The following is a 115,343-nucleotide window of genomic DNA, read 5'->3' on the forward strand; positions in this document are numbered from 1 at the left end:
GCGTTCGTCCTGAGCCAGGATCAAACTCTCCAAAAAGATGTTTGATTGCTCAAAAACACCGACAATCTACAATAGTAGATTTTAAAAATTATTGATGGTTATTTACTATGAAATAACCTCGTTGGTTTATAAAACCAACACGCTTGACGTTTTGTTTAGTTTTCAAAGAACTTTGTTAATGTCTATCGCTCAGAAGCGACTTTATAAATATATCACGCTGACTTTTAGAAGTCAACAACTTTTTTCTCTTTCAACACGTCGTCGTGCTGACTTAAAATATAATAACATCCAATGTTGATATTAACAAGTGTTAAAAAATAGAAACAGAGTGAAGTTCATCCTTCACTCTGTCATGATTTCATCAATAAACAAATCTCTTCTTTTCGATAATTGTATAAACTCACCGTTCAAATCTAGCTTAATCATAGGCCTTGTTGGTGATTTTGATTCTATAAAAACAATCTCTCCGATTTGATTGTTAGATAGTCTTACTTTTGATCCTATTGAGAAATTAGCGATTCCAGAAGTTAAGGCTTGAATAACGGGAATATCAAATTGTCCAAAACTATCCTGAATAATTAACTCGAGTACTTTAAAGGGGGATTGCTTTGAACGATAATTTCGCTCTGATGTCATGGCATGATACACATCGGCTACAGCAATTATTTTTCCAAAAGGATGGACTTTCTCTCCCGTTATTCCTAAAGGGTATCCACTTCCATCGATTCTTTCATGGTGCTGAAATACTCCTAGCTTCACACCTTCCCTTATCACAGGCAGATTTTGTAACATTTTATACCCATGTGTTGGGTGCATTTTAATTTCATTATACTCTTCTGGAAGTAGTGCAGTTTGTTTATCTAGTATTTTGGGATGGACTTTTGCCATTCCACAATCCGATAACAACCCTGCAATTGCTACTTGTATCCATTCTCCTTTTTCATAGTTCAATTTCTTCCCTAAAAAACCAGCTAAAAGACCAACTGTAACAGAATGGTGATATAAGTACTCCTTTTTTGTTGAATAATGATGAAGCATAAATAACTCGGAAGGGGCATTTACTACACGCTCTAGTAAAGGAATAAAGAATTTGCGAATTTTTACAATATCTATTTGAGATCCTGATTGCCAACTTTGGAAATATGCTTTAAATTCTTGAACCGATTTTAAATAAAGGCTAATTAAAGGTGTAGCTTTCTCCTCTGTATTTTCCTCATGGTATTCTTCACTTTTTTCTCCCGGTTGAAAAGGTTGCCCGTTGACTAGAACCGATTCAATATTTACCTCTCTAATTAGAAAAGCATGAAGAACTTTAATATGTTGTTTGGATAATACTGTTTTTTTGGTGATGATCGGTCTATTTGTTAAGGAGGTGACATCTGTCGATAATATACAGCCTTCTTGCAATTGATTAATTTGAACCTTCATATATAATCTCCTCTCCAAGTAAATCAACATGGATGGTTATGATGAAAAACGTTTAGTTGGCATTGAATGGGACAGAAAGGTTAGGTATTATATCTATTTTACTAAAAAAAAAGGAACACTACGACGTGTTCCTTAAAATTTTTTATTCTTCTTCTTCGGATTGGCTAATTTCAGCCACTACTTCTTCATTCTCTTCATGTTCTTCATGTTCTTCTTCTATTTCTTCTTTTTCGACTATAGCTACTGTGGAAACATTTTCCTCGTCACCAAGTCTTATTAATCTTACACCTTGTGCATATCGACCGAATTGTGAAATCCCACCGGTAGCCATACGGATAAGAACACCGCTGGCCGTTATAACCATAATATCTTCATCACCCGATACGGTTTTTATTGCCATAACTGGGCCCGTTTTATCGGTAATGGTTGTCGTGCGTAATCCTTTTCCACCACGGCTTTGAACTCGATATTCACTCTTTGGTGTTCGTTTACCATATCCATTTCGAGTGACGACAAGAACATCAAAGCCTTCATTAAGGATTTCCATTCCTACTACTTCATCATCTTCATCCAGACTAATACCTTTCACCCCTGTTGCCGTTCTACCCATTGATCGTACGTCTGTTTCAGGGAAATGGATAAGCATACCATTCTTTGTTCCAATGATAATATCCTTTGAACCATCTGTTAGCTTTACAGAGATCAATTCATCTCCGTCTCGTAAATTTACAGCAATCAATCCACTTGTACGAATATTTCCAAAGGAAGAGAGTGGAGAACGTTTTGAGATTCCTTGTTTTGTTGTAAAGAATAAGAAGTTATCATCACTAAATTCCTGAACTGGAATCATCGCATTAATCCATTCACCTTTATCAATTTCTAGGAGGTTAATGATTGGAATGCCTTTTGCAGTTCGACTGAATTCAGGTATTTCATATCCTTTCGCCCTGTATACTTTCCCTTTATTCGTAAAGAATAAAATTGTATTATGGGTGGACGTTGTTAGTAGATGTTCAACGAAATCATTTTCATTGGTACCCATCCCTTGAATACCTCGTCCTCCTCGTTTTTGCGAGCGATAAGTTGAGGCTGGGAGACGTTTAATATACCCATTGTGTGTAAGGGATATTACGATGTTCTCTTCTGGGATTAGGTCCTCATCCTCTATCATCTCTACTCCGCCAGCAACAATTTCAGTACGTCTTGTATCGTTGAATCGTTCTTTAATCTCTTGTAGTTCTTCCCGGATAATATCCAACACTTTTTCTTCATCTGCAAGAATTGCCTTCAATTCTGCTATTAAGGCAACTAAACCTTTATATTCTTCTTCAATCTTTTCTCTTTCTAATCCTGTTAAGCGTTGTAAGCGCATATCTAAAATCGCTTGTGCTTGCTTTTCAGATAGTGAAAATTGTTCCATTAACCCCGTTCTTGCAATATCAGTGGTTTGTGAATTACGAATCAATGTAATTACTTCATCAAGATGATCTAAAGCAATTCGCAATCCTTCAAGTATATGTGCTCTTGCTTCTGCTTTTTCGAGCTCAAATTGTGTTCTTCTTCGGATTACAACTTTTTGATGATTTAAGTAATGGTACAGTACTTCTTTTAAGTTTAGTACTTTCGGTTGTCCATCTACTAATGCTAGCATGTTAATACCAAAGCTAGTTTGAAGTGCCGTTTGCTTATATAAATTATTTAAAATGACATTTGCATTGGCATCACGGCGAATCTCCATAACAATTCGCATACCATTTCGATCTGATTCATCACGTAAGTCAGTAATACCATCTATCTTTTTATCCCGAACAAGCTCGGCAATTTTCTCGATAAGCTTTGCCTTGTTTACTTGATAAGGGATTTCATGAACGATAATTGTTTCTTTTCCATTTGATTTTTCTTCGATTTCTACCTTAGCTCGGATAATAACAGAACCTCTTCCAGTCTCATAAGCCTTTCTAATCCCGCTTCTTCCGAGAATTTGTCCAGCTGTAGGGAAATCTGGTCCTTGAACCGTTTCCATTAACTCAGCGATGGTTATTTCAGGATTTTTACTTACAGCTAACACACCATCAATAACCTCTCCAAGTTGATGAGGCGGAATATTCGTCGCCATTCCAACCGCAATACCTGTCGCGCCATTTACAAGTAAGTTAGGAAATCGTGCAGGTAAAACAACCGGTTCTCTTTCTGAACCATCATAGTTGTCTTTATAATCAATCGTATTTTTATTAATATCACGAACTAGTTCCATTGATATTTTGGACATACGTGCTTCTGTATAACGCATGGCTGCTGCAGAATCACCGTCTACAGATCCAAAGTTTCCATGTCCATCTACTAGCATATAACGGAAATTAAAATCTTGAGCCATACGTACCATCGTTTCATAAACAGCAGAATCCCCATGCGGGTGATACTTACCGATAACTTCTCCAACAATACGCGCTGATTTTTTATAGGCTTTTTCAGCTGTCATGCCTAGATCATTCATCGCATATAAAATACGACGATGAACAGGTTTTAGCCCATCCCGAACATCGGGAAGGGCACGAGAAACAATTACACTCATTGCGTAATCTAAAAATGATGTACGCATTTCATGACTAATATTTATCTCTTTAACTTGTGGTTTACGGTTTTCTGACATAAGAGCCTCCTTAAGGAGTTCAATAAATTTTTTTCAATAATTAAATATCTAAATTCTTCACATATTGTGCATTTTCTTCAATGAAATGACGTCTTGGATCTACTTTGTCACCCATCAGCATTTCAAATGTTTCATCCGCTTCAATTGCATCTTGTAAAGTGACTTGAAGAAGCGTTCTTGTTTCTGGATCCATTGTTGTTTCCCATAATTGTGTTGGATTCATCTCTCCTAGACCTTTATAGCGCTGTATGCCCGGTTTTGGTTGAGCCGGCATTTCTGCTAGATACCTTTCAAGCTCTTTATCATTGTACGCATATTCAACTCGTTTACCTTGTTGGATTTTATACAATGGTGGTTGAGCAATATAAATAAATCCGTGCTCAATAATTTGACGCATATAACGGTAAAAGAACGTTAATAGCAATGTTCGAATATGAGCACCATCTACGTCCGCGTCAGTCATAATGACAACTTTATGATAACGTGCTTTTGAAATATCAAAATCTTCACCAACACCTGTACCAAATGCTGTAATCATCGCTCTAACTTCGTTATTTGATAATATTTTATCGAGACGTGCTTTCTCTACATTGATAATTTTACCACGAAGAGGCAGGATAGCCTGGAAATGACGGTCGCGACCTTGCTTTGCAGATCCACCCGCTGAATCACCCTCTACAATATAAAGTTCACTGATTGACGGATCTTTAGAAGAACAGTCTGCTAGCTTACCTGGTAGACTAGAGACCTCTAAAGCACTTTTTCTTCTCGTCAATTCTCTTGCTTTTTTTGCTGCCATACGAGCACGTGCAGCCATTAGGCCTTTATCAACAATCTTTCTAGCAACAGAAGGGTTTTCTAGCATGAATTTTTCAAAAGTTTCACCAAATGTTGCTTCCGTAACCGTTCTCGCTTCACTATTTCCTAATTTTGTTTTTGTTTGTCCTTCAAACTGAGGATCTGGATGTTTAATAGAGATGATGGCGGTTAACCCTTCACGAACATCTTCCCCTGACAAATTACTTTCTGAATCTTTTAAAAGATTGTTCTTTTTTGCATAGTCATTGATGACACGTGTAAGAGATGTTTTAAATCCAACTTCGTGCATTCCACCTTCATAGGTGTGAATATTATTAGCAAAAGAGTAAATATTACTTGTGAAGCTTTCGTTATATTGAAGGGCTATTTCAACAGAAATATTGTCCTTTTCACCTTCAACAAACACAATCTCTTCATGTACAGGTTCTTTTGTGCGATTTAGATGTTCAACGTAAGCTTTAATACCGCCCTCGTAATAGTACTCATTTGAGCGTTCTTTTTCTTCACGTTTATCTTCAATCGTAATCTTTAAGCCACGATTTAAGAAGGCAAGTTCACGGATACGATTTGCTAGTGTATCGTAATCATAATCTAATGTTTCAGTGAAAATCTCCCCATCAGGTTGAAAGTGTACGATCGTACCTGTTACATCCGTTTCACCGATAACCTTTAAATCCTCAGCTGGAACCCCTCTATGGAACTCTTGATAATGTACCTTTCCATCACGATGCACGGTTACATCTAACTGAGTTGAAAGAGCGTTAACAACAGAAGCACCTACACCATGTAGTCCACCTGAAACTTTATATCCGCCTCCACCAAACTTACCGCCTGCATGCAGGACGGTCATGATAACCTCAACAGCTGGTCTTCCCATCTTTTCATGGATACCAACTGGAATACCACGTCCGTTATCTTTAACCGTTATACTATTGTCTTTCTCAATTTGCACATTGATTTCTGTACAATATCCAGCTAAAGCTTCATCGATACTATTATCTACAATTTCCCACACTAAGTGGTGGAGACCTTTTGCACTCGTAGTCCCGATATACATTCCTGGGCGTTTTCTTACAGCCTCTAATCCTTCTAATACCTGAATTTGATTTTCATCATAAGCTTGTTGTTCCATTTCTTTTTGTTCCATCGCCACTTAATTCACCTGCACTTTGCCTTTACTTGTCTAAAGTCTATATTTCACTATTTCAAATATCTTGGATTAATGGTCCTGCATCAAACATTTGTGTTGCTCTTCTTTTTAGCGTAACAGACGCCAAAGGGGAAAAATAGATTTGATGTAACGTAACAATAACTGTTTTCATAGAGTTATTAGAAATCTCAACAATTTCCTTCGTTTTCCTTTGACTTTCTATAAATTCCTGTACAATTATTGAGGAATGATAAAGTTGTCCATCTAAAATCGTAATGATTTCATCTAATGGAACCACAACATTCTCACCTAAGTGTATATACAACAAACCACCTCATTTCAGCTTCTCTATACTACCTGATGTTACCGAGAATTGCGCAGCTTGTCTTAACGTATCATGATCAATTCCTTCTACACTTGTAGTTGTTACAAATGTTTGAACCTTACCTTGAATCGTGTTTAATAAATGTGATTGCCTATAATCGTCTAGCTCAGATAAGACATCGTCTAACAATAGTATCGGGTACTCACCAATTTCTGAATAGATTAGTTCTATTTCAGCTAGCTTTAAAGATAATGCCGTAGTCCGTTGTTGTCCTTGTGAGCCGAAAGTTTGAACATCTCTTCCATTCACAAAAAACTCAAGGTCATCTCGATGTGGCCCCGCTAAGGTCATACCTCTTTCTATTTCTCTATCTCTTATTTTACCAAATTTTTGTTCGTATACATCTATCATTTTCGACAAATCTAGCTTTTCTGATACATCTATAGAGGCTTTATACTTGATTTCTAATTTTTCTAAGCCTCTACTAATTCCATGATGGATGGGATCAGCCCATTTTTGCAATAATTGTAGAAATTCAAAACGCTTTCTTACAATTTTTGCGGCAACCTCTGATAACTGGGTGGAAAGCACATCTAACATGGTCATATCTTTAACTCGTTGTCTTTGTAATTGCTTTAGATAGTGATTACGCTGTTGAAGAATTTTTTGATACATGCTTAAGTCATGCATGTATACTGGAGAAACTTGTCCGATTTCCATATCTAAAAATCTTCTTCTTACTTGGGGACTTCCCTTCACAATATTTAAATCCTCTGGAGCAAACATAACTATATTCATGGCACCCACATATTGACTCAGTTTTTGCTGTTCAATATGATTTAACTTTGCTTTTTTCCCCTTTGTAGAAATAATTAGCTGCAGGGAAAAAGGACCTTTTTTCTTTTGAACTCTTCCTTCTATTTTAGCATACTCCTCATCCCAGCATATAAGATCTTTATCATTTGATGTACGATGCGATTTCGCCATTGCTAGAACATAGATGGATTCCATTAAGTTCGTTTTTCCCTGAGCATTTTCTCCGAGAATCACGTTTACTTTATTTTCGAAAGTAAGATCAATTTTTTTATAATTTCGATAGTTAGTTATTGACAGTTTTTCAATATACATGGGAATTCCCCTAATTGGTTTCTTGGCTCTTTGAAAAGTAGAGATACTTTCCTTAAAGCAGATTGACTATAGTAAAGACTTAATTTCCACACATAAAAAGCAAAACGAAGTAATCATCGCGCTCTACTGACCTGGTGTGAATTAATTGATTTTTTTTGTTGAAAACTTACTTTTCTTGAGTTTCAATCGTATACGTTCCTTTTCCCTCAATTTCAATAAGGTCACCGTTCCGTAGTTTTTTCCCACGGCGATTTTCTTCTTCACCATTAACTGTAATATGATGTTCTTCTAAAAACCACTTTGCCATACCACCACTATCAATGACATCTGCAAGTTTTAGAAATTGTCCGAGAGTAATGTATTCTGTGTGGATGGTTACTTTCTTTGACATGTAATCTCCTGCTTTCATTCGTTTATTCATTTATATTAATTGTACTAAATAAAGAAATAGAACAAAAGGCTCATTGCGCCCCGCTTAGCCTCAGGCAGAGCAAATGTTCTGTCATAAAAAGTGGGTGGTTTCCCTTTTATTCATGACAGGTTATTTGACCTCGAGTGGCTGAGTGCTGGAGCTGGATTCCAAGTCACTAGCCCAATCTCTTGCTAAAAACTTTTATACTTTCTTAATAAGTAAGAAAAGAAAGCCATTAGGAAGCTCTCTTTGTTCTTCTTAATCGCTTTCTTTCTCTCTTAATTAATATGTCCGAACAGGTAAAATTAGTTGTAAAGTTTTTTCATCATCTACAGGTTGGATGAAAAATGGTCTCATGGCACCAGTAAAACTAATTCTTACATCTGGACCATCTATAGCTTTTAACGCATCCATCATATATTTCGCACTAAATGATATTTTTAATTCTTCTCCCTCTATCAATTCACTCTGAATTTCCTCCGTAACTTTCCCAATTTCAGGTGAGTCAGAGGATATTTCTACGATTCCTTGTTCAATCGTACTGAACTTAACTACATTATTACGACCTTCTCTTGCTAATAGGGAAGCTCGATCAATGGCATGGAGAAGTTCTTTACTGTTGAGTAAAATGTCTGTTTTGCTTTCAGACGGTATGAGTCTTGATGTATCTGGGTAATTTCCATCCAATAAGCGAGAAAAGAACAATATATTTTTCATTTTAAATAAAATTTGTTGCTCAGTCATCACAATCTCAACACTATCAGTTGTATCATCAAGAATTTTGCTTAGTTCATTAAGGCTTTTCCCTGGAATAACTACGTTTGCTTCTGGGATTGAGCTTGAAGCTGCAATAAGTGCCTTTCTAGAAGCTAAACGATGGCTATCTGTTGCAATACAATGTAATTCACTATTCTCAATTTTCCAGTTCACACCTGTTAAAATTGGACGAGTTTCAGATGTTGAAACGGCAAAAACAGTTTGTCTAATAAGATTTTTTAAAAGATCAGCTGGAAGAGAGAATACGTTTTCTTCAGCAACTTGAGGAAGCTGTGGATATTCCTCTGCATCAAGTCCATTTAAATTAAATTCAGCCTTACCAGATCGAATGACAACTTGAAGTTGATTTTGAATATCTATTTCAACGATGTCTTGGGGTAACTTCTTAACAATTTCACTGAAATAACGTGCTTGAAGAACAATACTTCCTTTTCGTTCGATTTCTACTATTTCATCCCCAGCTTCTTCTACGGGTATAAAAGATTCAATTGAAATATCAGAATCACTTCCTGTTAAAGTAACACCTTCATCAGTAGCAACAATTTTAATCCCTGTAAGTATAGGAATTGTTGTTCTTGATGAAACTGCCTTCATTACATCCTGAACAGCTTGGACTAGATAATCTTTTTGGATCGAAAATTTCATGTTTTTTCCCCTTTTCGTCATAAATAGATTTCCTACTCATATATTAATATTTTATTTAAAAGAATAGAAGTAATAGTAATAGGGCCTGTGGATTTGTGGATAACCTGAAATTATGAAAGGAAACACAGCCTATCCACATGTGGACAGACTGTGTGTAAGTATGTTCAAGTTATTCACATTATTAAGATATGAATCTTTAATTCTTTAAAAGTCCTTGGATATCTTTTATTTGCTTTTGAAGCGTATCATCGGTTTGGAGAAGCTTTGAGATTTTTTCATGAGCATGAATAACAGTCGTATGGTCTCTACCTCCAAATTCCTCTCCGATCTTTGGTAATGAGAAATCTGTAAGTTCCCTTGATAAATACATGGCTACCTGCCTAGGAAAAGCAACAGATTTTGTTCGCTTTTTCGCTTTAAAGTCATCCAATTTAATGCTGTATTGCTGCCCGACAATTCGCTGAATATCTTGGATGGTAATAACCTTAGGCTTCGAACTTGGAATGATATCCTTCAGGGCCTCCGCTGCCAGATCAGCATTAATATCTTTATTAATGAGAGAAGAGTAGGCAACCACACGGATCAGTGCGCCCTCAAGCTCACGGATATTTGAGTCAATTTGATTGGCGATATATAGCATGACTTCATTTGGAATATCCAAGCCCTCAGCTTTTGCCTTCTTTCGCAAAATGGCAATACGTGTTTCTAAATCAGGTGGAGTAATATCAGTTATCAATCCCCATTCAAACCTAGAACGAAGACGATCCTCTAAGGTTGGAATTTCTTTTGGTGGTCGATCACTCGATATAACAATTTGCTTGCTTTCTTCATGTAACGTATTGAAAGTATGGAAAAATTCCTCTTGTGTTTGTTCTTTTCCCGCTAAAAATTGAATATCGTCTATAAGTAGGACATCAACATTCCGATATTTATTCCTAAAATCAACCGCTTTATTATCACGAATTGAATTAATAAATTCATTCGTAAACTTTTCAGAGGATAAATAAACGACTTTTGCAGACGGATTGTGATCAATCACATAATGACCAATGGCATGCATTAAGTGGGTTTTTCCTAGTCCTACACCTCCATATATAAATAAAGGATTGTAGGCTTTAGCTGGTGCTTCAGCAACAGCTAATGAGGCTGCATGAGCAAATCGGTTACCAGATCCAATAACAAATGTATCAAATGTGTATTTTGGATTTAGCATGCTTTGAGGCAATTCAAGTGGTTCATCATCAACTTTTGAAACACGCTTTTTCGGCAGTTCTACATCAAAGTCTTCTTCTAACTGATTTTGAGGAATAATAAATTTAATTTCTAGCTCTGCTCCTGTAATGTCATAAATCGTATCACCAATAATAGAAGAGTATCTGGATTCTAACCAATCTCTTGCAAACTCATTTGGAGCAGTAATGATCAGGGTATTGCTTTGAAGAGCATGTGCTTTTGTTGATTTTAACCATGTTTCAAAACTAGGCTTGCTTAATTTTTTTTCTATCTCTTTTAAGGCTTTATTCCATAAATCTGAGATATTCTCCAATCTGTTTCCCCCCCTTGCTCCGAGATATGTACAAGTTTTGTACAACCGTTTGTATATAAAAGAATAAACATACATTTCCACAAATAATGTTAATAAATATAATATAGTAGAAAAATGGTTTTTCGACAGTATTCACGGTTTGTGGACAACTTTTTTCACAGGTACTGAACAAAGTATCCACAAGCTATCCACAATCTGTGGATAAAGTAAAACGTGAAATAAATTATTCAGAGTGAAAACACAATAATAATAACAAATAAAAAGTATATATGCAATGGTTTTTAATAAGTTATCCACAAGTACAACAACTTGTGGATTTATTTTTTCCACAACACAAGATACTGTGTAAAAGTTGTCGATAAATGATGAAAAAGGTAAAATTTGATTAGAAAACTATCCACAAGCTGGAATTATCGAGGTCTTTTACATCTTATAGGGAAATTTTAGGTTTTTTCAATTCGAGTTGACATTTTAAGGGGTCGTTCTCTATAATTATTAAGACTGTCTTTTTGATATTTAAACAAAAGGATTTCAAACAAATGGACACACATAGAAATGTTGTTCATAAGAGCAATTCCTTGATTGCTTTCAAAATAAGGCTGTAACAATTGATCGATGGTCTTTTTCATAGAGGGAATTGCCTTACCTAGTATCGAAATGTAACCTTGATTATATCGGGTTGCACGGTTTAAAGATTTTTCCCAGGAGGTGTCATAAATAATGAAACGTACGTATCAACCAAATAAGCGTAAGCGTAGTAAAGTTCATGGATTCCGTAGCCGTATGAGTTCTGCTAATGGTAGAAAAGTTCTTGCTCGTCGTCGTCTAAGAGGAAGAAAAGTATTATCAGCTTAAGACCACTGTCTGAACAGTGGTCTTTTTTCGGCTAATGAAATATTTTTTTATAGAAAGATGTACCCTTATTTTTATGAAATCAATTGCTGGCCACTTATTTGTCGGTATCTATCTGTTCTACTGATAAATCAACGATTATTTATCAGTAGAACGAGTATAAAAAAGGTTATTTTGAGGTACGATGGGCAAAAGTAGAGTATAAACACAACCGCCTTAAATGGAGTGTTTCAGATGAAGAAAGAATATCGGATAAAAAAAAATGATGAATTTCAAAATGTGTTTCAAAAAGGGACTTCGTTTGCAAATCGGCAATTTGTTGTTTATTCGTTAGAAAAGCCTGGACAAGTGCATTTTCGTATCGGATTATCTGTAGGGAAAAAGATAGGAAATGCAGTAACAAGAAACAGAGTAAAACGTTTAATACGACAAATAATATTCGAATTGCAGGAGCGCCTTCCTCAAACGAAAGACTTCATAATCATAGCTAGAAAACCGACAGCTGAGATGGAATATCACGAAATAAAGTCTTCATTGGAGCATGTTTTGAAGGTCGGGAAAGTACTAAAGTCTCCTAAAGTGATGAAAAAAAATTAGAAATTCGACAATATTTTATGATCTTGCTGATTTTGTCATGTTTTTCATTCGAGAGATAAAAGAAATTTTAATAGAAAAGTGATACAATATGTGTTGGTATTGTATTTTAAAATACATAGAGTAGAGAAATTGTTTATTTTTATAAAAATAAGCGATTTTGCAGATTAAAGGAGGATAAGGCAATAGTGAAAAAGCGGTTATTATTACTCATAGCCTTACTAGGTATCATGACTTTGCTAACGGGGTGTATGGAAGTTGACCAGCCTATTACTTCTGAAAGTGAAGGAATATGGAATCAATATTTTGTATATCCGTTATCATGGCTTATTATTTATTTTGCTGAATTAATGGGAGAAAGCTATGGATTATCTATTGTTATTGTAACTCTATTAATTCGCTTTGTATTACTACCATTAATGATTAAACAAACAAAGAGTTCAAAAGCAATGCAAGCACTTCAACCTGAAATGCAGAAGTTACGTGAGAAATATAGTTCAAAAGATCAAAAAACACAACAACAGCTTCAAAAAGAAACAATGGAATTATTCCAAAAGCACGGTGTAAATCCATTAGCTGGATGTTTTCCAATCCTTATTCAAATGCCTATTTTAATTGGTTTTTATCATGCAATTATGAGAACTACTGAAATTTCGACGCATTCTTTCTTATGGTTTGATTTAGGTGAAAAGGATCCTTACTATATCTTACCGATAGTTGCAGGTATCACAACGTTCATTCAACAAAAAATTATGATGGCAAGTGGAGCAGCGATGCAAAATCCACAAATGGCGATGATGCTATGGCTAATGCCAATCATGATTGTTATCTTTGCAATTAACTTTCCAGCAGCTTTATCTTTATATTGGGTAGTTGGAAACATCTTTATGATTGTACAAACTCTTGTCATCAAAGGCCCAGATATTAAGGATACTGCAGGTAACACAGGAGGAGCAAAAAAGTGAGAGAAGTAACTGCTACAGGTCAAAGTGTTAATGACGCAGTAGAATCAGCTCTAACTCAGTTACATGCAACAAGAGATCAAGTTGAAATTGAAATTCTAGATGAAGGTAAAAAAGGTCTGTTTGGACTATTCGGGAACCGTTCTTCAGTCGTTAAAGTAAGCTTAGTGGACAATCCTATTGAAGAAACGAGAAATTTTCTTCTAAATGTTGCAACTAAAATGGGGATTGTTATTGAGATTACCGTAACAGAACGGGACCGGGAAGTAGAATATCAGCTTTCAGGAAAAGACATTGCTTTATTAATAGGTAAACGAGGACAAACTTTAAACTCACTTCAATACCTGGCTCAATTAGTGTTTAATCGCCATACGAAGCAATTTAGAACCATTATTGTAGATGCTGAAAACTACAGATCTAGAAGGAAAGATACATTAGAGCAGCTAGCCATTAAGCTTGCAGATAAAGCGATTAAAACAAGAAAAGATGTAGCGCTAGAGCCAATGCCATCATATGAAAGGAAGATCATTCATACGGTATTGGTTAAAAATCGAAATGTAAAGACATTTTCAGCAGGAGAAGAACCATTTAGACATCTAGTTATTTCACCCTTAAAAAAAGAACAAGTAGCTAACGCTAGAGTTTAATGAAATTTGAAAAGAGTAGCTTAGGCTGCTCTTTTTTTTATAATTTAAGAAAGTATAGTTCTGGTATTTAGTTTATATAATGTTACGGCTAAATCCAGCTCCAGCACCCAGCCAAGATGAAATGACGACGATCTTTGCCAATTCATCCTACTCGAGGGAACAAGAAAAATCACTTTTTCCTTGGTCAAATAACCTATCTTGAAAAAAGGAAAACCACCCTTTATTTCATGATAGGTTATTTGCTCTGTCTTAGGCTAAACGGGGCGCCCTGAGCCTTTTTCTTGCCTCTGTTCATAAAGGGGATCTTCCTTCCAAAAACCCTGGCTTTCCCTTCGGAAATTGGGACTAGAGAGGGGATATTTAGCATTAGGGTGCAGCAGGGTATCAATAGAAAAAATTCACATACTTATTTTAGACGTACGTAGTTCATTATGATATAAAAGGTACTTTAAGTTTTCCGATATGTTGAATTAGGATTTTTTTATGATGATATCAAAAAATATTTAAAGTTGATGTGTTGGCATTTAGGTTGTGGATAAGTTAAAATAGAGCTACCAATACGTTCGGGAAAGTTATCCACTGTGGATAAGATTTATTGCAGTTCATTTTGGAAATAATAATCAACAATATTGAAAACGAGGGACTTTTTACTAGTATTTTGATATGATAATCTAATATTTTCCTTTTGGAAGAGGAAGTAAGCAATAAGAGGAAATGAGGTAATACCATGGATTTTGATACAATTGCTGCCATATCGACTCCGATGGGAGAAGGAGCAATCGCCATTGTGAGGGTAAGTGGACCAGAGAGCATTGGGATTGCTTCAAAGATTTTCAAGGGGAAGCCTTTACACGAAGTACCTTCCCATACTATTCACTATGGTCATATTATGGAGCCGGACACGAAGCAAGTAGTAGAGGAGGTCATGGTATCCGTATTAAAAGGACCTAAAACATTTACACGGGAAGATATTGTTGAAATTAATTGTCATGGTGGACTTGTATCTGTCAATAAAGTATTACAGCTGGTGCTTGAGAGTGGAGCTAGACTTGCAGAACCAGGCGAGTTTACAAAACGTGCCTTTCTTAATGGAAGAATTGACCTTTCCCAAGCCGAGGCTGTTATGGATTTAATTCGTGCAAAAACAGATCGAGCTATGAATGTAGCTATTCACCAAATGGAAGGCAGGCTTTCGACGTTAATAAAGCGCTTAAGACAAGAATTACTAGAAACACTTGCACATATTGAGGTTAATATTGATTATCCGGAATATGATGATGTGGAAGAAATGACACATTCTGTCTTAATCCAAAAAGCAACAAAGGTACAAGAAGAGATCAAACGCTTACTAGTTACATCACAGCAAGGGAAAATATTAAGAGAAGGCTTGTCGACTGTGATTATTGGAAGGCCAAATGTCGGAAAATCATCTCTTCTTAATAGCCTAGTTCAAGAGAATAAAGCAATCGTTACCGATATACCTGGGACGACCCGAGATGTGATTGAAGAATATGTAAATGTAAGGGGAGTACCGTTAAGACTGTTAGATACTGCTGGAATAAGGGAAACTGAGGATATTGTAGAAAGAATCGGGGTAGAAAGATCGAGAAAGGTGTTAAAGGAAGCGGATTTAATCCTTCTTGTTTTAAATTATAATGATGAGCTATCTGATGAGGATGAAAAACTTTTTCAAGCAGTAGAAGGAATGGATGTTATTGTAATCGTCAATAAGACTGACTTACCTTCAAAGATCAATATGAATCGTGTCAAAGAACTTGCCAAAAATCATCCACTTGTTACTACCTCTCTTTTAGAGGACGTAGGGGTAGACCAACTTGAGGAGGCAATTGCATCTTTATTCTTTGCTGGTTCTATTGAAGCACACGATATTACGTATGTATCCAATTCTCGTCACATTGCTTTATTGACTCAGGCTAATAAAGCAATAGGAGATTCTATTTCAGGAATACAGACTGGGATTCCAATTGATTTAGTTCAAATAGATTTAACGAGGGCCTGGGAATTACTAGGTGAGATCATCGGAGATGCCGTTCACGAAAGCTTAATTGATCAGCTATTTTCACAATTTTGCTTAGGAAAATAGGTATATTTTAGGAGGTTCATACATGCAGCAATATGACGCTGGTAGTTTTGATGTCATTGTCGTAGGTGCGGGTCATGCAGGCTGTGAGGCAGGATTAGCTTCAGCAAGAATGGGCGCAAAAACGTTAATGATTACCATTAATTTAGATATGGTTGCCTTTATGCCATGTAATCCATCGGTTGGAGGTCCAGCAAAGGGAATCGTTGTAAGAGAAATTGATGCACTTGGCGGGGAAATGGGTAGAAATATTGATAAAACCCATATACAAATGAGAATGTTGAATACCGGTAAAGGCCCTGCTGTACGAGCATTAAGAGCTCAGGCTGATAAATTTTCATATCAGCACGAAATGAAGAAAACAATCGAAAATCAAGAAAATTTAACTCTTTTACAAGGTATGGTAGAAGAATTAATCATTGAAGACGGTGTATGTAGAGGGGTCGTAACGAATACAGGGGCCAAATATCATTCAAAATCTGTTGTTATAACAACAGGAACATTTTTAAGAGGGAAAATTATCATTGGTGAGCTTCAATATTCTAGTGGGCCTAATAATCAACAACCGTCGGTCAAGTTATCTGAACATTTAGAGGCGCTTGGCTTTGATTTGGTTCGATTTAAAACAGGAACGCCACCAAGAGTGAATAGTCATTCTATCGATTATTCTAAAACAGAAATACAGCCTGGGGATGATGTACCACGGGCCTTCTCTTATGAAACGACTCAATTTATTACAGACCAAATCCCTTGTTGGCTAACGTATACTAGTCTTGAGACGCACCAATTAATTGATCAAAATCTACATCGTTCACCGATGTACTCTGGGATGATACAGGGAACAGGTCCAAGATATTGTCCTTCGATAGAAGATAAAGTTGTTCGTTTTAACGACAAGCCAAGACATCAAATTTTTCTAGAGCCTGAAGGGCGTAATACACAGGAAGTTTATGTTCAAGGTCTTTCTACAAGTTTGCCTGAGGATATTCAACGCAAAATGCTTTCTACGATTCCAGGTCTTGAAAATGTACAAATGATGAGAGCGGGTTACGCAATTGAATATGATGCCATTGTTCCTACACAGTTATGGCCGACACTAGAAACAAAAAAGGTTCCTTCGTTGTATACGGCTGGTCAAATAAACGGGACATCAGGATATGAAGAGGCAGCAGGTCAAGGATTAATGGCTGGAATTAATGCTGCTGCAAAAGCACTTGGAAACGAAGAAGTAATCTTAAGTCGCTCTGATGCTTATATTGGGGTACTAATTGATGATCTTGTGACGAAAGGGACAAATGAACCGTATCGGTTATTAACCTCTCGTGCTGAATATCGTCTTTTACTTCGTCATGATAATGCGGATTTACGCCTTACTGATATCGGATACAAACTAGGGTTGATATCAGAAGATCGTTACCAGCGCTTTACAACTAAAAAAGCAGAGATTGAAAAGGAAAAAGAACGCTTGCAGGTATATATCATAAAGCCACATGCTCAGGTTCAAGAGGTGATTAAGTCTGCTGGCGGAAGTGAATTAAAAGATGGAATTCGTGCTGCGGATTTATTAAAGCGTCCAGAAATGACGTATGAGCATATAAAATTATTAGCTCCAGCTGAAGAGGAAGTTAATGAGGTTGTAGCCGAACAAGTTGAAATTCAAATAAAGTATGAAGGATATATTGAAAAGTCTTTACAGCAAGTAGAACGTATGAAGAAAATGGATAATAAAAAAATACCAGAAGACATAGATTATGATGCCATTTCAAGTCTGGCAAATGAAGCTAGACAAAAGCTTAAGGAAGTTAGACCATTGTCAGTCGGTCAAGCATCTCGTGTATCCGGTGTAAACCCTGCTGATATTTCTATCTTACTCATTTATTTAGAGCAGGGGAAAATCGCAAGAGTATCCAATCAATAATGTAAGCAAGAAAGGATATGAACATGGATCAAAAACAATTTGTGACAAGTCTAGAGGAGAAAGGGATTTCTCTTTCTCCTAAACAGGTCGAACAGTTTGAACTTTATTTCAGGCTTCTCGTTGAATGGAATGAAAAAATGAACCTAACTGCAATTACGGACCGTGAAGAAGTGTACTTAAAGCATTTTTACGATTCAATTAGCGCAGCATTCTATGTTGATCTAACCAAGACTATCTCAATATGTGATGTTGGGGCAGGAGCGGGCTTTCCAAGTATACCTTTAAAGATTTGCTTCCCACAATTAAAGGTTTCCATTGTCGATTCTCTTCAGAAGAGAATCACGTTTCTAAATGAACTTGCCAAACAACTTCAATTAACAGAAGTAAAGTTTTATCATGACCGTGCAGAAACTTTTGGTCAAAACCCTGAATTTAGAGAAAAATTTGACTTAGTTACAGCTCGAGCAGTAGCAAGGCTATCCGTTCTAAGTGAATTGTGTATACCTTTAGTTAAGGTGAATGGGATGTTTGTGGCAATGAAAGGTGCTTCTGGACAAGAGGAGTTAATGCAAGGACAAGCAGCTGTAAAAGAATTGGGAGGAGAGTTAAGGGAAGAACATCATTTTCAATTACCTACTGAAGAAAGTGACCGATCAATATTTATCATAGAAAAAGTAAAAAAGACTCCAAAAAAATACCCTCGAAAGCCGGGTACACCTAATAAGATGCCGATTGAAGCTTAAACATTAATGATGATATAACTAGATAATTTTTCCATTATATGACAAGGCCACCATTTGAGTGGTATGATAGAATCGTCCTATAATGAAAATGTTTCACGTGGAACATTTTTAAAGAAGGAAAAGTAAGCGACAGCGACGAATATATTAAGGGGAGTTTCCATAAGGTGGTGTAGGATGATGAAAAGTCCTTTTTCAAGAATTTTCGGTCTTGGAGAAAAGGAAGAAACCGAAAGTATGGAGAAAATAGATCAAGATAAAATTAAACAAATACCATTATCAGATATTGTCCCCAATCGTTATCAGCCGAGGACAGTGTTTGACGATGACAAAATTGATGAATTAGCTCTAACAATACGGACACATGGGATTATTCAGCCTATCGTTGTTCGTGAATATGCCCAAGGTAAATATGAAATTATTGCTGGTGAAAGACGATATCGTGCTGTTACCAAGCTTGGATGGGATGCAATACCTGCTATAGTAAAGGACTTTAATGATGCTGAAACTGCATCTGTGGCCCTTATAGAAAATCTCCAACGAGAAGAACTAACTGTAATTGAAGAAGCCCTCGCTTATGCAAAACTACTAGAGTTACATGATTTAACTCAAGAAGCGTTAGCCCAGCGATTAGGTAAAGGGCAGTCAACTGTGGCTAATAAATTGCGATTATTGAAATTGCCAGAACCAGTACAAGAAGCATTATTACAAAAGCTAATAACAGAGAGACATGCAAGAGCACTTATACCTTTGAAGATTCCCGAAAAGCAAGTAAAGCTATTACAGGAAATTATTGAGCTACAGCTTAATGTAAAACAAACTGAGAATCGCGTAGTAAGAATGCTAGAGGAAAGTACGGCAAAGCCAAAACCAACTAGAAAAGCCTTTAGTAAAGATATGAGAATCGCGATGAATACAATCCGTCAGTCTTTAAATATGGTACAAGATAGTGGAGTGGCGTTAGATGCAAACGAAGAGGAATTTGATGACTATTATCAAATTACAATTAAAATACAAAAAAAATAGATTGATACCCTGTCTACGGATAGGGTATTTTATTATTTTTTTATAAAAAAATAAAAATAAAACTCCATTTTTTTCGATTCATGATAAAATAATAGAGTTACTAGAATAATTTTGGTAGAAATGAAGGTAGGTGACACCGTGGCAAGAATCATCTCGGTTGCAAATCAGAAGGGTGGAGTAGGAAAAACCACCACATCCGTTAATTTAGGCGCCTGTTTAGCTTATTTAGGAAAAAAAGTCCTCTTAGTTGACATTGATCCACAAGGAAATGCCACTAGTGGAGTTGGAATTGACAAAGCAGATGTAGATGCTTGTATTTATGATGTACTAGTAGAGGATGCTAGTGCAAGCAAAGTAGTAAAACCAACAGATGTTGAAAACTTATATATAATTCCGGCAACCATACAACTTGCTGGGGCAGAAATTGAATTAGTTCCTACCATTTCGAGAGAAGTAAGATTAAGGCGTGCATTGGAATCTGTTGAGAATATGTATGATTACATAATTATTGATTGTCCTCCTTCATTAGGTTTACTAACAATCAACGCCTTAACTGCTTCAAACTCGGTGTTAATCCCTGTACAATGTGAATATTATGCATTGGAGGGATTAAGCCAGCTGTTAAACACAGTTCGATTAGTTCAAAAGCATTTAAACACAGAACTAGCCATTGAAGGTGTTTTGTTAACTATGCTAGATGCAAGAACAAACCTTGGTATACAGGTCATTGATGAAGTGAAAAAGTACTTCCAAGATAAGGTATATCAATCTATTATTCCAAGAAATATTCGATTAAGTGAAGCACCAAGTCATGGAAAGCCAATCATTATCTATGATCCAAAATCCAGAGGAGCGGAAGTGTATCTAGACCTAGCAAAGGAAGTGATGGTAAATGGCTAAAGGACTCGGGAAAGGGATCAATGCTTTTTTTCCTAATGTTGATTTAAATAAGGAAGAAATGATTCAAGAAATCAAACTGAAAGATATACGTCCTAATCCATATCAACCAAGACGTCACTTTGAAGAGGAAGCGATTCAAGAACTAAAGGAATCCATCATACAACACGGGATTCTTCAGCCTATCATTGTTAGAAAAAGTATTAAAGGATATGAAATCGTTGTTGGTGAAAGAAGATATCGAGCAGCAAAAGAAGCTGGTCTAGAGGTAATTCCGGTTGTTGTTCGGGAATTATCTGAACAACAAATGATGGAGCTAGCGTTGTTAGAAAATTTACAACGTGAAGATTTAACCCCTATTGAGGAAGCTCAAGCTTATCAATCACTCTTGGAGCACTTAAATATCACTCAGGAACAATTGGCAAAAAGACTTGGAAAGAGTAGACCCCACATAGCGAATCACATTCGTTTACTTTCATTACCTGAATCAGTACGGATGTACATTTCAGAAGGTAAACTTTCCATGGGACATGGCCGGGCATTATTAGGGTTAAGAAATAAAGATAAGGTGAATACTATCGTTGAAAAGATTTTAAGGGAACAATTAAATGTTCGTCAATTGGAGCATTTAGTGAACCAATTAAACGATAATGTTTCACGTGAAACATTGAAGCCGAAAAAAGAAAAGGATATCTTTATTAAGGAAAGAGAAACGTTCTTAAGAGAAAAATTTGGAACTTCTGTTTCCATTAAACAGAATAAGAAAAAAGGAAAAATTGAAATTGAATTTTTCTCACAGGATGATTTAAACAGAATTCTTGAACTACTCAATGCTGTAGATGAGTAAATCTTAACCATATATTCTTCAATTAATCCGAATAAGTTACAAGCCACATCATTGTGGTTTATTTTTTTAGAGAATACAACAAAGTATTATGAAGAGTATTACATTCTTTACCTACTATTAAGGTCGAATCAATCAAAAGTTTCGAGGTAATAGGGTTTTAAGGGTTTTCAAGGAACCCAATCTTGTAAAGTACATCCGAAGGGGAAATACACATGGTGCTATTAGGTACGATCGTTAATGGAGTTTGTATTGTCATGGGGACAATAATTGGAAGTTTCTTAACGAGAATTCCTGAAAAAGTAAAAGAAACTGTCATGAAAGCAATAGGGTTATCGGTTTCTTTACTCGGGATTCAGATGGGCTTAAAAAGTGAACAATTCCTCATTGTCATTATTAGTCTTGTGGCTGGAGCAGTAATAGGGGAATATATAGACTTAGATGATAAATTAAATAGATTAGGAATGTGGATTGAACGTAAAATTGGGGCAAGAGCTAAGGGGAATATAGCGAAAGGGTTTGTGACAGCTACCCTAATCTTTGTAATAGGTGCAATGGCGATTATTGGTTCATTAGACAGTGGTTTAAGAGGAGATCATAAAGTCTTATATACGAAATCATTAATAGATGGCTTTACAAGCTTAATCTTAACAACGACATTAGGTGTAGGAGTTATTTTATCTGCCATCCCTGTTATTCTATATCAAGGCTCAATTGCTCTATTTGCCACACAAATTGAAAGATTCGTACCAACAGAATTAATGAATTCTTTTATTGTTGAAATGACATCTGCTGGGGGTCTCATGATTTTAGCTATTGGATTAAATATGCTAGACATTACAAAAATAAAGGTCGCAAATTTATTGCCAAGTATATTAATCGTTGCATTAATCGTTACGATTTTATATCAATTTTAATAAAAGACTCTTCTTCACAGTTTGAAGAAGAGTCTTTTATTCTAAGTAAAAAAAAGGTAGAATTTTCTGGTGATTAGTTTATACAATGTTACTCCTAAATTCAGCTCCAGACACAGCCACTCGAAGTCGAATAACCGTAAATAAGTATAAGGGGAAGAGCACCTTTTTCTCATTTACGGTTATTTGCTATACCTGAGGCTAAACGGGGCGCACTGAGCCTTTTGTTTTTGGTGGGAATCATACCAATAAAGTTTTATAAATTTCTAGAACTATGAAGCAAGATAACTAATTGTGGCAAAAAACTAAATCAATTTGTTGATTTATACTGGTCGAGGTTGAATTTTGCTGAGATTTGATTTCTTTTGTATAAAGTAGCAGCTTCTGCTAAACTTTCTGAGATTGTTTCAGCCATTTTCATGACTAAGTTCAATCGTGTGTTTTGTAAAACAAAGAATTCCATGAACCCACTCACATTTACAATCCCTGTAATATGCATGTCACCCACAGGAGGAAGTTCTTTTTGTACTCCAGCTCCAGGCTTTACAGGTCCACTTGCAACAGATACCATTCCAACACTTTTAAGTCTGCCTAAACAAGCATCTATTCCGATAATAAAAGGTTGAGGAAGTTTTTCTTGGATGATTTCAAGTTGCTCTTGTAAATTTACAGCATGAATGGGGTTTTCTAACGTTCCGAAAATATGAAAAGGTAAATTCTTTTTTTCTTCAAGTTTTGTTCCAATGAGTGGTCCTAGTGCGTCCCCAGTCGAACGATCTGTACCGATACAGACTATAGCAATGGATTGTTCGCTATGAGTGGGAAGGTGAGAGACGATCTGCTTTGAAATTTTGGAGGATGCTAAGTCTTCATCATAAGAAATACGTGAATCTCCACCTTTCTTTTCAAAAAAGTTTGTCCTAAGATTCATAGATTCCACTCCTTAGTAATAGTAGTAACAGTATACGGATATTTATTGAAATGTATACATAGGTTGTGCTGAAAAGGGGCGATTACGATGTGGAAGTCTGGTATAAAATGGATGCTTTTGATAATGGGAACAATGATCGGTGCAGGATACGCTTCTGGAAGAGAACTATGGCAATTTTTCGGCGAAGAAAGTGGACTTGCTATTCTTTTATTTACTATTATTTTTTCAATATGCTGCTTTGTTATTATGAAAATTAGTTATGAGGAAAAAACAGAACACTTTTATCCTGTCCTTGTGAAACTTATAGGTGGAAAACTTTCAAAAATATATGATGTCATTATTATTTTTTATTTATTTACTACAACCGTGGTTATGATAGCTGGTGGAGGGGCAACGATTGAAATGTTTCATATACCATTTTGGTTTGGGATTCTTGTATTCTCACTTCTTTTAATCTTGCTGTTTATATGGGATCTTAGAGGAATGCTTTCCATGAATGCAGTGCTTATTCCCTTGTTAATCATAGGATTAATAGGTACTCTATTTACATTTATTTTTAAACATGGCGGGGATTTTGGCTTCCATCATTTAAGTGAACAAGCAAACTGGCCATCAGCTTTTACTTTTACAGCTTTAAATGTCCTTCCATTGATAGCTGTGATAGCTGCAATTGGTAAAGAGGTGAAGCACAAAGGAGAAGTGTGGATAGCAAGTATAGGTAGCGGACTATTATTAGGCTCTATCTCATTTATTTATAATCAATCGTTAATTCAGGTTGCAAGTGAGATCATTCTGTATGAAATTCCATTGTTTGCAATTTTAAAAGATTACCCGTACAGTATGATTGTATTTATGTCTATCCTTTTGTGGGCTGCTATTTTCACAACAGCCGCTTCAGGGATGCTTGGTCTTACGTCAAGATTTCGTGAAAAATTGAAACTGCCAACTTGGATCGTCGTTTCGATGATAGTACTCTTAATGATTCCACTAACAAATTTCGGATTCTCTACTTTAGTTGCTATCCTCTATCCTTTATATGGATTAATTAATCTCTACTTACTTGTTGCAGTTCTGTTATACCCTATTGCAAACCGCTATAAATGGTAAGCAAAATTTAGTAAAATAAAAGGAAACGGAAAATTAGAAAGGACAACTAATGGAGATTTTAACGAATGCTTATGATGTGATGGTGGAATTTTTAACAAATAAAGAAGTGTGGATCAAGATTGGAGAAGGCTTACTAAAGATTATACTTATCCTAATCATCTCTACCATTTTGATTAGGATTGGGAAAGTTGCCATTCATAATATTTTTAAAGTACGAGCAAAGAGTCCGCTTGTTGTTACAGAAAGAAGAGAAGCGACCTTAACTAAATTATTGGTGAATATTTTAACCTATGTTATTTATTTTATCTCTTTTATCATGATATTAGAGGTGTTCACAATCAATGTGACGGCACTACTTGCTGGGGCAGGAGTGGCAGGATTAGCAATCGGCTTTGGTGCGCAAAATTTAGTGAGAGATGTGATTACTGGTTTCTTTATTATATTTGAGGATCAATTCTCAGTAGGGGATTATATTCGAACAGGAACTTTTGAAGGGACTGTCGAAGAAATAGGATTAAGAATTACAAAAATTAAAAGTATCACAGGTGAAATACACATTTTACCTAACGGAAGTATTACAGATGTGACGAATTTTTCAATTTCAAATAGCGTTGCAATTGTAGATGTTAGTATCGCTTATGAAGGTGATATTGACAGAGCTGAAGCTGTTATTCAAGATTTACTTCAGGAATTACCAGCAAAATATGAAGACATGGTAAAAACACCTGAACTACTTGGAGTGCAAACACTTGGTGCTTCAGATGTTGTTCTGCGAGTCACATCAGAAGTGAAACCGATGAGGCATTTCGCTATGGCAAGAGCTATACGAAAAGAATTGAAAATTCGTTTAGATCAGAGTGGAATAGAAATTCCATTCCCTCGAATGGTTATGTATAGTCGCCAGGAGGAAACAGCGCCTAAACCAAATGAAAGCAAACAGGAAGCTACTACAAATAAACAAGGATTAAAAGAAGGTTCATAAGGAGGTCCAAAAGGGATGGAAGAAAAAGAATTTGGGTTGCATGATATAGTAGAAATGAAGAAACAACATCCTTGTGGAACAAACCGCTGGAAGGTAATTCGCCTCGGAATGGATATCCGAATTAAATGTGAGGGTTGTGGCCATAGTGTCATGATTCCAAGACGAGAGTTTTCTAGAAAGATGAAGAAAGTGTTAGTCAAACACGAGGGAGCATGAGGAGAGATTAGAGAGTAGGAGAGATGAAGGTTGGAAAACGTATTTAAATCTGCCTGTCCATTGAATTGTTGGGACAGTTGTGGATTCGAAGTGACCGTTATTGATGGGAAAGTTACAAAAATTGATGGAGACCGTGATCACCCTATAACAAAAGGGAAAATTTGCGGGAGAGGAAGATTGTTAGAGGCACGCACAAATAGCCCTGAGCGCCTTATGACACCCTTAAAGAAAAGTAACGGGACATTCCAGCCCATATCCTGGAATCAAGCCCTTGATGAAATTGCTGAGATCATGAAGCAAGTGAAAAAGGAATATGGCTCATCAGCAGTCTTGCATAGTCATGATTATGCAAATAGCGGCTTGCTCATTAATTTAGATAAACGTTTTTTTAATTTGTATGGTGGCGTAACTGAGTTAACAGGAAGTATTTGCTGGGGAGCAGGAATAGAAGCTCAAAAATGGGACTTCGGTGATGCGTATAGCCATTCTCCAGACGATCTCATCCATAGTAAACACATTGTAGTATGGGGAAGAAATGTGGCTAGAACGAATATGCATCTCTTTGAGAGACTTCAAGAAGCAAAGAAACAGGGAGCGACCCTAATTGTCATTGACCCAATTCATAATGCTACAGCAAAAATTGCAAACAAATATGTTTCGGTTAAACCTGGAATGGATGCATTCTTAGCGTTAGGAATCATGAAAGAGATCATCAGGCTAGAACTAGAAGACCGGACATTTATCAACGAACATTCTGTTGGATTCAAGGATGTTGAAGAGCTGCTTTCAAACATAACGCTAGAAGAATTGTCCGTGATAACTGAAGTGGATCAAGCCGTATTTACTGATCTAGCGAAGGTATATGGTAATGGTCCAACCACAACATATCTTGGCCTTGGAATGCAGCGCTATGAAAATGGTGGTAATACAATTAGAACGATAGATGCGCTCGTAGCGATGAGCGGTAATGTTGGAATACGAGGTGGAGGAGCCAATTACGGAAATTTACAGGTTGGTCAAAGCTTTAATGTAGATTCTCTGTCTCTGCCTCATAAAAAAGCAGAGTTCCGTTCTTTTACAATGATGAAGCAAGCAGAAGAGATCCTTGCTGCGAATGAACCGCCTATTAAAATGGCTTTTATTACGTGTGGAAATCCGTTAACACAAGTACCTGATACCAATCTTGTTAAAAAGGCATTTCAATCCATCGATACCGTCGTTGTCATTGATCAGTTTATGACAGATACGGCTGAAATGGCCGATTATGTATTGCCAAGTACGACCTCTTTTGAGGAGGAAGATGTTTACTACTCATCTATGTATCATCATTACGTCAACTATGGCGGAAAATTAGTGGATTCACCAGGCGAAGCAAAGTCGGATTTGTGGATTTGGACCGAGCTTGCCAAACGATTAGGTTTTGGCGAATATTTTGCATATACACGTGAACAATTTATAGAAATGGGATTATCCAATCTCACAGAACATCAAATTACAATGCAAACACTGAAAGAAGAACATCACATTCCCTTACCCGTACAAGAAGTTCCATGGAATAACAAAAAATTTAAGACGGCAAGTGGTAAATATGAATTTACTTCGTCTTTAGCTAAACAAAAGGGGTATGAAGGAAAAATAACGTTATCCTATCCAAAAGAGTCAAAATATACAAATGAAAAACTTGTAGAAATGTACCCATATTCTCTTCTATCCTTACATCCTTTAAGATCGAATCATTCTCAGCATTATCCTTTAATAGAAGGATTACAAACGAATAAGGTAGAAATATCAGTAGATATTGCAGAGGAAAAGGGAATAAAAGAAAACGATAAGGTCCGGGTATATAATGATCGCGGGGAAGTAATAGGCTTCGTGAAATTGTTGAGAAAGGCACATCCTAGAACCATTAATATTGATGAAGGAAATTGGAATAAGTTTGGTGGTAGTGTGAATCATCTTACTTCCAATGGAGAATCAGATAATGGATTAGGTAGTGTAGTATATGACTGCCTTGTTAATATAGAGAAATGCATGTGATGATAATGGTACTCATACGGGTACCATTATTTTTAATGATCAAGAAAGGATAAAAGTTTTCAGCAAGAGAATGGGCTAGTGATTTTTCTTTTTCCCTCGAGTAGGATGAAATGGCAAAAATCGTCGCCATTTCATCTTGGCTAGGTGCTGGAACTGGATTCCAAGGTGGTCAAATGATCTGTCATGAATAAAAAGGAAAAACCACCCTTTTTTCATGACAGATCATTTGCTCAGCCTTAGAATAAACGGGGCACCCTGAGCCTTTTGGTCATGAGTTGTGAACAAAATCAATGGGAAATTCATATTAGGTTCATAAAGGAATCTCCTATTTGTATAAAAGGAAAATTTTCGATATATATTGATGACGATGGTGCTTGTCTTTTTAACTTGTAGTATCTATAATTGGGAAAGGTTAAAGTGTTTGGATAAGAGGAGTGAATAAAAATGGCATTAACAGCTGGAATCGTTGGTCTTCCGAATGTAGGTAAGTCAACATTATTTAATGCAATTACACAGGCCGGAGCAGAATCAGCAAATTACCCATTCTGTACCATTGATCCGAATGTGGGAATTGTAGATGTTCCTGATCACCGTTTGAATAAATTAACAGAGCTTGTAAAGCCAAAGAAGACAGTTCCAACTCATTTCGAATTTACCGATATCGCTGGGATTGTAAAAGGTGCAAGTAAAGGTGAAGGACTAGGGAATAAGTTTTTATCCCATATCCGCCAAGTAGATGCTATTTGCCAAGTAGTTCGTTGCTTTGCAGATGAAAATATTACTCACGTAGCGGGGAAAGTCGACCCAATTGCTGATATAGAAACCATTAACCTAGAATTAATACTAGCTGATTTAGAATCAGTTGAAAAACGTATTGATCGAGTTGGAAAAATGGCGAAACAAAAAGATAAAGAAGCTACATTTGAGCACGAAATTCTGGTAAAACTAAGGGAAGCTTTTGAAAATGAACAACCAGCTCGTACAGTAGAATTTACGGAAGAGCAAATGAAGGTTGTTAAAGGTTTACATTTATTGACAATTAAACCAGTATTATATGTAGCAAATGTAGGCGAAGAGGATATCATGGATCCATCTGATAACCCTTACGTGCAGCAGGTAAGAGAATTTGCTAAGAAAGATAATGCAGAGGTTATTGTTATTTGTGCAAAAATAGAGTCTGAGATTGCTGAATTAGATGCTGAAGAAAAGAAAGCCTTCTTAGAAGAGTTAGGAATTGAAGAGTCAGGGCTTGATCAATTAATTCGAGCTGCATACAGTCTATTAGGGCTAGCTACATACTTTACTGCTGGAGAACAAGAGGTTCGAGCATGGACATTCAGAACAGGTATGAAAGCTCCTCAATGTGCAGGAATCATTCATTCAGATTTTGAAAGAGGATTTATTCGTGCAGAAACAGTATCCTATGAGGATTTACTTGCAGCAAAAACAATGGGTGCTGCAAGAGAAGCAGGTAAAGTTCGATTAGAAGGAAAAGATTACATCGTAAAAGATGGAGATGTTATCCACTTCCGCTTTAATGTGTAAACTCAAATTCTACCATTTGTTGCAAAGTGGCATTCACTCTGCTATAATTTAAACTTGTGAGTAATTATATGATTGCTCCTTGCCCTTTGCGGGGCCGTTTAGTCCAAAAGGAGGTGACAGAAATGAGAAAGTACGAAGTTATGTACATCATTCGTCCAAATATTGAGGAAGAAGCTCAAAAAGCGCTTGTTGAGCGTTTCAACAACGTTTTAACTGATAACGGTGCTGAGCTAGCTAATGTTAAAGAATGGGGTAAGCGTCGTCTTGCATACGAAATCAACGATTTCCGTGACGGTTACTACATGTTACTTAACGTTAACGCTCCAGCTGAAGCTGTTCAGGAGTTCGATCGTCTTGCTAAAATCAGCGAAGACATCATCCGTCATATTGTTGTAAATCAAGAAGAGAAATAATAGATAATAAAAAGGTAGTATCCTTGAGGGAGTTGTTTTTCAAATGATGAATCGCGTTGTGTTAGTTGGTCGTTTAACGAAAGATCCAGAATTGCGTTATACACCTAGTGGTGTGGCTGTTGCAACTTTTACGTTAGCAGTAAACCGTACCTTTACCAATCAACAAGGAGAACGCGAGGCTGATTTCATTAACTGTGTGATTTGGAGACGTCCTGCTGAAAATGTGGCGAATTTCTTGAAAAAAGGAAGTCTTGCTGGTGTTGATGGAAGACTTCAAACAAGAAGTTATGAAGGTCAAGATGGCAAGCGTGTCTATGTAACAGAAGTTGTATGTGAAAGTGTTCAATTCTTAGAGCCTAAAGGTAATAATACCGGAGGCGGAGGCTACAATGAAGGTGGCCGTGGTCAAGAGGATTCTTCCTTTGGACAACAGGGTGGACAACAACGAAATCAAAATCAGCAACGAAATCAAGGATTTACTCGTATTGATGAAGACCCATTTGCTAATGATGGTGAACCAATCGACATCTCAGATGACGATTTACCATTCTAATAGACCGGTTTTTAATGACAATCAAAACGAAGGGAGGCATTTCAATGGCTGGATTCCGTAAAGGTGGACGTGGTGGTAAGCGTAAAAAGGTGTGTTTCTTCACATCTAATGCTATCACTCACATCGACTATAAAGATGTTGATCTTTTAAAGCGTTTTATCTCTGAACGTGGTAAGATTTTACCTCGTCGTGTAACAGGTACAAGTGCTAGATATCAACGTAAACTAACAATTGCAATCAAGCGTGCTCGTCAAATGGCATTGCTTCCATATGTATCTGGTGAATAATGTTTCGTAATGACATTCATGGAATTCCATGGATGTCTTTTTTAATTATTTTGAAAGTATAAAAGTTTATCAGCAAGAGAATGGGCAAGTGACTTGGAATCCAGCTCCAGCACCCGCCACTCGAGGTCAAACGTTTTGTCATGAATAAAAGGGAAACCACCCTTTTTTCATGACAGAACTTTTGCTCTGCCTTAGGCTAAACGTGCGCCTTTTGTTCTTTCTAACTTTAACTACGTTCAATTCATTTTGTATTTGTTAATGAATACAATGACTGTAAATGTGTCTCTATAGAAGAAGAGTACGTTTATGTATAAACTATTTTTGGGATGAAAAGGGAGAGGTTTCAATAGTTACAACCATTATCGTACACTCACAAAAATATGAGTTATGTCTTGAATATGTTATAATGACTCATGATTACTTAATAGAAAATTGTATGTACATATGAGGTGAACTTGTGAGTAAAACGAAAATTCTAACAGAAGGTGCAGTTATATTAGCACTATATATTGTATTGCTTTTAATAACGATGTACGTGCCTTTATTAGGGAGTATCACCATGTTTATGCTTCCGATTCCTTTTGTTGTGTTTGCTGCTCGAAGAGAACTTAAAAGCTCCATTTTTTTGTTAATTGCAGCTCTAATCTTAACAATATTATTTGGTTCTGTTTTTACACTTCCAACAACCCTTTTATTCGGTTCTACAGGTGTTGTAATTGGGTTTTTATACAAGCTAAATAAACCTAGATTTGAGGTTTTATCATTCGGTAGCATCACTGTTATTGTTAACCTATTAATTCTATATGCAATTATGACGACTTTTATGGATATTAGTCCGATAGAGGAAGGCAAGCGTGCGATGCAGGAATCGATGGACATGATGGAATCCATGATGGTCGGAATGGGACAAACTATGACGGCAGAACAATGGAAACAAATTAGTCACATGATGGAGCTCGGGATACTATTAATTCCAGCTGTTATTATCTTTGTAGGTATTTTCTTTGCTTTTGTCACACAGTTAATAGCTGCCCCTATTTTAAAGCGGCTTGGGTTACAGATTGACAAATGGCCTCCATTTCGAGATTTACAACTTCCGAAAAGTCTCCTGTGGTATTACTTAATAGCAATGGTTCTTATGTTAGTTCCACTTGACCAGGATTCTATTTGGTTTCTAGCGATTTTTAATTTATTCAACATACTTCAAGTGTTTATGGTTTTACAAGGGTTTTCATTTCTTTATTATTTTGGATATCAAAAAAATATTTCCAAGGGAATCGTTACGGTTGTTGTCATCCTATCATTGTTATTGCCCTTCCTTCTTTATCTTGTAAGGATTATAGGTATAATTGACTTAGGATTTAATTTAAGAAAGCGTGTTGAAAAGAAGTAATGTTCGAAACAACTATTCAAATAGAAGACATGTTTAGGAGCTGAAAACATGCCTAATTTTTATCGAAAACGACTATTCCGGTATCCCATTTATGCACTTGTTGGAATGACAGCCTTTTTAATAGGTATTATAGGATTCTTTCAGTGGATAGTAGGTCTTATTGGATTTATCGTATTAGGTGTTATTTTGTATTTTATTTTAAGGTCAGAGAGTCTCTTCCGTCATGATATGGAAAACTATATCACCACTCTTTCTCATCGTGTAAAAAAAGTAGGGGAAGAGGCGTTAATGGAGATGCCGATTGGCATCATACTTTATAATGAAGACTTACAAATTGAGTGGACGAATCCATACATGTCTTCTTTTTTCGATGAGGAGTCCATTATTGGTAGATCATTATATGATATAACTGATTCCATTGTTCCGTTAATTAAGCAAGAGGTGGATACGGATATTATTACAGTTCACAATCAGAAGCTAAGAATCATGAATAAGAGAGAAGAGAGACTGCTGTATTTTTTCGATGTAACAGAACAAGCTGAAATCGAAAAGCTGTATGAAGACGAACGGACAGTACTAGGTGTCATATTTCTTGATAACTATGATGAAGTAACTCAAGGAATGGATGATCAACGAAAGAGTAATATAAATAGCCAGGTTACATCAATATTAAATAAGTGGGCCACTGAAACCGGTGTATTCTTAAAAAGAACGTCATCCGAGCGATTCTTTGCAGTCTTTAATGAACAAATTTTAAATCAATTAGAGAAAACAAAGTTTGAAATACTAGACCAAGTTAGAGAGAATACTTCAAAACAGAGTGTACCTTTAACGCTAAGTATTGGAATAGGGACAGGGATTTCATCTCTACCTGAGCTTGGGTCTTTAGCTCAATCAGGCTTAGATCTAGCGCTAGGACGTGGTGGGGATCAAGTGGCTGTTAAAAATGCTAACGGTAAAGTAAAGTTTTATGGTGGTAAAACAAACCCTATGGAAAAGAGGACTAGGGTTAGAGCGCGAGTTATCTCTCACGCTCTGCGTGAACTTGTCATCGAAAGTGATAAAGTCATCATTATGGGACATAAATATCCTGATATGGATGCAATTGGTGCCTCAATTGGTATATTGAAAGTAGCACAAGCAAATGGTCGTGATGGATTTATCGTGATAAATCAGAATGAAATTGATACAGGTGTTCAGCGGCTTATTTCCGAAGTTAAGTTACATCCTGATCTTTGGTCACGATTTATTACACCAGAGCAAGCCATTGAAATATCATCAGAGGATTCCTTACTAGTAGTTGTAGATACACATAAACCATCATTAGTGATTGAAGAAAAGCTATTGTCTCAAATGGAACGGGTAGTGGTGATAGATCATCATAGACGCGGGGAGGAATTTATTGAGAATCCATTACTCGTCTATATGGAGCCATATGCATCATCAACAGCAGAGCTCGTAACAGAACTATTAGAATATCAACCAAAGCGTTCAAAGCTCGATATGTTAGAATCAACTGCATTATTAGCAGGTATCATTGTTGATACAAAGAGCTTTACCCTTAGAACGGGATCAAGAACCTTTGATGCTGCATCTTATTTGAGAGCTCATGGGGCTGACACCGTTTTAGTTCAAAAGTTTTTGAAGGAAGATATCGACATCTATGTAAAGCGTTCAAAAATTGTTGAGAATGCGTATATTTATAAAAATGGAATTGCTATTGCAAAAGGAAATGAAGAGGAAGAGTATGATCAAGTATTAATTGCTCAAGCTGCAGATACACTGCTTTCAATGAGTGGGGTGGTGACTTCTTTTGCGATTGCATATAGACAAGATGGCTTAGTTGGTATTAGTGCAAGATCGCTTGGGGAGATGAATGTCCAAGTCATCATGGAAGGATTAGAAGGCGGAGGGCATTTAACAAATGCTGCATCACAGCTAGCTAATACTACAATAGAAGAAGCTGAAGAGCGACTCAAGCAAGTCATTGATGAATATTTAGAAGGGGGAAAAGAAGAATGAAGGTAATTTTTCTAAAAGATGTTAAAGGGAAAGGGAAAAAGGGAGAAATTAAAAATGTGGCCGATGGTTATGCCCATAACTTCTTAATCAAACAAGGCTTAGCCGTTGAAGCTAATAATGCAGCAGTGGCATCCTTAGATGCACAGAAGAAAAAGCAAGATAAAGAAGCAGCACAAGAGCTTGCAGAGGCAAAGGAATTGAAGGAAACGATAGAGAAAATTACGGTTCAGTTAGTAGCAAAGTCCGGAGAAGGCGGCCGTCTATTTGGTTCCATCACAACTAAGCAAATTGCAGATGAACTTCAAAAAGCACATAAGATAAAGTTAGATAAACGCAAAATGGAACTGAATGATCCAATTCGATCATTAGGGGTAACGAATGTTCCGGTCAAGCTACACACAGAAGTAACAGCTATGTTAAAAGTACATGTAAAAGAGCAAAATTAATCATAGTTTGAGGAAGCAGCTAATAAAGCTGCTCCTTCTATTTTTGCCCAAAAAATAGTAAGTAGGGGATAACATACCTATTTTTTTTCTCTATCTACCATGTATAATCATTAATAGACAGTCAAATTGGGAGAGGAGGAACTCCATTGTCGGATATATTTGCAGATCGAACCCCACCTCAAAATATAGAAGCCGAGCAAGCTGTTCTAGGTGCCATATTTTTAGAAGCATCGAGTCTAACAGTCGTTTCAGAGATATTAATTCCAGAAGATTTTTATCGAGCTTCTCATCAAAAAATTTTCCACACGATGCTGACACTTTCAGAAAAAGGAGAACCTGTTGATTTAGTCACGGTAACTTCTGAATTAGCGGATCTCAAGCTATTAGAGGAGATTGGTGGTGTTTCTTATTTAAGTGACCTAGCCAATTCAGTTCCAACAGCAGCAAATGTTGAATACTATGCGAAAATCATCGAAGAGAAATCGATTCTACGGAGATTAATCAGAACCGCTACGACAATCGCAACAGATGGGTATTCAAGAGATGATGAAGTAGATGTTCTATTAAATGAAGCGGAGAAGAGTATTTTAGATGTGTCGAGAAGAAAAGGCGGAGGAGCCTTTCAAAATATTAAAGATGTACTTGTCGATGCTTATGATAACATCGAGCAACTGGCAACTCGTGTAGGGGAGATTACAGGAATTCCAACCGGCTTTACTGAGCTTGATAGAATGACAGCGGGATTTCAACGAAATGATTTAATTATTGTAGCAGCTCGTCCTTCTGTAGGTAAGACAGCCTTCTCCTTGAATATTGCTCAAAACGTAGCAACAAAAGCTGGGGAAAATGTAGCGATTTTCAGTCTGGAGATGGGTGCACAGCAGCTTGTGATGCGTATGCTATGTGCGGAAGGAAATATCAATGCTCAAGCCCTTCGTACAGGTAAGCTTACACCTGAAGACTGGGGAAAGCTTACTATGGCAATGGGTAGCTTATCAAATGCAGGTATTTATATTGATGATACACCTGGTATTAAAATCAATGAAATCCGTTCGAAGTGTAGAAGATTAAAGCAAGAAAGTGGACTTGGAATGATCTTGATTGATTACTTACAGCTTATTCAAGGAAATGGACGAGCTGGAGAGAATCGTCAACAGGAAGTTTCAGAGATTTCCCGTTCATTAAAAGCCCTTGCTCGTGAGCTTCAAGTACCTGTTATTGCCCTATCACAGTTATCGCGTGGAGTAGAATCACGTCAGGACAAACGTCCAATGATGTCAGACATTCGTGAATCAGGAAGTATTGAGCAGGATGCTGATATCGTGGCCTTCCTTTATCGTGATGACTATTATGATAAAGAATCAGAGAATAAAAATATCATTGAAATCATTATAGCTAAGCAACGTAACGGCCCGACCGGAACCGTTGAACTTGCCTTTGTAAAAGAATACAACAAATTCGTTAACCTCGAGAGAAGATTTGAAGACTCAAATGTTCCCGCCGGTGCGTAAAACCCTCTTTTTCAAAGAGGGTTTTTTATTTTATAAGTTTAAGTATAAGTTTCTAGAGTTTAGTTTATATTATGTTACCGCTAAATCCAGCTCTATCGCAAGAGCCACTCGAGGTCAAATAACCTGTCATAAATAAAAGGGAAACCACCCTTTTTTTCATGACAGAACATTTGCTTGTCGTGGCTATACTGGGCGCTTGCGCCTTTTGTTCTTAGTACCTGGTATTAACCCAAATTTTTTTGTTTCATTAAAAAATGTCACACGAATGTCAATAATGATATACCGAACAAATCTTACATAATGAATCTTAATGTTCGGATTTAATTTGACTTTTTGCCAAAAAATCAGTATACTTACAGTTGTTTGAAGAGAAAATGTATCGATTAGAGAAGATTGTTAATTGATAGTTTGTTGTTTTCGTATATGGGTAAAATACGAATACTATCAGAGGCTTGTGGGTGTCTACTTGTCTACATAATGGAACAAAGAGTATTAAAAATGCTTCCATCGAATTCTGATTAGGAACAACAATCGTCTACGAAAAGAGCGTTAGGTAAATACATGGAGGTGCACGAGATGTCATCAGTTGTAGTAGTAGGTACACAATGGGGAGACGAAGGAAAAGGGAAAATTACAGACTTTCTTTCCGAAAATGCAGAGGTTGTAGCAAGGTATCAAGGTGGAAATAATGCAGGTCACACGATTGTATTTAATGGTCACAAATATAAGCTACACTTAATTCCTTCAGGAATATTCTATTCTGATAAAATTTGTGTATTAGGAAACGGCATGGTAATTGATCCAAAGGCGTTAGTAGCTGAATTAAAATACTTACATGATTTAGGTGTCAGCACAGAAAACCTTCGTATTAGCAACCGAGCTCATGTTATTTTACCTTATCATTTACGATTAGATGAAGTAGAAGAAGAACGTAAAGGTGCGAACAAAATAGGTACTACGAAAAAAGGTATTGGACCAGCTTACATGGATAAAGCGGCTCGAACTGGAATTCGTATTGCGGATTTATTAGATCGTGAAGAATTTGAGACGAAATTAACCCATAATCTTAATGAAAAGAATCGCCTCCTAGAGAAGTTTTATGAGGTGGAAGGATTAAAAATAGAAGATATTTTAGACGAGTATTATGAATATGGACAGCAAATCGCTAAGTATGTATGTGATACTTCTGTTGTGCTGAATAATGCATTAGATGAAGGTAGACGTGTATTGTTTGAGGGAGCACAAGGTGTAATGCTTGATATAGACCAAGGTACGTATCCGTTTGTTACGTCTTCTAATCCGATTGCTGGTGGTGTGACAATTGGGAATGGTGTAGGACCTTCAAAAATTAAGCATGTTGTAGGTGTGTCAAAAGCATATACCACTCGTGTTGGTGATGGTCCATTCCCTACTGAAATTCACGATGAAATTGGGCATCAAATTCGTGAAGTAGGTCGTGAATACGGAACAACAACAGGACGACCACGTCGTGTTGGGTGGTTTGATAGTGTGGTTGTAAGGCATGCAAAAAGAGTAAGTGGCATTACGGATCTTTCGTTAAATTCAATCGATGTCTTAACGGGGATTGAAACGCTAAAAATTTGCGTAGCTTATCAATATAATGGGGAATTAATTGAGGAATTTCCGGCTAGTTTAAAAGTATTGGCGAAGTGTGAACCCGTATATGAGGAGCTACCAGGCTGGACAGAAGATATAACAGGTGTACGTAGCTTACATGAATTACCAGAAAATGCACGTCACTATTTAGAGAGAATTTCTCAATTAACAGGTATTCCATTATCGATTTTTTCAGTTGGACCAGATCGTAAACAAACGAATCTGCTAAGAAGTGTATATGGACCACAATAATCAATGAAATGTCATAAACAGCCCTGTCAACTATTGTCGAATAGGGCTGTTTTTGTTATAGTAAAAAAGGCTGATTCAGACGTTCAAAAAATATCTTGCAATCTATTTAGAAATTTGATATTATATTTTTTGTCGTCATTATATCATTATTTTCGAGCCATTAGCACAGTCGGTAGAGCACGTCCGAATATGCTCCATTGACTTCCATCAGCATACCAATCGAACAGCAGCTTGAATAAGCTTTCTGAGATTGGGATGTCAAAGATGAAATGGTTACGAAGATATGAATGATGTACCTTTTCGATTAGTAATTCGAGCCATTAGCTCAGTCGGTAGAGCATCTGACTTTTAATCAGAGGGTCGAAGGTTCGAGTCCTTCATGGCTCACCATTTTATTTATTTTATTATGGCCCATTGGTCAAGCGGTTAAGACACCGCCCTTTCACGGCGGTAACACGGGTTCGAATCCCGTATGGGTCATATTTTTTCAACGTCCTGTGGTGTAGCAACGAGCGAAACTTCAATGAATAAGCAGCGAGTTATCCCGACGCATCCATCATCCATGAAATAGTTTTAGAGGAAGGGACAGGTTGCCCTACTTGTAATAGTACGCATTGTTAAGCACTTAATTTATTGTCAAGGTCCCGTGGTGTAGCGGTTAACATGCCTGCCTGTCACGCAGGAGATCGCGGGTTCGATTCCCGTCGGGACCGCCATTTTACATACTAGTGAGTTTTTCCTATTTTTTTTATAGCGAAAAGAGTCGTAATTCTCTTCCTTTTGGACTATACTTATAAGACATGTACTGAGATTCGGAAGAAGCTTTGCCAACAAATACAGAACTAGTCTTTATTCAGATTTCTAAATTTAATTATGGCTCGGTAGCTCAGTCGGTAGAGCACGATCGAATAAGCTTCTCTGAATAAACATCAGCGTACCAATCGAGCAGCATCTTGGAATACGTACTGAGATTGGGACGAAGCTTTGCCAACAAATACAGAACTAGTCTTTATTCAGATTTTTAAATTTAATTATGGCTCGGTAGCTCAGTCGGTAGAGCAAAGGACTGAAAATCCTTGTGTCGGCGGTTCGATTCCGTCCCGAGCCATCATAAAAAGACATGTCGAAAACACATGTCTTTTTTCATTGAAATTTTACTTTATCTGGAAATTATTTGGCATAAAATGTCAGAAATGATACATTTATGTAACAAATGACTCTTTTTTCTCCAATTTTTTTGGGGTATATGATAAAGTAAAAAAAGTGAGAAATATGAACATTGATTCACTCACGCTTTCTACATATGATAGTTTACTATTTTAAAAGTTAATAGAGAACTGTTAGCTCACAAAAGGTGAGTAACCTTATACTAAAAAGAGATAGCCTTTTCTTTAGGGGGAAAAACAGTGTTAATTTTGAAAGATAAATTAAAGTCTATTTTTAAAAAAGAGTCTTACAGTGTATCAGACTTAGTAAAACGAGCAGCTGTTACAACCGCTGTCATTGCAACACTAACGTTAGGAACAGTTTCAGCTGATAATGGTGGAACTGATCATATCAAGACCGTTTATCATGTATATGTGAATGACGAACGATTAGGTACAATTGACAACAAAGAGATTATTGAACAATACATACAAAAGCGTGAACAAGAAGTTCTTGAAGAAAACCCACAGTTTTCATTTGGATTAGACGATAATGTTGTTTACATACAGGAAAAAGTATTTAGATCTCTCGTTGATAATGATCAAGTATTAGAGAAATTAGCAGATAAACTTGAAGTGCTTGCTGATGCCTCAGCTATTGAAATTAATGGTGAGCCTGTTGTGTTTTTAGAGAATGCTGAAAAAACAGAAGAAGTTTTTAAGGCACTGAAGTTAAAATATGTTTCAGAGGAAGTTTTGACAAACATTGAATCAAGGGATGCAGGTGATCCTTTACCACCTCTCAAAGAAGGTGAGTCTCGTATATTAGACGTAACTTTTGAAGAGAATGTTACAATTTCAAATGAAAAAGTTTCTCCAGCTGATATTTATTCGACTGAAGAAGCAGTTACATACTTAACAAAAGGTACATTAGAAGAGAAGAAGTACATTGTTCAAGCAGGTGATGTATTAGGAAAGATTGCTTCTAAGCATGAATTATCACTTGCGGATTTATTAGCTTTAAATCCAGGAATGAAAGAAGATACACTCATTGATATTGGTGATGAGTTGAATGTTACAGCTTATAAACCATACATTCATGTTGTTGTTAAAGAAGAAGTATACAAAAAAGAAAGTATCGCCTTTAAAAGAGAAGTAAAAGAAAATGATAAAATGTATAAGGGCGATAAAAAAGTTACGCAAGAAGGGCGTAATGGAGAAAGGCTAGTTAACTATATTGTTTCAAAACAAAATGGCCAAATTATTAATAAGGAAACGATAAAGGAAGAAATATTGAAAGATCCTGTAACAGAAATTATTGAAAAAGGCACAAAGGTTATTGCCTCTCGTGGTACAGGAAGCTTTGCATGGCCTGCGGTTGGTGGTTATATATCAAGTAGTATGGGCTACCGCTGGGGAAGCTTACATAAAGGTATTGATATTGCTAGACCAAGTAATCGAAATATCCTGGCTGCTGATAATGGAGTTGTAACATTCACTGGATATGATGGTGCATATGGAAACAAGATTGTTATTAACCATAACAATGGTTATAAAACAATATATGCTCATTTAAGCAGTATTAGTGTTAAGAATGGCCAGACAGTTGCGAAGGGCCAAAAAATTGGAATTATGGGTTCAACAGGTCGTTCGACAGGTATTCATTTACATTTTGAAGTATATCTAAATGGGCAGTTAAAGAACCCGACTAGTTATATTAATAGATAAAAGCTACCAACTAAATAGATTGATCCTCTAGTTTATAGCTAGAGGATTTTTTAGTTCTCCCAGAAACACTGCTTGTAAACTTTCAGTTTAAGATTTTTCATTATTTCGAACTTTCAATATAAAAAAATGATAAAATGATTGGAAAGAACCACCTTTATTACACTAGGTGATTTCTATTACTAGAAATGGTAAAGTTATAGTAGAATCATAGAATTATTTATGTAGGTTTTCTCAGTTAATATGATTTGTTGGAACAGAATCAACAGATGCTGATAGTTATTCCTCACCTAACCTTCTTCGACTCTTCAAAGTTTTGAAGTGAAGGTCTTACTATCAGTAATCAAGGAATTATAAGAAGTGAGGTTTTGTTGATGGAAAAAAGAAGAATACTAGTTGTTGATGATGAGAAACCAATTGCAGACATTTTAAAATTTAACCTTCAAAAGGAAGGTTACGAGGTTGTCTGCGCTTATGACGGTGCAGAAGCTGTCCAAGCAGTGGAGCAGAATAACCCTGATTTAATTTTATTAGATATTATGCTTCCCCAAAAGGACGGTATGGAAGTTTGCCGGGAAATTCGAAAAAAATATGAAATGCCGATTATTATGTTAACAGCAAAAGACTCTGAAATTGACAAAGTCCTTGGTTTAGAACTAGGTGCTGACGATTATGTAACAAAGCCCTTTAGTACAAGAGAGCTTCTTGCAAGAGTGAAAGCAAACATGAGACGGCACCACCAGAAGACTTCAACTGAAGCTGCAATTGAAACAAATGAAATCACCATTGGGACATTAGTCATTCATCCAGATGCCTACTCGGTATCTAAGCGTGGTGTTGAAATTGAACTCACTCACCGTGAATTTGAGTTGCTTCACTATTTAGCGAAGCACATTGGTCAGGTTATGACACGTGAGCATTTGCTTCAAACGGTTTGGGGTTATGATTATTATGGGGATGTACGTACAGTCGATGTGACGGTAAGAAGATTACGAGAAAAAATAGAGGATAGTCCTAGTCATCCATCTTGGATTGTGACAAGAAGAGGTGTAGGATATTATCTTCGTAATCCAGAGCAGGAGTAGTGAAGATGAAAAAAGTCGGTTTTTTTAAATCGATTCATTTTAAATTTGTATTGATTTATATACTATTGATTTTGATTGCGATGCAGATTATTGGTGTTTATTTTGTGAGGAAGCTAGAGGAACAATTACTATCCAATTTTTCTAGTTCTCTAAATGAACGAGTAGATTTACTTGCCTATAACCTAGAACAGGAAATGATTCTTGACCGAGATGAAAATACGCCAACGTTAGAGGAAGAAGTCCGAGCAATTTTGTTCGACTTCTTTTCTGATGATATAACAGAAGTAAGCGTCATTGATAGTAAAAGCCGCGTAATTGGAACATCTGATGTCAATAATCAATCGATCATAGGTAGGCGTACAACTGATATTTTGGTTAAACAAGCATTAGTTGTGGGGTCTAGGAGCGACAAAGTATTAATAGACCCACAGCTTGGGCACAGGATGAAGGTATTAATGGTGCCCATTAAACAGGATTCACAAGTATTAGGGGTTATTCACCTAGAAGCATCGATGGAAAATGTGTATGATCAAATGAAGCAAATCAATAATATATTTGTGAGTGGTACCGGGATTGCTCTAGTTATTACGGCATTATTAGGGATATTTCTTGCCCAAACGATTACAAGACCTATGTCTGATATGCGGAAGCAAGCACTTGAAATGGCAAAAGGAAACTTCTCCAGAAAAGTAAAGGTATATGGGTACGATGAAATCGGTCAACTTGCCTTAACCTTTAATAACCTCACGAAAAAGCTTCAAGAGGCACAGGCTACAACAGAGGGTGAAAGAAGAAAGCTTACATCTGTATTAGCCCACATGACCGACGGTGTAATTGCAACTGACCGAAAAGGCAGGATTATCTTAGTTAATGACCCAGCCTGTGACATGTTAAATGTTTCACGTGAAACGGTATTAGCTGAATCTATTTTGACCGTTTTAGGTATACAGGAGGACTATACTTTAGAGAAAATTATTAATGAAATAGAATCGCTTGTCCTAGATTTTAGTACAAATCAAAAACCTTATATTCTTCGAGTTAATTTTTCAGTTATACAAAAAGAAACTGGATTGATAAACGGTCTTATAGCCGTTTTATATGATATTACTGAGCAAGAGAAAATTGAGTCAGAGCGTAGAGAATTTGTCGCAAATGTTTCGCATGAGCTTCGAACACCGTTAACGACGATGAGAAGCTATTTAGAAGCTCTAGCAGATGGTGCTTGGCAGGATGAAGAGATTGCACCTAAATTCCTCGAGGTTACCCAAACGGAAACAGAGCGTATGATTCGTCTCGTTAATGATTTATTATCGCTATCTAAGCTAGATAGTACAGATTATCGCCTAACAAAAGAATGGATTCATTTTCCGAAGTTCTTCAATCGGATTATAGATCGTTTTGAATTAACGAAAAATCAAAACGTGACATTTATTCGAAATATTGAGGATGATCGATTGTTAATAGAAATGGATGAAGATAAGATCACCCAGGTTCTTGATAATATCATTTCAAATGCACTGAAATACTCTCCAGAAGGTGGAGTGATTCAGTTTAATTTAGTGAAAAAAGATGGAATGATTGAAGTAAGTGTGAGTGATCAAGGAGTAGGGATCCCGAAGGATAATATTCATCATATCTTTGAGCGATTTTACCGTGTTGACAAAGCGAGATCTAGAAAGCTTGGTGGTACAGGACTTGGTTTAGCCATTGCAAAAGAAATGATTTTATCTCATGGGGGAAATATTTGGGCAAAAAGTGAAGAGGGAATGGGAACCACTATATATTTCACCCTTCCAATGGAAAATGAACTTGAGGATGATTGGGAATGAGCTACGAAAATATAAAGTCAGTGTTGTTAACCTTACTGGTTATTATGAGCTTAATCTTAACGTGGAATTTGTGGACGTACCAACCAGAGTATGGACTCATTGAAAGTACGAGATATATAAGTGATGTTGATATTGGGGAAAAAAGAGAATTACAAGAATTAATTCAACCAAGCAAGGTTCTTTTCCATAAAAATGGACGTCATTATGGAACGACAGATACGATTGAAATGAAAAAAGCTCTTAGTCATATTCGTCAATGGAGCTTTAATGATTTTAGTGATATTACACCTTCAATTAGAGAGGGCTATTTGGATTTTGTCCATGGTAGAGATAGCGTAGAAATTATATTCCCTTCAGAAGTGCCTGTAGAAATATTAAAGAGTGTTTTACCAATTGTGGATGAGGAATTACGTTTAGTCACATTTGATAGAGTAATCATCCCTATGCAGGACTCCCAGAAAGAAGAGCCAGTCGCCTACTTTGTTTCCTATGAAGATCATTATGTATATAAGGCAACGATTAATAGTTTCTTGTATCAAACCTTTTTTAAAGAAATCTATCAAGTTTCACCAAGGTATCCTCAATACTTTGCCTATAAAATTGATGGTTATACAAGTTTATTTCTACCAGATGACAAAGTAAATGTTAACCGTATCACGTATTATTCAATTCAATTATCAGGTGAAGATTTTAAGGATGCTCTTTTTACAGACCCAAGTATCGCTAAACGAGATATTCAGCCCAACGGTGATGAATCGTATTCAGATGGGGCCCGTGCTCTTTATATCTTCAATGGAGGAAACTTGTTGCAGTTCATTAATCCTGTAACTGAAACCGATTCGCCCATCATTGGTTCAAAACAATTAATTCAACAAAGCATTGATTTTATTAATGATCATAGTGGATGGACCGATCAGTACGTCATGTTTGATTGGGATTCTGCTTTACAATCTACTGAATTTAGACTACAGATTAATGGAATGCCGGTCTTTAATTATGCAGGACTCTCAAGAATTAGCCAAGAGTGGAACAAAACCAATATGTTCGATAAATATGAAAGACCGATGTTTAAATTACAGCTATCATTAGATAGTGAGAGTTCAAATGTTAGTCTACCATCTGGACATACGTTGCTAGATTTGCTAAGACAAATGCCATCTTTTGATCCTAATAAATTGGAGGATGCACTAGTAGGCTATGAACTCGTAAAGGATCGAACGAGTGCAAAAGTGACAATCGAGCCGATGTGGATTGTTAATTACAATGGAAGCTGGAAAAAGATTATCTTTGACGATATGAGAGAGCTAGGAGGGAATGTAATTGGATTGGAGTAAAACAAAAACAATTTTTATTATTGTGTTTCTAATCCTTGACCTGTTTCTAGCCTTTCAATTCGTTGAAAAAAGAGATCAAAATCAGCTTGGGATAATTGCAGAAACCACGTTAGAAGACCAGCTTGAAGCAAATGAGATTTCGTATGTCGACCTTCCGAAAGAAACGATCAAAGAGACTTATATTACAGGAAAGAGTAAGGAATTTATCGCAAACGAGGTAGAGGCTTTACAAGGACAAATTCCTGAGATTATTAATAACACAAAACTGGAATCTGTCTTTGAAACACCTGTCCCCATTGAAGAGGAAACAGCAGAGTGGCTGAATACTTTTGTTAAGAATCATGTTTTAGAAGGTGGTTCTTATATGTTTTGGGGTTATGAGGAGCAACATAAACTATTACTCTTCTTTCAGCATTACAATGGAAAACCTGTCTATTATAATCAAAATGCACTATTAGCCATTCATGTAAATGAAGAAAACGAGATGATTGGTTATGAGCAAACATTATTAGTAGATATTGAGGAAATGATGGTAGGTGGGAATAAGCAGGAAATTCTGCCACCTATTAAAGCCATTGAAAATATGTATAAAAGAAACGATTTAAAGCCTGGAAGTAAAGTAACGAAAGTGGAGCTTGGTTATTTTACGTTAGTACCTGATGCACAAGTATTTGTCCCTACTTGGCACTTTATCGTGAATAATAAGGAAAATTTCTTTATCAATGCATTTGAGGGACAAATCATACGAGATAATACACAATGGAGTGAAGTAGAATGAGCTTGCATTTTAGCGTGCTCGCAAGTGGTAGTACAGGAAATGCGATTTATGTGGGTACAGATAACATGAAGCTGCTTGTCGATGCAGGTCATAGTGGAAAGCAAATGGACGAGCTATTTAAAAAGATTCAAGTGAATCCAAAAGAATTATCAGGGATATTAGTGACTCATGAACATAGCGATCATATAAAGGGAGTCGGTATCCTGGCTCGTAAGCACAACATTCCCATTTATGCGAACAGCAAAACTTGGAAAGCGATGGAGCACTTAATTGGAGAAGTACCGACTGAACAGAAATTTATCTTTGAGACTGGACAAGTGAAGACGTTTATGGATATGGATGTAGAGTCCTTTGGTGTCTCTCATGATGCTGCAGAACCAATGTTTTATGTGTTTCATCACGGTGATAAAAAGCTCGTATTAATTACAGATACTGGCTACGTGAGTGACCGAATGAAGGGGATTATTCAAAATGCAGATGCTTATGTGTTTGAGAGTAATCATGATGTCGAGATGCTACGGATGGGACGTTATCCATGGAGTATTAAAAGACGTATATTAAGTGATGTTGGACATGTTTCGAATGAAGATGCAGCGTTAGCGATGGCAGACGTTGTAGGGGACAGAACAAAACGCATTTATCTTGCCCACTTAAGTCAAGATAATAATATGAAAGATCTTGCGAGGATGTCTGTTCATCAAACGTTAGAACTAAGAGATGTAGGCGTAGGTCATCGTTTTCAGCTTCTTGATACAGACCCAAAAATTCCGACAGCACTAGTATCGGTTTAAACTTATAATTCAATGCATTTCGTTAGAATTTTTGTGTAGAATGAGTATAATATGGAATTATAAACAAACTATACTTACGTATACAAATTCGTTCTTGAAAAGGATCGGTTCATCAGTGAAAGGATTGGTGAAAGTAGTATGGGATATTATGATCAAGACTACCAACATATTCGACAAAAACAAAAAGGGAACCGTGGTAGTGTCTTTATTGCTGGTTTTGTAGGAGCCATTTTAGGAGCACTGTTAATGGTGTTTGCCTTGCCTGCACTTGATACAACCAAATCTCTTGATATGGGACCTACTACAACGAATGAGGGAGCCAGTGGAAACCAGGACGGAGCGATGACAACAAATCCAACAATGGATACGATGAATGTGAATGTTGTCACTCAGGTTACTCAAGCTGTTGACAAAGTGTCAGAAGCAGTTGTTGGGGTCATCAATATTCAAGAAGCAGGTTTTTGGAATGAAGCGGGTGAAGCAGGAACTGGATCAGGAGTCATTTATAAAAAAGAGGGCGGAAAAGCCTTTATTGTGACGAATCATCATGTTATTGAAGGTGCGACAACGGTCGAAATTAGTTTAGCAGATGGATCTAGAATACCGGCTGAGATTTTAGGAAGCGATATTTTTACAGATTTAGCCGTCTTATCTGTTGAGGGGGATGCTGTAAATGTTATTGCCGAATTCGGAAATTCTGATTCTGTTCGTCCAGGAGAACCAGTGATTGCCATTGGGAATCCATTAGGTTTACAATTTTCAGGCTCGGTCACACAGGGAATTATTTCTGGTACAGAACGTACCATACCATTAGATTTTGATCGAGATGGTCATGTAGATTGGCAGGCTGAGGTACTTCAAACAGATGCGGCAATTAATCCTGGTAATAGCGGTGGAGCACTCGTAAATATAAATGGCCAGGTGATTGGGATTAACTCCATGAAGATCGCACAGAATGCCGTTGAAGGAATTGGCTTATCCATCCCTGTAACAATTGCCCTTCCGATTATTGAGGATTTAGAGACATATGGTGAAGTCAAGAGACCTTATATGGGTGTAGGGCTTCGTAATTTATCGGATATTTCAAGCTATCACTGGTATCAAACGCTTAAACTGCCAAGAGATATAAAAGCAGGTGTTTTTATCGAAGAGGTTGTTCCATTATCACCAGCTGACCGAGCAGGATTAGTACAATATGATGTCATTGTTGCTCTTGACGGAAAAGAAATTACAAATGCTTTAGATTTACGTAAGCATTTATATAAGGAAAAAGAGATTGGTGAAACAATGGAGGTTACCTTCTATCGACAAGGGGAAAAAATGAACACCACGATGAAGCTTGTGGAAGAATCATATTAGGAGAGAAAGCAGACGAGAATGTTCGTCTGCTTTTTCTTTGGCTGAAAAAGTGCTAGGCAAGTTTGGTACTTGTGGATTTAAAAAATATGATCATAAAGTGGTTATCCACAGTGATTTTATCTACTGTTTATAAAAGTGGATGTGAATAAGGTATAATAAAAAAAATACGACAATTTTTGTATGAGGTGATGTAAGATGAACATTCATGCGTGTATGGAACATGTAGACGTAGCCATTGATACGATTGTAGATGAGTGTGAAATAGCACCAGAAATCAAAGAACTAAATGATGATGAAAAGTTATCAACAGCTTGTGAATATTGTCAAAATACCGCGATATATCTTGTATCGAACACATATTCTGACACAATATGTGGATAGAAAATGTGGATATGTGGATAAGTTATGTGGATAACATGTTTGTAAACTGTTTGTAAAGTAGGTGTAAATGTGAATATCTCAATTGTCACAATTGGCAAACTAAAAGAAAAATATTTAAAGCAAGGCATCGATGAATATGCAAAACGCCTTACAGCCTATGCAAAATTAGACATTATCGAATTGCCAGATGAAAAGGCACCAGAAAATCTAAGTGAAACGGAAATGGAGCAAGTTAAGCAAAAAGAAGGAGAACGCATCCTACAAAAAATTTCACCCGATACATATGTCATTGCACTAGCCATTGAAGGAAAGATGAAATCGTCCGAGCAATTAGCCGAAGACTTAGATAAACTTGCGACATACGGTAAAAGTAAAATCGCTTTTGTCATTGGGGGATCCTTAGGGTTAAGTTCAGAGGTTATGAAACGTGCCGACGAATCACTTTCGTTCTCCAAAATGACATTTCCTCATCAATTGATGAAGTTGATTCTGGTTGAGCAGATTTATCGAGCGTTTCGGATTAATCGGGGGGAACCGTACCATAAGTAAATGAGGTTTTTTTGATTGAATTAATAACAAAACCTTGAAGTTCACATAGAGCTTCAAGGTCTTTTGTTGATAGTCTTTATCCCTATGTTTTTCTTATTCAATAGTGGAATATAAGTTTATTAGAGGTATTTTTAAATAAATTTATTCAAATTTTATCTCGTCATTAAATCCAGGGATAAGAGTCTCTATAATTTTACTCTTCTGATATTCCCAATGTTTTTTTGCTGCATATTTTTTTACAGTACTGCAAGCTTTTGAAATGCGAAGTCCTTCAGCAGGGTTAGTATCACTATATGCTTGTAATTGTCTTAAAGTCATATTAATTAATTCGTCATCTCTTTTTCGTGCCATCTTTAACACTCCTTTTAATAAGTACTTATCCAATTAATAGTGTGGTTAAAGATTTTATTATCATACACCTATTTGTTAAATATTTAAGAATATAGATTTAAAAAAATATTACATAGCTTGTTTACTTAAACCATAATGATTAGCTAAGGCTTGATAATCACCATTAAATAATTTAAAATCCTTTTCCATCCATTCAATTGGCATTGATAATTCAGCTGCAAAGGAATTAGCTTGTCTCTCTTCAATAGGATTTGCATTATTTTCAATAAACCAATGTTGTTTGTCAACTCAATATCAACAGTGTTTATGTGTCCTTTAATAAAATGTGCGATTTCATGCGCAATACTAAAGCGTTGTCTTTGAAAAGGCTGGTTTTTATTAACTCCTATTATCTTTCTACTTCCGGATAAAACAAGCACCCCAGAAACATCTTCGTCAAAATCAAATTGTACTACTCTCAATCCTACCTTATGTGCTATGTCAATAGGATCAACCATTGGGGATGAATACCTAGCCGAACGCACTAAATCTAGTGCCCTCATTGTAGGATTTACACGGAGTACTGCAGCAGGAGATGGGGGAAGAGATTCGATTTCATCAATAAATTCCTCCAACTTATTTTTAACTTCTGGATGCAATTATTTTGCTGCACGAAAAAAGAATTGCTTCACGTCATTTGAGGATGGTGCAATCAAATCTGTGTTTCCAAGAAAAATAGAAGGAAATTTGTCATATTGTGTCAAAATAATAGTATAGTAGGGATGATATTGTAGTCATGTGTAAGATCAAAATACAATATAGCAAAATAAGGGAAAAAGGGGGATGGGTTGTGAGTGTAAAAGAATGGTTAGAAGAATTAGAAAGAGATCGCTCAAATCTAGAAAGTTTTGGAGTAAAGCTTTGTGATAAGATTAAAGATTTGTATAAAGAAAATAATATAAAAATAATTGTTACATATCGAATAAAAGGTAAAGATAGTCTCAGTGAAAAAATTAAAAGACATAATGTAGATAATGAGCATAATAATGGGCTAAGTATTTATGATTTGTTTAATGATATTATTGGGATCAGAATTATCTGTATGAAGATTAAGGATGAAAGTAAAGTCTATAGTATATTGAAAGATTTTAAAGCTGAATCTGAAATACATAATATTATATTTAATGATAATATCAATAGCCAGCCTACAAATCAAAAAAATGGACATGCTATATTTAAGATTGATGGGTACTTAACTGAAGATAGTGATAAAAGAATTCCCTTTGAACTACAAATTAAGAGCTTAGCAAATTTATTTTGGGGTGAAATGGAACATTTACTATTCTATAAAAATAGCAAAGTACTTATCTCAAGTAAATATTACGAAAAGGAAATTAACTCAATATATGAAGAACTAAAAAACATTGATAATAAACTGACTTATATGGAAGAAGCAATGATGTCAGAATCAGATGAAGATTTACTTCAGGAAAAGATAGAGGTTTTTAAAAGGTATGCATATCTACATCTAAAAGAAACTCTGAAGGTAGAGTTTGGAAATTATTTAAATAATAAATATATATTTAATGCAGTTGGGGATTATATATTTAGGACAAATGTCACTATTATAGTAAATGAGAATAGGGTAGCAAAGGAAGCAAATGAAATATTAAGAAAAGTTCTTTATGTTTTATTAGATAGTAAAAGAAACGAACTAGACCTGTCAAAATATATATTTAATTCTATTACTGATGTGAAATTAGATAGCGAAATTAGGGATCTGCTGACAGAGATTATATCAGAACGGGAAAATGGATGGTGGATATATATTGTATTGTGTGGAGTATTCTCTTATTATCAGGGAAATGTTGATCTTACTGAATCAGATGAATATGATAAAGTAAATGAACATATAGATGAGTGTATTAAAAACTTATGTAATACAATTCACAAGGAGATTAATTTATTTACAAAACTATTAGAAAAAGATAGTGAGAAGTTTAATCGAAATGAAATAAAGGAATTAACATCGGAATTGGTAAAAAGATTTTTGCAAACTTGTAAAGTTAATAAGAATTTAAAATTTACTGAGAAGAAGTATGCGCAACATTACAATGAATACGGAACAAGGTTAATTAGAGAATTAGATGCAAAAAACCTTGGAATAATCGAACACCTTTATAATAATGATGCTTTTATTAAATCAATTACTTCTATACTTATAAATACAGATGATATGGATAATAAAATTTCAAGTCATGTCAAATCTTTAGATAATGTAGTATATGAAACGCTTGACATCCATCTAGAGGATATAGATAACTATTTAAAAGCTAATAATGACATTACAGTAAGAACATTTTTTAAACTTCTAGAAGGAGGGGAAGAGGATGGAAAATAAAATTAACCGCGATAATATGAAAATAAACCAAGATGATGTAGAAATAGTAATTACAACATTAACAGTTAAAGAACTTATTAGGTTCGCTAAACCAGACGTTTATAACTCATTAAATAACAAAACTGGTTATCAGAGACCTATAAATGATAATCATGTAAAAAATATTGTAGAATACCTTAAAAATGAACAGTATTCTATACTTCCAACATCAATAATTATGGCTATTAATAAGGAGTCATTTGAAATTGAAAGTAATAATAATTTTAGTTTTAATGGACAATTACGAATAGTTGATGGACAGCATAGAATAGAAGCGATGAGAAGAATAATAGTAGAATTAGAAGAGGAAACCAAATTATATTCAGATGAAGAACGTCAAGAGGCAGCTGATGAAATGGATGCATTTTTATGCTGGGAGTATCCAGTAAATATAATGCTACTTTCTAATAATGATAATTGGGATAGGTATGTTGAGATAAGGTCGTTTGTTGATATAAATAAAAAAGGTAAGACTGTTGCTACTGATCTAGCAGATACTAATATGAGTAATATTAGAAAATCATTAAACGAATTAAGTCAAAAACAAGCAGTACATCAAATTAGTTTGAATGTAACTGAACGCTTAATGTCAGAGGAAAGTTGCGTTTGGTATAATAGTATTAAAACTGGAGATGGAGATAGTGAAAATAAGATAATAGGTATTGGTCAGTTTAGTAAATCAATAACACCATTATCCCGTAATTTTCTTTATATTAAATATGGTAAGAATAAAGTATATACAAAGGAACAAATTGAGTACTTAGTAGATAAATTAACATCTATCTTGGAGAAGTATTGGAGAGCGATCTGTGAGAAGTGGAAATCTTCTTTTATGTATATTGAAAAAATTGACGCTTACCGTGTTAATTTTGATTATAGTATTCAAAAAGGGATCGGGGTTTTTCCGCTTCATAGACTTTTGACATCAGAATTTAGAAAAGAAAAAGAAATAGAAAAAGCCTTAGCCAATTCAATCGAAATTCTAAGGATTAATAAATCTAATATTACTGATGAGGATTGGGAAGTTGGGGGGCCATTTACCTCTTATAGTTCCGGTTCAGGCTATGCAACGATAAATAGAATATTAAAGGGGGAGGAAGAAAAAATAAATTAATAATAAACTTAAATAAGTTACTAAATAGAGTCATTTGTTAACTAGTAAATAAATGCATAACTATAAAATATGAACAATTATAAGAGTATCAGAATAACCACAATGTAAAAATGTGGTTATTCTTCATTTTTTTAAATTCGTCAATAGAAGTGATATGGTGAACTGTACCATAAGTAAATGAGGTTTTTATATAGGTTAATGGGTCTTAGGAGGGAACTTTAGCCAGTTACATGCAAGGTTCATTTTCGCACGTATGTACAAACCTGAGGTTATATACTCATTGAATAATATTATTTTATGATTTTGTAAAGGTACAGTAATAGAGTAGCAAAGTTAAATAATCAGCCTAGAAATGGGTTTAAAACAAAGGTTTTCAGTCTTTCGGTAACAATCACCGTTTGCTGGAGACCTTATTTTTTTATCTTATAAAAGGAACCCCGGCATAAAAAGGGCTAGTTAAGTTGACTGTTGCCGCAGGAGGTGGTGGCACTTACTAAAGAGATAGAATACATCGAAACATAAATATTGTTGTAAGATATTTTGGTATTCAAATACCAAAGTTTAAAATGTGTATTGACACTTGATTTTAGGTGTGATATTCTTAGTACAGTTAAAGATGTAATTGAGAATAGGAGGTATAAATCATGGCTAAAAAAAGCGAAAAAGCCATCTTTGAATATATAAATCTATTCAGAGGGTATATGGGGAGCGATTCCTACGTCCCTGCTGCACTTCTTGTGGCTGAGACTAAAGAAGAATGCTTTAACAGAGAAAAATCAGATGAATCGGAAGATCGAATCTATGAGACGATGCTCTCTGTGGCTGATAGGCTCGACATTGTTAATCCATTTAAGGACAAGGAACAATTTGTAAGATTATATAGAGCCTATGGTGATTTCACGGAAGATTTCGAGTGGGAAACCATTTTGGCGGAGAGCTCCAGAGGATTTAGATACATAGCAGCATCTAACGCACTAATTAATGAGTACAATAGTCGCTTCAAGCTTGATTCAGATACAATACTTATTGCTGAAGGAGAAAAATTCATCCCTAACTTAAAGAGGCTTGTTGATGATCATCCTGGTTGCAACTTCACTATCACAACTGAAAATACAATCAGTCTTCGTGTAATGAACAGGATCTTTGCTGGATACAAGAATGTAGATATATTAAATGCCAGCATATATCAGTATGGCTTTACAAACAACCGCTACGACCTAATATTCTCTGTTCCTAACTTTGGAACAAGAAACCTTGCAGAAGATGAAAATTTCATGTGCAGAGATCAAGATGCTGTAGCGCTTGAAAACCTTCTTCTTCATACAACTGGTGGCGGCGAGCTTGTAATCACGATGCCAGCAAGAATCACATATGCTCAGGGAAAGAACGGTGAGCTCAGAAGGTTTGTGCAGCAGACTTACCGTGTTAAGGAGATTGCTGAGCTTCCTGATGGAGCCTTTGAAGGAACGGGAATTAAAACTTACCTCATTGATATTGTTAATACTAAGCCAGGTGATGATGATGTAATAGTTCGTCGCTACAAAGCTGAGAATCGTAAAAACAGACGTGATACAGCTGACGAACTTGTTATAGAGGAAGAGACGTTTGTAATGTCAGATGAGCTTGAGGAACTTGGTGACTGGAACATAAACAAAATCTTCTCACAGCAAGATGATGAGTGGCTTAAATTCCAAGAGTCGTCTGTTCGTAAAAAGGCAATGGGAGATGTCGCAGAAATTTTCCGTGGGAAATCAGTATCAAAGAAAGATCCAACCGGAAGCATTGGTGTTGTAAACATCTCCAATATCGGAGCATACGACATCGATTATGATAGCCTAGATCACTTTGATGAAGAAGAACGTAAGATTACTAATTACTTGCTTAAAGAAGGCGATGTGCTCATACCTGCACGAGGTACAGCAATTAGAACTGCCATCTTCCATGAGCAGATTTATTCTTGCATCGCTTCATCAAATATCATTGTAATTCGTCCGGAAACAAAGATGCTTAACAGTACTTATTTAAAACTGTTCCTAGATAGCCCGCTTGGAGAAAAGATGATAAGTGGTGTGCAACAAGGAAGTACAATAATTAATATCAGCTACAAAGACTTGAATGCCTTAGAAATACCACTACCTTCTATTGAAGAACAGCAAAAGAAGGCTGATGAATACACAGAAGAGTTGACTATCTATAAAGAAACCATCGTAGCTGCTGAAAAGCGTTGGAAAGAGGTTGTAGAAAAGCTACGAGAATTTTGATTGGAGGTTAAATTATGGCGGTGTTTTATGTAGTACAGTCTAAAACATATAAAGAAGAGCGCGCTGGTGGTTATGTATGGTCGCCGAAAGTGGCAAGGAACGGAGCTAGTATTCCTGGATATACAACTATGTCACAAATAAGAAAGGGTGACACAATACTTAATCATTGTAACGGAAGTATTATATCCGTCGGCATAGCTGCTACCGATTGTTACGATAGTTCGAAGCCTGCTGCTTTTACTACAGGAGTGAGCGGCGGCTGGAGCACTGACGGTTATAAGGTGAACGTCGATTATCTGGATGTAAACCCAATAAAAATTAACGATCATTCAAAATGGATTACAACTCACCACAAAACTGGTGGAGTATTTAACGTTAATGGCGCCGTTAGTCAGGGCAAGTACATGAATCATCTTCAGGATGAATATGCAATTTATCTTCTTACAGCCCTTAAAAAGAAACAGACAGATGCAAAAGTTCTGGGTGTAATAGATGATGCCTTGAATAGCGTGATTGAAGATAAAGAGTCTGAGTACAATGATTTCGAGAGAGAGGCTATCAATGAGTTAGTCGAAAAGTCCGCTTCAATAGTAAAGCCAACTTGGAGCGGTGTCCGGGAGAAGCAGGACACGACAACTTCATCAGCCACAGGGAGAGAGAAACCAGTGCGTAATCCTAATCGCGCTGCAGATGCTCTGCTTAAAGCCGACTTCTTGTGTGAGTATGAGCCAGCTGACCGTACCTTCCTTCGCAAGAATGGAAAGCCCTACACTGAGCCTCATCATCTCATCCCGATATGCAAATACAGAGAGTTTCCATATTCACTCGATGTTCTGGAGAACATGGTTTCACTTTGTAGCCACTGTCATAACCTTCTTCATTACGGAAAGTTTGAAGATAAAATACCTATTCTTACAAAGATTTATAATGACCGTAAGCCAGCGCTGGATGTATGTGGCCTTACAATAACGCTCGACCAGTTACTGTCTTACTACAAATAGGAGGTGCACCATGTTAGGAGCTATCATCGGGGACATCGTCGGTTCCCGTTTCAAATGGAATAATAACAGAAGCAAAGAGTTTGATTTCTTAACTTATAAATGCAGTGTTACAGATAATTCCATCATTTCTTTGGCAATAGCTAAAGCTCTGTTAGACAGTAAATTAGATTATAGTAACCTGTCTGAAAATGCTGTTAAGCATATGCAAGGTATCGGAAAACACTATCCAAATTGCGGATATGGTGACCTATTTAGAGATTGGATACATTCTGATAATCCAACAGCTTATGGAAGCTACGGAAATGGGGTGGCGATGCGTGTCAGCGCTTGTGGTTTCGTTGCAAACAGCCTGGAAGAAGCTAAACTGCTTTCTAAATTAGTTACAGTAGTTACTCACAACCATCCGGAGGGTTTAAAAGGTGCAGAAGCAACAGCAGTTGCTATCTTCCTTGCCCGCTCTGGAAAGAACCTACTTGAGATTCGTGACTACATAACGAAGAACTATTACCCGCTGAACTTTACGCTTGACGAAATCCGTGACAGTTATGAGTATAACGAGAGCTGCCAAGATACAGTGCCTCAAGCATTGGAAGCCTTCTTCGAGTCAAAGAATTTTGAAGATGCAATCCGTAATGCAATATCAATAGGCGGTAACAGCGACACCCTGGCTGCTATTACAGGAGGCATCGCAGAGGCCTACTACGGAATACCTACAGAAATCAGAAAGCATGCGGTAACTTTCCTTGATGAGCGTCTACTTATGATATTGGTAGAATTTGAAAACAAATATCCATCAAAGATGGAAAAAGTGAATGCCGATGGTAGTGTTGGCATTGGAAGAAGCAGAGAAACTAAGGTTAAGACAGGAGATCGAAACGCTATGATACAGTCCTCTGTAGAAACAGCAGATAAAGAATTAAAAGATTCCATTCCAACCAACGAAGAAACAACTAGTCAGCAGTTATTTAATCATCTTTTTGAGGCTTGCAATATTCTTCGCGGACCAATAAACCAAGATGAGTACAAAAGCTATGTTACACCCATCCTTTACTTCAAGAGAATAAGTGATGTCTACGACGAAGAAACACAAGATGCACTTGAGCGATCTGGAGGCGATGAAGAATATGCCAGTTTCCCGGAAAACCACAGCTTCGATATCCCGGAAGGATGCCACTGGCAAAATGTTCGTGAGGCTAGCGAAAACGTAGGTGTCGCAATCGTCAGAGCGATGAATGGAATTGAGCGTGCAAACCCAGATACACTAAGCGGTGTTTTCAGCAGCTTCGATGATGCCAACTGGACTGACAAAACGAAGTTATCTGATGAGCGACTGAAAAACCTCATTGAGCATATGTCAAAAATAAAAGTCGGTAATACAAACTACTCTGCAGACGTTATGGGCGATAGCTACGAATTCCTAATTAAGAAATTTGCTGACCTATCCAAGAAGAACGCAGGTGAATTCTATACCCCGCGTTCCATTGTTAAACTTCTTATCATGCTGATGAATCCCCAGATCGGAGAAACGGTTTACGACCCCGCTTGCGGAACCGGTGGCATGTTGATAGAAGCCATCCGCTATATGAAGGGTGATAAATTGACTTACGGTCGCATCTATGGTCAGGAGAAAAATCTTTCCACATCCGCAATCGCCCGAATGAACCTGTTTTTACATGGTGCAAAGGACTTCAAGGTAACACAAGGTGACACTCTTCGCTCTCCGAATTATCACGAAGGCGGCAAGTTGAAAACTTTTGATTGCGTCGTTGCTAATCCGCCGTTTTCCCTTAAGAGCTGGGGTGCCGAACAGTTTAGTTCAGATATATATGGCCGAAACATGTGGGGCAGCCCATCGGATTCAAATGCCGACTATGCGTGGCTGCAGCACATGGTGAAGTCTATGAATCAAAAGACCGGTCGATGTGCAGTTGTTCTGCCGCAGGGCGTGCTATCCCGCGGCGGCAAAGAAGGCGAAATCCGTAAACAGCTTGTTGAATCGGATAAGCTGGAATGTGTCATTACATTAGTAGGTGGTGTCTTCTACTCTACTGGTGTCTCGGCTTGTATTCTGCTTTTAAATAACGAGAAAAAGAATGACCACAAGGGACGCATTTGCATGATAGATGCCTCTGACATCTATACCGCGCAGCGGGCACAAAACATCATGACTGATGATGATATTAGCAAGGTATTCAAATTCTACAATGACTATAAGGATGTCACCGAAAAGGTGAAGGTTGTCACTATCCCCGATGTGAGAGAGAAAGGTTATACATTAGCCATTAACAACTATATAGAAAAGAAAAAACAAGAAATTGTCCCTCCGGCCGAAGCACGCAGGCAATACTTCGAAGCATTCGACGAAATGCTGGAGGCTGAGGAAACAATGAGAAATCTTCTCATAGAAGGAGGATATGTCAATGAGTAAACGGATAACAATCGAAGAACTGCAGTCTTATCTATGGAACTCTGCTGTTCTTCTCCGTACCAGCATAGACGCCGGGGCCTATAAGCAGTATATTTTCCCACTACTGTTCTTCAAACGCATCTGTGACGTTTATGATGAAGAGTGTCAGCGGATCTTAGAGGAATACGGTGACGAAGAAGCTTTGGAGTTTGAAGAAAATCACCGCTTTCAGGTTCCCAAAGGCTCTCATTGGAGCGATGTTCGAGCGGTTTCGGAAAATGTCGGAGTTGCCATTGTAGACGCATTCCGTAAGATAGAAAATGCAAATTTAGATAAACTGCAAGGGATTTTTGGTGATGGTGCTTGGACAAACAAGAACCGTTTACCAGATCGTCTGCTGAAAGAACTCATCGAGCACTTCAGCACTAAGACATTGTCTATTGAAAACTGTCCTGAGGACGAACTTGGCCAGGGCTATGAATACCTGATCAAAAAGTTTGCTGACGACAGCGGTCACACAGCTCAGGAATTCTACACTAATCGAACCGTAGTCCATCTGATGACAGAGATGCTAAAACCAGAATCTGGCGAATCAATCTATGATCCGACATGCGGCAGTGCTGGCATGCTAATCTCTGCTATTGCGTACCTACAGCAGCAGGAAAAAGAATGGCGCAACGTTGCTATTTACGGTCAGGAAATCAATGCACTAACCTCTGCTATCGGTAAGATGAATCTGTTTCTTCATGGTGTGAAGGACTTTGATATTGTGAATGGTGACACGCTGAAATCTCCAGCTTTCATTGAAAACGGAAAACTCAAGCAATTTGATATGATTCTTGCCAATCCCCCGTACTCTATTAGTCAGTGGGACCGCGATGCATTTGCAAGCGATAAATATGGGCGCAACTTCTTGGGAGTCCCGCCGCAAGGTCGTGCCGATTATGCATTCCTGCAGCACATCTTAATGAGCCTTAAAAAGGAAACTGGCCGTTGTGCAATTCTTTTCCCACATGGAGTGCTGTTTCGCAACGAGGAAAGCAGTATGCGTGAAAAACTTGTTCGCAGCGATATGCTCGAATGTGTCATAGGTCTGGGGGCAAACCTGTTTTACAACTCCCCAATGGAGGCTTGCATAATTATTTGTCGAACAAATAAGCGTCCGGAGCACCGCGGGCAGGTCCTCTTTATAAATGCAGTCAACGAGGTGGAACGAAAGAATGCGCAGAGCTATATGGAAGATAATCATATCCAGAAAATAGCATCAGCCTACGTTAAATATGATACTGACGATAATTTTGCCCGCGTTGTCACAATTCAAGACATTGAAGACAACAATTTCTCTCTTAGTATTCCTCTTTACGTTAAACATTCCGACCAAGAGACCGAGGTGGATGAACGATCTCTGCAGGAACGTTATGAGAGCTGGAGAACACATTCAGAAATGATGAAACTTCGTTACATGAAAATAAATGATATGCTTGGGAAGGAGGCTGAAAGTGATGAGTAAAGTGTTATTAGGAGTCGTCGCCAAAGAGCGAAAAGAGACTTGTAAAGGTAGCAAGAATGGATACCCAATTGTTGGCCTTGAGCACCTGACACCAGAAGAAGTCACTTTGTCCGCATGGTATGATGACAAAGAGAATTCTTTTACGAAACTCTTCCGTAAAGGAGACGTACTTTTTGGTCGCCGACGTGCATATCTGAAAAAAGCCGCAGTTGCTCCTTTTGACGGCATTTGCTCAGGTGACATAACAGTTATTGAGGCCATCCCGGAGAAAATTTTACCAGAGCTATTGCCATTTATCATACAGAACGACGCCCTTTTTGATTTTGCCATTGGCAAATCGGCAGGATCCCTCTCCCCCCGGGTGAAGTGGGAACATCTAAAAAACTACGAGTTTGAGTTGCCTGATATGGATAAACAGCGCGAGATGGCCAAAATGTTGTGGGCTATGGATGCCACGAAGAAATCCTACCAAAAGCTGTTGCTGAAAACGGATGAACTGGTGAAGGCTCAATTTATCGAGATGTTCGGGGATGTTTTTAGTGATTCCACGATCTGGGAAAGAGCTCCTTTTGATGAGGTTATAACCGATGATACAAAGAATGGTTGTAAGATTGCAAAGGATGATTATTTAGAAGAAGGACAGTATCCTATAATCGACCAAGGACAAGGATATATTGCTGGATATAAAAATGAACCAGAAGGACTGTATGAAAGAGTACCCGCTATTATTTTTGGCGACCATACACGTATTTTAAAATATGTTGATGTGCCGTTCTTCCTTGGGGCTGATGGCGTAAAGTTGCTAAAGTGTAGCAGAAAAGATGTGAATTACATCTATTTGCACTATCATCTGATGCTTACTGATATACCAAACACGGGTTACAACAGACACTTTAAATGGTTAAAAATGTTAGTGTTAAGCATACCACCGTTGAAGCTTCAAGAACAGTTCGCATCCTTCGTCCTACAGAGCGATAAATCAAAATTTGAACTGGAACAAGCGCTTGCGGAGTTAACTGCCACTTATAAGAAGGTAATTTCTGAAAACCTGGGTTAAAATACCAAAAAATTGAGAAGTTCACGTGACACACGGTTCACTTACACTTTTTCGTAACTGAAATAACTTCTGGCGAGCTCATGAAGAAAGAGCATACCTTTCACGCGTGAATTACGCCGAATGAAGTAAGTAATAACATTTTCTGCCGGCCGACGCAAAGTTGCTGTCCGGCATGGATATGAAACACTTTATGATGGGAGGAAACGTTTTTGTTCAACGAAGATAATACAATGGAGCAGATGGTAATCTCAACCCTTAAGGGCAATGGTTGGAATTACATCCCCGCTGAAGAGCTGCCTCGAACTTATTCCGATGTCATGGTAGAGCCTATGGTCAAAGATGCCCTTATCCGCCTGAACCCAGAAATTGCAGAAGAACCATCCCGTGCGGATGAGGTTATATATAAACTGCGCACAATCATTCTGTCGGTGCAGTCACGTAACCTTATCACTCAGAATGAGCTCTTTAAGAAGATGGTATTTGAGGAAAACGCCTATCCCTTCGGTAAAGATGGTCGAATGATTCCAATACGATTTTTCGGCACAATGAAAAAGGAAGATCTAGTGCTTAACGAGTACATCGTCACGAACCAGTGGGTCTATCCCAAAAAGGAGGATGGTAAGCGACTTGACATCGTTCTGCTGATAAATGGTTTCCCGATTGCTATTGGTGAGCTGAAGACTCCGGTACGCAATGCTATAACCTGGTTAGACGCTGCCAGCGATATAGCTTCCTACGAAAAGAGTATCCCTGAAATGTTCGTATCTAACGTATTCAACTTCGCTACTGAAGGTAAATGCTATCGATATGGTTCTGTCGGGATGCCTATCAATATGTGGGGACCCTGGCATACTCCTGACCATAAGTCAGAAGGTAGCCTTGCCGATGTTAAAATCAGCGTAGGAGATATGATTACGCCTGAGAAAATTATGGATATTTTCCAGTTTTTTACCCTTTTTGCAACAGACAAGAAGCATGTAAAGTATAAGATCATCTGCCGTTATCAGCAGTATGAAGGAGCTAACCTTATCGTGCAGCGTGTTGTTGCTGGATATCCTAAGCAAGGACTTATCTGGCATTTCCAGGGCTCTGGTAAGTCATTGCTGATGGTATTTGCTGCACAGAAGCTTCGTATGATTCCTGAGCTTAAGAATCCAACTGTGGTAATCGTGGATGATCGTCTTGATCTGGAAACACAGATTACAGCAACCTTTAATGCTTCAGATGTTCCGAACCTAGTGTCACTTGCTTCAAAGGAAGAGGTTGAGAAATTCTTCAAGCAGGACATTCGTAAGATTGCCATTACGACTATTTTCAGATTTGGCGATGTTGAAGGTGTTCTCAATCCTAGAGATAACATAATCATCATGGTCGACGAGGCTCATCGAACTCAAGAAGGTGATCTCGGTGAAAAGATGCGTTCAGCACTACCGAATGCATTCTTCTTCGGACTTACTGGTACGCCTATAAACCGTATTGATAAGAATACATTCCGTACCTTTGGAGCAACTGAAGATAGGAGCGGGTATTTAAGTCGATATACCTTCTCTGATTCCATCAGGGATAATGCAACTCTACCGCTTAACTTCGAGCCGGTTCCAGTTGACCTCCATGTTGATAAGGATAAAGTAAATGCTGAGTTTGATGCTCTAACGGAAACGCTTTCAGATGCTGACCGTGCAGAGCTTTCTAAACGTGTAAATATGAAGGCAATTATGTATGACCCTAAGCGTATCCGCAAGGTTTGTGAGCATATCGTAAAGCATTACAAAGAGAAGATTGAGCCTAACGGTTACAAAGGCCAAATTGTTGTATACGATCGTGAGAGCTGCCTTATGTACAAGGAAGAGCTAGATAAGCTGCTTCCTTCTGAAGCATCCACAATCGTTATGGATACCAACAATGATAAGGAAGACCGTTATAAGAAGTATCGCCGCAGTCGTGATGAGGAAGCAAAGGTTTTGGATCAGTTCCGTGACAAGAGCAATCCTCTGAAGTTGGTTATAGTAACTGCAAAGCTTTTAACAGGGTTTGATGCCCCTATTCTTCAAGCGATGTATTTGGATAAGCCGATGAAGGATCATAACCTTCTACAGGCCATCTGCCGTACAAACCGTACCTATGATGAAGGCAAGACACATGGACTGATTGTAGACTACATCGGTATTTTTGATAATGTCGCTAAGGCTTTGGACTTCGATGAAGCCAGCATGAAGAAAGTTATTACTAATATCGAAGAAGTCAAGAAGCAGGTTCCTGCGCTTCTTAGAAAGTGCCTAAGTTACTTTATGGGTGTTGACCGTACTGTTGAAGGCTGGGAAGGCTTACTTGCAGCACAGGAGTGTATTCCTACAAATAAAGATAAGGATGAGTTCGCAGCAGATTACCGTGTTCTGAATAGAGCCTGGGATGCGCTGTCCCCTGATCCATTCCTTAATAAATACAAATTCGACTATATATGGCTTAGTAAAGTTTATGAGTCTGTAAAGCCGACGGACAATCGTGGTGCGCTTGTATGGGCAGCTCTTGGTGCTAAGACATTGGAGCTCGTTCACGCAAACATCGAAGTTGGCCAGGTTCATGATGACCTTGATATCCTTACGCTTGATGCAAACCTGATAGACGAGTTTATCCGTAAGCAGAAGGATGTTAGAAAGACAACCATGAAGGTAGAAATCGACCTGGTTGCTAAGATTCGTGAACATACAAATGACCCTAAATTCGTTAAACTTGGCGAGAAGCTTGAAGAACTACGTGATCGCCATGAACAGGGCTTGATTACTAGCATTGAGTTCCTGAAACTCCTGCTGGAACTTGCAAGAGAGGCAGCGCAGGCAGAGAAGGAAGTTGTCCCTGAAGAGGAAATCGACCGTGGTAAAGCTGCTCTTACAGAGCTCTTTAAAGGCGTTAAGAATGAAAATACTCCTATCATTGTTGAACGTATCGTAGCCGATATTGACGACATCGTAAAGATTGTTCGTTTCGATGGCTGGCAAAGAACTACTGCAGGTAAGAATGAAGTTAAGAAGGCGCTTCGCAGTGTCATCTGGATCAAGTACAAGATTAAGGATAAAGAAGTATTCGATAAGTCTTATAGCTATATCGAGCAATATTATTAATCGTTGGCTGCCTACGAAACAGTATGTATAAAATTGTATTATATGTAAAAATATTTATAGATTATCAATTTGATATGAAATTATCAAATTAAAATACGAACCTCTATCCCATTTAGGATAGAGGTTATATTTTGTCAAAAGAAAACGACCAAGGAGAATGTAAGTATGCCAAAAAAATCTTACAAGCTAAAAGATGCCCAAGGAGCAATAGACGAAACGAACTCTCCGGCAAAACGAATTTGTATTTCGCAATTAAAAATTCCCCCATTTCGCAACTTATATTGGACCATTCTTCACTAGCGAAATTTCCAGTTAATCTATTATTTTATTCTCGTCATTCGGGGCTTGACATGGATCCTCTGCGGGCATGATTTCAACCCGGAAGTCCGAAGCGCCAAGGCTTCCGGTCCCGAATCAGGGTATCATGCCCGCCACTCCATATAAAGCCCCTGGGGAGCAATTCTAAAAAAATAATTTCCAATCGAAAGGGGGAATTTTCAATTAATATTTGGTCCAGTTTTCAATTGCAATATACAACGAATTAACATTATATCTCTAAAACTGGTAAAGTCTTCTCTACAAGGAACGATCAGTATGATCTCCAGGGGATGGCTACAAATTGCTAAAAATGTTCCTTGAGGACAAGGATCGAGAGCATTATATCGTTGTTGCACTTGATACAAAAAATCAGCCAGTTTCCATCAATATTTGTCATATAGGTAGCTTTAAATGCTGTATAGTTGATCCTAGAGAGGTAATTAAATCTTCTATCCTGTCTAATGCTGATTCAATAATAGTTGGTCATAATTATCCATCGGGAATAGTGGAACCAGGCAAGAAAGAAACAGAAGTGACTAATGATTAGTAGAAGCAGGAAAAATTATTAGCATGTAATCGACCACATCATCGTTGGCGATGAAAACCTATACTTCTTTAAAAGAAAAAGGCTACATTTAGGAGAAGTGAATATATATAGGAGTATTTCAAAACATTTATAAAGGGTAGGTTTGAATTCGATATTAATAAAAGAGAATAATGATAGTAGTTTATAATAAAAAATGGTTAAAAAAGAATAGATGAATAGATTCTAAGTATTTATTTCTAAACTTACTTTATTATTTAATAAAGTAACAAAGCTATAAATCTCATGTAGTAAAGCCTCGGCAGATGAGTTCAGAAAGTGACAATGCGCAATCTTATTCCTGATAGCGGGCAGTTGTGAAAGTAAAATTTTTTGTCTTTTATTGAAAACTTTAAATAATGGAGGAAAAACGTTAAAGTAGTTTAGCAATTCGTGGAGGTTAATAACATCTATGGGTTTAATGAAGCGCCTGTGGTGTTTCATAGGGGCAATGTGTTGCCAGTTAGGACCGTATTCTTCGTGCATTTTTTCTTTAATAATTCTTCGTAGAGATGTCTCTTTAACATAAAGCTTTTTATAGGAAAACATCATAAATTGTACTTCAGTATTTTCCAAACTTATAAGGCTCCTTTCCTTTTTGTATTAATAGTAGCATTAATTTAATTTACATAATATTACATTTTTATTACAAAAGCTCCACTTTTGTACACATTTGAATCAAGTTGATTTTTAAATATATATTATTATTTTGAAAGATATTATATCAATTGCTCTAACCCAAATTAATGGGGGAGGGCTATTTTAATGGAGGAATATAAATGGAGAAATATCTTAGTAGAAACCAATTACAACTTCAACTTGATTTTGTAAAGGAGGAGCAGAGAAAACCAGCTAAAAGAGTTAATATTGTTTCATTAAAACTGGTAAAAGAGTCATCCCTACTTTATAAGGAACGCTCAGTGCGATCTCCAGAAGATGGTGCTACCTTATTAAAAGAGTTTCTTGGAGAAAAAGACCGTGAGTATTTTGTAGTTATTGCTTTAGATACAAAAAACCAACCAGTATCAATTAATGTCTGTCATATTGGAAGTTTGAATGCTAGCATAGTTCACCCAAGAGAAGTCATGAAGTCAGCGATACTGTCCAATGCTGCTTCAATTATTGTAGGTCATAATCATCCATCAGGGAAGGTAGAACCAAGTAGAGAGGACATTGAAGTTACAAAAAGGTTAGTAGAAGCAGGGAAGATTATTGGAATAGATCTTTTAGATCACATTATTGTGGGGGATAAAACGTATATAAGCTTAAAAGAGAAAGGTTATATTTAGGAGAGGTAAATATGTATACACAGGAGTATTTCAAAACATTTATGAAGGATAGGTTTAAAGTCGATATTGAAATAAGAGAAATAGCTAATGAAGCAGTTATACTAGGCATTGATGAATTGGATAATACAATAATTCCTATTGAGATTCAAAACAAGTTACCAGATTCAGTTCTATTTCAATTATATAGCTACCAAGCAGAAAATGAGTGGATTTTAGGCATTGCAATGGAAGAAGCAACCTATAATCCGCTCTTTTTAGTTTGTTTAAAAGATGGAGAACGAGTTCACTTTCAACACATAAATTTAGAAACTACTTGATGAAAGGAGGTGATGATTAGTGTGGGATAAAATTGTTATTCCAGTCGTTATTGCAGTTGCTACTGAAATTTTTAAAGAAGTAACAAAAGTTAAATAGTGAAAGGAGAAAATACAATGAAAATATTGCCTTGTTCGTGTTATTGTCAGTGCACTACATGCACAATTAAGCAAATAATAAAAATTATTAAAAGATAAGAGTCATGAATGTAATTTAAGTACATTCATGACTCTTTTATATTTGGAGGGAGGTGTTTTGCAGCTACTCAATCTATTTCAGGTACAGTTCAAAATGGTTTCTATTAAAATGTAACTAGTTTTGCACAAGGACATTTATTGTACATGTGGAGAAGCAATTAACACTCAGAAAAGGTTGTAATAGGGAGACGAAGTTCATGAAAATGATTCAACATATTTCAGATATTGAAGAGTTAAAGGCAAGGAGTAGTGTTCCCATCGAATACATCAAAGAAATTGAATCTGAATTTTTGAGTTGGTACGAAGCAGAGGAAACAGGAGAAACACTGATTGAATTCCGATTACCAACAGAGTCCTGTATGTATCACCTAGAAGGAAAAGAAGATGCCCAATTCATTGTAAAGCAAATGTTACACGTCGAATATATCGAAAAAGAAGAGCTAGTAGACTGTTCCTATTTTCGAATTGGAATTATGAATGATCATCAAATGAATGTACTATTTTTTGTGGAGGGAACTATAGATAAACGGTTTGAACAATGGTTGCAACAATAGGAGGAATGGTAATGTTTGAATCAAATAAACCAATATATATGACAAAGACTATATCAGAAAAACTAAGCAAAGGACACCGCGACTTCATTGTTCATTACATAGTAGAGAAACAGTCAACACTAGAAGACTATCTGCAAATCTTTGAATTCTACATTGAAAATAACAAGCAATGGCTTATACAAAGGCAGGAGGAACCGAATCGAGAAACAACCATCTGTTTAGAGCTGGTGAAAAGTGAACCTATAGAATGTAAAGTGTGGGTTATGGATCAGGGTGGAGAAGGAATAATTATTTTATTTCCTGAAGACTATTAATGAACTACTACTGCTTGCTTATGAATCTACTTATAAGCAAGCAGCTAGTATTCTTTCATACAATAATCGTAATATATATTTTTTTTTGCCAGCTTTTCATATACAGATAGAAAAACAATAAAATAATGGGTCTACGTATACGTCAACGTATACCATAATATCAACTTATATGTATACAGAGAGGGAGGCATTAAAAAATGAATCAATATTATGGAATGAGGAGAAAAAGAAATATAGACCTTAGTCGTCAAAGTCAATCTTTAGGCCATGATTATCAATACGAAGTAGAGTTAGAAGAAGATAAAGAGGTTGTTGAACTTGAGGAAGGATACGAAGAAATAGAGGAAGTTGAAGAGTATGAGGAAGAGGTACATTTACCAGATGATTACCAATCGGAACAAAACTATTTTATGTTAGATGGAAAGCCATTCAAACTAAAGCAGCAATTTAAAAAGGAATCTTTTTCGGAAACACATGTACGTGTTACTACCTACCTCGATAAGAATATTCACCAAATTATTAAGATGTTACAGCATCATAAGCAAATAGAGTCTATTACTAAATTTATTAATGACAGCATAAAAGACCAATTGATGAACAAGTATAATCAAGATAAATGATATCAATTAATATTTATTAATATAAATAAATGCCTCATAGCTCATAAACGGGCTATGGGGGAGAATAAAGACTTGACTTTATTTAAAGCGAAGACAAAAAATGAAATAGATAGAAAATCAAAGAAAAAGGGAGAAAAAATATTCAGACAACTTTTATTCGGGAGCAACTGCTCCCCATTCCCAAAGTAGTACTTCGCAAAATGAAGGTTTGTCTATTCGACATAACTGGAATTAGCGATTATTATTTGGGTAATAACTAAATCACAATCACTTTGATTGTTGCAAATAAGGAAGCTTACTGGTGGACAACCCAAGTTTGTCCGTGTCCATGCTTACTAAAGTCACTAAGACAGGTATTAACCAAATGCGAAGCCTGATACAAGACGCCTTAGCAACAAAGATTTCAATGGATAGAAGCGGGAAAAGTATGCCCAATTCTATGAAATCTTTGTTATGCTTTGGCGTCTTTTTTGTTGCCATTAAATGAAATCAAAGCACGGTTTAGTTCCATAATTGAAAAGGAGAGATGAACATGTACGCTATGTTTCAAAAGGAAGGATGTTTAAAAGGAAAAGCCAATCAGGTATTTATTCATACCTCAACTTCGGTAAGGTTACCGAAACAATCAATGGGTACAAGTGTACTAAAGTTTCAAAAAATGTGCCAACGTTTAACGGATGCTGCAGGATATGAACTTAGCGATATTCAATTAGGTGAAAGCGAAGTTAGTATTCAATTTGGCAATACAGTCTTTGACCCAATTGCTAGCTTAGACGAACTGAACGACCTATGGGATACAGTAAACGAAGCATGTAAGAACATTCTTATCCCAGAAGGTTGTATGAAATGGATGATTGATATCGGTCTCCATGAAGAGGAACCTTATGACCTAGATGTAGAGATCTTAAGGCAAGATAATGCGGAAATCTCAGAATTAGAAAGGTAGGATTTCGAATGGGAAAGAGCGTAACTGTCATTCTTCATGATGGACCGATTCTCTTAGAAAAGAGCAAAAAGTATTTCAATTCGATAGCTATCGATGTACCACGAAAGTACTTTGAAGGAAAACAAGGCCTAAATATCTTCCATGTAAGACGTGAAATGGAAGAAGGGTTAAAGTGTTACTTCGCTTATAAAGATAAGCTTACCTCACCAACTATTAACAGATCATTAGAAAATATCACTTATTATTTTGGTTTAAAACCAAGGGTTGAAGTAAAAAGTCTCGATCAAATTAATGACTTGAATTTAGGTATTGAAATTTCATTATGTTTTTCTATTGAGAAACTAGGTATTCCAATTAAAGCTTGGACAGCCCGATTGAACCTAGAAATTGAAGAAGATGGAGATGTCATATATCAACAATATTTGCATGACAAATATGGAAGTTTATAAGGACAGAATCATTCGAAGCCGGGAATGGCACTTCAAGAATATCAAAAATACATGATGAAAAGCGAAAAAGGAGATGGAACGAAATGATCATTAAAAAATTTGAAGTAGAAATAGCAAATAAAAAGGTGAATGTAAAGTTTAATCAAGAAGAAGCAAGTAAAGATACGGTCAAAGGATGTTTTGTTGATGATGTTGTGTTCAGTATTGATAACTTAGGTCCAAAGGAAAAGAAGAAAATCTTAAAATTTATGAATGTCTTAGAAAGACACTTTGAAATTGGAAATGTACTTGAAATGGATAACAAATTCCATTTTATGTGTAAGGTTAAAAATAGTTTAAGGCTACCAAGTATAGGTGAGGCTGTCAGCCATTTGGAGAGAGAAGTTAAACCGATAGTACCAAAATTAAATAAAGTTAAATATTCTTATCAATTGTTCGCTATTTTGGGTTTTACACACTAGGGAAGCATTAACACAAGTAACTCAAAAGGCGTTAAAAATATTAAATGATATAGAAGATATCAGTATTCATATGAGATGCATGTGAACCTTACTAAACAATTGGAACCGGAAATTAGTGAAATTACAGAGTAATCTATGAAAGGAAAGGTGAGGGGTTTGGATAAGAACTTACAAATTATTGATTATGTTATTAACTATGTTGACGGTAGGACAAGTAGGTTAGATCTAGTACAAAGGATTTATATCGATAACAATTTTACAAAGCGTCAAAAAAAGGCATGCGAAATTTTTCTTTTTGAACCTAATAAGAAAAATGCAATTAGGGCAATTGAGATAACTCCCAAAGCATGGTTTTTTCTTAAGAAGTTTACATGTATTCACGAGGACATCTTTATAACCATTGATAAAGTATTGGTAAGTACAAGAAAGAAGTCTTACGTTAAAGAATTAATAAGGCATAAAAATTTATTTGATTTGTTAGAAAAACTGCAAAAATCATCAAGTAATGATGATTTAGTCAGACAAATAAAAACCATAATAATGGAAAAAAAGTTGGATAAAAACATTAATAATTGGCGCTAAGATACCGGTTAGAAATGCTGAAAAACAACTGAGCTTTTTCAGCCTAATTAAGATTGGGTATGATTGGGATCAGCTACTCCTTATGAACAAAAAGAAAATTACCAATAACGTCCAAAACTTCTGTTTTTAGGAAGAGTTTAGGGCAGCCTCTTGCAAGACTAAAATGACGAGAAACAAGCCAAAAGTCAAGATTCAGGCATTAACTAAGTGCGAAGCATGTTACAGACGCTTTTTCTACAAAGGAACAGAAGGGAGCGTAAATATACAATCTCTCTGCGCATTTGTATGCTTTTGTGTTTTATATTACACCAACGGTTACATCAAAAAATGAGCCTAGAACAAGAGAGAAATAATAAGCCTAAAAATTGAATTAGAAGGGAAGAAGGAATAATGATGTTAAATAACAAAGCAAATATTTCATTTGATTTCACAGGAGATAAAGGTAAGGCGGAATGTTTTATTTTCAAGTATATAGAAGTCTCCTACTCTTTAGACGGATCAATTAATCAAAGTCTTAACAAAGTAAATCAATTATTGAATGAATTAAATATACACTTTTTAATTGAAAATTTTAATTATAACCCCGATGCTGCCAAATTTATCTTATGTAGAAATGCAGCAGGTTTTGAGCTTTTAGAGGATTTGGAAAGTGTCGCTAATGAGATTGTAACTGAAATTAAATCATGTACTGAGAAACTAGCTAGCATTAAAAAAATTAACCTAATAGTAGATGGTGTTTATTAATACTAAAAACGAGGGAGGAGGGATTAATTATGACTGAAATTATTAGCAATATAAATATTTATAATGAGCTAAAAAGATATCAAGAGTGGAATCTTCCCGTTTTTCCATGTAAAGGGAAAGTACCATTAATTAGGAATTGGACTAATAGAGATAAACCTACAGATGATGAAATTAATGACTGGATTGACAAATATGATGAAATCAATATTGGTATGACTTTAGGAACTCCTAGCCAAATAGTTGGAATTGACCAAGATGGGGAAAGAGGTTTAGAAATACTAAATGAATTAAGTCAAGGTGACATACCAACGACATGGCAATTCTCTACTCCTAGCGGCGGAATGCGGTATTTATACCGTATTCCAACAAATATTCAAGGTTTAAAGAAGTTTTCAAAAGTAGATACAAATGAAAGTCACAGTGAATGTGCTTTGTTAGGTGAGGGTCAAATGACAATAATGCCACCGTCTGTAGGATTAAATGGAGTTAGGTATGAATGGATTAATCACCCAATAGAAACAGAATTAGCTGATGCACCTTATTGGATGCTTAATCTGATGAAGAAAAATAATCAATCTAGGGAAACACTACGTCCAGAGATCACTCCACTTGCTACTCTTAGTAAGAGTTGTCCTGCTTTTAAAGAGGATTTTAAATTACAAAAGGATAGCGGGTTAGATTATGATACTTGGTTTAATTGGATCTCCCTATTAACAAACCTAGGTCATTCCGATTCGGCTGAATTATTTTCAAAGCTATCTTATAAACACGACCTTGAAAGTAAAGAACGACTAGAAAAACTAAAGAAGAATCCAATTAAAGGACTAACAAAGTGTATGACATTAGGTTGTAATGAACAGCAAGTTCTTCAATGCTTCAACAATGATATTCGACTTAATAAAAATGGCGAAATCCAAAACAGCCCTGGGTCATTTTTATTAAAACAAAAAAGATCAAAAGCTCCTCAATGGTCAAAGGATAAACTAAGATTAATAGGTTTTAATTTTCATAAGTCAGGTTCATTCAAAGGAATAAACGGTAATGTATTTGCTCGTCATCTGTTACAAAATTTAGATTTACTGCACGTTGCAGCGGGTGAACGATTTTTTACCTATGAGAATGGAATATGGATTCATTTAGATAAAAATAATCTTTCAAGAAAACTCAGAGACATTTTACATGGTTACTTACCTGATGTATGGTCTATAGTCCTTGAAGATAACTACATTAATGCGTTAAAAGTAGAAGCTAAGAGAGAAGAAATCCTCGACTCTAAAAAAGGTTATATTAATCTAGCTAACGGAATGCTAGATATTATAAACTATCAACTCATTCCACATGACAAAAAATATTACTCTAGTATTCGAGTACCAATTATGTATGATCCAAATGCTAACTGTCCTCAGTTTATGAAATTTCTACATGATATTTTTGAGGGAGACCAAGAGAGAATATCTATTGTAGGAGAGGTACTAGGATACTGCTTAACAAATGAAAACAAAGCTCAAAAGGCAATTCTATTCTTTGGTAGAGGTTCAAACGGAAAAAGTGTATTAGCAGATATACTTGCAAGTCTTTGTGGTGAAGAAAATGTGTCATCAGTACCTCTCCAAGAATTAGACAATTCTTTTGCCCGATATGAACTGGTAGATAAGTTGGTTAATATAGCAACAGAAAATGAGATTTCAAAGGATGGATTGAATACCCAATACTTTAAATCAATAGTCAGTGGTGACCCTATTCGAGTTGAGAAAAAGCACGAGCAAGGCTATGCCTATCGACCTAAGGTGAAATTAGTATTTGCTTTAAATAATTTACCCTATTCGCGGGATAAGAGCTTTGGTTTTGAGAGAAGGCTTCTAATTGTGCCCTTTAATCGAACTTTTACTAAAGGTGAGAAGGACCCGGGGCTTATTGATAAGTTAAAATCTGAACTTCCTGGGATTTTGAACTTTGCTATAAAAGGACTGGAGAGACTACGTCAAAAAGACTATGAGTTCACTGAATCAAGGGCTGTTAATGAAGCTGTTAAGGAATATACTGAAACCCTTAATCCATTAGCTAGTTTTGTATCAGAAAAATTTGTATCCACTAAGAATGAATTAGATAAGGTTAGTCATGACACTATATCAAGAGCTTATCAAAAATGGTGTTCTGATAATGGCCATTCATCTGATAAATTTGTCAATTCACGATCTTTTATTACAAAGGTAAAGGATACTTTAAAAGATAACAATATTCCTTTTGGAATAGCAAAAGGCGGTAATAAGAGGTATATAACAGGAGTAAAATTTAAGATTGAACAGGAAGTAGATGAAGAACCATCAATTGATGATCTGTAAGCAAAATGGAGTTAGTTGATAATAAATGTAACCTTTTAGGTCGATTTTATGAGAGAAGTAAATTGTTAAATAAGTATGAAGTTGCATTTAAAGCAATGGTAGGGCAATTAGGGCAACATTAGGGCAGAAAATAAGTGGTTTGCCCTCCAAATGGGGCTTGTGTTTCAAAGGGTTTGTGAATAGATGGGCAATAAGGGCAAAGGATAAGAGAATTGAAATATTACCATCCCCCCTACCTAATAAAAAGGGAGAACATTTGTAACCACATCGCCCCTAGCCCCTTAGCCCAAACTAGTAATCTATTAAGGAAACAAATGGGTAAATAAGTAGATATTATATACATGATATTGGTAGTAGGGGGATTTCTATGATGAACGAGAACGAATACAAGACACAATATAACTTAATAATTGATATCTTGGCTGAAATGATTTCAAATTACTTAACTAATAGTAAGGATAAAGATAAAAATAAACTAGTGGAGGTAGGTAAAGATGAATACTTCGTTACTAAAAAGTGAGGACTTTATTTTTAGTGAAAATACTAAAAGAAAAGTTGCTATATATGCTCGTGTTTCAACTATTGAACAGGCTGATGAAGGCTATAGTATTGATGAACAAGTAAGAATATTACGTGAGTGGTGTGACAGGTATGGGTATGAAGTATATAAAGAGTATGTGGACCGTGGTATAAGTGGAAAGAACATTCATGGACGTCCTGCCCTTAAACAATTAATAAGTGATTCTAATAACAATGAGTTTGATATTGTAATAGTATGGAAGATAAATCGACTTTCGAGAGACATTCTGGATACTCTTAGAGTAGTAAAGAACTTTAAAGAAAACGGAATAACATTTAAATCTTATTCAGAGAATTTTGAAACAGAGACACACCAGGGGGAAATGTTTTTTCAAATGATGGCTGTACTTGCTGAGTTTGAAAGAAAGCAGATATCAGAAAACGTAAAGTTAGGTATGATTGCAAGAGCAAGGGAAGGATCCTGGAATGGTGGTCAAGTATTAGGGTACGATACAGTTGAAGTTTCGAACGAAAATAAAAAGAAGAAATCCACTAAGTTGGTTATTAATGAAAAAGAAGCTCAAACAGTAAGACGAATTTTTCAGCTATATCTAGAAGGAAATGGTTATAAATCAATAGCTAACACGGTTAATCATGAAGGTCACCGTAGTAAAAAGAATAACCACTTTTCAATAAATGCAATTAGAACGATACTAACTAATCCAATTTATGCTGGGTATATTCGCTATAATGTTAGAAGAGATTGGAGTCAAAAAAGAAGAAATAATATTAATCCCTCTCCAGTTATTGAGAGAGGAAATCATACTCCAATATTATCTGAAGACACATGGAATAAAGCTAAAGCGATTCTTGAAAAGAGGACGGGAAAACCAAATAGAGTCCACAGTGGGGAATATCCTTTAACTGGATTATTAAAATGCCCAGCATGTGGAGCTGGAATGGTTCTGGGTAGAACTACTAATAAGAATAAAGATGGAACCAAAAGAGTGCTTGAGTATTATGTATGTGGTGCATGGAAGAATAAAGGTACTGCAGCATGTAATTCTAATAGTATAAGAGTAGATTATGCAGATAAGTATGTACTAAATAAAATCGCCCATTTTACCAATACTGATGAATTGATTAAAGATGTTGTAGAACGTATTAATAACGGAGATAAAGACCAAATGGCCCCAGTTCAAAAAGAATATCAAATAGTAATAAAATCCCTTGAGGGTATTACTAGTAAAAAAGATAAAGTACTAGGACTTTTTGAAGATGGTGTATTAAGTAAGGGCGAATTAGTTAATCGTCTTGCAAAGATTAATGACGAGAAGCAAGTGTTAGAGGATAGACTTAAACCTCTTGAAATGCAGTTGAACCAAAGTAATCAAGTAGAAATATCAGTAAAAGTGGTTAAAGAGGTTATGACAAACTTTGAAAAAGTATATAAAGAGACAATTACAACTGAACAGAAGAAGCACTTGTTACAACTACTTATTAGCAAAATTACGATTAAAGATAGGAAAAAGATTGATACGATACAGATACAATTAAATAACCATGTGGTTAATCGATTCACTATAAAGGGAGAAGAGAAGTCGTCTGAAGATGATTTCTCTTCTCCTTTTTCTATTTATTTTAATATTTGAAAGGAGGCGAGTAATAAGTAATGAGCTGATCCCGAATAAATAATAGAGTGCCGGTAATTTATGATGTTCTATTCAATCATGTAAAAAATACACTCATAGTACCTTTTAATTTTCCCACTGTTTCGAGGGTGATACTGATTCAAATACTATAAGTCTGTATCTGTATAAGATTGTTAATGTAATAATTCTCATAACTCTCATACTAGAAAATGACTATAAATAAACGTTATATAAAAGGGAATCTATAAGTAAATGTCGAAATATTTTACAACTGGAAATAACTGTAGAAAGAGTGATTGTTATGAATAGTATTGGTAATAGAATAAAAGAATTGAGAGAGAAATTGGGGATTACCACAGAAGAGTTTGCTAAAGAGATCGGATTAACTAAGAGTATTATATGGAGCTATGAACTAGATAAAAAAGAGCCTAGTATTTCTCATTTAATAAAAATATCGAAGTACTTTAATGTATCGCTAGATTATTTGATTCAAAATCAAAAGTCCATTCTTGATCTTTCCTCAAGAGACACAATTAAAAGGTTTGAATTAGTACTTGATGATACAGCCATAAATGAAGAGGAATATCATGAGCTATTAACTTATATTAAGGTACGAAGATTAGTAAAAGCACATAAATACTAATAAGTTAGGAGAAAGTTATTATGGCATTTGAAAGACCACTTACAATTAAAGAAGTTGTTACCGACATTCATCGGAAAAAATATTTACTTCCTGCAATTCAGCGTGAGTTTGTATGGAGCACAGAACAAATTGAGACTCTTTTTGATTCATTGTTAAGAGATTACCCTGTAGGTGCATTTTTATTTTGGTATGTTAATAAAGAGAATATTAATAAATATAAATTCTATGAATTTCTAAGGGAATATCATGAAAGAGACAATACCCATAATGTTGAAGCAAACATCAGCGGAGAAGAAGATATAGTAGCAATTCTTGATGGCCAACAGCGTTTAACATCGTTATATATAGGGCTTAAGGGAACATATGCATATAAATTACCAAGAAAGCGAGCCGATAACGACTTAGCTTATCCAGAAAGGTGCTTATATATAAATCTCCTACGGGAATCAGAAGATTATGATATGACCTATGATTTCAAATTTTTAACAGGTAAAGAAGCAGCCGTAAGGGATGAAAATAACTATTGGTTCAGGGTTGGAGATATCCTTGATTTGAAAGAGCAATACCAAATTAATGATTACCTTTTTGAAAATGAGTTAAACATTGTAGAAAAGGAGAAAGCAAAATACGCCAATAAAACTTTGTTTCGTTTACATAATGCAATTCATATCAATAATTGTATTAATTATTATTTAGAAAAATCACAGGAGTTAGATAAAGTACTAAATATCTTTATACGAGTAAATAGTGGTGGAACACCTTTAAGTTATTCTGACTTATTACTATCAATTGCAACTGCCCAATGGGAACAAAGGGATGCAAGAAAAACAATTACATCCTTTGTGGATGAGATTAATAATATAGGGGATGGGTTTGACTTTAACAAAGATCTTGTACTAAAGACATGTTTAGTCTTATCTGATTTTAGTGATATTGCATTTAAAGTTGATAATTTTGATTCATTTACAATGGCTAAAATTGAAAAGGAATGGGAAGAAATTGCACAATCAATACGGTTATCAGTAGAGCTTGTTTCCAGTTTTGGTTTCAATTCAAAAACTTTGACTGCTAATTATGTAATTATTCCCATTGCGTACTACCTATATAAAAAAGGTAATCCTCATAATTTTGTCGAGTCGGTAAAAAATCTCGATGATAAAAGAAATATTCGGAAGTTCACTGTATTGGCTTTGCTAAAAAGAATTTTCGGTGGACAACCTGATATCGTATTAAAACCAATAAGGGAAATAATAAAGAATAACTTAGCTGGGTTTCCTTTAGAACATCTGAAGACAGATTTAAGAGTTACAAATAAGTCCCTAAGGTTTACTGAGGAAGAAATAGAAGATTTATTATGGACTAAATATGGCAACAGATATGCATTTTCAATTCTTTCACTACTATATCCTAATTTGGATTTCAAAAATAACTTCCATCAGGACCATATACATCCAAGGAGTTTGTTAAGGTCGAGAACAAAGTTAAAAAAAGCGGGCCTTACAGAAGAAGCAGTTGAATTTTGTATCAATCATCATGATTACATTGCAAATTTACAATTGATAGAAGGAGTTCCTAACCAAGAAAAATCAAATAAGATGCTTGAAGATTGGTTAGGAAAAACATATACAGATCATCATGAGCTTAAAGAATATAAGAGTAGACATCTAATTCCAGATATTGATTTATCAATAGAAAATTTCGAAGAGTTTCTGACTGAAAGAGAAGCTTTAATAAAAGTAAAGCTTTCAAAAATATTATTATAAATTAACTAGTAGGTATTTTCCAATAGACTAATAGGAAGTCCATTAAAGAAATTAAAATTAATTAGAATAGAAATTAAAAGAAATGTATTCAAAAAGCTCCAGACGGAGATCAAGTTGCGCAAATTCACTTGTTTGGAATTTAGTTACAATACTTAAAGCTTTCTTCAAATAATTTCAATTATTAAGATCCTGTGACGATAGCAAAGAAATTAACATAAAACATCAATAGAATAGATGTTCTTTAAATGGAGGTGTTATAGTGGAGGAATTATTAAGTTTAGAGCATTTTAGAGAAGTAAAAAACAAAGGGTATGGATATATAGCCATTACAGATAAAAACTTACCTAAAAACTGTATCCATCATACATCCTGTTACGAAGTGAAAGAAATGTATTTTAATCAAAAGGTTATAATTAGTAACAGAAAAAACGGATCATATTATTTTACCGAGGAACCAATGTTAGCAATTTATACATTTGAAAAGATGGAAAAATGTAAAAAGTGTTTCTAGCACTAAAATCAATACGGAAAACCAAACAGAGTTCAAATCGGGGAGTATCCTCTAACAGGTCTATTAAGATGCCTAGCTTGTGGTGCAGGAATAGTGCATGGAAGAAGCAACTAATAGAAAAAAAAGATGGACCCAAAAGAGTGCTTGAGTAAAAGTGAATTAGTCGATCGTTTAGCAAAGATAAATGATGAGAAGCAAGTTTTAGAAGATAGGCTAAAACCTCTTGAAACACAGTTGAATCAAAGCAATCAAGTAGAAATATCAATAAAAGTAGTTAAAGAGGTTATGACTAACTTTGAAAAAGTTATTAAAGAGACTGTTACTACGGAACAGAAGAAGCATTTGCTACATTTACTAATAAGTAAGATTACTATAATAGATAGGAAAAAAATTGATTCTATACAAATACAACTTAATAACAGTTTAGTTGATCGCTTTACACTTAAAGGAGAAGAGAAATCGTCTGATGATGATTTCTCTTCTCCTTATTTAGTTCACTTTAATATAAAGGAGTAAAAAAGCCATAATAACTTTCTTCATCTCAGGGAAATGCAATAAATAAGATTGTCGAAATATGAAATAAATTGTCAGGAAAAAAATGTTAAATATGTTTAAATAGCTCGTATAATTGTACATATGTAAGGATTTTCTCTTTTACTCGTTAAAAGTTGTAAATATAGGGAGGTAACATATGTCAAATATTGTAGAAGGAAATAATTCACTTGAACTTATTGTTTCTAATGCAATGAAATTACCAGGTGTAAAGGTAGACAGAAATGAATTTTTAGCAAAAACCCTTGCCAATCGTATAGGACCCCATGAATTAAGTAATGTTTTAGAACTAGGACCTATCGAAGCTGGGATAGATCCCGAAAAGATTAATAGAATTGCAAAATCTTTAATTGAAAGACGCACGCTTCAAAGTTCAGGAGCTTCTTTTGCTGCTGGTCTTCCTGGTGGTGTAGCTATGGCAGCGACAATACCAGCTGATACCCTACAATTTTTTGGAGTAGCATTACGTTTAGCTCAAGAGTTAGCGTATCTTTATGGATATAAAGATATGTGGGAAGACGATGAATTGGATTTAGAAAGAGTAAGGGGAGAATTAATATTATTTCTTGGAGTAATGTTTGGTGTAGGCGGCTCAGCCTCAGCCTTGAAAGTTCTTTCTTCAAGGATATCACAGCAAGTATTAAAAAAGTTGCCTCAAAAAGCACTAACCAAAACCTTCTACTATCCTATAATTAAAAAGATAGCAGCTATGATAGGGGTAAAAATAACAAAAGAGACATTTGCTAAAGGTGTAGCAAAGGTAGTTCCTGTTTTAGGTGGAGCTGTTTCTGGTGGATTGACATATGCGTCCATGAAGAAAATGGGTAATCGACTTAGATTATCTCTTCATGAATCGGTAAATTATACTATGTCTGATTTAGAAAATGATATAAATGTAATTAAAAAGGAAATGCCAGATATTATTGATGCAGAGTTTACAGAATTAGAAGAGGAAATTATTGATTCACAAAGCCAAATGAATTAGGAATAATTAACCCAAAGAGTTGTATAAAAGACTAAAGGGGAAGAGTTTAGTTTCATCTAATGATGATTTCTATTCTTCTTTTTTAGTTTTCTTTGAAATATGAAAATAGGTGGAGAAAAGGATTCTAGCAAAATATTAAGTTAAGTATTTGGATTATTTTGACTTAATTAAAAGGATAATGGTAAAATAATGGTAGATTACGCCTCGTAAAAGTAGTTATGAGGGAAATTGGTGAATTTCTGTCAAGCTTTATCTCAATTGTAATAACAAGGCTAACCCAGCTAATTACAAACGATAACGCTTCTGAATAACTTGGCATTTGGATACCTCCAATCGTCATAATTAACCAATTCAATATACTAATTATAGTATAAGCTATTAGTGCATTTAGTAGCCTCTTTATAGGTTAGCGATGGTCTATAATTTGAAAGGAGAGTATGCTTGCAAGGGTTTCTTTAATAGAGTAATAGGCTACGATTACATACCCTTGCTAGCTCTGCCAAATATGAATAAAAAAAAGTATCGTATAAAGGGTTATAAGCACCTTGATAATAAAAAATCAATTGAAAAAGTTAAGGGTAAAATCCAAAATCCTCGATGGGTTGCTGAACATGGATTTTATCCGTTTATGCATTTTGAAATTAAATTTCAAAAGTATAGCAGAAAAGAAAAACAACCAAAAGAAAAAGTGCGTAAAATTTTTTATGCCTCTCACATTGATAGCTTTATATATAAGTACTATGGAGACAAGCTAAATAACCACTATAATTATGTTGTAGATAAACTAGGTATTAATGAAGTTGCGACGGCATATAGAAATAATTTTTCTGGAAAAAGCAATATTAACTTCGCTAAAGAAGTTATTGATTTTATAAAAGTGCAGAAAAGTGCATATATTTTTGTTGCTGACTTTACTAATTTCTTTGATACATTAGACCATAGGTATCTTAAAGAGAAAATCCGATATGTTCTAAACAAGGATACATTACCAGACGATTATTATAACGTCTTCAAGAATATAACAAGATTTAGTTACTTTATTAAAGATACCATAGAAGCAGAGTTAAAAGCTAAGTACACGGAAAGTGAAATTAAAAATAGTTATAAATATTTTACAGAAGAGGAATTCAGAGCTTTTAAGCATAAAAATATTTACAAGAATTCTAAGAGCTATGGAATTCCTCAAGGTGCAGGTATTAGTTCAGTCTGCTCTAATATTTATTTACTAGATTTTGATGAAAAAATAGAAAAATATGTAAAAGGACAAAAGGGATTATATAGAAGATATTGTGATGATTTAATTATAGTTATTCCTATTGAAGGAAAAGTCCAGGACTATAACCATCAAATTCACCAAAAAATTGTGGATGATATAAAAGAACAGATTCCAAATTTAGAAATACAACCTGAAAAAACAGGCAATTATTTTTATTCTGATAATCAGATTACAGATTTAGAATTTAATGAGACAAAATTAGACTATTTAGGGTTTAGTTTTAATGGTAAAGAAGTTCGAATTAGAGAAAAGAGTCTTTTTAAGTATTATACAAGAGCATATCGTAAAGTAAGGATATGCAATCGGAAATCAAAAGAGTTTGGTCGTAAATCTTATAGGAGAGAGTTATATAAGAATTACTCTCACTTGGGTAAGAGTAAGAAAGGACATGGGAATTTTCTTAGTTATGCTGAGAGAGCACAAAGAATTTTTGATGAAAATTCTAATACAGTTAACCTTATGGAAACTCAAGTGAAAAATCATTGGAAGAGAATTAAGTCTCGTTTGGAAGAGCCTAAATAAATTATTTGGAAGGTCTGACTCTTTTCAAGAGTTGGACCTTTTTAATAATAATGCTTAGCTGAATCGATTAAGTGAGGTGAAATATAATATGGGGAAATCAATTGTAAAGAATCAGCATTATGTTCCTCAAAGATACCTAAGAAAATTTGCAGTGGCTCAAAAAAAGAAAAATAAAAATATTTACCGCTTCAATATTTTTGATAAAGAAAAGCAAGAATCAAGGGAAAATCAGAATGTGGAGAATTATGCCTCTGAACGATACTTTTATGATGTAGCCTTCCATAAACTTCTTGAAGAGGCAAAAGCGGAAGGGATTACTATTGAAGACGGAATTGAGGATTTGACCGATAAAGTAGATAAACAGCATTTAGAAAATGTATTTGCAACAAAAGTTGAAACCACAATGTTTGACCCCTTTGAAAATATCATTACAAAATATACATTAACACCAGCAAATATGTATACAAAAGTGCAAGTAGTACCAGAGGAAGACAAGGCAACAATTGCCTACTATTTGGCGATCCAATTTGTAAGGACAAAAGAGTACCGAGAAAAGATAATTCAAATGTATGAAAAAGGTACAAAGCTATTACTTCGGAAGGGTTTAAAAAATGAAATTGATTCTGAATTTCTGGAAAGTTTAGAAATAAAGTTGAAAGAAAATAGGGTTAATTTAATTCATAATGAGCAGTTAATAGACACAGAATTATTAGAATCATTTGCTCAGATATTTTTAAAACATATTTGGATTTTTGCTGTTAACGAAACAGAAAACTTATTTTATACATCCGATAATCCATTAGTTTTTTATGGTCATAAAGAGCATCAGGGGCTAGGTAGTAAAGGTGTAGAAATAATTTTCCCAATTACACCAAAATTAGCGTTAGTGATGAGAGAAGTTGAACATTTCCAAAGAGATATACCGTTATACAATAGATTTATTCATATTCCTAAAGAATACATAAATTTCTATAATGAGCTTCAAGTAATTCAATCCTATAAGTATATTTTTTCAAAAGGCGAAAATTTACGTTTGGCTTTAGAGCTGATGGAAAAACATCCAGAACTTAAGGATATTAATAGGAGTAGGTTTCTGATGGGATAAAAACCTCATTTAGATAAACTGCGGAGAACCGTACCACAAGTGAGTGGCAAACAGAATATAACCTTACTTACAATTAAGAAATCACATTATGAAAAAGTTCAATCTAATTTAAGTTAGCCCATTATTGTTTATTTGGATATCAATATTATATAAAAATAAGCCTTTATTTAATTAAGTTAGAATAAAGTGTAAATGCTAATCTAAAAATGTACCACTTTTGATTAAACGCTCATCAAAAAATTGAACACCTCATAACACTTTCCTGTAATCTAATAATTGACCACATTATTAGTTTCAGGAGGAAAGGCATGTACGAGATGGCTGATTATGAGTTTATCAGAAATTTACATTTTAAACTAGGGGGGTCAATTCGCAGGATCAGTAAAGAACAACATATTTCAAGATAAACAATACGTAAAATTCTTGACTCTAGTTAACTACCCAAATATACGTTAACTGTAGAGAAATCAAAACCCGTAATGGACCCTTTCATACCCCTAATTACTGATTGGTTACGAAAAGTCTTGGAATCCCCTCCAAAGCAACGTCATACATCAGTAAGAGTTTTCAAGAGATTACGAGATGAATTTCATTTTACAAGTGGCGAATCAACTGTTTGTCGACATGTAAGTAAAATTAAGAAGTCTCTCGAACAAAACAAACCAAAAGGTTTTATCCCACAGGAATTCCCGCAAGGGTTATATGCCCAGTTTGATTGAATGCGCTGGAACCGTTTATGCCGTGATCTTCATCTTTGCCGGCCACCTGCCACGGATCGTAATCTTTAATATCATACTCTAGCTTCCATCTTACTGCTAGGTGGGGCCTATTTGACGTTCATTTCTAACCTCTCGTAACGGAGTGCGGAAAGTTGCCCCAGGTATGATAAGTGGAGATGCATTACTACTAAACCTATTGACGTGGAGTCGAACTACGCTAATAATTATTAATATACCGTTAAGGTACTACTTCAAATTCAGAGTAATAGTTTTTTCGTTGTGTTACCTATTCTATTTATGAAGGAGGCGCTCATTGTGAGTCGTAACATCGATATTATAAAGCGAAACGACGTGAAGATAACAGGACTTGGCGATAAGCCCGTTATCTTCGCTCCAGGCTTCGGTTGTGATCAGAGGATGTGGAGGTATGTCACTCCGGCTTTTAAAAAAGATTACCGAATTATTACCTTCGATTACGTAGGTGCAGGAAAGACCGATCTTCGGTTCTATGACCCTACAAAATACAGTCAACTCTCGGGTTATGCCCAAGACTTAATAGATGTTCTTGCTGCTCTCCAATTACAAGAAGCTATTTTCGTAGGACACTCTGTCAGCAGTATGATCGGACTGATTGCTTCTATACAGGATCCTAAGTATTTTGAACGTTTAATTATGATCGGACCTTCCCCGTGTTATATTAATGATCCTCCTGACTACGCTGGCGGTTTTGAAATAAGCGCTCTCGAAGGTCTCATTGAGATGATGGAGAAAAATTATATCCAGTGGGCAAACCAATTCGCACCTATGATCATGAAAAATGAGGATCGCCCCAATTTGTCCGAAGAATTGGAGGAAAGTTTCTGTTCGACCGATCCGAATATCGCCGTCAACTTTGCAAGGGCGACCTTCTTCTCCGATAACCGTAAGGATCTTTCGAAAGCGACCGTTCCGTCGCTTGTTTTGCAATGCGCTGATGATGCGATCGCACCCACAGAAGTAGGCGAATATATACATCGCCGTATGCCAGGCAGCGAAATTCGATTTATGAAAGCAACGGGGCACTGTCCTCATTTGAGTCATCCTGAGGAAACAGTAGCACTGATTAAAGACTACCTTTCAAAGTTGCAAGAAATATGAATGTAGATATAAATCAGATGCCGTGTGGATTTTTATCACTGTCCACAGACGGAATCATTCAGTCGATTAATGATAAACTCTTGGAGTGGATCATTGCAGAGCGCAGCAATACTGAGGGTCGGCAAGTGGATGCCATTCTAACGGAGTCAAGCAAGATTTTTTACCAAGTTTATATTTATCCTATGATGAAGATGCATGGCAAAGTGGAGGAGATGTACTTCTCTTTGAAATCCGGCGACGGGTCTGAAGTGCCAATCCTTTTTAATGGAATATGCTGCGAACGGGACGGAGTGATTGTCTTTGATTGTATCCTTATCAGAACAGTGAATAGACACAAACTAGAACATGAGCTCCTTCTTACGAAGAAAGCGGCGCAGCAGGCCAAGCAATCGATCGTTGAATCGGCAATTGACGCCATTATTTTGGCAAATCAAAGAATGAAAATTATAGCGTGGAACAAAGCGGCAGAGGAGCTCTTCGGCTATTACGAACAAGAAGCAATCGGGCAAGATATGGAGATCATTGTTCCTGAGCATCTCATAGAAACGTACCGTCGAGGTGTGGAGCGTCTCTGTGCCTCAGGACAAACAATGGCGATTGGACGAATGGTTGAATTGAGTGGACTTCGAAAAGACGGCACAGAGTTCCCTGCGGAAATTTCTCTTAACTGTTGGCAAACGAATGGCGAATATTACTGGAGCGCGATCATACGCGATATCACAGAAAGGAAAAAGACCCAGGAGCTTCTTTTGAATTCGGAGAAACTGAGCTTAGCGGGTCAGCTTGCTGCGAGCATCGCCCATGAAATTCGCAATCCTTTAACGGCGATCAAGGGATTTCATCAATTGATGGAATCAGAGGGTAACGGAAATCCTTACTATTTTGAAATTTTGACAGATGAACTGAATCGAATTGAACTCATTTTAAACGAGTTATTGCTCCTTGCAAAACCGCAAGCTAAGCAATTAAAGCAAGTGGATTTAAGAGCCTTGCTTGAACAGGTTTGCATACTTATGGAATCACAGATGCATTTACATAATATTGAAGTAGAAGTGAAGTGCGAACAAAATGTCCCGACTTTCATTCAATGCAATGAAAATCAAATGAAGCAAATATTTATCAATTTTCTTAAAAACGCGATAGAAGCGATGCCAAATGGTGGACAAGTAATAATAATGGCTAACAACATCGATGAGGAGAGTGTTCTCTTACGCATTATTGACCAGGGTGAAGGCATTCCCGAAGACAAACTTGAGAGAATTGGGGAACCATTTTATACAACAAAAGAAAAGGGAACAGGGTTAGGGCTTATGGTTTGTCGTAAAATCATTGAAGATCATCAAGGATCGTTAAACATCACAAGTAGATTGAACAAAGGAACCACGGTTGAGGTGCTCTTGCCACTTGGGGAAAAGCCGCAAAACTATGTTCCATCGGGGCACTAGTTGCTTGGTGGAATCTCAGAAAGCTATTCATAAAATGCAAAAAAATAATGAGCAAAGAATGTGCCTATTTTTGGCCGAATCGCTAAGTGGACCCTGCTTCCTGTCCGGAGGGCGGCTTCTAGACGAAATACGCGAGACACGATTCTCAGAAGGATTTTAATGCCCACATTGCATTCGGAAACACACTCTGCCAAGCGGGGTGTGTTTTATTTCGGATTCCAAAGGTCCCCTTAGAACCGGCATAGAACTTGGTGATAAAGATAGCATCATGGATTTGGAGCATAATCCCTATGGAGGAAAATGGCCTCACAGCCTCCGCTTTAAACCGTTGGATAAAGCAAGATCAGACCACCGGTTCTTTTAAGGAAATGAATAACCGTTTGCTGAGAGAATGAGTTAATCTCTTTACGTAAAGAGCTCCAGCGTCTCCAAATGGAGAACGACATTTTAAAGCAAGCCCCGCTGATCATGGGACGAAAGTAGCTATCATACGGAATAACATTAATTGTTCTCGAGTCTGTGTTAAAACTACAGACTATTTTTTCGTCGATAGCCGCGCTACGACGAACCGTATCACAAGTAAGTAAATAAGGTAAAAAAAATACCCGAAGATACTATTATATACTGTTTTTTTCTTTGGTCGGCGATAATATTGATTTTCTTACTTGAAGACCACTATTCATAATCTCTGCTTGACCCAAAAAGTACAAAAATGCGAAAGTTGGAATTCGAGTGATGGATGTATTAGTGATTGAATTGACTGAAATAAGAACCAGAATGGACCGGATTATTTTCACTCTCTGTGGTGCAACGAAATTTTTTCCCTTAATGGATGGCTAATCGATGCGATGATTGTGTGAAGAATTATTTAACAAGCCGAAAATATACAAGTTATTATACATAACTTGATATTTTCGGCTTGATATTTTTGGAGATTTGTATGCCTTCTTTTTCTATCTATACATTTAGAGCTGTTTTACTGACCGGTAGTTGACTCGGTTGTTTTAATACACCATAGCCTAATATGATATAACTTAGACCCCATGCTAAAGGAAGGTAGATACCTGCTGGTGAGAACATCATTAAAACAAATAGAATCATGAAAACCGCACCTGCACGTGGTAATACTTTCGCACGAAATGTGACAATTGAAAATAATATACTTCCTAAAGTTAAACAAGCCATCATGAGAATATTAATGATGATTAAATCAGGCTTTGGCTGGAATCCTGCTAATGTCATATAGGCTCCTAGTGTTACAAGTATGTTCCCTACTGTTAAGAGCATAAAGGAAATAAACCCTAAAACCCCTATTTTTTCAGCTTGAGCTAAATATAAACCAATTGCACCAATTGTCATTAAGACACAGGCCGTAAATCCTGGCCACATTTCTTCAGGACTATCTTGGCCAAATATAAGTGCCATAGGTGTCATAAACAATCGGACAACTCCTGCAAGAATAGCGATATAAGCAATCCATTTTGTTATTTTTTCTACATTCATCGTATAATCACTCCACTTTATTATTTTTTACATATTGGGAACTAGCCTATAAACGGCCCTCCTTCTTTGCCTTCGTGTCGTTTATTTACAAATACATCTTATCAAGAAGGAGTTTCCCATTGAAAAAGGGAACGGTTCCTATAGGATGGGAAAATGATCTGGGAAAGTGAAAAGGTGGATTACGGGATTGGAAATACTTGCTATAATTTATTTAGAAATATGAGAGAGTGGGAGAGCGTTTATGAAGGGTGTTAGTAGAAGTCTGAGCGTTTTTCGTATATTTGTAGCCCTAATTTGTTTGGGGTTCATCACACTATTTATTGCGAATATCCCAGTTTACTATGAAAGACTTGCAACCGATTGTATCTACAATGAGTGTTTTGCCGCGCCTAGTCCCCCTCCAGGAACTGAGAATCTAAATGAAATAGGAATGAACGAAAAACTTTTTGCGTTATTTTATACCGTTCTAGAGTGTGTATTTATTTTCATTTTCTTAATAGCAGCAGCCTTGATATTCTGGAAGCGAAGCCATGAACTCATGGGCTTATTAGGAACACTATTACTCGTTTCATTTGGAATTTCTTTTGCCTCAATAATTTCTGTGCCTGCTGAAAATATTCCTTTGTTGATGCAAATCAATGATGCCATGAGCTTTATAGGATGGGGTTCATTAAGTGTTTTTTTCTTCTTATTTCCAAATGGTCGTTTTGTCCCCAAATGGAGTATGTGGATCTTTTTTTTAACGATTGGTCTCCTCTCTTTAACTTATCTAGAAAACCTACCTAAATGGGTTGTTTATTTTCGAATACTTTTCATCTTTGGTTTCCTGCTTTACTCCCAGATTTATCGCTTTCGAACTGTTTCGACACAAGTGGAAAGGCAACAAACAAAGTGGGTGGTATACGGTTTTTCAGTAGCAATCTCAGGTTTTTTATGTGTAGTATTCATCCCTTTATTGTTCAATCCAAATATATTTGAAGAAGGCAGCATTCAGTATTTTATGATATTTAATAGTTTCGTGTATTTTTTACTACTCCTTATCCCAATTACATTAACATTTGCACTTCTTCGTCGCAGGCTGTGGGATATTGATCCATTGTTGAATAGAACGATTCTTTATGCAATTATGGTTGTCGTAGTAATAAGCATTTATGTCGCAGTTGTTTGGTATTTGAGTAGTATGTTTAATACAAATGACAATTTTATTATATCCATTATTGCTACTAGTATCGTAGCGATTTCTTTTTCTCCCATAAAGGAGAAGGTACAGCAGATGATCATTCGCAGGATGTATGGTGAACAAGGAAATCCTTACTTTGTGGTAGCTTTGTTAGGAAAAAAAATACAGGAATCACAAACTCCTGAACAGGTGCTTGACCAAGTTGCGCGAACGTTAAAGGAGGTATTGAGACTTCCTTACACTGAAATCCAATTACTACAAAATAATGAAGCTATCACTCTTACACATAGCGGAACAAAGCAAGAGGAAGTCCATCCATTACCAATCACCTATCGAGGGACAAAATTAGGGTATTTAAATGTTGCTCCGCGTTCTTCCGGGGAAGCTTTTACAAAATCTGACGAGAAGTTATGGGAGGTCCTTATTCAACAGCTAGGTCCTCTTTTACAAGACTTAAAAGCAACTATGGACTTAAAAGCAATAAATCGAGATTTACAACATTCACGAGAGAAGCTTGTACTAGCTAGAGAAGAAGAAAGGCATTATTTACGCCGCAATTTACATGATGACCTAGCTCCGAGATTGGCTGCATTAGCCTATACAGCTGCAGCAGCAGAGGATTTAGTAGATAAAGAGCCTCATATTGTAAAAAATCTTTTAATAGAGCATCAGAAAATGATTTTAGGAACAGTTGACGATATTCGACGATTGGTATACGACCTAAGGCCGCCCACAATTGATGAATTAGGATTAGTTGAAGCGTTAAGGCAACGAATTCATGAGATTACATCTATAAGAAAGAATCATGACTCAAGCATTTATCTTACTTATGAAGCGCCTTCAAAATTATCCGATATTCCTGCTGCAGTTGAGGTTGCCGTGTATCGAATCATTTCAGAGTCAGTTGTCAATGTTGTCCGTCATTCAAAAGCAAGGCATTGTGGAGTTAAGATTATTCTTACAAACAATCGGTTAGAGCTTGAGGTGATGGATGATGGAATTGGTATATCATTTAAAAAAGAATTCATTTCCATGGGGGGACTCGGTTTACCTTCAATGAAGGAACGTGCGTCAGAACTTGGTGGAGAATTATCAATTGAACAAAGAAAGGAGGGGGGAACCCGTATTTTTGCGTGGATTCCCATCTCAACAAATACGACAATCAACATGGGGGGAATTAAATGAATAAAATTCGTGTTCTAATAGCAGATGATCATCCCTTTTTTCGATATGGTGTATCTACGTATTTAAAAACAGTACCCGAGATTGAAATAGTAGGTGAAGCAGCTACAGGTGAGGAAGTTATCAATCAAGCTAACAAATTAAAGCCAGATGTCATTCTAATGGATATCAGGATGCCTGTGATAAATGGAATTGAAGCAACAAAGAAAATAATAGGAGTAAACCCAAATATTCATATTTTAATGTTTACAATGTTTAAGGATGACCAATCTGTCTTTGAGGCGATGCGAGTAGGAGCGAAGGGATACATTTTAAAAGATGCAGGAAAAGAAGAGATTATCCGGGCTATTAAAACGGTAGCAGCAGGGGAAGCAATCTTTAGTGCAAGTATAGCTGCCAAAATGGTTCATTACTTTTCCTCAACAAGACCAGCAGCAAGTGAACAGTTATTTCCAGACTTAACGAGTCGTGAAAGGGAAGTATTATATCTTATTGCTGATGGCGCAATAAATCGGGAAATTGCAGATCATCTGCAGATTAGTAATAAAACCGTGTCAAACTATGTAACGAATATTCTCAACAAATTACAGATCTCTAGTAGAGAAGAAGTAATTCAGATTGTAAATATCTCAAACCTCGATAAATAAAAAGGTAAATATATAATAATGAATAGTAAAAATTCTTTATTAAAACCTTATTCAGAATACTAACGTGAACCTTATCAGAAATAGAGGAAAAAAGTGTACGTCCATTGTTATCTATTCGACAAATATCGAGTAGTGATAGGCACCTAAAACATTGAAACAAAATGTCAGTTTTTACCGTCTAACTCTATAGGGGTGATGTCAGTGAAAAAAATCATTTTAATGATGTTTGTTTTATTTGTCATTGCAGGTTGTATGCGGCAGGAAAATTCATCTGAAACACCAAACAATCAACCAACTGAAATTATACAAGATGACAAAGATCCAAACAATGAGACCGAAAACAATTCTTCTGCAGTTCAAGAACAACAGAGTAACAGTAGCACAGAGAAGGAAGAACCAACTGTGGAAGATAGTGAACATACAGGGATAGATACGGAAAATCGAACGATTGTAAAGGTGCCCATAAGAGATGAATCCAGCCAAAATCCACTTATAGCAAAGTTTATTGCCGAACTGAAAACGGTCATTAAGGAAAAGAATAAAGAAAATCTTCTACAACTACTATCAGACGAAATCAAGTTCTCCTTCGGTGCAGAGGAAATCGGGAAAGCAGGATTCGTAAAAAAATGGAACCTAGATCAGCAGCCTGAAAACTCTAGAGTGTGGATTGAGCTCCAAGACGCTTTAGCACATGGGGGAACACTACATGAAGATTCTTATACAGCTCCTTATATTTACCTGAATTTTCCCGAAGGATATGATGCCTTTAATTATGGTGCGATACTCGGAGAACGGGTGAATCTTCGAACGACCCCTTCTCTGAATTCTGAAACCATTTTGCAATTGAGCTATGAAGTGGTTGAAATGGTAGGAGAATATACAGAGGAAACGGTCAAAATTGACCAGGAGCTGTATCACTGGGTAAAGGTTAAGACACTGGACGGAGTTATGGGCTACGTTGCAGGGAAGTATGTTAGAACGTCAGTCGATTATCGTATAGGAATAGATAAAGATGAATCGGGTCAATTAAAAATTCAGTTTTTCATTGCAGGTGATTAGTCAAAAAGAGTATATGGTGTTTATATGTTGAGAGCCAAAAGTGAACAAAGAATGGAGTCGAGAAGGGACAGCAACTATGTCTCTTTATTTAGCCGGACTGTGGCAGAGTCCCTATCTATCCCCCTCTCTCAAAAAGGCATCGATTAATGGATTTTCAATGCATTTTTGCCTCATAAATAACCACGGTGGGCGGTACCATAAGACAAGGCTTTTTAAACTTTTTTTATGACTGCTTTTAAAACCAAAAGACAACCAAGGTAATCTACATATTCCTCGGTTGTCTTTTGGTTTATTAATTTTTATACACCAATCGCCTTAATACTATTTCCAATGGACCATTCATATTTTGTTCTTCCAATATAGTAGCCAAAACGGCAGAAAGGGTCCAAATCCCCACTGCAATCATAGCAGCTATACCGTTACTCACATGTCCTCCTAAATCAAGTGCTACTGGTGATAGGAATAGAACGAGCATGGCCTCATTCCAAACATAGAATGTTAATGAACGTTTCCCTAAAGCCATTATAGAAAGGCTAATGCGCCCTGGTCTTTTTAACTTGGCACCAATTATTCCAAAAATCGCCGCATAGGCTAATCCTCCAGCGATTCCTGTTAACATGTGGAGTCCGGAAATTAAACCTGCTATAAAGAAACTAGGGTGCCATACACTCCCTAAAAAGGATAAAGGTAACGATCCTAGTAAGGAGACAGTCAACCCAATAATGGTTATGCAAATAAGTGTCCTTATATGTTGTTCGGGTTTTGTTAAAAACTGATTTCTAGCAATCCACATTCCTATTAAAACGGAAGGAAGAATCGGGAACATAAAATGAATCATGATCGGAATAATAGGAAAAGAAAACAGGGTTAACATCATTGTATTTACGTATGTGTCTGTTGCTGAAACCTCTGGAGGAAAACCATAATTTCCGATTTCTTGCAGGTTAAAGCCCCAAATAATAGGAATAGAAAGACAATAAAATAAAGTGATAATAGTAAACGTTCGGATTAGTGCTTTGATTTCACGTGATAAAAGCCAGCTAACGAGAAGTCCTGCTAAACCGTATGCCATAAGAATATCTTGACCGCCAATGAAGACCGCTAATATGATTCCAAATAGAATTAAGTACCAGGAACGTCGTCGTATTGTTTTTAAGGCATCCCTTTCTTTTTTTCCTTTAGATATTTGACTTTCAAATGACAGTACTAAACCATATCCTAATAATACGGCAAACATTGCTCTTGCTCGGTTATCAATAAAGAACATGCCAAAAAGGTTCACGACGTGATCAAAGAAGTTTATGCTTTCCACCCTGTGCATAATTCCAGGTTCAGAGGTGTATAAATACAGTGGGGCATGTGCGAGTGCTATAAGTAGTAACATAGTACCTCTAGCTAGATCTAATGAATAGGCACGTTTTTTTCTTTCAGTTGTTCTATTGTTTAAGGGAACGGACATACTGATCTTCTCCTTGGACTTTGACAAATACGCCTTGCTCATTCAAATCTTTACGTAAATGCTTTGCTTTTTTGTATTTCTCTCCCGAATTGCACTTCGTATTACATTCAAAATAGTATTTATACTTGAACGAATCGCTCTGTCTAGACAATGAGTCTCTTTATCATTTTTATGAGTTCGTCTGAGTAATTTTCCACCGGGATAGAAGAATTTGCCTTTAACATTCTTTCTTCTATCGCTCCGATAATAAATGAAGCTACTATTTCAGTTTGAAAGGATTCAGTAAACTCACCATTTTGTTGGCCAACTTTGAGAATTTCCAATAACATCATTCTAAGAGCGTCTTCGTCATTTTCTTCTTCCATTCTGTAATAAGGCACATCCTCTTCATTTCGGGCATTAAAGACAATCTCAATTAATGCAATAGTATGTTTATAATGAGTTTCTTGATAGGCTAAATGTGCTTCAATAAAAATCTCTAGTTGTTTCGCTGCTGACTGGGCTAATATAACCTTACTACTAATAAAATCATGTTGCTTTGAAACTAAAAAATGTAATGTATGGTTCATTAGGTCAAGCTTATCGTTAAAATGATAAGAAATTAGTCCAGTGCTAATCTTAGCCTTTTTCGCTACCTTCGTTAAGCTTAAGTTGTTATATCCAACTTCTTCTAATGTATCGATACAAGCGAGAATAATTTGCTCTCTTCTAACCTCTGCAATTAAAGAATCAGTCATGCTATTCAACTCCTGAGTTACATTTTTTTGATTAATAAATCAAAAAATTGATTGGATGTTCAATTAAATTCTAGTAAGGAAATAGAATTTTGTCAAATGGTTAATGAATACTATGTATTATGGGATTTGAAAAGAGAATCAAAAAATTAAATAAGGGGGAATTTGGACGAAGAATGGTAATTTAGGAGCTAGCAAGAAAATTGAGGTGTCATGCATATGAAACCTAATTTGATGCATTACGTTTAAACGTACTTTTAATTAAGTACGGTTTTGAAATATATAAATAGAATAGAAGCTAATAATCAAATAGCTACATTTATCTTATATTTTGCAAAGTTAAATTACATTTTACGTTAGTTCGGTAGCCCTAGAAATGAATAGAAATTTATTTTTTGTTATATGGGTTTAACAACGAATAGAATGTTTGTCAGGCAAGAGTGATCGTTATCAATTATAAGATTCGATTAACTCTTTTTTTGTTGTTGTTATATTTTTTGAAAATTAACAATTTTTAAATTTGACTATTGAATCACACGTAACGTGTTGTTTTATAATGTAAGAAATGAAGAAGGGAGGTTAGGATATGTACACTATTGGAAAATTATCAAAAAGTACAGGAGTTACTGTAAGGACATTAGATTATTATGATGAAATTGGTTTAATTACACCTTCAGCTAAAACGAGCGGAGGTCATCGTTTATATGATGAGGACGACGTCATGCGGCTAGAACGTGTTTTAGCATTAAAGTACATGGGATTCTCACTGGAACAAATTAAAGACATATTAAGAGAATCACCTTCGACCTGGCAGCAGTCGATACAGCAGCAATTAGAAATGATTAGACGGGAACAGGAACGTTTAAAGATGTTAGAACAAGCACTTACTGGTGTTTCGTATTCCATTGAATTTGAAGGAGAAATCAATTGGTCCATTATTTTCAGTGTTATTCAATTGTATCAACAAAATCCTGAGGATGCCTTTCAACAATATAAAGATTTCTTAAACAACGAAGAAATGAGAAAAATTATGGATGCTGATGCAAGAATGAGTGAGGAAGACATCAAGGAATGGATGAGAATCATTAATGATATCAAAAATAACCTTGAAATTGATCCAAGTTCCGCAAAGGCACAACAACTAGCTGAAAGGTGGTTAACCCAGGTAGAGAATATGTTTGGTAATGATGAAGAATTACTGGGGAATATGTGGGAAGCTCTACAGAATTTAAAGGATGGTATTGCCTTTTATCCTATGGATAAAGATGTCATCCATTTCATTGAGCGTGTCTTTATTGCAAAGGAGGAGTCGAAATAATGATACTCACTGTAAAAGGGCTAACGAAGGTTTTCAATGGTAGAGGTAAATCTCAGACAATTGCTAATGATAATCTTTCATTTAGTATTGATGAAGGAGAGATATTCGGGCTTCTCGGACAGAATGGTGCTGGGAAAACGACATTGGTAAATCAAATAGTAGGGCTATTAACCCCTGATCGTGGTGATATTCATTTGCTAGGTGAATCGATACTTCAAACACCGGCTCGTGCAAGATCGATTTGTTCCGTGCAGCCCCAGTCTCAAGTGCCACTAGGTTTTCTGACCCCAAAGCACGCCGTTTCACATATGGGTAAAATGAGAGCGGGAAAATACTTTAATCCAAAGCGGATGGAAGAGCTTTTTGAGGCGTTGGATATGGGCGAATGGGTAAATACGGAAGGTGTGAAGCTTTCGGGTGGTGCCAGGCGTCTGACAGCCTTTTGTATGGCCGTAATAGCTCCTGGTCAATTAGTTATACTAGATGAACCGACAAATGATGTTGACCCAGTTCGCAGACGTTACCTTTGGCAAGTGATACGTGACCTAACGAATGATGGTACTTCGGTTATTTTAGTTACGCATAATGTGCTAGAAGCTGAAAAGGCGGTTGATCGCGTGGCAATAATAAATAAAGGGAAGTTTTTAGCTCAAGGGACCCCTTCAGAAATAAAGAGTTCCGTAAGTAATCAAGTGCGTATTGAGATCAGCTTAGCTAAAGAGTCAGCAAAAATCAACATACCAAGTTGGGCTCTTTCCTCCCATCAAAATGGAACCCGTTTATTGTTCTCAATGGCCCCATCAAACGTATCATCAACCATTGATTGGGCAGCAGATCAGGTGGAAAAAGGATGTATCATGGATTATTCGTTGTCTCCAACTACAATTGAGGATGCTTATATTGAATTAACTTCTAATAAGGTGGAGGTATCGCAATGAATATATTAAGCCATTACAAGTATGTTTTCCAAATGCAGTTTTTAAGAAATTCAGGTTTTTTAATCGTTATGGCATTCATTCAGATCTTGATATCGATAGGAATAGTTATTGGCTTTACCTATCTGATTCCAAGTCCCAATACTAGTTCCATCCTCTTTTTAGCTACTGGAGCCCCCACTATTATTTTAATTATTACTGGATTAGTTATCTTGCCTCAACAAGTCGGTACTGCAAAAGCAGATGGATATATGGAATTTATGCGAACATGGCCAGTCAATCGTTCCGTTATTCTGGGTGCCGATACAACATTATGGCTATTAATCACCATTCCAGGGATTGTAGTTTCTTCCTTTGTCGCACACCTATTATACAGTCCAGGATATGATATCTCTTGGACAGTAGTTCCTGCTCTGCTCATGATTGCCTTAACATCGATTGGGGTTGGATACGGATTCTCCTATCTTTTGTCACCAAATGCTTCACTTTCACTATCACAACTCATAATCTTTGGGGCGCTTATGTTTTCACCCGTAAATTTCCCGATGGAGCGACTTCCGGAATGGCTCCAAACACTTCATGAACTATTACCAATCTATTCAATGGCCGAAGTTATGCGTGCATCACTAGCTTCCTCTAACTTCGATGCAACCCTAGGGAATTACATGAATTTAATGGTCTGGTGTATAGTAGGCTACGGTGGTGCCATTTATATATTAAATAAAAAGTAAATGTGTAAAAAAACGAATGTTAGCTTAGTGTGATGAACCGTACTAAAAATGAAGGCTTATCCAAAGTAGATAAGCCTTTTATATTATCCTAAGACTATATGAATTCGTGGAAAATTAGTACGTAAAAAAATTAAACTCACTTTACCAGAAGATTCAAAGGTTTGCACAATTGAAGAATTAACTCAACCACGCGAAGTTTCCAATTAAATAAACTAAGCAGAAAGTAATACTTCCTTCCGAACTTCAAGTTTCCGGTAAAAAAGTGCAAGTAGCATCGAAGGAATAGAACAGGCAATCATCCCGATAAAGGCGTACCTAGGTTCAATATCAAATAAATAGCCACCGAAGATTGTGAACACTGCAGTCCCCCAGCTAAGGGCAAACGCGGAGTACATACCTTGTACTGTCGGTATTTGTTCTTGAGGAACGTTTTTGGTTAAGTATTTCATAAAAGCATAATGCCCCATCGCAAATGAGAAAGCATGTAAGGTTTGCGCCATACAGAAAACGATAACAGTTGGAAAGAAAAAAACCAATATCCAACGCACAGTTGATCCAAGTGCAGACAAAGCAAGTAAAGAGCCTACTGAAAACCGATGGAACAATCGATCTGACAAAGAGAAGAAAATGATTTCTGCAATAACAGCGATGTTAAGGATCAGACCAATTAAATAATGAGAAGTATCGATTTCTTGTAAGAAAAGATAACCATAGCTGTAATAAGAAGCGTGTGCCGCTTGAAGTAAAATCACAATAACAAGCACCATACCAAAGTGTTTAAAGGTGAGTAATTTTAGCAAACCTACTTTTTCAGGTTGACGCTTTTGCGGTTTTTCAGATAAGACTTGAGGTGCACGGTTAAATCCAAGACATACAAATACCAATGTACCAAGAAACAGTGCCCATAAAATCACTTCATCTCCAAATAGCCCGGTAAAGACGGTTAAGATCATACCGGCTGCAACAAACCCGATGGATCCCCACTGACGGCTTCTTCCATAATGTTTTAATTGTTTACTTTGCAAAAGGACGCCAGCAGCACTATCTAACGCAGGCATCAGCGTAGGGTAAAAAAAGTGTAATACTAAGGTGACGATGAGTAAGCTGGTAAAGGAACTTGCTGGTATATAACAGAGAATCGCAAGTAGGGTCCCGATTCCTGCTCCATTTAATATCGTTTTACTACTAAATTTCCCTGATAAATAAGGAAACGCAACTAATGTTGAAAGACCTCTTATAACCAAACCAAAGCTCATAATTATACTAGCTTGAGTAACCGTAATCCCTTTTGTATGGATCATCCATCCTGTCCAATAGGGTAGAAAAATACCCCATGTCATAAAAAAACTAAAAAACTGTTTACTCATCCAGCGTTGTGTGTTCATTCTGTATTCCCCCAATGGTTGCATGATATCATGGAAATATGAATGAATAATATGAGATATCTCATATTTTGAGGTGAATAATGGAAATTTTTAAAGGTGAAAAAAAGCGGTTATATGTGAAACAGAACTCGATTGCCCATTTATTTTCTTTTCCAGTCGAACAGTTCATAGAAGTACATGAATATCAACGTGATGAATGGATTATTCAAGAAGGAACGAGACCAGATTTTCTATTTTATGTGGTGGAAGGAAAAGCAAAAATATATATAACACATCAAAATGGGAAAGTATCTTTACTAAATTTTATTAATGCAAATGAATACATTGGGGAAATGGAATTATTACATGATGTGTACTATACAAAAGGAATCCAAGCTACAACCAAGACCATTTGCTTTGCGCTGCCTATTCATTACTATCGCACGCAGCTATTGGAAGATGCGAAGTTTCTAAGAGAATTAACGAAGTTTTTAAGTGTAAAGGCAACACTGATGGCAGCAAAGTATTCCCAAAGTCTCGCTTTTCCGCTTGAAAACCGGCTTGCAGATTTTATTTTGCAAACTGCGGATGAAGGGATTTATAAGGAAAAGCACGTTGCGGTTTGTGATTATTTAGGCGTATCGTATCGGCACTTATTGCATGTCCTTACACAATTTTGCGAGAAAAGGTATTTGCAAAAAGAAGGACGAAACTATCAAATTATCCAGTACGATGCATTATATGAACTAGCTGAAATGTTGAAGAATAAGTGACAAAGTAGACTTGCTTGTTGTGCCGTCATTTTCACTGAGTAAATGCAGATTTTTTTCTGTCATATAGAAGTTATAAACAAAAGAAGGAGCGGAGGGGAGACAATGATGGCAGCATTCCTAAAGGGTCCAAAGTGTAAGTCAGAATATACATATGAAAGAGGCCGTACATACAAGTCGGCCCTCTTTATAGTATCAATATTATGTTGAAGATTACTTCGAAGGATTCAATATTCACGCCCTAAAATCTAGAGGTAGGGTCTACAAAATTAAGGAACCAGGAGAAGACCTTTTCCTAGGAATTATTCGGGAACCTCTTGGTTACCAACTCCTAGTGTAAAATTGAAAACCGATAGGTAGATTTTAAGGATCTTTTGGTAACTCCTTTGGATCTAAAACGACAGAAGTTACTGAAAAATACTTTGAAATTACGTTAGTAAGGCTTTTGGTGCAACATTTTCTGAACAAGGGTAGATATCTTGCCCTTTTTTAGTTTATCTAGGGAAACGACTTTACCATCAATGGTTACAGCAGGAAATTTTGCTATCCCATATTCGGCTATTTTTGATTCCATCAAGAATGTAGTATTTGAGTTTACTGCATCATAGACAAGAAATGAGCAACGCAAGCAAGCGTAGTTTTTTACTTGGTTCTCGATTATGTCACTCGGAAAACGGCTACTATCTGTAAAAATTTCAATGGTTTTACCCATGCTTATCACCCTTTTTTAGTTTTACTAAGACAGGACAATCCTGTTTATTCCTTGGATCTGAATGGATAGCGGAGAAGTTGCTTGCTCTAACAAAGATTTGAAATATTCCATTCTGGCAATTGTTTCGTTTAATTCATGGAATTTTATCAACAGCGAATGTATACATTTCATCAGTTGGAAAGTGCTCCTGTTTGAGTAATGCTAATATGTGTTCGATCTCGTTTAAGGTGAATCCGATTTCCTGTGCTTTTTTGATAAGTAATAGATCCTCGACTGCTGATTCAGAAAAAAGTCTGTACCCTGAATGGTCTCTTTCTGGTGTGGGGAGAAGTCCCCTTTTTTCATAATATTTGATAGTCTCTACGTTTACGTTAGCTGCTTTGGCCACCTGACTAATTTTTAGATTCTTCAATTTTGTCATCTCCTCCCAACGGTATTGTACACCCGGTAGTATAGGACCGGGTCAAGTAATGAAATGATAATTAGCCCTACAAAAACCTTTTCTTAAATTGGAGAGAAATTCCTGTGGTAGATCATACTTGCAAATTTAGGTAATAGGCCGACTTACCATCAATAAAATTCGGATTATTCAGAATTATTACGGGTTATATGACTTTTGCACTATATATTTCTAAGAAAAAATGATATTATTGAACTAATAAAAATTATTTAAGTACTAGTCCATAGAAAGGCAAACTCATTGGAAGGTGAGGACGTAAGGCTACAGAACTTGGATGAAATCCTAAGGTGGCTGTGTTGCAAAAAGGATATATAGGGAAAAATTAAACGATAAAGAGCTTATATTTATCACATGGACAAATACTACTTTTTTCCTATAAAATAAACCACTCATAAATGAATAACTTTAGTGTAGTTTCTCCAAGGACATTGTGGAGTGAAAGGAATAAACATACATATTCTTATTTTTATACTGTGAGGGGATCCTATGTTAAAGATTGGGCGTTTTCATATACATACTCTAATTATGTTCGTCGTTGTATTCTTTGTATGGGGTTTACTATTCAGGGAAAATGATTGGATGCGATCATTAGGTGTAAGTGTACTTCAAATTATAGCTGGAGTACTGAGTATTAATTGGCTGTATATAGCTTATCGAAGATTAACCCATAAAAACAAGCGTTTTTGGTTATTATTAGGAATTGGTGTACTTCTCAGTACGAGCTCCAATCTAGTTTGGTTATTTTTTCAGATTAGCCAACGTGCTATTTTGTTTACGGATGCCTCCTATATAATTTGGTTGCTATCCTACCTCTTCTATTTGGCTGCATTAATTTATAAGACGAAACAAATAAGTACTGAAGTTCCAAATAGCCCTTATGTTTTCAACATTACTATTTTTATGATTACGGCTGCGGCTATTAGTAGTTACTTTTTAATCAAGCCCATAGCCCTTTCAGATTATTCCTTATTGCTTACAATTATCACGTTGGCTTATCCGATTGCTAGTTTAAGTATCTTGTTTGTGATTACCCTGTTATACTACCTGATTCAACATAATCCTGAAAAAAATCATATGCTCTTCATTATTATAGGTTTCTTTCTTCAAGTAGTGGCTGATTCGGGATATGCATATTTATCGATAACGGGTGGGTATGAAGTAGGGAACATTATTGATTTATTTTGGCTGATAACCATATTGTTAATTGGATTTGCAGGCTTCTATGCAAAGGAAGATGGCAAAAAAACAGTGTTAGAAATTAAAAATCCCTTTGAAAAAAGAGATACGGTATTCCCATATTCAAGTGTAATGATTCTCCTATTCCTAGTCATTTATAGTTATCAATGGGAGTTAAATGCCCTAAGCATAGGTTTAATTATTATATTCTTTATGATTATTGGTCGCCAACTAAAAATTTTGAGGAAAAATGAGAAACTTATGGGCGAATATATGTATTTAGCATACCATGACACTCTGACAGGGCTGAATAATAGAACAAGTTTTAAAGAAGTACTAAGTCAAAAGATGAGAAATTCAAAGGACAGTCATAACAGGTTTGCAATATTGCTAATAGATCTTGATAGATTTAAAGTTATCAATGACACTTTAGGTCACTTTATTGGAGATAGTATCTTAATAGAAGCCTCAAAGCGTTTAAGAAATTGCCTAGAAGTAAATACTCAAATATTTAGATTAGGTGGGGATGAATTTGTAATTATTGTTCCTGAAGCAACGGAATGGCAATGTTCGGTGGTGGCAGAAAAGATACTAGAAAAATTTCAAACACCTTTTATAGTTGGTGACAAAGAAATTATTGTAACCCCTAGTATCGGGATTAGTATATTTCCTGAAAACGGTCTTAACGTTGAAGACCTTCTTAAAAACGCTGATGCAGCTATGTATCTAGCAAAGGAAAGTGGGAAGAATAGTTTCAGATTTTTCAATATAGAATTAAATAAAGCCATGGTGAGAAAAATGGAGATAGAGCATCAATTAAGAAATGCTATTGCTACTAATCAGCTTTCTATCTTCTACCAGCCGAAAGTGGATCTTCGAACAAAAAGAATTATTGGGGCTGAAGCCTTATTAAGATGGGAACACCCAGAACTAGGTCCTATTTCTCCTCTAGAATTTATACCAGTCGCTGAGGAAACAGGTCTTATAGTCTCCATAGGTGAATGGGTTTTACAGATGGCTTGTAAACAAAATAAAATGTGGCAGGAAAAAGGTCTTCCCTCTATATCTGTATCGGTGAATGTATCCGTTAGGCAATTCCAGCAAGGGGACTTTTTAAAAAACGTAAGGGAGGTTCTGCATGAAACAAAGCTAGAACCTAAATATTTAGAGTTAGAGATAACAGAAAGTATCATGCAGAATATTAAGGAAACGAAAGGGGTACTAAATGGATTGAGAGACATGGGTGTAAAAACAGCGATTGATGACTTTGGAACTGGATATTCTTCGTTACATGTTCTTCAAAAATTGCCGATTGATACACTAAAAATAGATAAATCGTTTATTGATGAAATAAACGATTATAACAATCAATGTTCGATGGTAAAGGCTATTATAGATTTAGGATTAAATTTGGGGCTAACTATTGTCGCTGAGGGGATAGAACACAAGCACCAAATGAAAGTATTAGTAGAGAATAATTGTACTATCGGTCAAGGATACCTCTTTTCAAAAGCAGTTGAACCCAGTGAGTTTGAAAGTATTCTTTTAGCAAATCACTTAACACCTTTATCAAATTTCTCCTAAATTTTTAGCCCCTCATAAGGGGCTTTTTATTATAAAGAAAATATAAAAGTTTTCAGCAAGAGAATGGGCTAGCTCCAGTACCCAGCCACTCGAGGTCAAATAACCTAAATGAGTAAAAAGGGAAAAGCACCCTTTTTCTCATTTAGGAACAATTGCTCTGCCTTAGGCTATAAAAAAGTTATTTTGGTACTTGGCATACATTCAGATTTCATCCATTTGTTCAGATGATAGGGTAAGGATGTGTATATTGTATTTATGGAAGTACTATTAAAACGGTAGATTGCGGTACAATTTTATCCAGTGATAGGAATACAAAGAAATCAAAAGAAAATGTAGGACAAGCGCTGTAAAATAAATCACTTAAAAATTAAAAATAGCAAGATATGCAAATACGTACAAACATTAAAATTGATAAACTAAAGTTAAGATTAAAAGTGAGAGTGACTAGGATGGGAAATTTAAATCAATTTTATGTTGAGTCTATAAACAAAGTAATTGATTATATTGAAAAGGATTTATCAGAAAAATATTCACTAGAGCAGTTATCTAAAATTGCAGGTATCTCTCCATATCATTTTCATAGAATATTTAAGTCTATTCAAAATGAGAACTTAAATGATTTTATTATTCGATTAAGATTAGAAAAATCACTGTTTTTACTAAGAAGAACTCCTATTAACAGAATGGTAGAAGTAGCACTTGAATCGGGTTTTTCATCTTCATCAGCGTACAATCGTTCTTTCAAGAAACATTATGGAATGAGTCCAATAGAATACTTAAATAATATATATGATATTGATATGAAAACAGGTAATCATGTGCCTGTTATTACAAGAACTCCAATTAGAAAGTATGAAATAAAAATTCAAACTCTCTCTAGCAAACCAATTGCATATTATCGTGTTCACGATTCTTATAATGAAGAGAAATGGATGAAGGGTTACGTAGAATTAATAAACTGGGCAAAGCGAAAAGAAATCATAAATAGAAATACTAGACTAATTGGCATGTCAATTGATGATCCTGAAGTGACACCATTAGACAAGTGTCGATATGACATTGCTATTACCGTAGAAGAGCCAATTGAATCTAATGGATTTATTGGTGCAGGAATATTTAACGGTGGTTTAACTGCTGCCCTACACTATAAGGACACTATTGATAATCTCCAAGAAGCCTATGATTATTTTTTTGATGAGTGGCTTCCGAGAAGTCGTTACAAGCCTAGGCATTTACCTGCCTTTGAAATATATCATGAATCTCCGCCAAAAATAAATTTTGAACAATTAAATATGGATATTTGTATACCAATTGAACTTATTAACTAATATGGAGGTAAAACATGCTTGCATTTGAGAAAAAAGAAATAATTAGAGAGAACAAGGATATAGTATTTGGTTTTATCAGTAATCCAAATAACCTTGTTAAGTATGGAAAAGATGTTGTTAAAGTTGAGATTTTTGGGAGTAAAGACAACATATCCATCGGAACGAAAATAAACGAAACGAGATTGTTTGGTAAAAAAGAAATAAGTGCCGTTATTGAGGTTAGTCACTACTTACTTAATGATGAAATAGCGTTTCAGTCTAAATCAGTCGGTATGAGTATTACTTATTTTTACAGCTTAAAAGCGATTGGATCTGGGACTGAACTCTCCCTTAAGTGTTTCATTAAGAGTAATATCATAATGAAAATCTTTGTTCCTGCTATGAGGAAAATGCTACTTAAACAAGATGGTGACCATTTAACAAGGATTAAGGAAGTAATTGAAGGATACGAACGCAAATGAGAATAATGTGACATCTTATCATAAGACCATGAGATATGAATAGAAATATTGTTCATATTTCAAGGTTTTTTATGTTTGTCACTTCAGCCAAACATAAATTGTTGTAATTTATTGAAAGAAACTGGAGAGATGTGCTAATTGGACAGATTTATGAAAAACTCGAAATTCATCATTTAAGTTTAACCCAACGAAGAATAAACGACACTCTCCACAGAGGAATATTACCTCTTAACTCCTTAGTAACGTATTGACATTCAAGTTACTTGAAGGTGTATCATTCGATATAAGGGAGGGATTATGTGACTACATTTATGACGATAAAGGCTTTTTCAGAGAAGACAGGTATTTCTAAAAGTGCTTTAAGGTACTATGAGTCAAAAAAATTATTGGAATTAAAAGAAAGAAACAGTAGTGGATATCGAGTATATACAGACGATCAGATTGAAATAGCAAAGCTAATATCAAGTCTGCGTATAGCGGGTATTCCAGTTAATGATATACAATCTTATCTTTCTAGTGATGAAGCAATAAAACGACAGCTAATGGAAAGCTGGATTAAGAAATTAAAAAAGAAAAAACACCTTCTAGATGTGAGTTTACACTATTTAGAAAGGGAAAATAGAATTGAAAATATTTATTTAACAGAGAAGAGTAAGGAGAAGATTGTCTGGTTTTCGGCAGAGTCGGAAGTTGGAAAATTTCAGAAGCAGTTTGAACAAAAAGGGAAGCTGCTTGAAAATATGAATATCCCAATAAAAAACTGTTATTTGAAATATGTATCAGGAGTGAATCCAATAACTGCCCATATAGGTTTTGGTATTCCATTTGAGATTGAGATAAACGGAAAAACTAATATTCATAAAGTGGAAATTATGGATGCGTGTGTCTGTATCAGTATGTCCTATAAAGAACCGATTTCTAACATCCATAACGGCTACAAAACATTAATGAAATATGCAGCTGATCATCAATGGCTTCCGGCTAGCTCGATTCTAGAATGGTATCATGGCGAAAATTTTAGTGAGCTGGATTTACTAATGCCTGTTATTCAAATGGAAAAAAGGAGGGAACTGTAAGTGGTACAAGGAAGAGAGTTGTCTGTAAAAGTCATTGATTTAAGAGGTAGTTATAATCAAATTGGAATGGAACAGAGTAAAGAAGCTATCACTTCCTTCATATTGGAAAATCAGATTTCCCAAAATCTAAAATCAGAGTATGACACTCTAGAAGTAACAGAATTATTGACTGAATTATCCCCGAACCTGTTATCTGAGCTTGAAGGGTTGTCTAAAGGATTAAATCAAGAATTAGGAACAATACTACAAATCTTTAGTGGCTATGATGTAGATTTACCAGCAATGGGGTGTACTTCTCTTGGCACTGACCATTATTACGTGCGCAATTATGACTTTAGTCCTGATTTATATGATGCAAGATTAGTCTTTTGTAAACCGGTTAATGGATTTGCGAGTGTCGGCTTTAGTCAGCAGCTTATTGGAAGACTCGATGGTATGAACGAAAAGGGTCTTATTGTCGGCTTACACTTTGTGAATAAAACACATCATAAAAAGGGGTTTATCTCCACGACTATAGTTAGACAACTTTTAGAACAATGTGAGACGACAGAAGAAGCCATCAACCTTATTAAAAGAATTCCACACGGCTATTGTTACAACTATTCTATTATGGACCGACATGGTGTGAAGGTCATTGTAGAAGCTTCCCCAGAAGAGCAAGTCATCAACTTTTTACATCCATTAACCTGCACAAACCATTTTGAATCTGAAGCTTTGATGGAGAAGAATAGAGTTAATATACAAGGGTCCGTAAAGCGTAGAGACTATATTGAAAAATTACAATCGGAATTTGTATCACCTCTGTCAGCCTATGAACAATTTAACAACGAAACATCTCCACTCTTTTATAAAAACTATCAAGAATACTTTGGCACCTTGCATACCGTTGTCTATATCCCAAAGGATTTAGAGATAATAGTAGGGATTGGTGGTAATTGCAAACCAATGAGATTTTCTCTAATAGATTACGTGAATGATTCTTTCGTTTTACCTGAAACAATAAGCGGGGTGATCCGTCAAAAAGTGTAGGGTTCTATTAATGAAGCAATATATTGCTTTGGTCAATAACGAAATGTGTAAGGTAAGAATTACCTATCCTTGAGTGAATAAGAAATTTGATTGTATCTTATTACGATGTACTTTGTAATCCGGCTCAGCGCCCAGCCAAGATGAAATGGAGGCGATCTTTGCCATATCATCTACTCGAGGTCAGAAACGTTCATCAGTGATTTTTTCTGATGGTTAGTTGAACCAATCGGACTCCAACTGGAGTTTTTGTTTTTTTACCGCCAGTTGGAGCGGGATAACCTTAAATAAGTAAAAGGGGAAATGCACCCTTTTTCTCATTTAGGAACATTTGCTATGCCGTAGGCAAAACGCTGCGCTTGCCTTTTGTTCTTGAGCATCAGAGATAAAATAATAGCTAGATTTAAGTGGAAACCCCGTTTATTTTAGTAAGAAAGACGGGGTTTCTTTTGTTATAATGACCTATTTTGTACTAAAAGGTGAAAATCAAGAATAATCTCAAGTGGTTTGTTACAAACATGGATTTATGCTACCATTCAATGTAGAGATTCGATATTGAAATCCGATAATAGGGGGGGGACGATGTTGGAGGACAAAACAGTACGAAAGTTATTTCTAGGGTTCATTCAAATCCATATTTTGCACCATGCCCATGAACAACCCATCTTCGGTTTATGGATGTTAGAGGAGCTTAAAAAACATGGATACAGTATTAGTTCTGGGACACTCTATCCAATTCTTCACTCAATGGAAAAGGATGGTCTGCTACATAAAGAAGAAAAAAATGTGGAAGGTAAAATTCGAAAATATTATCAAACGACAGAAAAGGGAAATGAAGTTTTAGTAGAGGCGAGAAAGAAAGCTTATGAGCTTTTCAAGGAAATCAACTAATCATCATTTTTACGGATTGTAAAATGAGAGGAGGAAGATCAATGAATCAAAACTTAAAGAGGGAAAAGGGTTTATTAGCTACTTTACTCGAAGTTTTAATGGTTTCGACAAGACTTGGTTTTACATCTTTTGGAGGTCCTGTTGCCCATCTTGGTTATTTCCATGATGAGTATATTCGAAGAAGAAAGTGGATGGATGAAAAGAGCTATGCCGACTTAGTGGCGCTATGTCAATTTCTACCGGGTCCTGCAAGCAGCCAAGTAGGAATCGGGATTGGCGTCATGCGAGCAGGTGTATTAGGTGGAATTGTATCATTTCTAGGGTTTACATTACCATCTGTTTTTGCCCTAATTATCTTTGCTTTAATACTCAAAGGATTTAATATTGGTTCTGCTGGTTGGATTCATGGGTTAAAAATTGTTGCGGTTGCTGTAGTTGCTCATGCCATAGTTGGAATGGCCCAAAAACTTACACCAGACTTAAAGAGAAAAGCTATTGCCTTATTGGCACTTGTTGTGACACTGCTATGGCAAACATCCTTTACACAGATCGGAATAATTCTTTTATCTGCATGTATTGGCTTTATATTGTATAAATTTCAGAAAGAAGAGACAGATTCTAGAGTTCATTTTCCCATCTCACGTACATTTGCAACAGTTTGTCTTGTTTTGTTTTTTGGATTACTGATTCTTCTACCTCTTGTAAGGGAGCTGACGAACTATCATTGGATTGCGATGTTTGATAGCTTTTATCGATCTGGATCACTTGTATTTGGTGGAGGACATGTTGTATTACCATTACTTGAACGTGAATTTGTGCCGACAGGATGGCTAAGTGAAGAAGCATTTCTAGCTGGATATGGAGCTGCACAAGCTGTACCGGGTCCATTGTTTACATTTGCCGCTTATCTTGGTGCTGTTATGAATGGATGGGTGGGAGGTATCGTAGCAACAGTTGCTATCTTTTTACCGGCATTTTTATTAATTCTAGGAACGCTCCCATTTTGGGATAGTCTAAGGCAAAGTCCAAAGGTAAAAGGTGCGCTTATGGGTGTTAATGCAGCAGTGGTAGGAATATTAATATCTGCATTTTACCAACCAATATGGACTAGTTCCATTCTAACACCAATTGATTTTGCATTTGCCGCTATCTTATTTAGTATGTTGGTATATTGGAAGCTTCCGCCTTGGATTATTGTTATAACTGGAGCGGTTGGAGGAGCTCTTTTATCGATTGGCTAATTTAGAGGAAAGGAAACACCCCAAACAGTAAGATATAATCAATCTTCTCTTGGGGTGATTTTACTAGCCTGCAATAGAAAGAAACTGTGAAAATGTTGTTTAGAAAAAAATGAAATGATCAATCTTCTTTATATTTTTCCTTCACGATACCAGAACCTATTCCCCCACCAACCATAAAAAATAAGGATCCAAAGTTCCAAAAAAATGAACCGCCAACGAGGTTTATATCAAGCGGTGTGATTTTATTTAACAGAAGAATGCCTAATTTTAGGATTAAAAGAGCGACACCAATCAAAAATAATACATCAAATATAATTTTTAGATTCGGATGTGCTAATTGTTTGCTATCCTTAATCACTTTCTCTTTCAACTCTTCATCACTCCTTAATAATTCGTCTATCGTTACACCTAAAAGATCACTTATTTTGATCAGTATTTCAATACTAGGGTAATTTTGACTATTTTCCCATTTGGAAACGGACTGTCGACTTACATAGAGCTTTTCGGCCAATTCTTCTTGAGACCACCCCTTATTCTTTCGTTCGCTTTTTAATTTATCACCAAAAATCATTCTTCCTATCTCCTTTTTGCAATCTATAATCGATTATTGGTATGGTCAGTGATAAAAGTAAAGAAAAATGTAGTTGCTTTAAGTTGCAACTACTAGTTGCCAGTCATAAGCATGATTATACCGCGGTTTTAACTGGTCATCATAGAGTGGGATTATTTTCATTTTCCTTCACTAAAAACCACTTGAGTATCCTTTGTTCTTAATTAATACAAGGCTCTTGTATTTGTTTTAAGATGTGTAAAAAAATGGTCTTTAGTATGGATATTACCATATATTTGTGATTTAAGAACTATAAACAGAATGGGTGAAATGGGTAATATGTATTATTTTTGCGTAAGGATGCAACTAAATTAGTAGAAGATATTGCCAGATTATGTAGAGTTGTGTCTAAATATTAAATAGGTATTAAGTCAGATATTAGTCTCATCATCTTAACGAAATGGCAAATTCGGTGAAAACCGGAGGCGCAAAGTCACAGGTCTAAAGCGTATTGCTATGATGGCTGGACTACCGAATTGGGATACATATTACTAGTTTATAGTTTCATTCATTATTTGAAGACCATTACCCGTTGAGCGTTGAGTTATTTGTCTTTTTACTCTCATAAATTACTTGAAGGAGAGAAAGATGAAAAAAATAGTTATTACTTTATTAGCACTAATTTTATTTATTCCTGTTAATTCAACTAATGCAGCAACAAAAGAATTTACTGATGTACCTAACGATTTTTGGGCATATGAGGAAATTAAATACTTAACTTCTAAAGGAGTAATAAGTGGTTATCAAGATGGTACATTCAAACCGAATAATCCTGTTTCAAGAGCACAAGCAGTTGTAATGCTCGCTCGCGCTCTTGATTTACCATTAGATAATAGAAGAAACCCATTTTATGATGTATCAAGTAACCATTGGGCTGTACAAGAGATCTCTGCAATTGCAGAAGAGGGCATTTTCCCAATGTTTGAAAAGTTTGAACCAGATCAACCCTTAACAAGAGAATTAATGTCATATTCATTAACAAAAGCTTATTATCTACCAAATTTTATGAGTGATTTAGAGTTTGCAGATGTTCCATATAATAATAAATACAAGGAAAATATTTCTGCAATTTTATCCAATCGAATTACAGTACCATACGCAGATAATACGTTTAAGCCACTTGGATCAGTTACTCGAGCACAATTCTCAGTATTTATGGCAAGAGTTTTAGAACCAAGTTTTAGAAAAGGTGAAGCCTTAAATAAAGAGTTAATCTATACATTAACTGATCAAGATATACTAGAAGCAATTGAACTTGGAAAAAGCCAAGAGTCTGTGAATGATCTTATTTTAAATGATCAGCTAATTCTTGACCGTCAAACCTATGAAGCATTTATTCCTACGGTATCATTAATAACTCCAAAATCATATGCATCTATGATAACACTGGAATACTTAAAAAATGGTGAAGACGTTACGCTTGAAAAGATTAGAAAAGATGTAAAAGAATTATATCCAACTGAATATATTTATTTCTTTGTTCAGACCTATCATGAAGTAGGAGATCAAAAAGAGGACTCTGTTTTTATCGTACAAGATCATCTGCAGCGTGAGCCTGAGGAAATGGTTAAGGCAGCCACTTTTAATGCACCTATTGGTGAAGGGGAATTAGCTCAAGAGGTTGTTGTAAATAATTATTTGGTCGCATTCAAATCTACTAACCTAGATTTTGATATGGAAGCAAGAATGGACATTCGTATTGATGATGAACTAAACCGTCGAATGAATACATTTGAATATATTATTAATTTTGCCAAATATACAGAATAGCATTTAAATAAATACTAGAAATAGTTTTAGCTTACTGATAATAATTTCAGTAAGCTTTTTGTCTTTTATTAGGGGGATAAAGTGCCCAGTGATCTTATAAAGAATAGAGTTTGGGATATCGATAAGGAATCATTATCTTTTAATTTCTAATTCATAGGGAAAGATTGTCCATCCATGAGCATACAATCTATCATGCCATAAATTGGTTCACATAAGGGGTGAGGATGAAGGAATGGATATCGGATTACTGGTGGTTCTTATTCTTGTGTTATTGTTACCATTAACCAATAGAGTTGTAGAGAGAAATTTAGAGCTGTTCATTTTTTGCAGCGGCTTAGCAGCTGCATGGATTACTGAAGTGATGAGTGCAGCCTTATTTCTTGAATCAGCAAAGGATCCGATTACGATAACAGTGGCAGTTTTGATTGCAGGGTTATTGTTCAAATGGCTTCATAGTCCAATTGTGAGAACCATTACAACTATTAGTAGCTTGCTACCTTATCGTGTTTTTATTGCCTTTTGTGTAATTTTGTTAGGTGCCCTTTCTAGCGTGATAACAGCTATTATTGCTGCATTAGTATTAGTATTAATTGTATCATCCCTTCAATTTGAACGGAAAGCGATGATTCGATTTGTCATTCTCTCTTGTTATTCAATTGGTTTAGGAGCAGCATTAACTCCTATTGGAGAACCACTCTCAACAGTAGCTATAAGTAAGTTAAATGGTGACTTTTTCTATTTCATCCGGTTGTTGGGTCCAGAAATTTTTATTGCATTAGTGGCATTTGGCTTACTAGCCTCATATTTTGTAGCTCCACATTCGAAAAATAATTCAAATTTAGTTATCCGAAATAACGAGAGTGAAAGCTATGAAGATATATTAACAAGAGCACTAAAAATCTATTTCTTTGTAATGGGACTTACATTTCTAGGAGCAGGGTTTGAACCTCTAATTAACCGATATTTTATACACCTTAACCCCTCATTACTTTATTGGATAAATATGATTTCCGCTGTGTTAGATAATGCGACACTAACTGCTGCAGAAATAAGTGCAGTCATGAGTCATTCAACAATTAGATCCATATTATTGGGTTTACTCATAAGCGGAGGGATGTTAATCCCAGGCAATATCCCGAATATTATCGCTGCGGGAAAACTTAAGATTACGAGTAAAGAATGGGCGAGATTTGCCATTCCAATAGGTTTTCTAACCATGTTACTATATTACTTCGCGATGATGCTGTTTAGATAAGACTAGCTTATTTCACAAATAGGGAATATTGCCGGGGAAATTCCGACAAAATACGAGTGAGAGAAGTTTAAATGAAAGCCATGACACTATATAACAATAAAGTTACGGGTGACAATTACTACCTATTGTGGTATAATATTTAAGTCCAATGTCTTGCTGTCATTTGATAATTATTTGCTTTGCTAATACATAATCAAAGTTTATATACATTTCGATATGGTAAATGGAAGAACCTATTAGTAAATAGTCTGTCTTACCCATGGCCTAACTTCATGATGCTGAAGTTAGGCTTTTTTATATTTTTAATGATTATGAAAAAGCAGGGTATCATTCTAGTTATTGAAGGAGGAAGACTAAATGAAAAAAGCACAGAGTCAATACCAAGAAAACCTCCTACATCTAAGTAGTACATTTAGTAAAATACTAAAACAGAGATTTGGTAAAGGACCTGAAACGTGCGCTGTTACCTATCATTCAAAACGAGTTACGGTTTATGTTAGAAATTTTATCACTCCCGCAGAAGAAGTATTAGTAGATAGTGGTCAAATGAACTTAGCCATAAACTTCCGCAATGCAGTAATGGATAGGGTAGCGAAAGAATTTATACGAGAGGCTATGGTGAGTCTGGATATCAGCTTAGATTCTTATTATTATGATTGGGATTACGAGAACAATACAGGTGTTATGTTACTGCAAAGCAGTACAGATAAATATTTCAATGAAGCGAGTGCGATTAGAGGCAAAATTTTTAATCAGATTATGTTTGTAAGTTCGGAGGTTCATAAGGTTCCAAAACGGTTAGATTTAATAAGATTAAATCAAAATATTGTAGTTGTTGAGTGTAAAGGGATTATGCTCCAGGTTGAGAAGGTTCTTTATCAAAAGGGGCATTTGGACATTCTTCAAGAACGTTCAAGAGAAATTAAAGACCGCTATTTGGAGTATAAGAATGTTTTTGCAAGTATCTTTGAACGAGATGTTTTAAGTATATATATGGCGTGGGATTATGCAGAAGATAGTTGCTATATCTTTTTTTACTTACAGTAGTCCTCTTACTTCTTATCATTTCTACATTAAAAAGAGATTTTGAAATTTCGATGGCAAGTGAAAAAAATCTGAAACCATTGGATAGAATGCTAAACAAAAGTCAATATAGCATGCTAGGTAAATTACCTGTATGTTATCTTGGCTTTTTTCTCTTTCTTTTGTTATGAAGATTTATTGAATCATGAAGAAGAATTACTATTTTTTCAAGTTGCTAATCTTCTTAAATTCACGAGTATTCAATTCCTTGGTTGTAGTCCATACTATCAATTAATGAAATAAGAAGAAAACTTCTCTCGCGATAAAGTACATGTAAAGGGGGTTGGTGTATGGATCAGGAATTACTCAATTCTGTCAGTAGTTATACGAGTAAACTCCTTCGGAATAACTTCGGGAAGGGACCACAATCTTGTCAATCAATCATGAATAAAACCCATTTTGTCACCTATATTCGTGGCTTCATCTCTCCCATGGAAGAGGTTTTAATGAATAGGGGGCAGAAAATCGAAGTTGAAAAAGCAAGGAACTTTATTATAAATCACCTACTTGATGAACTTAAAGGTGTCATACAAGTTTCCTTAAACAGGGAGGTTCAAGCATATTATCAAGATTGGAATTTTCCGAACAATTCAGGGATCCTCATGTATACATTTGAAGAAGATGAACAAATAGAAAGAGGAAAGCCAAAAATAAAAAGTAACGTATTTGAAGCTGAAATTGCTCGAATTAGTAAACTTGTTCAAAAAATTCCTGATGAAATAACCATATATGAAATATCCCCCTCGATCTTTTTGGTCGAAAGGAAGGGTATTTTAATTCCCATAGAGAAAGCGCTTATAAAAAGAGGATTCGAAGAAGAACTCATCCTAACAAAGGATACCTTAGAAAAAGAATACTTTCACCGTTATGGAAAATTTGATGAAATCTTCCAGCACCAAGTCAAAGATATATTTATCGATTGGGACCTAAAAAACGATAAATCCTTAATGGCCTTTATATTATGGTGACAGTCACTACCCGATTTTTGTCGAAAAATCTCCGTGTGACTGTCCGGCCATTAGTTGGTTTTCTGGTACATCGACATTTGGAACATCGGTTTCATACCGACATTTTCATATAAACGGTTTGCCCCAGTTAAGCTGTTGGAGTCTACATTTAAAAGAACGGATGAAATTCCTCGCTGGTAGCTTTCTTTAAAAACAGTTGTTAACAAAGATGCACCAATTCCCATTTTTCTACCTGAACGTTTGACACCGAGCAAATCAACATAAGTTCCCTCGGGGAAGTTTTTACAGATAATAAATCCAACTAATTCATCACCTCTATAGGCAACAAACCAGAGGGATAGGTCATATACTTCAGTCGTTACTTTTTGTATCCAT

The 115,343-nt window shown here is 36.0% G+C and carries 104 protein-coding genes, 4 tRNA genes, 2 pseudogenes and 2 riboswitches (1 of these 112 running past the window's edge); of the genes and pseudogenes, 87 read left to right on the forward strand and 23 right to left on the reverse strand.

All coding sequences use genetic code 11. The features are described 5' to 3' along the window. Positions 1-342: 342 nt before the first annotated feature. From ACFSCX_RS00005 to dnaA, 8 genes are all read right to left on the reverse strand, one after another. Complete coding sequence (locus ACFSCX_RS00005; protein ID WP_377926022.1) at positions 343-1,428, reverse strand: HD-GYP domain-containing protein; 1,086 nt, start codon at positions 1,426-1,428, stop codon at positions 343-345. A 142-nt stretch (positions 1,429-1,570) separates the two neighbouring features. Next, positions 1,571-4,078 (reverse strand): DNA gyrase subunit A, encoded by a 2,508-nt coding sequence (gene gyrA, locus ACFSCX_RS00010; RefSeq protein ID WP_377926023.1) that lies wholly within the window; start codon positions 4,076-4,078, stop codon positions 1,571-1,573. A 40-nt stretch (positions 4,079-4,118) separates the two neighbouring features. Further along, positions 4,119-6,044, reverse strand: coding sequence for a DNA topoisomerase (ATP-hydrolyzing) subunit B (gyrB, locus tag ACFSCX_RS00015; protein ID WP_377926313.1), 1,926 nt, complete (start codon positions 6,042-6,044; stop codon positions 4,119-4,121). Positions 6,045-6,102: 58 nt separating this feature from the next. After that, positions 6,103-6,372, reverse strand: coding sequence for an extracellular matrix regulator RemB (gene remB, locus ACFSCX_RS00020; protein ID WP_377926024.1), 270 nt, complete (start codon positions 6,370-6,372; stop codon positions 6,103-6,105). A gap of 9 nt (positions 6,373-6,381) precedes the next feature. Beyond that, positions 6,382-7,500: a DNA replication/repair protein RecF gene (gene recF / locus ACFSCX_RS00025; RefSeq protein WP_377926025.1), complete on the reverse strand. Its 1,119-nt coding sequence runs from the start codon at positions 7,498-7,500 to the stop codon at positions 6,382-6,384. 166 nt (positions 7,501-7,666) lie between these two features. Continuing rightward, positions 7,667-7,891, reverse strand: a complete 225-nt coding sequence (yaaA, locus tag ACFSCX_RS00030; RefSeq protein WP_377926026.1) for a S4 domain-containing protein YaaA — start codon at positions 7,889-7,891, stop codon at positions 7,667-7,669. A 303-nt stretch (positions 7,892-8,194) separates the two neighbouring features. After that, positions 8,195-9,334, reverse strand: a complete 1,140-nt coding sequence (dnaN, locus tag ACFSCX_RS00035) for a DNA polymerase III subunit beta (protein WP_377926027.1) — start codon at positions 9,332-9,334, stop codon at positions 8,195-8,197. Positions 9,335-9,530: 196 nt separating this feature from the next. Next, complete coding sequence (dnaA, locus tag ACFSCX_RS00040) at positions 9,531-10,880, reverse strand: chromosomal replication initiator protein DnaA (protein ID WP_377926028.1); 1,350 nt, start codon at positions 10,878-10,880, stop codon at positions 9,531-9,533. 720 nt (positions 10,881-11,600) lie between these two features. Between dnaA and rpmH the strand changes: the two genes are divergently transcribed. The 11 genes from rpmH to ACFSCX_RS00095 all read left to right on the forward strand — a co-directional run bounded on the left by rpmH (position 11,601) and on the right by ACFSCX_RS00095 (position 22,378). Then, positions 11,601-11,735, forward strand: a complete 135-nt coding sequence (gene rpmH, locus ACFSCX_RS00045) for a 50S ribosomal protein L34 (RefSeq protein WP_149220711.1) — start codon at positions 11,601-11,603, stop codon at positions 11,733-11,735. Positions 11,736-11,966: 231 nt separating this feature from the next. Then, positions 11,967-12,329: a ribonuclease P protein component gene (gene rnpA / locus ACFSCX_RS00050; protein ID WP_377926029.1), complete on the forward strand. Its 363-nt coding sequence runs from the start codon at positions 11,967-11,969 to the stop codon at positions 12,327-12,329. 185 nt (positions 12,330-12,514) lie between these two features. Further along, on the forward strand, positions 12,515-13,291 hold the full coding sequence (gene spoIIIJ / locus ACFSCX_RS00055) for a YidC family membrane integrase SpoIIIJ (protein WP_377926030.1): 777 nt from the start codon (positions 12,515-12,517) through the stop codon (positions 13,289-13,291). Next, on the forward strand, positions 13,288-13,935 hold the full coding sequence (gene jag / locus ACFSCX_RS00060; protein WP_377926031.1) for an RNA-binding cell elongation regulator Jag/EloR: 648 nt from the start codon (positions 13,288-13,290) through the stop codon (positions 13,933-13,935). Before spoIIIJ ends, jag begins: the two co-directional genes overlap by 4 nt. A gap of 727 nt (positions 13,936-14,662) precedes the next feature. After that, positions 14,663-16,039, forward strand: coding sequence for a tRNA uridine-5-carboxymethylaminomethyl(34) synthesis GTPase MnmE (mnmE, locus tag ACFSCX_RS00065; protein ID WP_377926032.1), 1,377 nt, complete (start codon positions 14,663-14,665; stop codon positions 16,037-16,039). A 22-nt stretch (positions 16,040-16,061) separates the two neighbouring features. Beyond that, the gene (gene mnmG / locus ACFSCX_RS00070; protein ID WP_377926033.1) at positions 16,062-17,954 is read left to right on the forward strand and encodes a tRNA uridine-5-carboxymethylaminomethyl(34) synthesis enzyme MnmG; all 1,893 of its coding nucleotides are present in this window, start codon (positions 16,062-16,064) and stop codon (positions 17,952-17,954) included. 23 nt (positions 17,955-17,977) lie between these two features. Beyond that, the gene (gene rsmG / locus ACFSCX_RS00075) at positions 17,978-18,697 is read left to right on the forward strand and encodes a 16S rRNA (guanine(527)-N(7))-methyltransferase RsmG (protein WP_377926034.1); all 720 of its coding nucleotides are present in this window, start codon (positions 17,978-17,980) and stop codon (positions 18,695-18,697) included. 177 nt (positions 18,698-18,874) lie between these two features. Then, positions 18,875-19,720: a nucleoid occlusion protein gene (gene noc / locus ACFSCX_RS00080; protein WP_377926035.1), complete on the forward strand. Its 846-nt coding sequence runs from the start codon at positions 18,875-18,877 to the stop codon at positions 19,718-19,720. Positions 19,721-19,840: 120 nt separating this feature from the next. After that, entirely contained in the window at positions 19,841-20,620 is a 780-nt protein-coding gene (locus ACFSCX_RS00085) for a ParA family protein (protein ID WP_377926314.1), read from the forward strand. Next, positions 20,613-21,464 (forward strand): ParB/RepB/Spo0J family partition protein, encoded by an 852-nt coding sequence (locus ACFSCX_RS00090; RefSeq protein WP_377926036.1) that lies wholly within the window; start codon positions 20,613-20,615, stop codon positions 21,462-21,464. Before ACFSCX_RS00085 ends, ACFSCX_RS00090 begins: the two co-directional genes overlap by 8 nt. A gap of 212 nt (positions 21,465-21,676) precedes the next feature. Continuing rightward, positions 21,677-22,378: a DUF554 domain-containing protein gene (locus ACFSCX_RS00095; RefSeq protein WP_377926037.1), complete on the forward strand. Its 702-nt coding sequence runs from the start codon at positions 21,677-21,679 to the stop codon at positions 22,376-22,378. 307 nt (positions 22,379-22,685) lie between these two features. Here ACFSCX_RS00095 and yyaC read toward each other — a convergent pair whose 3' ends face one another. Next, positions 22,686-23,306: a spore protease YyaC gene (yyaC, locus tag ACFSCX_RS00100; RefSeq protein WP_377926038.1), complete on the reverse strand. Its 621-nt coding sequence runs from the start codon at positions 23,304-23,306 to the stop codon at positions 22,686-22,688. Positions 23,307-23,393: 87 nt separating this feature from the next. Here yyaC and ACFSCX_RS00105 point away from each other — a divergent pair, with 87 nt between their 5' ends. The 26 genes from ACFSCX_RS00105 (at position 23,394) to rlmH (ending at position 48,663) form a co-directional block, all read left to right on the forward strand. Beyond that, complete coding sequence (locus tag ACFSCX_RS00105; protein ID WP_377926039.1) at positions 23,394-24,413, forward strand: YkvI family membrane protein; 1,020 nt, start codon at positions 23,394-23,396, stop codon at positions 24,411-24,413. Between the two features lie 49 nt (positions 24,414-24,462). Then, positions 24,463-25,395, forward strand: coding sequence for a mechanosensitive ion channel family protein (locus tag ACFSCX_RS00110; protein WP_377926040.1), 933 nt, complete (start codon positions 24,463-24,465; stop codon positions 25,393-25,395). 15 nt (positions 25,396-25,410) lie between these two features. Then, positions 25,411-25,611: a DUF951 domain-containing protein gene (locus ACFSCX_RS00115; protein ID WP_377926041.1), complete on the forward strand. Its 201-nt coding sequence runs from the start codon at positions 25,411-25,413 to the stop codon at positions 25,609-25,611. A 30-nt stretch (positions 25,612-25,641) separates the two neighbouring features. Further along, positions 25,642-27,648 carry a molybdopterin-dependent oxidoreductase gene (locus ACFSCX_RS00120; protein ID WP_377926042.1) on the forward strand — a complete coding sequence of 669 codons (2,007 nt, stop codon included), beginning with the start codon at positions 25,642-25,644 and terminating at the stop codon, positions 27,646-27,648. Positions 27,649-28,092: 444 nt separating this feature from the next. Continuing rightward, complete coding sequence (gene ychF, locus ACFSCX_RS00125; protein ID WP_377926043.1) at positions 28,093-29,193, forward strand: redox-regulated ATPase YchF; 1,101 nt, start codon at positions 28,093-28,095, stop codon at positions 29,191-29,193. Between the two features lie 122 nt (positions 29,194-29,315). Next, positions 29,316-29,606: a 30S ribosomal protein S6 gene (gene rpsF / locus ACFSCX_RS00130; RefSeq protein ID WP_377926044.1), complete on the forward strand. Its 291-nt coding sequence runs from the start codon at positions 29,316-29,318 to the stop codon at positions 29,604-29,606. 43 nt (positions 29,607-29,649) lie between these two features. After that, positions 29,650-30,159, forward strand: coding sequence for a single-stranded DNA-binding protein (ssb, locus tag ACFSCX_RS00135; protein WP_377926045.1), 510 nt, complete (start codon positions 29,650-29,652; stop codon positions 30,157-30,159). A 44-nt stretch (positions 30,160-30,203) separates the two neighbouring features. Beyond that, positions 30,204-30,446 (forward strand): 30S ribosomal protein S18, encoded by a 243-nt coding sequence (gene rpsR, locus ACFSCX_RS00140; protein WP_377926046.1) that lies wholly within the window; start codon positions 30,204-30,206, stop codon positions 30,444-30,446. 457 nt (positions 30,447-30,903) lie between these two features. Continuing rightward, the gene (locus ACFSCX_RS00145; RefSeq protein WP_377926047.1) at positions 30,904-31,839 is read left to right on the forward strand and encodes a YybS family protein; all 936 of its coding nucleotides are present in this window, start codon (positions 30,904-30,906) and stop codon (positions 31,837-31,839) included. A gap of 48 nt (positions 31,840-31,887) precedes the next feature. Further along, on the forward strand, positions 31,888-33,861 hold the full coding sequence (locus ACFSCX_RS00150) for a DHH family phosphoesterase (protein WP_377926048.1): 1,974 nt from the start codon (positions 31,888-31,890) through the stop codon (positions 33,859-33,861). Next, positions 33,858-34,307, forward strand: coding sequence for a 50S ribosomal protein L9 (gene rplI, locus ACFSCX_RS00155; protein WP_377926049.1), 450 nt, complete (start codon positions 33,858-33,860; stop codon positions 34,305-34,307). The genes ACFSCX_RS00150 and rplI overlap by 4 nt, the downstream gene beginning before the upstream one ends. A 146-nt stretch (positions 34,308-34,453) precedes the next feature. Beyond that, on the forward strand, positions 34,454-35,818 hold the full coding sequence (dnaB, locus tag ACFSCX_RS00160; RefSeq protein ID WP_377926050.1) for a replicative DNA helicase: 1,365 nt from the start codon (positions 34,454-34,456) through the stop codon (positions 35,816-35,818). Between the two features lie 576 nt (positions 35,819-36,394). Continuing rightward, complete coding sequence (locus ACFSCX_RS00165) at positions 36,395-37,687, forward strand: adenylosuccinate synthase (protein ID WP_377926051.1); 1,293 nt, start codon at positions 36,395-36,397, stop codon at positions 37,685-37,687. A 314-nt stretch (positions 37,688-38,001) separates the two neighbouring features. Further along, positions 38,002-38,077: transfer RNA gene (locus tag ACFSCX_RS00170), tRNA-Lys, on the forward strand. Positions 38,078-38,095: 18 nt separating this feature from the next. Then, a tRNA-Glu gene (locus ACFSCX_RS00175) sits at positions 38,096-38,167 on the forward strand. Positions 38,168-38,327: 160 nt separating this feature from the next. Beyond that, positions 38,328-38,403 (forward strand) — tRNA-Asp (locus ACFSCX_RS00180). A 319-nt stretch (positions 38,404-38,722) separates the two neighbouring features. Continuing rightward, positions 38,723-38,795 (forward strand) — tRNA-Phe (locus tag ACFSCX_RS00185). A 298-nt stretch (positions 38,796-39,093) separates the two neighbouring features. Beyond that, positions 39,094-40,560, forward strand: coding sequence for a peptidoglycan DD-metalloendopeptidase family protein (locus ACFSCX_RS00190; RefSeq protein WP_377926052.1), 1,467 nt, complete (start codon positions 39,094-39,096; stop codon positions 40,558-40,560). Positions 40,561-40,931: 371 nt separating this feature from the next. After that, positions 40,932-41,642 carry a response regulator YycF gene (gene yycF / locus ACFSCX_RS00195; RefSeq protein WP_377926053.1) on the forward strand — a complete coding sequence of 237 codons (711 nt, stop codon included), beginning with the start codon at positions 40,932-40,934 and terminating at the stop codon, positions 41,640-41,642. Positions 41,643-41,647: 5 nt separating this feature from the next. Continuing rightward, positions 41,648-43,471, forward strand: a complete 1,824-nt coding sequence (gene walK, locus ACFSCX_RS00200) for a cell wall metabolism sensor histidine kinase WalK (protein WP_377926054.1) — start codon at positions 41,648-41,650, stop codon at positions 43,469-43,471. Further along, positions 43,468-44,805: a YycH family regulatory protein gene (locus tag ACFSCX_RS00205; RefSeq protein WP_377926055.1), complete on the forward strand. Its 1,338-nt coding sequence runs from the start codon at positions 43,468-43,470 to the stop codon at positions 44,803-44,805. Before walK ends, ACFSCX_RS00205 begins: the two co-directional genes overlap by 4 nt. Further along, a complete protein-coding gene (locus ACFSCX_RS00210; RefSeq protein ID WP_377926056.1) occupies positions 44,792-45,583 on the forward strand; it encodes a two-component system regulatory protein YycI in 792 nt (263 codons plus the stop codon). The genes ACFSCX_RS00205 and ACFSCX_RS00210 overlap by 14 nt, the downstream gene beginning before the upstream one ends. After that, entirely contained in the window at positions 45,580-46,374 is a 795-nt protein-coding gene (locus ACFSCX_RS00215; RefSeq protein WP_377926058.1) for an MBL fold metallo-hydrolase, read from the forward strand. Before ACFSCX_RS00210 ends, ACFSCX_RS00215 begins: the two co-directional genes overlap by 4 nt. Before the next feature lie 138 nt (positions 46,375-46,512). Beyond that, positions 46,513-47,733 carry a S1C family serine protease gene (locus ACFSCX_RS00220; RefSeq protein WP_377926059.1) on the forward strand — a complete coding sequence of 407 codons (1,221 nt, stop codon included), beginning with the start codon at positions 46,513-46,515 and terminating at the stop codon, positions 47,731-47,733. 195 nt (positions 47,734-47,928) lie between these two features. After that, positions 47,929-48,114, forward strand: a complete 186-nt coding sequence (locus tag ACFSCX_RS00225; protein WP_377926060.1) for a CxxH/CxxC protein — start codon at positions 47,929-47,931, stop codon at positions 48,112-48,114. 69 nt (positions 48,115-48,183) lie between these two features. Then, the gene (rlmH, locus tag ACFSCX_RS00230; protein ID WP_377926061.1) at positions 48,184-48,663 is read left to right on the forward strand and encodes a 23S rRNA (pseudouridine(1915)-N(3))-methyltransferase RlmH; all 480 of its coding nucleotides are present in this window, start codon (positions 48,184-48,186) and stop codon (positions 48,661-48,663) included. A gap of 141 nt (positions 48,664-48,804) precedes the next feature. Here rlmH and ACFSCX_RS00235 read toward each other — a convergent pair whose 3' ends face one another. The 3 genes and pseudogenes from ACFSCX_RS00235 to ACFSCX_RS00245 all read right to left on the reverse strand — a co-directional run. Then, a complete protein-coding gene (locus ACFSCX_RS00235) occupies positions 48,805-49,014 on the reverse strand; it encodes a hypothetical protein (protein WP_377926062.1) in 210 nt (69 codons plus the stop codon). 108 nt (positions 49,015-49,122) lie between these two features. Next, on the reverse strand, positions 49,123-49,218 hold the full coding sequence (locus ACFSCX_RS00240) for a hypothetical protein (RefSeq protein WP_377926063.1): 96 nt from the start codon (positions 49,216-49,218) through the stop codon (positions 49,123-49,125). 116 nt (positions 49,219-49,334) lie between these two features. Next, positions 49,335-49,556: pseudogene (locus tag ACFSCX_RS00245) on the reverse strand (ImmA/IrrE family metallo-endopeptidase); the annotation flags it as partial. Between the two features lie 287 nt (positions 49,557-49,843). Here ACFSCX_RS00245 and ACFSCX_RS00250 point away from each other — a divergent pair. From ACFSCX_RS00250 to ACFSCX_RS00295, 10 genes are all read left to right on the forward strand, one after another. After that, the gene (locus ACFSCX_RS00250) at positions 49,844-51,394 is read left to right on the forward strand and encodes a hypothetical protein (protein WP_377926064.1); all 1,551 of its coding nucleotides are present in this window, start codon (positions 49,844-49,846) and stop codon (positions 51,392-51,394) included. Further along, positions 51,384-52,547: a DGQHR domain-containing protein gene (locus tag ACFSCX_RS00255; protein WP_377926065.1), complete on the forward strand. Its 1,164-nt coding sequence runs from the start codon at positions 51,384-51,386 to the stop codon at positions 52,545-52,547. The genes ACFSCX_RS00250 and ACFSCX_RS00255 overlap by 11 nt, the downstream gene beginning before the upstream one ends. Positions 52,548-53,191: 644 nt before the next feature. Next, complete coding sequence (locus ACFSCX_RS00260; protein ID WP_377926066.1) at positions 53,192-54,808, forward strand: restriction endonuclease subunit S; 1,617 nt, start codon at positions 53,192-53,194, stop codon at positions 54,806-54,808. Positions 54,809-54,822: 14 nt separating this feature from the next. Then, positions 54,823-55,809 carry an HNH endonuclease gene (locus ACFSCX_RS00265; RefSeq protein ID WP_377926067.1) on the forward strand — a complete coding sequence of 329 codons (987 nt, stop codon included), beginning with the start codon at positions 54,823-54,825 and terminating at the stop codon, positions 55,807-55,809. A gap of 10 nt (positions 55,810-55,819) precedes the next feature. Then, positions 55,820-58,237, forward strand: coding sequence for an N-6 DNA methylase (locus ACFSCX_RS00270; protein ID WP_377926068.1), 2,418 nt, complete (start codon positions 55,820-55,822; stop codon positions 58,235-58,237). Next, positions 58,230-59,726: a type I restriction-modification system subunit M gene (locus tag ACFSCX_RS00275; protein WP_377926070.1), complete on the forward strand. Its 1,497-nt coding sequence runs from the start codon at positions 58,230-58,232 to the stop codon at positions 59,724-59,726. The genes ACFSCX_RS00270 and ACFSCX_RS00275 overlap by 8 nt, the downstream gene beginning before the upstream one ends. Beyond that, positions 59,719-60,783: a restriction endonuclease subunit S gene (locus ACFSCX_RS00280; RefSeq protein ID WP_377926071.1), complete on the forward strand. Its 1,065-nt coding sequence runs from the start codon at positions 59,719-59,721 to the stop codon at positions 60,781-60,783. The genes ACFSCX_RS00275 and ACFSCX_RS00280 overlap by 8 nt, the downstream gene beginning before the upstream one ends. A 209-nt stretch (positions 60,784-60,992) precedes the next feature. Beyond that, positions 60,993-63,902: a type I restriction endonuclease subunit R gene (locus tag ACFSCX_RS00285; RefSeq protein WP_377926072.1), complete on the forward strand. Its 2,910-nt coding sequence runs from the start codon at positions 60,993-60,995 to the stop codon at positions 63,900-63,902. A gap of 165 nt (positions 63,903-64,067) precedes the next feature. After that, positions 64,068-64,202, forward strand: a complete 135-nt coding sequence (locus ACFSCX_RS00290; protein WP_377926073.1) for a hypothetical protein — start codon at positions 64,068-64,070, stop codon at positions 64,200-64,202. A 328-nt stretch (positions 64,203-64,530) separates the two neighbouring features. Next, complete coding sequence (locus tag ACFSCX_RS00295; protein ID WP_377926315.1) at positions 64,531-64,767, forward strand: JAB domain-containing protein; 237 nt, start codon at positions 64,531-64,533, stop codon at positions 64,765-64,767. A 222-nt stretch (positions 64,768-64,989) separates the two neighbouring features. Here ACFSCX_RS00295 and ACFSCX_RS00300 read toward each other — a convergent pair whose 3' ends face one another. Next, complete coding sequence (locus ACFSCX_RS00300; protein WP_377926074.1) at positions 64,990-65,379, reverse strand: Swt1 family HEPN domain-containing protein; 390 nt, start codon at positions 65,377-65,379, stop codon at positions 64,990-64,992. Positions 65,380-65,582: 203 nt separating this feature from the next. On the opposite strand from ACFSCX_RS00300, the gene radC reads away from it, so the two are divergent. The 18 genes from radC to ACFSCX_RS00390 all read left to right on the forward strand — a co-directional run bounded on the left by radC (position 65,583) and on the right by ACFSCX_RS00390 (position 80,241). After that, a complete protein-coding gene (gene radC / locus ACFSCX_RS00305) occupies positions 65,583-66,092 on the forward strand; it encodes a RadC family protein (protein ID WP_377926075.1) in 510 nt (169 codons plus the stop codon). Between the two features lie 11 nt (positions 66,093-66,103). After that, a complete protein-coding gene (locus tag ACFSCX_RS00310; protein WP_377926076.1) occupies positions 66,104-66,409 on the forward strand; it encodes a hypothetical protein in 306 nt (101 codons plus the stop codon). Between the two features lie 392 nt (positions 66,410-66,801). After that, positions 66,802-67,158 carry a hypothetical protein gene (locus tag ACFSCX_RS00315; protein WP_377926077.1) on the forward strand — a complete coding sequence of 119 codons (357 nt, stop codon included), beginning with the start codon at positions 66,802-66,804 and terminating at the stop codon, positions 67,156-67,158. Positions 67,159-67,169: 11 nt separating this feature from the next. Next, the gene (locus ACFSCX_RS00320; RefSeq protein WP_377926078.1) at positions 67,170-67,472 is read left to right on the forward strand and encodes a DUF960 family protein; all 303 of its coding nucleotides are present in this window, start codon (positions 67,170-67,172) and stop codon (positions 67,470-67,472) included. Between the two features lie 197 nt (positions 67,473-67,669). Next, positions 67,670-68,092 (forward strand): hypothetical protein, encoded by a 423-nt coding sequence (locus tag ACFSCX_RS00325; protein ID WP_377926079.1) that lies wholly within the window; start codon positions 67,670-67,672, stop codon positions 68,090-68,092. Between the two features lie 532 nt (positions 68,093-68,624). Beyond that, on the forward strand, positions 68,625-69,038 hold the full coding sequence (locus ACFSCX_RS00330) for a hypothetical protein (RefSeq protein WP_377926080.1): 414 nt from the start codon (positions 68,625-68,627) through the stop codon (positions 69,036-69,038). Between the two features lie 8 nt (positions 69,039-69,046). Beyond that, on the forward strand, positions 69,047-69,487 hold the full coding sequence (locus ACFSCX_RS00335) for a hypothetical protein (RefSeq protein ID WP_377926081.1): 441 nt from the start codon (positions 69,047-69,049) through the stop codon (positions 69,485-69,487). A gap of 83 nt (positions 69,488-69,570) precedes the next feature. Further along, positions 69,571-69,948, forward strand: coding sequence for a hypothetical protein (locus ACFSCX_RS00340; RefSeq protein ID WP_377926082.1), 378 nt, complete (start codon positions 69,571-69,573; stop codon positions 69,946-69,948). A gap of 156 nt (positions 69,949-70,104) precedes the next feature. Continuing rightward, positions 70,105-70,530, forward strand: a complete 426-nt coding sequence (locus ACFSCX_RS00345) for a hypothetical protein (RefSeq protein ID WP_377926083.1) — start codon at positions 70,105-70,107, stop codon at positions 70,528-70,530. A 393-nt stretch (positions 70,531-70,923) separates the two neighbouring features. Continuing rightward, on the forward strand, positions 70,924-71,274 hold the full coding sequence (locus tag ACFSCX_RS00350; RefSeq protein ID WP_377926084.1) for a hypothetical protein: 351 nt from the start codon (positions 70,924-70,926) through the stop codon (positions 71,272-71,274). A 29-nt stretch (positions 71,275-71,303) separates the two neighbouring features. Then, positions 71,304-73,616, forward strand: coding sequence for a phage/plasmid primase, P4 family (locus ACFSCX_RS00355; protein ID WP_377926085.1), 2,313 nt, complete (start codon positions 71,304-71,306; stop codon positions 73,614-73,616). 367 nt (positions 73,617-73,983) lie between these two features. Then, a complete protein-coding gene (locus ACFSCX_RS00360) occupies positions 73,984-74,136 on the forward strand; it encodes a hypothetical protein (protein WP_377926086.1) in 153 nt (50 codons plus the stop codon). Further along, positions 74,111-75,787: a recombinase family protein gene (locus ACFSCX_RS00365; protein ID WP_377926087.1), complete on the forward strand. Its 1,677-nt coding sequence runs from the start codon at positions 74,111-74,113 to the stop codon at positions 75,785-75,787. Before ACFSCX_RS00360 ends, ACFSCX_RS00365 begins: the two co-directional genes overlap by 26 nt. A 301-nt stretch (positions 75,788-76,088) precedes the next feature. Next, positions 76,089-76,430 carry a helix-turn-helix domain-containing protein gene (locus ACFSCX_RS00370; protein WP_377926089.1) on the forward strand — a complete coding sequence of 114 codons (342 nt, stop codon included), beginning with the start codon at positions 76,089-76,091 and terminating at the stop codon, positions 76,428-76,430. 20 nt (positions 76,431-76,450) lie between these two features. After that, positions 76,451-78,193, forward strand: a complete 1,743-nt coding sequence (locus ACFSCX_RS00375; protein WP_377926090.1) for a DUF262 domain-containing protein — start codon at positions 76,451-76,453, stop codon at positions 78,191-78,193. Positions 78,194-78,452: 259 nt separating this feature from the next. Continuing rightward, entirely contained in the window at positions 78,453-78,704 is a 252-nt protein-coding gene (locus ACFSCX_RS00380) for a hypothetical protein (protein ID WP_377926091.1), read from the forward strand. A gap of 126 nt (positions 78,705-78,830) precedes the next feature. Continuing rightward, on the forward strand, positions 78,831-79,220 hold the full coding sequence (locus ACFSCX_RS00385; RefSeq protein WP_377926092.1) for a hypothetical protein: 390 nt from the start codon (positions 78,831-78,833) through the stop codon (positions 79,218-79,220). Between the two features lie 175 nt (positions 79,221-79,395). Beyond that, on the forward strand, positions 79,396-80,241 hold the full coding sequence (locus ACFSCX_RS00390) for a bacteriochlorophyll 4-vinyl reductase (protein WP_377926093.1): 846 nt from the start codon (positions 79,396-79,398) through the stop codon (positions 80,239-80,241). Between the two features lie 163 nt (positions 80,242-80,404). Here the strand turns inward: ACFSCX_RS00390 and ACFSCX_RS00395 are convergent, their stop codons facing one another. After that, positions 80,405-80,560 carry a hypothetical protein gene (locus ACFSCX_RS00395; RefSeq protein WP_377926094.1) on the reverse strand — a complete coding sequence of 52 codons (156 nt, stop codon included), beginning with the start codon at positions 80,558-80,560 and terminating at the stop codon, positions 80,405-80,407. 105 nt (positions 80,561-80,665) lie between these two features. Between ACFSCX_RS00395 and ACFSCX_RS00400 the strand changes: the two genes are divergently transcribed. The 4 genes from ACFSCX_RS00400 to ACFSCX_RS00415 all read left to right on the forward strand — a co-directional run bounded on the left by ACFSCX_RS00400 (position 80,666) and on the right by ACFSCX_RS00415 (position 86,445). Continuing rightward, complete coding sequence (locus ACFSCX_RS00400) at positions 80,666-82,039, forward strand: reverse transcriptase domain-containing protein (RefSeq protein WP_377926095.1); 1,374 nt, start codon at positions 80,666-80,668, stop codon at positions 82,037-82,039. A 76-nt stretch (positions 82,040-82,115) separates the two neighbouring features. Further along, positions 82,116-83,144, forward strand: a complete 1,029-nt coding sequence (locus ACFSCX_RS00405; RefSeq protein ID WP_377926096.1) for a DUF4238 domain-containing protein — start codon at positions 82,116-82,118, stop codon at positions 83,142-83,144. A 1,034-nt stretch (positions 83,145-84,178) separates the two neighbouring features. Then, positions 84,179-85,000 (forward strand): alpha/beta fold hydrolase, encoded by an 822-nt coding sequence (locus tag ACFSCX_RS00410; protein ID WP_377926097.1) that lies wholly within the window; start codon positions 84,179-84,181, stop codon positions 84,998-85,000. Then, positions 84,997-86,445 (forward strand): PAS domain S-box protein, encoded by a 1,449-nt coding sequence (locus tag ACFSCX_RS00415; protein ID WP_377926098.1) that lies wholly within the window; start codon positions 84,997-84,999, stop codon positions 86,443-86,445. Before ACFSCX_RS00410 ends, ACFSCX_RS00415 begins: the two co-directional genes overlap by 4 nt. Positions 86,446-87,402: 957 nt before the next feature. Here the strand turns inward: ACFSCX_RS00415 and ACFSCX_RS00420 are convergent. Then, positions 87,403-87,948: a hypothetical protein gene (locus ACFSCX_RS00420; protein WP_377926099.1), complete on the reverse strand. Its 546-nt coding sequence runs from the start codon at positions 87,946-87,948 to the stop codon at positions 87,403-87,405. A 241-nt stretch (positions 87,949-88,189) separates the two neighbouring features. Here ACFSCX_RS00420 and ACFSCX_RS00425 point away from each other — a divergent pair, with 241 nt between their 5' ends. The 3 genes from ACFSCX_RS00425 to ACFSCX_RS00435 all read left to right on the forward strand — a co-directional run bounded on the left by ACFSCX_RS00425 (position 88,190) and on the right by ACFSCX_RS00435 (position 92,016). Continuing rightward, positions 88,190-90,313: a sensor histidine kinase gene (locus ACFSCX_RS00425; RefSeq protein ID WP_377926100.1), complete on the forward strand. Its 2,124-nt coding sequence runs from the start codon at positions 88,190-88,192 to the stop codon at positions 90,311-90,313. Next, positions 90,310-90,957: a response regulator transcription factor gene (locus ACFSCX_RS00430; protein ID WP_377926101.1), complete on the forward strand. Its 648-nt coding sequence runs from the start codon at positions 90,310-90,312 to the stop codon at positions 90,955-90,957. The genes ACFSCX_RS00425 and ACFSCX_RS00430 overlap by 4 nt, the downstream gene beginning before the upstream one ends. A 201-nt stretch (positions 90,958-91,158) precedes the next feature. Beyond that, the gene (locus tag ACFSCX_RS00435; protein ID WP_377926102.1) at positions 91,159-92,016 is read left to right on the forward strand and encodes an SH3 domain-containing protein; all 858 of its coding nucleotides are present in this window, start codon (positions 91,159-91,161) and stop codon (positions 92,014-92,016) included. Positions 92,017-92,308: 292 nt separating this feature from the next. Here the strand turns inward: ACFSCX_RS00435 and ACFSCX_RS00440 are convergent, their stop codons facing one another. The 3 genes and pseudogenes from ACFSCX_RS00440 to ACFSCX_RS00445 all read right to left on the reverse strand — a co-directional run bounded on the left by ACFSCX_RS00440 (position 92,309) and on the right by ACFSCX_RS00445 (position 94,212). Next, positions 92,309-93,475, reverse strand: coding sequence for a DUF418 domain-containing protein (locus ACFSCX_RS00440; protein WP_377926103.1), 1,167 nt, complete (start codon positions 93,473-93,475; stop codon positions 92,309-92,311). Then, a pseudogene (locus tag ACFSCX_RS25690) lies at positions 93,453-93,601 on the reverse strand (CysS/YqeB C-terminal domain-containing protein); the annotation flags it as partial. The gene ACFSCX_RS00440 and the pseudogene ACFSCX_RS25690, both read right to left, overlap by 23 nt. Before the next feature lie 17 nt (positions 93,602-93,618). Then, entirely contained in the window at positions 93,619-94,212 is a 594-nt protein-coding gene (locus ACFSCX_RS00445; protein WP_377926104.1) for a TetR/AcrR family transcriptional regulator, read from the reverse strand. 583 nt (positions 94,213-94,795) lie between these two features. Between ACFSCX_RS00445 and ACFSCX_RS00450 the strand changes: the two genes are divergently transcribed. The 3 genes from ACFSCX_RS00450 to ACFSCX_RS00460 are packed head-to-tail and all read left to right on the forward strand — an operon-like array spanning position 94,796 to position 97,193. Further along, on the forward strand, positions 94,796-95,527 hold the full coding sequence (locus tag ACFSCX_RS00450; RefSeq protein ID WP_377926105.1) for a MerR family transcriptional regulator: 732 nt from the start codon (positions 94,796-94,798) through the stop codon (positions 95,525-95,527). Further along, positions 95,527-96,465, forward strand: coding sequence for an ABC transporter ATP-binding protein (locus tag ACFSCX_RS00455; protein WP_377926106.1), 939 nt, complete (start codon positions 95,527-95,529; stop codon positions 96,463-96,465). Before ACFSCX_RS00450 ends, ACFSCX_RS00455 begins: the two co-directional genes overlap by 1 nt. Further along, positions 96,462-97,193, forward strand: a complete 732-nt coding sequence (locus tag ACFSCX_RS00460; protein WP_377926107.1) for an ABC transporter permease — start codon at positions 96,462-96,464, stop codon at positions 97,191-97,193. Before ACFSCX_RS00455 ends, ACFSCX_RS00460 begins: the two co-directional genes overlap by 4 nt. Positions 97,194-97,405: 212 nt before the next feature. Here the strand turns inward: ACFSCX_RS00460 and ACFSCX_RS00465 are convergent, their stop codons facing one another. Beyond that, positions 97,406-98,578, reverse strand: a complete 1,173-nt coding sequence (locus tag ACFSCX_RS00465) for an MFS transporter (RefSeq protein WP_377926108.1) — start codon at positions 98,576-98,578, stop codon at positions 97,406-97,408. Between the two features lie 80 nt (positions 98,579-98,658). On the opposite strand from ACFSCX_RS00465, the gene yeiL reads away from it, so the two are divergent. Further along, entirely contained in the window at positions 98,659-99,330 is a 672-nt protein-coding gene (yeiL, locus tag ACFSCX_RS00470; protein WP_377926110.1) for a transcriptional regulator YeiL, read from the forward strand. A 430-nt stretch (positions 99,331-99,760) separates the two neighbouring features. On the opposite strand, the gene ACFSCX_RS00475 is transcribed toward yeiL, so the two are convergent. Next, positions 99,761-100,039: a hypothetical protein gene (locus tag ACFSCX_RS00475; protein ID WP_377926112.1), complete on the reverse strand. Its 279-nt coding sequence runs from the start codon at positions 100,037-100,039 to the stop codon at positions 99,761-99,763. 133 nt (positions 100,040-100,172) lie between these two features. After that, positions 100,173-100,451 (reverse strand): MerR family transcriptional regulator, encoded by a 279-nt coding sequence (locus tag ACFSCX_RS00480; protein ID WP_377926113.1) that lies wholly within the window; start codon positions 100,449-100,451, stop codon positions 100,173-100,175. 268 nt (positions 100,452-100,719) lie between these two features. Then, positions 100,720-100,803, forward strand: a riboswitch (cyclic di-GMP riboswitch). A gap of 182 nt (positions 100,804-100,985) precedes the next feature. Here ACFSCX_RS00480 and ACFSCX_RS00485 point away from each other — a divergent pair. The 7 genes from ACFSCX_RS00485 to ACFSCX_RS00515 all read left to right on the forward strand — a co-directional run bounded on the left by ACFSCX_RS00485 (position 100,986) and on the right by ACFSCX_RS00515 (position 109,282). Further along, positions 100,986-103,259 carry a putative bifunctional diguanylate cyclase/phosphodiesterase gene (locus tag ACFSCX_RS00485; protein WP_377926114.1) on the forward strand — a complete coding sequence of 758 codons (2,274 nt, stop codon included), beginning with the start codon at positions 100,986-100,988 and terminating at the stop codon, positions 103,257-103,259. A 449-nt stretch (positions 103,260-103,708) separates the two neighbouring features. Next, complete coding sequence (locus tag ACFSCX_RS00490) at positions 103,709-104,587, forward strand: AraC family transcriptional regulator (RefSeq protein ID WP_377926115.1); 879 nt, start codon at positions 103,709-103,711, stop codon at positions 104,585-104,587. Positions 104,588-104,601: 14 nt separating this feature from the next. Then, positions 104,602-105,048, forward strand: coding sequence for an SRPBCC family protein (locus tag ACFSCX_RS00495; RefSeq protein ID WP_377926116.1), 447 nt, complete (start codon positions 104,602-104,604; stop codon positions 105,046-105,048). A gap of 299 nt (positions 105,049-105,347) precedes the next feature. Next, positions 105,348-106,124, forward strand: coding sequence for a MerR family transcriptional regulator (locus ACFSCX_RS00500; RefSeq protein WP_377926117.1), 777 nt, complete (start codon positions 105,348-105,350; stop codon positions 106,122-106,124). Then, complete coding sequence (locus ACFSCX_RS00505) at positions 106,125-107,153, forward strand: C45 family autoproteolytic acyltransferase/hydolase (protein ID WP_377926118.1); 1,029 nt, start codon at positions 106,125-106,127, stop codon at positions 107,151-107,153. A 582-nt stretch (positions 107,154-107,735) separates the two neighbouring features. Further along, complete coding sequence (locus tag ACFSCX_RS00510) at positions 107,736-108,041, forward strand: PadR family transcriptional regulator (protein WP_377926316.1); 306 nt, start codon at positions 107,736-107,738, stop codon at positions 108,039-108,041. Positions 108,042-108,082: 41 nt separating this feature from the next. Continuing rightward, positions 108,083-109,282 (forward strand): chromate transporter, encoded by a 1,200-nt coding sequence (locus ACFSCX_RS00515; protein ID WP_377926120.1) that lies wholly within the window; start codon positions 108,083-108,085, stop codon positions 109,280-109,282. Positions 109,283-109,400: 118 nt separating this feature from the next. On the opposite strand, the gene ACFSCX_RS00520 is transcribed toward ACFSCX_RS00515, so the two are convergent. Next, positions 109,401-109,853, reverse strand: coding sequence for a helix-turn-helix domain-containing protein (locus tag ACFSCX_RS00520; RefSeq protein ID WP_377926121.1), 453 nt, complete (start codon positions 109,851-109,853; stop codon positions 109,401-109,403). 431 nt (positions 109,854-110,284) lie between these two features. Then, positions 110,285-110,368: riboswitch (cyclic di-GMP riboswitch) on the forward strand. A 112-nt stretch (positions 110,369-110,480) separates the two neighbouring features. Here ACFSCX_RS00520 and ACFSCX_RS00525 point away from each other — a divergent pair. The 4 genes from ACFSCX_RS00525 to ACFSCX_RS00540 all read left to right on the forward strand — a co-directional run bounded on the left by ACFSCX_RS00525 (position 110,481) and on the right by ACFSCX_RS00540 (position 114,968). After that, positions 110,481-111,662, forward strand: a complete 1,182-nt coding sequence (locus tag ACFSCX_RS00525) for an S-layer homology domain-containing protein (RefSeq protein ID WP_377926122.1) — start codon at positions 110,481-110,483, stop codon at positions 111,660-111,662. A gap of 232 nt (positions 111,663-111,894) precedes the next feature. Then, positions 111,895-112,917, forward strand: coding sequence for a DUF1646 family protein (locus ACFSCX_RS00530; protein ID WP_377926123.1), 1,023 nt, complete (start codon positions 111,895-111,897; stop codon positions 112,915-112,917). Positions 112,918-113,274: 357 nt separating this feature from the next. After that, on the forward strand, positions 113,275-113,964 hold the full coding sequence (locus ACFSCX_RS00535; protein WP_377926124.1) for a Na-translocating system protein MpsC family protein: 690 nt from the start codon (positions 113,275-113,277) through the stop codon (positions 113,962-113,964). A gap of 326 nt (positions 113,965-114,290) precedes the next feature. Further along, entirely contained in the window at positions 114,291-114,968 is a 678-nt protein-coding gene (locus tag ACFSCX_RS00540) for a Na-translocating system protein MpsC family protein (RefSeq protein ID WP_377926125.1), read from the forward strand. A gap of 50 nt (positions 114,969-115,018) precedes the next feature. Here ACFSCX_RS00540 and ACFSCX_RS00545 read toward each other — a convergent pair whose 3' ends face one another. Beyond that, on the reverse strand, positions 115,019-115,343 hold the end of the coding sequence (locus ACFSCX_RS00545; protein ID WP_377926126.1) for a GNAT family N-acetyltransferase. It continues 608 nt past the right edge of the window; 325 of the gene's 933 nt are visible here — the last part of the coding sequence; its start codon lies beyond the right edge, outside the window; the stop codon is at positions 115,019-115,021.

Origin of the sequence: Bacillus salitolerans (genome assembly GCF_042680805.1) — a bacterium.
Classification (GTDB): Bacteria; Bacillota; Bacilli; order Bacillales; family SA4; genus Bacillus_CJ; species Bacillus_CJ salitolerans.

Coding starts and splice junctions, on each gene's coding strand:
- gyrB (WP_377926313.1), bottom strand. CDS start 6,044: ATGGAACAAAAAGAAATGGAACAACAAGCTTATGATGAAAATCAAATT.
- ACFSCX_RS00225 (WP_377926060.1), top strand. CDS start 47,929: ATGAACATTCATGCGTGTATGGAACATGTAGACGTAGCCATTGATACG.
- ACFSCX_RS00295 (WP_377926315.1), top strand. CDS start 64,531: ATGTTCCTTGAGGACAAGGATCGAGAGCATTATATCGTTGTTGCACTT.
- ACFSCX_RS00090 (WP_377926036.1), top strand. CDS start 20,613: ATGGCTAAAGGACTCGGGAAAGGGATCAATGCTTTTTTTCCTAATGTT.
- ACFSCX_RS00350 (WP_377926084.1), top strand. CDS start 70,924: ATGTTAAATAACAAAGCAAATATTTCATTTGATTTCACAGGAGATAAA.
- ACFSCX_RS00515 (WP_377926120.1), top strand. CDS start 108,083: ATGAATCAAAACTTAAAGAGGGAAAAGGGTTTATTAGCTACTTTACTC.
- ACFSCX_RS00445 (WP_377926104.1), bottom strand. CDS start 94,212: ATGACTGATTCTTTAATTGCAGAGGTTAGAAGAGAGCAAATTATTCTC.
- ychF (WP_377926043.1), top strand. CDS start 28,093: ATGGCATTAACAGCTGGAATCGTTGGTCTTCCGAATGTAGGTAAGTCA.
- ACFSCX_RS00325 (WP_377926079.1), top strand. CDS start 67,670: ATGAATCAATATTATGGAATGAGGAGAAAAAGAAATATAGACCTTAGT.
- ACFSCX_RS00535 (WP_377926124.1), top strand. CDS start 113,275: ATGAAAAAAGCACAGAGTCAATACCAAGAAAACCTCCTACATCTAAGT.
- ACFSCX_RS00450 (WP_377926105.1), top strand. CDS start 94,796: ATGTACACTATTGGAAAATTATCAAAAAGTACAGGAGTTACTGTAAGG.
- ACFSCX_RS00280 (WP_377926071.1), top strand. CDS start 59,719: ATGAGTAAAGTGTTATTAGGAGTCGTCGCCAAAGAGCGAAAAGAGACT.
- rpsR (WP_377926046.1), top strand. CDS start 30,204: ATGGCTGGATTCCGTAAAGGTGGACGTGGTGGTAAGCGTAAAAAGGTG.
- ACFSCX_RS00395 (WP_377926094.1), bottom strand. CDS start 80,560: ATGCCAAGTTATTCAGAAGCGTTATCGTTTGTAATTAGCTGGGTTAGC.
- ACFSCX_RS00165 (WP_377926051.1), top strand. CDS start 36,395: ATGTCATCAGTTGTAGTAGTAGGTACACAATGGGGAGACGAAGGAAAA.
- radC (WP_377926075.1), top strand. CDS start 65,583: ATGGAGAAATATCTTAGTAGAAACCAATTACAACTTCAACTTGATTTT.
- rnpA (WP_377926029.1), top strand. CDS start 11,967: ATGAAGAAAGAATATCGGATAAAAAAAAATGATGAATTTCAAAATGTG.
- ACFSCX_RS00290 (WP_377926073.1), top strand. CDS start 64,068: ATGCCAAAAAAATCTTACAAGCTAAAAGATGCCCAAGGAGCAATAGAC.
- ACFSCX_RS00360 (WP_377926086.1), top strand. CDS start 73,984: ATGATGAACGAGAACGAATACAAGACACAATATAACTTAATAATTGAT.
- dnaN (WP_377926027.1), bottom strand. CDS start 9,334: ATGAAATTTTCGATCCAAAAAGATTATCTAGTCCAAGCTGTTCAGGAT.
- ACFSCX_RS00095 (WP_377926037.1), top strand. CDS start 21,677: ATGGTGCTATTAGGTACGATCGTTAATGGAGTTTGTATTGTCATGGGG.
- noc (WP_377926035.1), top strand. CDS start 18,875: ATGAAAAGTCCTTTTTCAAGAATTTTCGGTCTTGGAGAAAAGGAAGAA.
- yyaC (WP_377926038.1), bottom strand. CDS start 23,306: ATGAATCTTAGGACAAACTTTTTTGAAAAGAAAGGTGGAGATTCACGT.
- ACFSCX_RS00375 (WP_377926090.1), top strand. CDS start 76,451: ATGGCATTTGAAAGACCACTTACAATTAAAGAAGTTGTTACCGACATT.
- ACFSCX_RS00390 (WP_377926093.1), top strand. CDS start 79,396: ATGTCAAATATTGTAGAAGGAAATAATTCACTTGAACTTATTGTTTCT.
- ACFSCX_RS00240 (WP_377926063.1), bottom strand. CDS start 49,218: ATGCCAATTGAATGGATGGAAAAGGATTTTAAATTATTTAATGGTGAT.
- ACFSCX_RS00275 (WP_377926070.1), top strand. CDS start 58,230: ATGAGTAAACGGATAACAATCGAAGAACTGCAGTCTTATCTATGGAAC.
- ACFSCX_RS00205 (WP_377926055.1), top strand. CDS start 43,468: ATGAGCTACGAAAATATAAAGTCAGTGTTGTTAACCTTACTGGTTATT.
- ACFSCX_RS00455 (WP_377926106.1), top strand. CDS start 95,527: ATGATACTCACTGTAAAAGGGCTAACGAAGGTTTTCAATGGTAGAGGT.
- ACFSCX_RS00490 (WP_377926115.1), top strand. CDS start 103,709: ATGGGAAATTTAAATCAATTTTATGTTGAGTCTATAAACAAAGTAATT.
- ACFSCX_RS00320 (WP_377926078.1), top strand. CDS start 67,170: ATGTTTGAATCAAATAAACCAATATATATGACAAAGACTATATCAGAA.
- ACFSCX_RS00260 (WP_377926066.1), top strand. CDS start 53,192: ATGGCTAAAAAAAGCGAAAAAGCCATCTTTGAATATATAAATCTATTC.
- ACFSCX_RS00520 (WP_377926121.1), bottom strand. CDS start 109,853: ATGATTTTTGGTGATAAATTAAAAAGCGAACGAAAGAATAAGGGGTGG.
- yaaA (WP_377926026.1), bottom strand. CDS start 7,891: ATGTCAAAGAAAGTAACCATCCACACAGAATACATTACTCTCGGACAA.
- ACFSCX_RS00465 (WP_377926108.1), bottom strand. CDS start 98,578: ATGAACACACAACGCTGGATGAGTAAACAGTTTTTTAGTTTTTTTATG.
- ACFSCX_RS00370 (WP_377926089.1), top strand. CDS start 76,089: ATGAATAGTATTGGTAATAGAATAAAAGAATTGAGAGAGAAATTGGGG.
- ACFSCX_RS00355 (WP_377926085.1), top strand. CDS start 71,304: ATGACTGAAATTATTAGCAATATAAATATTTATAATGAGCTAAAAAGA.
- ACFSCX_RS00085 (WP_377926314.1), top strand. CDS start 19,841: ATGAAGGTAGGTGACACCGTGGCAAGAATCATCTCGGTTGCAAATCAG.
- ACFSCX_RS00310 (WP_377926076.1), top strand. CDS start 66,104: ATGTATACACAGGAGTATTTCAAAACATTTATGAAGGATAGGTTTAAA.
- ACFSCX_RS00415 (WP_377926098.1), top strand. CDS start 84,997: ATGAATGTAGATATAAATCAGATGCCGTGTGGATTTTTATCACTGTCC.
- ACFSCX_RS00315 (WP_377926077.1), top strand. CDS start 66,802: ATGAAAATGATTCAACATATTTCAGATATTGAAGAGTTAAAGGCAAGG.
- ACFSCX_RS00540 (WP_377926125.1), top strand. CDS start 114,291: ATGGATCAGGAATTACTCAATTCTGTCAGTAGTTATACGAGTAAACTC.
- ACFSCX_RS00475 (WP_377926112.1), bottom strand. CDS start 100,039: ATGGGTAAAACCATTGAAATTTTTACAGATAGTAGCCGTTTTCCGAGT.
- ACFSCX_RS00340 (WP_377926082.1), top strand. CDS start 69,571: ATGATCATTAAAAAATTTGAAGTAGAAATAGCAAATAAAAAGGTGAAT.
- ACFSCX_RS00385 (WP_377926092.1), top strand. CDS start 78,831: ATGGACCCAAAAGAGTGCTTGAGTAAAAGTGAATTAGTCGATCGTTTA.
- ACFSCX_RS00460 (WP_377926107.1), top strand. CDS start 96,462: ATGAATATATTAAGCCATTACAAGTATGTTTTCCAAATGCAGTTTTTA.
- ACFSCX_RS00255 (WP_377926065.1), top strand. CDS start 51,384: ATGGAAAATAAAATTAACCGCGATAATATGAAAATAAACCAAGATGAT.
- mnmE (WP_377926032.1), top strand. CDS start 14,663: ATGGATTTTGATACAATTGCTGCCATATCGACTCCGATGGGAGAAGGA.
- ACFSCX_RS00150 (WP_377926048.1), top strand. CDS start 31,888: ATGCCTAATTTTTATCGAAAACGACTATTCCGGTATCCCATTTATGCA.
- ACFSCX_RS00005 (WP_377926022.1), bottom strand. CDS start 1,428: ATGAAGGTTCAAATTAATCAATTGCAAGAAGGCTGTATATTATCGACA.
- rpmH (WP_149220711.1), top strand. CDS start 11,601: ATGAAACGTACGTATCAACCAAATAAGCGTAAGCGTAGTAAAGTTCAT.
- ACFSCX_RS00440 (WP_377926103.1), bottom strand. CDS start 93,475: ATGTCCGTTCCCTTAAACAATAGAACAACTGAAAGAAAAAAACGTGCC.
- ACFSCX_RS00215 (WP_377926058.1), top strand. CDS start 45,580: ATGAGCTTGCATTTTAGCGTGCTCGCAAGTGGTAGTACAGGAAATGCG.
- yeiL (WP_377926110.1), top strand. CDS start 98,659: ATGGAAATTTTTAAAGGTGAAAAAAAGCGGTTATATGTGAAACAGAAC.
- ACFSCX_RS00115 (WP_377926041.1), top strand. CDS start 25,411: ATGGAAGAAAAAGAATTTGGGTTGCATGATATAGTAGAAATGAAGAAA.
- ACFSCX_RS00335 (WP_377926081.1), top strand. CDS start 69,047: ATGGGAAAGAGCGTAACTGTCATTCTTCATGATGGACCGATTCTCTTA.
- ssb (WP_377926045.1), top strand. CDS start 29,650: ATGATGAATCGCGTTGTGTTAGTTGGTCGTTTAACGAAAGATCCAGAA.
- ACFSCX_RS00235 (WP_377926062.1), bottom strand. CDS start 49,014: ATGGCACGAAAAAGAGATGACGAATTAATTAATATGACTTTAAGACAA.
- ACFSCX_RS00495 (WP_377926116.1), top strand. CDS start 104,602: ATGCTTGCATTTGAGAAAAAAGAAATAATTAGAGAGAACAAGGATATA.
- ACFSCX_RS00530 (WP_377926123.1), top strand. CDS start 111,895: ATGGATATCGGATTACTGGTGGTTCTTATTCTTGTGTTATTGTTACCA.
- gyrA (WP_377926023.1), bottom strand. CDS start 4,078: ATGTCAGAAAACCGTAAACCACAAGTTAAAGAGATAAATATTAGTCAT.
- rsmG (WP_377926034.1), top strand. CDS start 17,978: ATGGATCAAAAACAATTTGTGACAAGTCTAGAGGAGAAAGGGATTTCT.
- ACFSCX_RS00105 (WP_377926039.1), top strand. CDS start 23,394: ATGTGGAAGTCTGGTATAAAATGGATGCTTTTGATAATGGGAACAATG.
- mnmG (WP_377926033.1), top strand. CDS start 16,062: ATGCAGCAATATGACGCTGGTAGTTTTGATGTCATTGTCGTAGGTGCG.
- ACFSCX_RS00220 (WP_377926059.1), top strand. CDS start 46,513: ATGGGATATTATGATCAAGACTACCAACATATTCGACAAAAACAAAAA.
- rpsF (WP_377926044.1), top strand. CDS start 29,316: ATGAGAAAGTACGAAGTTATGTACATCATTCGTCCAAATATTGAGGAA.
- ACFSCX_RS00265 (WP_377926067.1), top strand. CDS start 54,823: ATGGCGGTGTTTTATGTAGTACAGTCTAAAACATATAAAGAAGAGCGC.
- ACFSCX_RS00430 (WP_377926101.1), top strand. CDS start 90,310: ATGAATAAAATTCGTGTTCTAATAGCAGATGATCATCCCTTTTTTCGA.
- ACFSCX_RS00485 (WP_377926114.1), top strand. CDS start 100,986: ATGTTAAAGATTGGGCGTTTTCATATACATACTCTAATTATGTTCGTC.
- ACFSCX_RS00270 (WP_377926068.1), top strand. CDS start 55,820: ATGTTAGGAGCTATCATCGGGGACATCGTCGGTTCCCGTTTCAAATGG.
- ACFSCX_RS00110 (WP_377926040.1), top strand. CDS start 24,463: ATGGAGATTTTAACGAATGCTTATGATGTGATGGTGGAATTTTTAACA.
- ACFSCX_RS00425 (WP_377926100.1), top strand. CDS start 88,190: ATGAAGGGTGTTAGTAGAAGTCTGAGCGTTTTTCGTATATTTGTAGCC.
- ACFSCX_RS00525 (WP_377926122.1), top strand. CDS start 110,481: ATGAAAAAAATAGTTATTACTTTATTAGCACTAATTTTATTTATTCCT.
- ACFSCX_RS00420 (WP_377926099.1), bottom strand. CDS start 87,948: ATGAATGTAGAAAAAATAACAAAATGGATTGCTTATATCGCTATTCTT.
- recF (WP_377926025.1), bottom strand. CDS start 7,500: ATGTATATTGAAAAACTGTCAATAACTAACTATCGAAATTATAAAAAA.
- yycF (WP_377926053.1), top strand. CDS start 40,932: ATGGAAAAAAGAAGAATACTAGTTGTTGATGATGAGAAACCAATTGCA.
- ACFSCX_RS00365 (WP_377926087.1), top strand. CDS start 74,111: ATGAATACTTCGTTACTAAAAAGTGAGGACTTTATTTTTAGTGAAAAT.
- walK (WP_377926054.1), top strand. CDS start 41,648: ATGAAAAAAGTCGGTTTTTTTAAATCGATTCATTTTAAATTTGTATTG.
- ACFSCX_RS00330 (WP_377926080.1), top strand. CDS start 68,625: ATGTACGCTATGTTTCAAAAGGAAGGATGTTTAAAAGGAAAAGCCAAT.
- rplI (WP_377926049.1), top strand. CDS start 33,858: ATGAAGGTAATTTTTCTAAAAGATGTTAAAGGGAAAGGGAAAAAGGGA.